The organism is Proteiniclasticum ruminis DSM 24773, from assembly GCF_000701905.1.
GTDB classification, from domain to species: Bacteria; Bacillota; Clostridia; order Clostridiales; family Clostridiaceae; genus Proteiniclasticum; species Proteiniclasticum ruminis.
The window spans coordinates 346,029-461,371 of sequence record NZ_JNKC01000001.1 but is presented as its reverse complement, the minus strand read 5'-3'; the positions used below and the strand labels follow the sequence as shown (position 1 = coordinate 461,371).

The following is a 115,343-nucleotide window of genomic DNA, read 5'->3' as shown; positions in this document are numbered from 1 at the left end:
ACGGCGCTCAATGCTAAAGAGGCCAGAATCGGAGAAGAAAGTGACTGCATCCGATGTGCGGAATGTATTCATGTCTGCCCAGTGAACCTTCAGCCTGTACTCATCAGTGAAGCATATAGACGAGGAGACTTGGAAAAGGCAAGGGCCTTAGGAGCCATGGACTGTATAGAATGTGGCAACTGCTCTTATATCTGTCCATCCAAAATTCCGCTGCTGCAGAATATCAGAGATGCAAAGACTGCCATCAGAACAATGGATGAGAAGAAAAAGGAGGGGGCTTAAGATGGAACTTCTGAGTAAACTGAAAAATGGAGCTTCACCTCACATCAGAACGCCTAGAACTACAGCTCAGATTATGACAGAGGTCCTCATCGCCTTGATTTTTCCTGCAGCTGGGGCCGTATATTTTTTCGGACCTGAAGTGATCCTGATGATTGCCTTGGGGATGGGTACTTCAGTGCTCAGTGAATATCTATATCAGAAATGGACCTACAAGAAAATCACGATTCAAGACAGAAGTGCACTTGTGACAGGTGCTCTACTTGGTCTAAGCCTTCCGGTCAGTGCTCCATGGTGGAGTGTTGTTGTCGGATCTGTCTTTGCTATAGTTGTGGTGAAGCAGCTTGGTGGAGGGATTGGAAGAAATGTGTTTAATCCGGCCGTCGCAGCAAGAGTGATGCTGAAAGCATTCTTCTCCCCATGGATTACCAATTGGGTCCTTCCCGGGCCCGATGCTGTTTCCTCTGCTACTCCCCTGGAGTACATCGGTGGGGGTGTAACCTCCGTTCCTGAAATGGTTCCAGGTCTCAGAGATCTGTTTTTTGGATTTAATCTTGGAGGAAATGTGGGCGAAACCAGTAAAGCATTGATTCTCTTAGGGATGCTTTATCTGATTTTCAGAAGAATCATCAATCCGAAAATACCCGTGCTCTACATTCTAACCACAACACTCCTCATGGGGATTTTTTCTTACTTTGATTTTGAGTTTATGATGACTCATGCTCTTTCAGGTACTTTGTTCTTCGGCGCTACCTTTATGGCGACGGACTATAGCTCAGGGGCTCTGACTCCGGAAGGGAAGACAGTATTTGCCATAGGAGCTGGGGTGCTGACAGCACTTTTCAGATTCTTTTTCAACTATCCGGGAGGTGTTGGATTTGCCATTCTCCTCATGAATGGCCTTGCACCGTACATTGATCAAAAATTTATGCCTAGAATATATGGTCATAAGGAAAGACCAAAAGTGAAATGGAATAGATCATAAGAACAGAAGTCCATGGAGTCCCAGTAAATGAGATTCCATGGACTTTATAATTTACAGAAATAATCTTTAATTTTACCACTATGAGTTTATAAAATAAAGCATCAATTTAAAGCTTTACATGGATTTAACATTGTGCTATTATGAATTAACAATGAACAGGAAATCGTTATCAGTACTGAGGTACTTATTACTTCAGTGCTTTTATATGGTTTCAAACAAATATTAGGGGGTACTATATGAAGAAAATTGCAACACTCATTGCAACCGTTCTGATGGCTACAACAATTGTTGCTTGTGGCGCAAAGAATGAGGGTGAATCAGGCACAGGAACTGAAGCACCAAAGAAAAAAGAAATCACCGTCAGCACGAAGTTTGTAGACGATGAGCAGACCGCCATCTCTCTGAAAAAAGTAGTAGAGGCAGTAAATGAGAGAAGCAACGGTTCTCTTGAACTGAAGCTTTTCACCGGTGGAATTCTTCCAATCGGTAAAGATGGTATGGAGCAGGTTGTTTCCGGTGCAGACTGGATCCTGGTGGATGGTGTAAACTTCCTTGGGGACTATGTGCCAGACTACAATGCTGTGACAGGACCATTCCTGTACACAACATTTGATGAGTATTTTGCTATGACAAAAACACCACTGGTTCAGGATCTGAACAAGAAACTGGAAGAAGAGCACGGCACAAAGGTGCTTTCACTGGATTGGGTATTTGGTTTCAGAAGCATGATGACCAAGAAACCAATCAAGAGCCCAGAAGACATGAAAGGTCTTAACATCCGCGTTCCCACAAGCCAGCTGTATACATACACCATCGAAGCTATGGGAGGAAACCCTGTTTCCATGCCATATCCAGATACCTATGCTGCAATTCAGCAGGGTGTTATCGACGGTGTTGAAGGATCCATCATGACTTACTATGGAACCCAGCAGTATGAAAATGTGAAAGAATACTCTCTGACCAACCACCTTCTTGGTGTTTCTGCAGTGGTTCTTTCTACAAAGCTTTGGGATGAACTGACCGAAGAACAGAGAACTATTATTTCTGAAGAGTTTGAAAAGGGCATGCAGGACAACCTGGATGAGACAATCAAGGCAGAATCCGAGTTTGCAGAACTTCTGAAAGCTGAAGGCGTTAACTTCCACGAAGTGGATGCTGCAGCATTCCTGAAGGCTGCAGAGCCAGTATACACAAAGTTCCCACAGTGGACTCCTGGCATCTATGAAAGAATCATAGAGGAACTGGACAAGATTAAAGCTGGACAGTAATAGCTGAATAGTAGTTTTCATAGCATTCCTCTGTGACCAGGGGAATGCTATTGAAAATTTCAGGTGTGTAAATTTAAATTTAATAGGAGGACACGATGAAAGGACATTTTCGTAATTTTTTTGTTCATTTTGAACTGATTATTGGTTCAGTTTTCTTAAGCATCACTTCGGTTCTTGTACTTATTAATGTTTTTACTCGATATTTTTTAAGATTTACCTTCAACTGGACGGAAGAAGTAGCGGTTGGAGCATTTGTCTGGGTTATTTTTCTTGGGCTTGCGTCTGCATATAAGACCAAAGGTCTTATTGGAATTGAAGTTCTGACAAATCTGGTTCCTGACAAATATCAGCCTATTGTTCTGATGATCACTTCAAGTGTAGTGACAGTATTATCAGGAACTATGTTTTACCTCAGTTTCCTGTATTTTATGAATTCTACAAAGATTACTGCAGCGTTGGAGTTATCTTACAAATTCATATATATAGCGATTGTGATTTCATTCGGATTAATCACCATCTACTCGATTTACTTCCTGGTACAGAGTATCAGAAAAGTATTCCTGAAGAGGGATGTGAAGCTGGAAATTGGTGATCCAGAAGATCAGGGGGTAGAAGAATAGTGGAAGCGTTATTACCGGTTATAGTTCTCTTTGTATTGTTTTTCTTGAATGTTCCTGTTGCATTTTCTCTGATAGGATCTTCACTTTTTTATTTTGTTTTCATTAATAACTCCATGCCAACAGAAATGGTGATTCAGCAGTATGTAACTGCAGTTGAATCCTTCCCATATCTGGCAGTGCCTTTCTTTGTCATGATGGGTTCTGTCATGAACTATTCAGGAATATCTGGGGCGATGATGGATTTCGCCAATGTTCTTGTAGGTCATACAAAAGGTGGGCTTGCTCAAGTAAATGTTCTGCTTAGTGCATTCATGGGTGGAATCTCAGGTTCTGCCAATGCAGATGCGGCAATGCAGTCGAAAATCCTTGTTCCTGAAATGGTAAAGAAAGGTTTTTCTCTTCCATTCTCAGGAGCGATTACCGCTGCATCATCAGCCATCAGCCCAGTTATTCCACCTGGAACCAATCTGATTCTGTATGCGCTGATTGCGAATGTTACCGTAGGAGATATGTTCCTTGCAGCGTACATGCCAGGAATTCTTATGACTCTTGCGCTGATGTTTACAGTTCATATCATCGCAGCAAAGCGTAATTATACGCCTCAAAGACAAAAAATGGCTAGTATTGGAGAAATACTCAGACAGTTCATCAAATCGATTTGGGCTCTTATCATTCCATTCGTCATCATCATGGGAATGAGAATGGGTATGTTCACACCTACTGAGGCAGGAGCCGTTGCTGTATTCTTCTCTGTCATCGTTGGGTTCTTTGTGTACAAAGAACTTAAGCTGGAACATATTCCTGTTATTCTTATGGATACAGTAAAGGGTACCGGCGGTGTAATGGCAATAATCGCAAGTGCTAAAGTATTTGGATATTATCTGACATTAGAAAGAATCCCTCAGATGATTACAGAGTTCCTCATGAATATGACGGACAGCCCAATTATACTTCTACTGGTTATTAATGCACTTCTTCTGTTTATCGGAATGTTCCTGGAAGGTGGAGCTGCACTTGTAATACTTGCACCACTTCTAGTGCCAGCGGTTGTATCCTTTGGTATTGATCCAATTCATTTTGGTATGATTTTTATTGTTAATATCATGATTGGAGGTTTGACGCCGCCTTTTGGTTCCATGATGTTTACGGTATGTACCATTGTAGGGCTTAAGCTGGAAGACTTCCTAAAAGAAGTATGGCCATTTATTATTGCACTTATTGCGGTACTGCTCCTTATTACTTACTCTGAAGGAGTTGCACTGTTCACCTATAACCTATTCAATTAAAGGAGAAATGTTTTGCATAGATTAAAAGATAAAGAGACTTTTCTTCTTGACATGGACGGTACGATTTTCCTGGGAAATGAACTGATAGACGGTGCTCTGGATTTTCTAAAGACCATCAAGGAGAAAGGAAAGAGGTATATTTTCCTCACGAACAACTCATCGAAGAATAAGCTTTCTTATGTGGAAAAATTAGGTAAGCTGGGGATTCATGCAGACAAAGAAGATATCTTCACATCAGGTGAAGCCACCACAAGATACCTCAAGAGAAAGAAAGAAGGTGCCAGAATCTATTTGCTGGGAACACCTGCTCTGGAAGAGGAATTTGAGATGGAAGGCTTTCAGCTGGTGAAAGAAAGACATCAGGAAGTGGATTACGTAGTTCTTGGATTCGATACAACCCTAACCTATGAAAAGCTTTGGGGAGCTTGTGAGTATATTGCAGCAGGAGTGGAGTATATCGCCACTCACCCTGACTTTAACTGTCCTTTGCCAAACGATGCTTTTATGCCAGATGCAGGAGCCATGGCAGCTCTTATTGAAGCATCCACAGGAAAGAAGCCGAAGGTCATCGGAAAGCCGAATAAAGAGGTAGTGGAAAGCATTGCAGATAAATATGGTCTTGATAAATCTGGAATGGTTATGGTGGGAGACCGCCTCTATACAGATGTGCAGACCGGAATCAATGCAGGCATTACGGCTGTGGTTGTGTTCTCTGGAGAGACCAAAAACGAAGACTATGAAGCCAGTCCAATCCGAGCTGATTTTTCTTTCCCATCAGTGAAACATATGATACAAGATCTTTAATACACTGAGGAGGTCTCCTTATGAAGATAAGGAGACCTTCTATATAAAAAAGAATGTAAAGGTTTAGATGATGCTGAACCTGAGATAAAAGAGTAGTAGGAGATGATTGAGATAGATTATAGAGAAGTGCTTATCAGGCTTGGTATTGCAGTTTTCGCGGGTGGTCTCATCGGATATGAGAGAGAGTATAAAAATCGCCCAGCAGGCTTCAGAACCCATATACTGGTGTGTATCGGTGCCTGCGTCATTGCGCTGATTCAGGTCACCATGAATGAGGAAATCATTCAGCGTGTTTTAAGTGACAGCAGACTCAAGGACATCCTTAGAGCGGATTATGGAAGACTGTCTGCTCAGGTGATCAGCGGAATCGGTTTTCTTGGAGCCGGGACAATCATTCATACCAAAGGATCCATTAAAGGGCTGACTACAGCAGCAACACTCTGGCTGGTGGCTTGTCTGGGTCTAGCCATCGGGTACGGATATTACATCATCAGCATGGCAGCCCTTGTAATTTGTGTGATTGTTCTGATCTCCCTGAAGAAAATTCAGGACAAGCTGTTTCATAGCGGTAAAAACATCAAGCTTGAAGTGGAGTTCACCAAAAAATCAAAGACCATTGAGTTTATTGATACCTATTTCGATACGAAGAACATACATGTCATCGATATGGATTTTATTCGTGGCTCAGGAGAAGGAGTGAAAGGGTGCATTTACACACTGAATTTACCAAAGTCTCTTGATATACTTAAAGTAATGCGTGATTTGTCCTATAATGACAGTATATTGGAAATACGGAAAATCACGGAAGACTAGTCTCTCTGGTGTATAAATGGTAATCAAAGAGTCCGGTCAGTGCTGAAAAAAGTGATAGAACAAAAACCAGTTTCAAAGAAGCAGCTTTAAAACTGGTTTTTGTTTTGTGATTAAAAAGTGTGAAGTTCATGAAGATAATCTGATTTAAAAGTGAAAATAACCTGGAAGTCATAGATTTTCCTCTAGAGTTACGATAGAATAGAACAGAAATCAGATACCATTTGATTGCACGGTGCCATGTGGATTTATGGCCTGAAGACAGGATAGGAGAGGTAATGAATGGAACAAGCAAGCAAGAATATTAAAGAAGCAGAAGTCGCTTTAGAAGAAAATAATATTTCAAAAGCAAGAGATATATTGGAAAGCAGACTATCGGTAAATCCAGAAGATACTGAAATAATGAACCTTCTGGGATATTGTGAGTATCTCTTCTGCAACTTTGACAAAGCAAAGTACTATTGGAATAAAAGTATTTCTGTGAAAGCCAGAGACAACAAGGCTGTGGAATATTTACTGAAATATAAAGCGGAAACTGCCCAGGATTTTCAGAAGTTATATAAAGAAGCCATCCGAGCAGAAGATCAGGGAGATTATACAAGGGCCATCAACGTATTCAAAGATCTTTTCGAACGGGAACCTGAAATGGTTGGACTTCTTCTTCATATAGGGCATTGTCATTTTCTGAACGGAAGTCTGGATGATGCTAGAGAATATATGAATAAAGCATTACTGCTTGACAGCAGCAATGAGAAGGCATTGAGATATCTGGATGAGCTGTCGGTGTTATCTGTGAAAAAAAGAAAGAAACCAGGGAAATCCCTTGCTTCCTTTCTAGTTCTTCTGTTATTTCTTGGTGCAGCGGGATATGGTCTATCCAGAGTGCTGGATTTCAGTGCACCCAAAGAGTCTGGCGAAGAGGTGGCAAAAGAGGAAGAGCCTTCTGTAGAACAGCCTGAGGAAAATCCAGAGCCTGAAGCACCTGTGGAAACCCCTGTAGAGACACCGGTAGAGACTCCAGTGGAACCACCTGTGGTTGAAGAGCCAGAGGAGGAAGAACCACCTGTCACCGAAGAACCTGGTCCAGTAACACCAGGCAGAGTGTTCTCAGACGATGAGATTGCCGTTCACGATGAAGCACTTTCTGATTTTAGAGCAGGCAATTATGCTCGAGCAGCGGAAGCTTTCTATCATATTCTGAACAATGGAGAAATCCCTGAATATAAGTCCGAAGCTGTGTTTTATCTCGCCAATGCGTATCAGAGACAGGAGAAGGCAGCGGATGCTAAGAAGTGGTTCGAAGAGTATCTGACAAGATTCCCGGATGGTGTGTATTATGAAGAAGTACTCTACACTTATGGACTGTATCTGTATGATCTAGGAGAACTGGAGAATGCGAAGAAAGTTCTACAGCGGATTCCCAACGAACGCCCAAATAGTATGTACAATAATTCAAGAGTACGTGCAATACTCTCGGAGTCTTAAACCATAATAATATGAAGTCTTATAGAAAAGCTCCTGGTTTTAAACCCAGGAGCTTTTCTGTGTATATCTTCAGCTTGCCAGCTGCTCTGAAACAACTCTGTTTCTTCCCGCTGATTTTGCTTTGTAAAGCAGCTGGTCGGCAAGCTCCAGGGCTTCTTGTATATGAGTGGAAGCTTGAGGAGAAATATAAAGAGCACCAATGCTTAAGGTAACAGAGACAAAATGGCCCTGATAGCAGAACTGCATGTCACGGACTCTTTTACGGATGCTCTCCGCAAATAGTGCGGTCTCTTCTATGGAATCAGACTTTGAGACAATGACAAATTCCTCACCACCATACCTGGTGGCGCAGTCTTCTTTCCGGGTCTGTTCCTGCAGAATTATTCCAATCTGACGGAGCAGTTCATCTCCACAGAGATGTCCATAGGTATCATTGATCCTCTTGAAATGATCCAAATCCAGCAGCAAGATGGACATACCGTGGCCTTTCTTCACTCTGCCTTCACAAAGCTCCAGAAGAAAATGGTCGAAGGAGGTTCGGTTCATAAGACCCGTCAGATAATCTTTCATGGCCAGATCGGTGAGGGTCTGATGCGCCTTTTTAGTGATAGTGATGTAGTAATGAGCAGAATTTGCCACGCCTGACACATTCAGCAGGATATTCACAGTATGCAAAAAGAAAACCTAAAAGTAGCTCAACTCCACTGGAGGTGTTGCCTGATAGTTCAGTTGAAAGGAAAGAACAAAACTGGAAACAAGCAGCATCGTTCCAGCTGCTTTCTGCCAGGGTTTCCAGTTGGTGAACATCACGAGCCCAGAGAGATTTAGATAAAAATACTGAAATCCAGTACGAAGTCCGAATTCATGAATCTGAAGAAATGCAGTGAAAGCAACCGTAGTGATGAAAATGAGAGAACTCAGCGCGTATTGTTCTTTACGGTTGAGTCTGATCGAAATATAAGAAACCGCCAGGAGTACGATGTTTGCCACTGCAATACTATAGGTCTTAAGGATAAAGAAGTAGATAAACACCAGAATGGCACCAATAATGATTGTGTTCACATAAACTAAGTTTGCCTGGCTCTGATACTTCTGCTTTTCATAGGTTTCTTTCAATTTGGAGCTTTCCATGATCCACTTCCCACTTTAGATTTAAGAGGCTTATTTTTCATTTACGCTCTATTTTTATGCTACTCGTAATAGTTTGTCAACATAATTTTTGTTCTGATGCAAATTTTCTACTTAATTGTCCCAAATCATTGCTTTCTGTGAAATTGTGTTTTTTCTTTCATATTGGATTTAATTCAATTAATGGAGAGGTATGTATGTATCAGAGAAGTCGTTATGATAGATGAGAAGATCTTTCTATCTTGTGAGAAATGGTCTTTAATGCTTTCTTTATAAATCCAGTAAACTATACATAAAACAAAGAAGAATGGCGAAAAAATGCCTATGTCTATAAAACCTATGTAGTGTTAAACTAAAAGCATAGAAAACTGATAGAAAATAAGATTTTCCTTTGTATCGTCATAAGAATGGTGGAAAAAGAGAAATAATACGCAAAATACTCAGAATATTCAGCTTTGATTTAATGAGGTGCTGCATGGGAGATCTCATTCACAGACATTTTTAAGAGCTTTTAAAGAGGAGCTGAAGCAGACAAAAGAACCAACGAGAAAAAATCAGCCATTTTTGAGTTACAGATGGTTTTACAATGCTCATGCTGCTGAGAACATAGTTTCTACGAGAACTACAGAAATAGAAATTTGGGAAAAAGTTCTTTGCATCACCAAAAGAACACGAAGGAGAAAAAAGAATAGAAACCAGAAATAAACAAAATGTCGGACAAGTAAGACATTCAAGGAAATAGGAATGTCTGAAACAACAAAACTAAAATGAGAAAGGAGAAGCTACTAGACAGAATATCCATGAACAAGGAATCAAAGTACAGAAACTGCATCAGACAGATCGGGATGTAGAGGGCAGCATGTATCTATGAGATGCAGTAACTTACAAGTCAGGATACTCATGCTGCTGTAAGCATGTACCGAAGATTACTTGGAAAATTTACTCCCTTGGAGTGTTCCAGAAGATCAGTGTCGTACACTCTTTACATTCACGAAATCAGACCTGTGGAACAGGGGGGGAGATCTGAACATGGATAGGTTTGTTCCTATTTTGAGTAGCAGGAGTTGGAGTGTTAAAAAAAGTTTATCTGATTGCAATTGCACTCATCAGTATGGTTGTTGTATCACTTTTCTTCGCGCAGAATGGACGAGCGTCTGAAAAAATAACCCTGAGTGAAGAAGAAGAAACTTTTATTAATGAGCATCCTATCATTGAAATTGGTATAGATCCCAGGTTTGTTCCTTTCGAGTTTATTGATCGGGATGGCGAGTATAAGGGAATCACTGCAGATTATCTCGCTCTTGTGGAAGAGAGGACAGGGCTTCGGTTTAAAGCACAGAAGAATCTGACATGGCCAGAAGCCTATGACAAGGCATTGTCTCATGAGATACCTATGCTATCAGCCATATCCCGTACTGAGGATCGGGAGCAGTACTTCATTTTTTCCAAAGCCTATTACCATTTCAAACGGGTTATTGTGACAAGAACGGATGAAAAGGGCATAAAAGGAATAGAAGATCTTTCAGGAACCTTGGTAGCGGTTCAGAAAGGAAGTTCACATCACAGTTATCTGTTGGGATTTCCAGATATCAACCTGAGTCTTTATGGCACAGTGGAAGATGCGCTCACTGCGGTGGCGAACGGTACTGAAACCGCCTTTGTGGGGAATCTTGCAACCACCAATTATCTGATACAGAATTCAGCGCTGACCAATCTGAAGTTTACTGCTTTTGAAGCGGATAAAAGTCTGGCCATCCATTTTGCAGTCAGAAAAGACTGGCCAGTGCTCATTGACATATTGAATAAAGCACTGGATACCATTACGGACGAGGAGCGCATGGAGATCGCGTCAAGGTGGATTTCCGTCTCCAGTGAGCCGGACTTTGGTCCGTTCCTTCGAATCATAGCCCTCATTGGAGCAACAGCACTGATTATTCTTGGGGTATCCTTTTACTGGATCCTTAAGCTGAAAAGAGAAGTGAAGCACAGGGAAGAGATACAGCTTAAGCTTGAGGCAGCAAAGATGGAGGCAGAGGAGGCAAACGATTTCAAATCCAGCTTTCTTGCGCGGATGTCGCATGAAGTCCGAACTCCTCTGAATGCAATCGTCGGTATGTCCTATCTCCTGCGAAAGACCGAAATCACATTGACACAAAGAACCTATATTGATCGGATCACTCAGGCATCCAATAATATGCTCAGCATCATCAATGACATACTGGATTATGCCAAAATCGAAAAAGGAAAAGTTGAGCTGGAAATCACTTCCTTCAGCTTAGATCAGGTGATCCAGAATGTGATCAGTATCGTGTCTTATAAGATTGATGAACAAGGGATAGGACTCAGACTGATCAAAGATTCCAAGGTGCCCAACTGGTTTTTGGGAGATGGAAAAAGATTGGAGCAAATTCTCCTAAACCTAATGAACAACGCTTCAAAGTTCACTCAAAAAGGTGAAGTTCTTCTGGAAATAAGGCTTTTGGCAAGGGAGGGATCGAAGTACCATCTTTGTTTCACTGTCGAAGACACGGGGATTGGCATGAATGACACCCAGATCAGCAGGCTCTTTGTGCCTTTTACTCAGGCGGATTCCACCATAACCAGGAGGTTTGGCGGATCTGGATTAGGACTTTCCATTGTTAAACATCTGGTTGAACTGATGCATGGAACCATTGAAGTGTACAGTACAGAAAATGAAGGTTCAACATTTTCTGTGAAAATCACTTTACCTGTGGATGAAGAGCGTCAGGATCAGTATTTCAGGAGACTCTCTTCCAATCAGTTCAAAGACATCCGAACCTTGGTTCTTGAAAAAAATGGAGCAAGCATGAATCTCATCGAAAGCTACTTGAGATCATTCGGTATGCAGTGCGAACTGACAACCTCTGAAAAGAGTGCCCTGAGTATACTGGAAAACGCTGCAAAACCCTTTGCAGGGCAGATTCATTTGCTGATTCTGGATTATGATGCACCCAAAAACGGCGGGCTTCAGTTTGCGAAAGAAATCTATGAAAACTCGAGAATAACCGTAAAGCCTAAGATACTTCTACTTGTGCCCATGATGAGGGAAGAACTCTTTGATGAAGTGAAAAACTATCCAGTGCATCTTGCATTAGGAAAACCCATTATACCCTCTGTGCTTCTGGATGGTATCGTAGATCTTTTTGATGCGAAAGCCACCACAGGAATACATGAAGAGGTGCAGCTCTACCAGGGGAAAGAAGGGGTAAAAATACGAAAATCAGTGCTTCTCGTGGAAGACAACAAAACCAATCAGCTCATTGCAAAATCTCTTCTCTCAAGAATTGGAGTAGACACCATTGTGGCATCCGATGGTCTGCAAGGGGTCGATCTGTTCAAAGAGCATCAGAAGACCATTGGGCTGGTTCTCATGGATCTACACATGCCGGTAATGAACGGATTTGAATCTGCAGAAATCATCCGAGCTCTTGATAAGGAGGTGCCTATTGTTGCGATGACTGCTGATGTGGTTCTTGGTGTTAAAGAGAAATGCAAGGAACATGGGATGAATCATTTTATCAGCAAGCCTTTTGACCCGGATGACTTTATTCGTCAGGTAACGGTCTTTTTAGAAGAGAAAGAACGGTCTTCCCAACGGAGCATGCTTCTGGATGTGCCCTCTGGACTGAGAAATATGGGAGGGAACGAACTGCTTTACTTGGAAGTCCTCCGGGAGTACCAGAAGGAAAATCAGGAGTTTCTCTTTGAATTGAATAGATTGATAAAGAGCAGAGCGTATGAAGAAGTGGAGCATCTCATCCATAAACTGAAAAGCAGCTCAGGAAGTATTGGTGCAAAAGAAATATATGACTATTGTGTGAAATTTCAAAAAGTATTGCAAGATGGTAAAGATATAGATATTCTTATGTATAAGAGTGATTTTACAGATCTTTTTCAAAGACTTCTGGAAGAGATCCAATACTATGTTGAAAAATAGCGTGTCCAAAAGGAGATAAGAGAATGACAACAAGAATACTAGTGGTTGATGATTCGTCGGCAGACCGACTGATGATAAAGTCAATGCTCGGTCATTATACAGTTCAAACAGCTTCCAACGGACAGGAGGGTCTTGCTATTTTAGAGGCTGAAGGACCTTTCGATATGGTCATCCTGGACATCAATATGCCGGTGATGAATGGGTTCGAGTTTTTAGAAATCATAAAAGAGAAGGGGCTTCTAAGAAATCTAAGAGTCATGATTCTGACAAACTATGATGAGAACGATAATGAAATCAGAGGTCTTCAGATGGGGGCTGTGGACTATATCAGAAAACCCATCCAGTTGGAATCCCTGATTGCGAGAATCGAAATCCATACAGAACTGCTTCGGATGCAGAAATTACTGGAGGAAGAGTTCTCCAAGCAAACTCAGACCTATAATAAGATCTATCAGCAGGCACCCATAGGGATAGCAGTGTCTTTTAACAGGGAACCATGCACAGAAGATGAAAATCCCTATATTAACATCAATCCGATGTATCAGGAGATTACGGGGTATTCAAGTGACATGCTCCGGAGTTTGGGATGGGAGGCTTTAACGCATCCTGATGATATTTCTGAGAACCTTCGTTATTATGAGAGGATGGTTTCAGGAGAGATTGAAGGGTACACCATGGACAAGAGATTTCTGAGACCAGATGGCACTTATGTATGGGTGAACATGGTGGTTTCAAAGATTGATCTTCATGTAAACCATAAGTACAATCATGTTTCAATGATTCAAAATATCACATTACGGAAAGAAGCAGAGCAGAGGCTTATGGAGAGCGAACGCAGTAAATCTGTCCTGCTTTCCCATTTACCAGGACTTGCCTACCGGTGCAAATATGATGAGCACTGGACCATGGAGTTTGTCTCAGATGGTGCCAAAGAGCTCACAGGTTATGATTCAAAAGACCTTCTTTTTAATCAGGCCGTTACTTTTAATGAGATTATCGCAGAGGAATATCGGACCATGCTTCGAAAAGTATGGAGTGATCTTCTTCCGTTAAGGCAGACATTAAATGCTGAGTATGAACTTGTCAAAAAAGACGGAAGCAGAATATGGGTCCTTGAAAAAGGTCAAGGGATCTTTAATGAGGAAGGCGAACTGGAAGCGCTGGAAGGCATTATTCTGGATGTGACAGAGAAAAAGAGAATGGAGGAGAATCTGAAGTTTCAAATGGAGCATGACAGCTGGACTGGCATAAGGAACCAGTATTCACTGGACAAAGTTCTCACAGAAGATCTGAACCGCCATGATGGATCTTCTAAAGCACTTATGGCCGTGAATCTCAGCTATCTTCACGTTGTCACGCTGGTATATGGACATCATTATACGCAGGATCTGATCAAGAAGATTGCTGATACATTACTTCTTTACTGCAGCTCGGATAAGTCGCTGTATAAATTTCAGGATAACCAGTTTGTATTCTACTTTCATGAGGTTTCCTCTAGAGAGGATATTTTGAAGTTTGCGAAAGATCTCCATGAAAGTCTTGAAAATCTTCTTCTGCTTGAAAGAATCAATCTTGGATTTGGTGTAGTGGAGTTCAGAAGTGACCATAATACGGATGGTGACAGACTGATGAAGAGCATGCTCATTGCATCCGAAAAAGGACTGGAAAATCAGGAGCAGCTGCCCATCATTTTTTTTGACGAGGAAATGGAAGCGGGTCTCTTGCGAGAAGAAGAGATCAAGAAAGAACTGGTGCAGATCACTGATCATATCAATCCGGAAAGACTGAGTCTTCATTATCAGCCCATCCTGAACATCAAAGATCATACCATTGTTGGGTTTGAAGCGTTGGCCAGATTAGACAGTACATATTTAGGGAAGGTTTCACCAGTTGAGTTTATTGCAGTTGCAGAGAAATCTAAGCTTATCATTCCTATAGGTGAACGTATCATTGATATGGCGCTGAAATTTATAAAGAGACTTTATGAAAAAGGACTCAACAACTATTGGGTATCCATTAATATTTCTCCGATACAGCTGCTGAAGGAAGACTTCTGCGCTTATCTGTTCAATGCGATGGGCACGTATCAGATCCAACCTGAGTCTGTCCATATTGAAATTACGGAGACTGTTTTTTCGTCAAATTATGATGATATCAACAAGACCCTGGGGGTTTTGAAAGCTCACGGAATTCATATATCCATTGATGATTTTGGTACAGGATACTCCTCTCTTTCAAGAGAAAGGGAACTTAATATCAACTGTTTGAAGATTGACAAGTCCTTCATTGACAAACTCACGGAAAATGAGGAGAACTCTGCCATTACTGGGGATATTATCGTGATGGCCCATAGGTTAGGGCACACAGTCATAGCGGAAGGCGTAGAGAATGAAAAACAGCTGAGCTATTTAAAATCTCATCAATGCGATCTGGTACAAGGATACTATTTCTATAAGCCGATACAAGTAAATGAGATATTTGATGTGCTTCTCTAGAAAGCAACATGTCAATTAGACGAAAAGGCGAAATTGAAAGAACACGCTCTTTCAATTCATGGCACCGAGTCACAGTAAAAAAGATGAAGGAGACGGTTTGAATCCAACAGATGGGACCTGAGCATCAGGAGAGAGCAAGAAAAAAGGTACACCGGAATAGGAGCATGAAACCTAAAATCACATAAGAAGCTCTGTACTTGTTGTTCTACTCTATTTATTTATTATGAATGCTTGATTTTAATGAATTCATAGGAAATTTGGTTTAGACTTCAAGTAAGGAGGGGAGTTTCATGCGAGATTTAAATACAGTTGAGATGAGAATAGTAGACCGTACTTTGTACCTGATAGGTCAAAAGGGAACCGTCGATGTACCCGTCCGGACGATTGTCAAAGAAGCAAAGGTAAATCTTGGTGCAATCAATTATTACTTTGAGACAAAAGAACAGCTTCTTTCTCTGGTTCGTGAGTTCTATACGGACAATATGCTGAAAACAGTAGAGTTTTTGGAGAATCAAACCCTTGATTTGGAAGAAAGACTGATATATTATGCCAATGAGACCATGAAGTATGCGTTATTGTATCCAAACAGTGTGGTATTAGTAAAGGATGCTTATAGAAGTAAAGTGAAAAGTTCAGCATCTGAGGAGCTGATCCGAACGCTGAACCATATGTTTTCATTATTAGATGCTGCGCTGAAAGAATATCTGGGAGAGCATGAGCTGAAAATCAAGAAGATGATTTTTATGGCTGCCATGATCCACCCGACAGAAGATAATGCCAACTATGGCTTATACATCAGCAATATTGATACTTCAGAGAAAAGAATCTATTACATTCAGTGTTTATTGAAGATGCTCAAAAACAGCACTTGCTGACAGAGGATCCTAAGAATAAAGGGAAAAGGTGACTATTTGTGCAAACGAACTATAATGCAATTGTGGAAGCGTACTTGCCACAGACGAGTGAAGATAAAGCAATCAGAGACTCCATGCTGAAGTATATACAGAGAAATAGAGAAGCAGTGCTTACGAGAGAAGATCCAATGGCCCATATGACGGCTTCCACTGTCATATTGAATGAAAGTGGAACGAAGATGCTCATGATTCACCATAGAATATATGATGCTTGGACATGGCAAGGTGGACATGCTGACGGAGATGATGATTTACTTCGTGTGGCATTCAAAGAAGCAAAAGAGGAGACGGGACTGAGTCATTTCAGACCTGTAATGAGCAGAAATGGCACTCTTCTTTACCGGCTGGATATTCTGCCTGTAAAGGGACATGTGAAGAATGGATCTTATGTTTCACCTCATTTGCATCTCAATGCTGCCTTTGTGCTGATTGCTAAGGAAGAAGAAGAGTGCAGCCTGAACGAAGCTGAGACCAAAGGTATTGAATGGGTGCTGTTGGAAGATATTGATATGAAGGCAAATGAACCGGATATTACGCCGATTTATCATAAACTGATTTTAGAAGCAAAAATGGGGCAGGTGTAGAAACATAAGATTTCTACACCTGTTTTTCCATCGTGGTAAATGGTGTTTGCGGAGGATCCATGAGCCATCTTTTTCTGAAAAGAAGCGCTCGGACAATCTCATCCAGTCCCAAGGCGATCCAGATGCCTGGAAGTCCGAAAGATAAAGAGACGGTGAAAATGTAGGAGAAGAAGACACCAATCCCCCACATAGAGAAGAGTGAAACTCTGAACGGATAATTAACATCTCCAACTGCGCGAAGAGCATTCACATAAATAAGATTCTGACTTCTGCCAGCTTCCACGATGAAGTTAAAGAGCAGAACGTGTCCTGCAAGGGTTAGGATTTCTGGATTGTCTGTGAGAATGCGCAAAAAGGGAACGCGGAAAACAACAAGAAGTGTACAGAGAATCATACTGATCGAGAAAGACAGTTTTGCGGAATGAGTTCCGAGGATTTTTGCTTTTTCTTTGTGTCCCGATCCCGTATACCATCCGATCATTATGGCAGTCCCTTGTCCTAAGGACACAGAGAATATGTAGACAAAACCTGCAAGGGTATTACTGTAGGAGTAGGCTGTGATGGCCACATCTCCAAGTCTGGTTATAAAAATCATCATCACAAATTTTGCGAGATTATATGAGATCTGTTCGCCTGCAGCAGGAGCTCCAAGTTTTAGGATGCGCGGTAGAACATTCATCATAGAAGCTGGTGTGAATCGGATGGTCTTCTGATAGAACCCCATTCGGTATACAATGGATCCTAGTACGACAAATCCCACAAGTCTTGATATCACGGTAGCGTAGGCAGCCCCTTGAACACCTAACGCATCGAATCCGGCATGACCATAGATGAGGATGTAGTTGAGCACCACATTCACAATATTCATGAGAACTGATACCTTGAGCGTCGTCTTTGTCTCACCATGGGATCTGAGATAGACGGAAAATGTCATGGTCATCAGGTGAAGGAACAGATATCTTGATATGATGATGAAGTATTCTGATGAGAATCTCAGCATCTCACCGTTGAGATCCATAATGCTTAATAGTTCAGGGGAGAACAGGACGAGCAAGGCGCTGAAGAAGAGTCCCAGAACTGTGTTCACAATGAGCGCTGTGATTGTCAGAGTCTCAAGATCTTCAGATTTCCGCTTGGCCCCTACATATTGTGTCATGAGAATGCCAGCCCCTTGAGCAATGACATTTCCTGCGATAAGCACCAGAAAGAGAATCTGATTTGCAACACCTACGGCCCCTACAGCAGTGTCACTGTAATTAGAAAGCATCAGTGTGTCTACACTCCCGATGACTGTAAATAGAAGGCTTTCAAAAAATAGAGGGAAGGAGAGCTTCAGCAGTTTCATTTGTTCATTCATATAATCATCCTCGTTTGATAAACTTTTTCTCATATCATAGTATATAATCTAATTAACAGAAAAACTTGTAGGAATGTGATGAAAAATGATACAAAAGAATCCTAATATTGGACTGCATCAATATGAGAAAAAGAGACACGGCGCAGATCAGCTCCCATTTGCAGTTTACCGCTCAAAAATACCCCAAGGGTTCACCTATTATCCTATGCACTGGCATGAGGAGATGGAGATTCTATATGTAGAAGAAGGGATGCTGACTCTGATGGTGAATGGACAGAAATATACAGCAGAAGCTGGGAAGTTTTATGTGGTTTCTCCGGGTATGATTCATGCCATGGAAGAAATTCCTGGAGAGCATGCTGTTTATTATAACGTGCTCTTTCATTTGAACTTTTTGATGTCTAAAGAAGATGAGGATCATCTCAATGAATCTCTCTTGCACCCTCTTCTTTTTGGAACAAAGCATTTTCAGGTGGAGTCTTTTATGAGTAAGGAAGAGAAGAAAGAAGTGCTTCACACCATTAAAAGTCTCATCTCTTATCGGGAACAGCAGGAGGAGGAGGGAATTGGTTTTCTTGTGAAAAGTGATCTCTTCCGGCTTCTGCACGGTCTAAGACATACGCTGCTGACTTCCCGGGATCCAATGATTGCCGCAGGTCAGATGGAACGGATGAAAAAGGTGACCAACTGGCTACTGGAAAACCTGACAGAGGAGATCACACTGGCTTCTGCAGCAAAGTTTGCTGGGTATAGCACTTCTTATTTCTCCAAGTTTTTTAGGAATTATACTGGAACCAGTTATCTTCACTACTTTACAATGCTGAAGCTGGAAAAATCAAGAAAGCTTCTGGAAGCGACGGATCTTTCCGCCATGGAAATTGGAGCGCTCTGTGGATTTCAGAATTATTCCTATTTTATCAGAACGTTCAAGAAGCACTATGAAACCACACCGAAGCAGTACCAGATGAGATCCAGAGAAAAGAAAAGAGTGTAACCTGAATTAGCGAGAATTCCCCCATGCTTTTTAGGTGGGGGAGTTCTCGCTTTTTACATAAAGTTCAATGAGCGTTTCTTTCAATCTGTACTTTCTTAAGTAAGGTTTCTTCAAGACTCTGTACGGTATCTTCACTGGAAGCCAAAGCATAAAGAATGAGGTTCAGATCCTCGTCTGGATAATAATGCTGGAGGAGGACACCATACATGGGCTGAACTGGATAGAATTCGAAGCTTTTTGGAGGAATACCATAAAGAAGATAGGAAAGCTGACAGTTTCTCGGATGAAGTGGTGTTGACATGATATATGAACCGGTATATTTCATGAAGACATCGGATCGGATCATCACAGGGGAACCGGATTTCACCACATGTATCTTTTCAAACACCGCCTCACTTGAGGATAGTCCAAAGGATGGCAGCATGAGTTTTTTCACATCGAACACCACAAGAAGAGCAAGCTCCTCTAGGGCTAATGGATGACCAGTTCCTGAAACCCAGTAGGCGCCGGCAAAGGAGCTGTAGAGAGACTCATCAGGGTCCATGACATGGCTTCTGCCTAGAAAAAAGGAAGGTCTGCTGAAGGTATAATCCACCGTGAAAGAAACAGGCATGTGAAGAGCCTTCGAAGCTCGCTCGGAGTCGTTATATGTGAGCAGCACTGGCAACATGGAAGAGCTCTGAAGAGGCATCGTCAGTTCAAATCCAAGTTCCCTCGCAACACTATTTTTATCAAAGTGCAGATCAAAAAAAGGGAATAAAAAAATCATCCGAAGTCCTGGAACAGCTAGGAGGGAAAGCAGAACTGCCAATAAAACGGCAATGGTTTTTATGAGGTGTTTTTTCATGACAGCAACACTCCTTCCGATCTCTTTCAATTTGAACGTATCACAAAGAAATGGAAAATGTGCCTAATATCAATGAATAATATGCAAAAAACCTTTTCATGACGGCATCCGATGCCTTTGTCGGAAAATAAGAACCTTAACATTTTTTCCTTGACATGTTATAGTTTACTTTGAGAAAGATGATACAAAGAGAAGACGAATAAATAGCTGGAGGATGGCATGAGAAAACAGGGTTTTGATCCACAAAAATATATTGAGGAACAGTCCAAATATATCTTGGAGCGTGTGAATGACTACGACAAACTGTATCTGGAGTTTGGGGGAAAACTTATTGGAGATAAGCATGCCAAAAGAGTGCTTCCTGGATTTGATGAAGATGCCAAAATCAAACTTCTTCAGAAACTGAAAGATTCGGCAGAGATCATCATAACCGTCTATGCGGGAGACATTGAACGGAATAAGATTCGTGGTGATTATGGTATCACCTATGATATGGATGTGTTCAGACAGATTGATGAGCTCCGAGGATATGGGCTTACAGTAAACAGCGTGGTCATTACAAGGTATAATGATCAGCCTTCTACGAAGGTCTTCATCTCGAAACTGGAAAGAAGAAACATCAAAGTCTACACCCATCGTGCCATTCCAGGATACCCTTCTGATGTGGATATGATCGTCAGTGAGCAAGGTTATGGTAAGAACCCATACATTCCTACCACCAAGCCAATTGTTGTGGTTACAGCACCTGGCCCTAACAGCGGTAAGCTTGCCACATGCCTGAACCAGCTGTACCATGAGTATAAGCTTGGCAACCATGCGGGATACTCGAAGTTCGAGACTTTTCCGGTTTGGAACATACCCCTGAAGCATCCTCTGAACATTGCCTATGAAGCCGCTACAGTGGACCTGAAAGATGTCAATATGATGGATTACTTCCACTTTGAAAGATACCATCAGGTGGCTGTGAATTACAACCGTGATCTGGAAATGTTCCCGGTGGTGAAAAGAAGCATCGAAAAAATCACGGGAAAAGAATCTGTTTACCAGAGCCCTACGGACATGGGGGTGAACCGGGTCGGGTTTGGCATCATTGATGATGAAGTGATAAAAGAAGCTTCTAGGCAAGAAATCATCCGAAGGAACTTCACCACTGAATGTGACTATAAGAAAGGCCTTGTGGATGAGGAGATCTTAAACCGCATGAAACTGATCATGGAGGAGCTCGCGTTAAAGAAAGAGGACCGGGTACCAGTAAGACCAGCCAGAGAGTATGCGGAGAGACTCAAAATTAGATGTGAGAATAAGGAAGTGCCTGCTGTGATGGCTTTTGAACTTCATGACGGCACAGTGATAACCGGAAGAAGCTCAAATCTTATGGATTCCTGCTCAGCAGCGATTCTGAATGCAATCAAGTATCTGGGACATATTGGGGATGAGATCTATCTACTGTCTCCAGTCATCATAGAAACCATAAGAACCCTTAAAAAGGATAAGCTTCACAGTAAAATCACCACACTGAATGCGAACGAAGTGCTCATTGCCCTGACCATCGGGGCGGTTACCAATCCCACTGCTCAGCTGGCTGTAGAGAAGCTTGGAGAGCTGGAAGGGATCCAGGCCCATTCCACGGTGATGCTCAATAAGGATGATGAGCAGATCCTTAAAAAACTGGGCATTGATGTGACCTGTGAACCTGTTTACCCCTCTGAAAACTTATATTATGTATAGACTGTTCTGGAGTCCTTTTAAGGACTCTTTTTTTATATCATCAGAATCTGGGGCAGCTTCAATAAAAAATCAGAAGCGGTATTTAGATTTTTTTCCTGAAGAAAAGTATTTGTCACTTCTTGAGACATTTCTGCCTATAGGATTGTATTAGAAGTGAAAGGAGGGGGAGAGATTGCTACAGACTATGCTTCGAAGCAGAGAAAATTTTGAGGAAATCTATGATACCTATGTGAATATGGTGTATCGTATCTGTTTCACCTATCTGAAAAATACCGCGGATACTGAAGATATGGTGCAAAATACATTCATAAAACTCTTGGAACAATCGGACTCCTTTCAGTCTAAAGATCATGTGAAAGCATGGCTTATTGTTACTGCTGGAAATCTATGCAAAAATCATCTGAAACACTGGTGGTCTAAAAGAGCACCAGTGGAAAACTGGAACTTGCCTGTATTCATGGAAGATAGAGAGACAAAGGAAGTTATGGATGCTTTATGGCAGATTCCGGAGAAGTACAGAATTGTTTTGTACTTGTTCTATTTTGAAGGATATAAAAGCAAAGAGATTTCAGAAATGCTGGGAAAATCCCATTCAACAGTTCGAACACATCTTGAGCGTGGCAGAGAATCTCTTAAGATCATACTAGGAGGTGACTTTATTGATGGGGAATAGGTTAAAAAAAGCTCTGATAAACGTGAAACCTACGGAGCTTGATAAAAATAGGATGTATCAGAATATTTTACATCAGGAGAGACTGATTCATCAGAAAGAGGGAGGAGTAAAAATGATAAACAGAAGATCCATGTGGATGACAGGTGCAGTGGCTGCGCTTCTTATGCTGGTTTTCAGTGCCAGTTATTTCATGGGAAACGGCAAAGAGGACGTACTGTACTCCAGTAACGGAGTAGAAGTGAAGGAAGTTACAGAGGTGAAGCTAGAGAATACTGGTGCAGGAGCCATAACGATGCTTTTCACAGAGAAGGATGTGTTTACTCTATTTGATACGGATGCTTTTTTAGGAACCGTGGTGGATGTTCATAATATCAGTATGGATTTTGATGGCATGGTGCATTACCGGGCCATGGCCATACTGAAAGTGGAAAAGGTCTACGATGGTGAACTGACTCCAGGAGAAACCATCCGCGTAATGCTGCCGGGTCCAGTGGATACAGGACAGGTGATAGGGGCTGATTTCAATATCACCAGAGCGATGAAACCAGGAGAAAGAGGGATCTTTATGCCTCTGAAATACAAGAATGAGGATGTGTGGGAAGAAAATGGGAAAGTGCTGAAAATGAATGATGTAGCAGAGTATGCCATTCTTGATACCCAGCGGTTCGCATTTATGGAAACTGCAGAAGGACTGCTGTTTGCAAGAGATACTTTCCCAAATATAAAAAATGCCACATCATTAGAAGAAGTAGAGACCTACATTCAGGAGAAAATCAGTCAGTAGGTTCATAAAACCCAACGAAGAAGGGACAGAATGCGTATGCTGCATTCTGTCCCTTCTGTAGTATATTATGATGGCTGTTGAGGTTCCCTGTCCCCTATGAAGGTAAGACCGATCATACCAGGTCCGGTATGGCTTCCGATGATAGGCCCAATCTGTGTCATAATGACCTCTTTCACATGAAGTTCATTTTTCAGTTTCGATGAAAGGAATTCTGCGTCTTTTAATGAATCACCGTGTCCGATGATGACCACCTGGTTTTCGGGAGTTTCAATGGAGGTTTTCATTTTTATGATCAGTTCAGATAGAGATTTCTTTCTGCCCATGACCTTTCCGAGATTCACAAGCTTTCCTTCCATGTTCACGCTAAGGATGGGTTTTATGTTCAGTGCTGTACCGATATTTGCGGAGAGTGCGCTGATTCGGCCGCCTCTTTTCAAATGCATCAGATCCTCCACTGTAAACCAATGACAGATCTGCTTCTTATTCTCCTCTAGCCACACATAAAGCTCCTCATGAGTCAAACCTTGCCGTTTTTTCAGTACCGCGTGGTAGACAAGGAGTCCCTGTCCGATAGAAGCAGCGATAGAATCCAAAACCAGAATTTTACGTTCAGGATAGAGTTCTTTCAGTTCTTCGGCTGCCATTCTGCTGGCATTATAACTGCCGCTGAGTGCTGAAGAAAAAGATATATGAAGTATATCTTGGCCTGCCTTCAGATAGGGTTCAAAAACACCCATGAACCTTGCAGTGTTGATCATGGAAGTGCTGGATACTTTTCCTTCTCGTAAACTCCCATAAAAAGATGCTGTTTTTTCGCCTTCATCCTCAATATCCTGATGATGACTGACGCCATCCAGAATATATTCCATTGGGATAACATGAACGTCAAGTTCCCGTATGACAGTGGATGGAAGATCACAAGTAGAATCGGTTATGATTTTATAATTGCGCATAAATACTCCTTTTATGAAATAATAAGGATTCTTCCTCTAAAAGATAATAATACCATTGAATTATAGAGAATATACCCCAAAATTAGCTTAAAATTTCCTGAACAGTAGCAGTATGGGCAACAAAGATAGGCAAGTAAATGGAACCTGTGATAAAATAGGGGTTGAATACGAGGTGACGATGGCATGGATAAAAAAGAACGAAAAAACAGGACCCTTGCTGAGAACAGAAAAGCCAGACATGATTTTTTTATTGAAGAAGTCTATGAAGCTGGTATTGAGCTCATTGGTACAGAAGTGAAATCCATCAGAATGGGCAAAGTAAATCTGAAAGAGAGCTATGCTGAAATAAAAAATGGAGAGATGTTTATTGTAGGAATGCATATTTCGCCTTATGAAATGGGCAATATCTTCAATGGGGATCCTCTTAGAGACCGAAAACTTCTTCTGCACAAAGAAGAGATTCTGAAGCTTCAGCAGTTAAGTCAAAGGGATGGATATACACTGATTCCCTTGTCCCTTTATCTCAAGAATGGCCGTGTGAAGCTCTCTGTTGCTGTGGCAAAAGGAAAGAAGAACTACGATAAGCGTGATGCGCTTCTTGAGAAGGCACACAAACGAGATGTGGACCGTGAAGTGAAAGAACGAAACAGAATGTGATTTTCAAAGTTCAGGAGGCAATATATATGGAGAAAACCATAGGATTTATCGGTTGTGGAAATATGGGGAAAGCCATGGTAAGAGGATTCATAGAAAGTGAGTTCGCTTTGCCCCAAGGAATCATTGTGTCCACACAAAGGGAAACGACCAGAGAAAACATCAAAGAAACCTTTGGGGTGCGGGTCACAGAGAAAAATGAGGAAGTAGCAAAGGCGTCGGATATTCTTTTCTTCGCAGTGAAACCATATGCATATGAAACTGTGATGAAAGAATCAAGAAGCGCTCTAAAGGATGATGCGCTGATCATTGGCTTGGCTGCAGGTATCACCATCGACAAAATGAAAGAGTATCTGGGGCAGGATCGGAAGATTGTAAAGATTATGCCCAATACACCAGTTGCGGTATCTGAAGGGGTCATAGCAGTCAGTTTTTCAGACAGCTTGACCGCTGAAGAAAAGAGTCAAGTAACAGAGCTTTTGTCCGTGATGGGGAAGGTGTCTGTCATTGAAGAAAAACATATGGACGTCATCACTGGCATTGCAGGTTCTTCTCCTGCGTATGTATACATGTTTATTGAAGCCATGGCAGATGCGGCGGTGAAAAACGGGCTGCCTCGAAAAGAAGCTTATGACATTTCTGCTCAGGCGGTACTTGGTGCTGCGAAAATGGTGCTGGAGACAGGGATCCATCCCGGGATCCTCAAGGATATGGTCACATCACCTGGTGGTACGACCATTGAGGCGGTTACAGTTCTGGAAGAAAAAGGACTACGGCATGCAGTAATTTCGGCGGTGGATGCCTGTGTGGATAAATCAAGAAAAATGAGCAAATAAAGAGTTGAAGAGTTTCCTTGGAAGCTCTTTTTTTATTGGAATAGAAATAAAAAAGAAGAGATGAATGATCCATCCATCTCTTCTAAGAATTATCTTTTCATTATTTTCCTTCTGAGGCAGCTGTAGCACCAGCGATACGTCCAAAGGTATGAACATCAGCCAGGGCATTTCCACCTAAACGGTTGGCGCCATGGATTCCACCTGTGACTTCACCAGCTGCAAAAAGCCCCTTGATGATTTCACCATTCTGGTCCACCACTCTGGTTTCAGGAGTGATCTTAATACCACCCATGGTGTGATGTACAGTAGGAACACGCTTACCGGCATAGAATGGAGCGGTATCGAGTTTATCCATGAACAGTGTTCTTCCGAATGCATCTTTTGCACCATCAACAGATGCATTGAAAGCTTCTACGGCTTTCACAAGATTCTCAGGTTCAACACCGATCTGTTTTGCAAGATCTTCCAACGTATCCGCTTTATATGCTCTTCCTTCTTTTACAAGGGAATCTATGGTTTCATTGAAGTTGTTTACAGTATCGCCAGTGGGATAAGAATGCTGATCGACGATGACCCACATCATGGAGTCGCTCTGTTCCATCAGTGCCTTGGTCATTACATCTCTTCTAGCACCTTCATCGACAAAACGGTTTCCTTCCGCATTGACGAAAATTCTGTTTTCCACACCTTGCTCGATATTTCCAGAAAGGCTTCCTGTGACAGGATCTCCCATGGGAAGCAGCTGGATGTTTTCCATCTGAACAATGGATGCGTTGACTTTCTCCGCCATGATGATTCCATCACCAGTGGCACCTCTGTGGTTGGTGGTCTTGATGTTGGTAAGCTTTGGCCAGATGGTGTTATACTGGTCTCTCATTTCAACGTTTGCACCAAATCCGCCTGTGGCGACAATGACTCCATTCTTCGCATTTACAGTGATCTTTCCGTTCTTTCCTTCAGCGAGGAAGCCAGTAACAGCACCGTCAGCATTTACAAGAAGCTCTTTTGCCTCCACTTCAGTCAGAACTGTAATGTCATCTTTATGTTCATTGATATAGTTCATGAATGTGTTGACATAACCAGTACCCAGTGGTTCCACAGGCTTGTGTGAACGGGGCCATAGTGCTCCAAGCACAGTGAATACTTTGTCTGTAAACTTCATGCCAAGTGACTCCAGCCATTCTATTGTTGGATAAGCATTTTCGACCAGAACTCGAACCAGTTCTGGATCGCCCTGTTTGTCTCCGCCTTCATAGGTCTGCTGGAAGTGCTTTTCCACAGAATCCTCAATGCCTTGTTCAGACTGTCTTTTTGGGTCGACAGCGTTAAAAGCTGAACCTGAGATGATGGTATTACCGCCAACGTTTGGCATTTTTTCTACAAGCAGCACCTTCGCGCCATTCTGATGTGCCGAAACCGCAGCGGCTAAACCAGCACCTCCACCACCAATGATTGCTACTTCTGTGTCAAACTCCTGGTCTTTTTTCTCTACTTCTACAGTCTCTTTGATTTTTAATTTTTCAACATCTGCACCAGCCTTCACAAGGGCAGCCTCAAGTGCAGCCAAAAATCCTTGAGAAGAATAGGTTGCTCCGCTGACCAGGTCCATGGACAAGGAAGCTTTTTCAAGAGCGGCTTCCGTGAGTGTTGCCACAGCCTTATCTCCTAGCCCCTCAGTTTCTGTGTGTTCTGATTTGATTTCAAGAATGTTGTTCTCATCGACGGTTACTGTTAGGGTAATATCCCCATGATACCCTTTAGCAGTTCCTTCATAGGTTCCAGGTGTAAACAGGCCCTCCCCGATGGTTGAAGGTGTTTCTGGTGTTTCTGGAGCAGCAGGTTCTTTTGTGCCACAAGCTGCAAATGATATCGAGAGCAGCAGCAGTAAAGCGGCAGTGACTTTTTTACCAAGCTTTTTCATAATTTTCCCCTTCCTATTATGATAATATTTGAACGAACACATTCGGTGAATAAGTTCATTTAAACCATATCACAAGGTTAAAATATTATCAATAATTGACAAAAGATAATAATTTCTTGGAGTAGTCTGAAAGTTTGGGGTATAATGTTTTCAGATATGGAGGGGATATTGTGAAAGAAACCAGAGGAACCACAAGACAGGAAAAAGCATTGGAGACAAAAGATAAAATCTATGAAGTAGCCATGAAAAAATTCATCACAAAAGGGCTTGAACATACTTCCATTTCCGAGATCTGCAAAGAGGCGGGGGTTTCCATAGGTTCTTTCTATACCCATTTTGAGAATAAGGAAGGGGTCATTTATGAAACATTCCGACGGGCGGATCTGAATTTTGAGCATTTTCTTCATGAGGACAGAAACAGCCAGAATCTTTACGAGCTGCTCCTGGAATACATGGAGTATTATGTCAATTTTGTTTTGACCCATGATTTTGAGTTCATCAAACGATTCTACAATACAGGAAATCATTACTTCGTAAAAGGAAAACGTCCCATGCAGGATGTCCTGAAAACCATACTGGTGAACCGTCAGCCTAAACTTAATGAGTACTATGTGAAAAACACCGATGATGTGGTAGACATGCTCTTTATGACCTCACGAGGGATTATTTTTCATTGGTGTCTGAAAGAGCAAAGTTTTGATCTTCAGGAAGTGTCCAGAAAGCAGATGGAGATGGTTCTAAAGAGTGTTCTTCTGGAAGTGGAATAAGTATAAAGAACATAAAAAACATAAAAAAGAAGCTCTTTCCGTGGATATGGAAAGAGCTTCTTTTTAGTCTGCCATGTTCAGTCCCTCAAAAAAGTCTGTGGAGAATCCGCTCTCCTCCTGGTCAAGGATCATACCGAAGTCTTTGATACGGAACCATGATATTTCTCCGTCCTCATTTCGGATTGATACCCAGGTTCGGTTGTCTGTTTCCAGTAAAACAGCTTTCTCACCAGGCTGAAACTCATAAGCTTCTGTGAAATCAGACCTGCTGACCATGGTTTTCAGCTTTTTCAGAAGAGTGACTTTAGTTTCCATAGGATAGAGATCTTTTTCCACATGTTTCAGATCTGTAGGAGAAACAAGAAGATACTCATCCTCATAGAAGAATGTCTGCATCACCTGACCCCGGGAGAGGGTAGAGACTCTACCGTCTCCATGAACAATGAGCTTTCCGCTCATATCTGAATTTGGGATTTCCCCAAGAAATCCTTCCAGTTTTGATAGCACTGTGAGCTTTCCATTCATGTATCGGTAGAACACTGTGGCGTAATCACTGCTGGGCCCTTCCTCACTGACTGCAATCTCCAGAAGATTGTCTGTGGCGAGAAGATCTGTCACATGAAAAAAAGGACTGATCATTTCGCCTTCGTAGGACAGTGCTTCTTCGTTGACATAGAGCTCATAGGAGATCACTTCGTCATAATAGGGGTTGATGGCGGTTCTTAAAGAAATTGTATCTTTGATGCCGTCTCCGTTCAAATCTGCTTCAGTGTAATACTCCTTGTCAAACCCGTCCATCTGAAGATCGCGGCTTTCTACAACGATCTCCTCTAAAATCCCACCTTTTCCGCCGTTGTCAGTCTCTACTGGAGTTTGGGGGGGTTCTTCTACTTCATCAGGCGATTCCAGATTGGCACAACCGAAAAAACACATCAGAAACAGAGTCATGAGAAAAGGTGTAAACAGGGAGCGTTTCATGGGGGTTCACTCCATTCGTATTTGATAGGTTCATCATACTCTTTTCGTTTGGAAGTCGGGTGACAAAATGATGAAAGTGAAGAGGGTCTTATTTCATGTTCAGCTTCTGTTCTGAAAGATAGGCTTTCATATGGGGGCGTAAGGGTTTTGAGAACATTCGGGCCAACTGCTGCGTATAATTATCGGACCGGTTCAGGCTGCTTCTCTTGCTGTAGTACTCGGAAATGGTCTGATCATACTTTTCCAACAGCTGAACTTCACCACCATTCTGATAAGTATCTGTTTTCAGAACCAGCTTGACTGGGAGCCTGGGTTTCTTTTCGTTTACGGATGCGGGATATCCTAGGCACATGCCAAAAAGAGGATAGGTGTGTTCAGGAAGTTCTAGTAATTCAGAGACGATGCGGGGATTGTTCCGAAGTGCGCCGATGTATACACCTCCAAGACCCATGGACTCTGCAGCGATCATCAGGTTCTGTGCCATGAGCGCTGTATCCACGGTGGCAATGATAAATGCTTCTGTCTGGCCTTCCTCCATTTTCTCCCCATGGAGCGTGGAGCACAGACGGGCACGTTCCAGATCTGCCACAAACACAAGGAAAACTGGTGATGTTTCCACATGATTCTGATTACCGGCAATCTCAGCCATGATTCTACGTTTTTCAGGATCTTTCACCTGAATCACAGTATAGGCTTGCACAAAGTTTGAAGAAGCTGCGCTTTGACCAGCTTCTATGAGTTCAGTCACAGTATCATCACTTACAGGATACTCCTTGAAGTTTCTAATGCTTGTGTGGCTTTTCAGAAGTTCAATGACATGATTCATAAACATACCTCCAGGTTTTTCTTCTATTGTATCATAGTATAGGCTATTTTGAGTTTGGGTGTATAATAGAGATATATGACGGTTTAGAGTGAACACCAGAAAATGCAGGAGGTGGATTGTTTGGAAAAATTAAGGTATGGGATAATGGGCACGGGTAGAATTGTGGATCGTTTTGTTTCAGCTGTGCGGACATCTTCAGAAGGGGAGATTTATGCCATCTGTTCCCGGACAGAGGAAAGTGCAAGAAGGAAAGCTTCTGAGCTTCATATCACTACATGGTATGGGTCTTATGAGGAGCTGGTGGAAGATCCGGAGGTGGATGTGGTGTATGTGCCGACCATCAATTTCATGCATAGAGAACATGCGCTTCTCGCCCTTAGACATGGAAAACATGTGGTGGTGGAAAAGCCCATGACTCTTTCCCGGAAGGATACGGAAGAGCTGTTTGAGGAGGCAGAGAAAAGAGGAAGGTTTATCATGGAGGCGCAGAAATCATTGTTTCTCCCTGTAACCCAAAAAGTCAAAGAGTGGCTGGAAGACGGAAAAATCGGTAAGCTGAATCTTATGGAATACGATATTTTTGTTCCGGATGTTTCTTTTCAATGGTTTTACCATCGGGACAAGGGGGGAGGCGCTCTCTTAGGCAGCGGAAACTATATCTTTTCCCATGCCATGTATCTGGAGAAAAGTGACCTGGTGGAGCTGAAAGGTCAGGCGGTCCTTGGGGATGAAGTGGATCTTCAGTGTACCTTTCTGATGAAATTCGACGATGAGGTGCTGGCTTCCTGTAAGATTTCCACCATGGCCAAGGGAGAAAGCCGATGCGTTCTTTATGGTGCTGAGGGAAAAATCTTTATTAAAGATTTCTGGAAGGCCAGGGAAGCATTGCTTATATACAGGAGTGGAGAGGTAGAGAAAATTGAGTTTCCAGAACCTTTTGAGATGGTCTATGAAGTAGATCACATCAATGCTTGTATAAGACAGGGACTTCTCCAGAGTCCGGTGATGAATAAAGAGATGTCTATGTGCTGTGCCCATTATACAGATCTCTTGTATGAGGATTATTACAGATAAGGTGCTGGGTTTCTTTGAGGTGATTGGAGGGGACGGAAATGGTTCATGTCAGGAAGATACAAACAAGAAGAGAGATTCGTGATTTTGTGATGCTGCCTTTTCAGCTTTATAAAGAAGATTCTTCATGGGTACCACCGTTGATTCATGAGATGAAGAACCTTCTACGAGGAAAGAACAACAGCCTTTTTAAAGCAGGTCCCCACGAGGCTGTCGTGGCCTATAAAGATGGAGCACCTCTAGGGAGGCTGCTTGTGGGCATCAACGAAGAGCTGAACCAGTATAAAGGAATCAAAGAAGGATATATCGCGCTTTATGAATGTATGGAGGATGAGGAAGTCTCATCCGCACTGCTCCAGTTTGCAGAAGAATATCTGAAAAGCCATGGAATTGAAAAGGTGAAAGGCCCCTTGTCTGTACCTGGAGGGGATGATTACAGAGGGTTTATCATAGATAATTTCAAAGATCCCACCTATGTGATGAATACCTACAACAAGAAGTACTACAATGACCAGTTTCTGAAGGCTGGGTTCATCAAGTACTTTGATTGTTATGCTTATGAGGGGAAGTTTACCATGGAGGATAAGGAGAGGCTGGAAAAACTGGTGCCTTACGCCATGAAGCGGTATGGATACACGGTGGAGCCATTGAATCTCAATGATGTGGAGAATGAAATGAAAGATATCAAGAAAATCATTGAAGAAGCCATGCCTAAGGACTGGGACGATTTCATGCCTCCGACAGAAGAAGAGATCCGGATGATTAAAAAGCAGCTGGTACCATTTGCAGATCCCGATTTTATATACATCGCCAGAGACAAGGAGAGGAATCCCATTGGATTTGATATCGCTTTGCCCGATTACAATCAGGTGCTGGCCAGGATGAAAGGAAGATATTTACCTTTAGGGTTTCTGAAGTTCCTTTATTTCAGGAAAAAGATTGATGCACTCAGGATATTTGTGCTTTTTGTGACGCCTGAGTACCGGAAAAAAGGGGTTACCGCGGCTATTTATTATGAAGGACTGAAAAAAGGCATTGCAAGAGGTTTCCGTAAAGTGGAAGGAAGTACGGTGTGGGAATATAATAGGCCTATGCAGAATGATGCCTTCGGATTCACGGGGGATCCTTATAAAACCTATCGTATTTATCAGAAAGAGATTTAGTGGAGTAGTGCAGCTGACCTTTTTGGTTTTCTATATCATGTGAGAAACTAGCTTGTTTTTTTTATATTCTGTATTCCTCTTGTAAGAATATAAGAGTATTTCAGGTATACTGATAAAAAACAAACTCAGGAGGATTGTATGGATAAAAAAGTGATTTTACGAAGTGAAGCAGATGCGTCTAAAACATGGGATTTAAGAGGCATATATGAAAATGAAGACCGTGTTAAAGAAGCGGAAAAGGCTCTTTATGAGAAATCCATGGAGCTGGAGAAAGATTTTAGGGGGAAGCTTACATCTACTCCATCCATCAACCTGTGTCTTGATGGATATCGGGAAGTGGTGGAACTTGCTGGTTTGATTTCAAGCTTCCGCTTTCTGGCAGTTAGTGTAGATATGACTGATCATGAGAATCAGGGAAAGAGCGTGGAGGCAGCGAATCTAATTTCCGATGTGATGGCGAGGCTGTCCTTCATTCAAGGGGAGATTCTCATGAATGAGGAGTCCGTGCTGATGGATGCAGCGAAGACAAGCAGGGAGAATCAGCATTTTCTGGAGGATCTTCTTCGGGAGAAACCTCATGCTCTCTCCATAGAACTGGAAAGAGCTCTTGCAGTACTTTCTCCGGTGATGAACTCACCCATGAGCATTTACAATAAAGCCAAGCTGCAGGATATGGATTTTGGCAGCTTTGACGTAGAGGGGAAGAGCCATCCATTGAGTTTTGTGCTTTATGAAAACCATTATGATTATGACAATGACAAGAAGATCAGAAGAGCCGCATTTTCTGCATTCACCAAGAAGCTGAAGGAGTATGAGAATACAGTTGCGGGTGTCTACCAGACCCAGGTACAGAAAGAAAAAGCGCTGTCAAAACTGAAGGGATTTGAATCAGTGATTGATTACCTTCTTTTTGATCAGAAGGTTACCCGGGAAATGTATGATAGACAGATTGATGTGATCTATAAAGAACTTGCTCCTCATATGAGAAAATATGCAAAACTTTTGAAGAGAATTCATCGCTTGGAGGAGATGACCTTTAATGATCTCAAGCTTTCTGTGGATCCAACCTTCGAACCGCCAATCACAGTGGAGGAGTCCAAAAAGTATGTGATGGAAGGGTTGAAAATTCTTGGAGAGGACTATCTGGAGATGATCGAAAGAGCTTTTGGAGAAAGATGGATCGATTTTGTTCAGAACAAGGGAAAATCCACGGGCGCATTCTGTTCCAGCCCCTATGGCAGGCACCCATATATACTCATTAGCTGGACAGAAAGAATGCGGGAAGTTTTTGTTTTGGCGCATGAACTTGGCCATGCAGGACATTTTTACCTGTCACAGAGCCATCAGAATATTTTTGATGCGCGGCCTTCTCTCTATTTCATCGAAGCACCATCCACCATGAATGAAATGATCATGGCAAATCATCTGCTGACAACCAGCCAGGACAAGCGGTTCAGAAGATGGGTCCTGTCCTCAATGATATCCAGAACCTATTATCATAATTTTGTCACACATATGCTGGAAGCGCATTATCAAAGGGAAGTGTATAAAATCATTGATGCAGGTGGAAGCCTCAGTGCAAAAAAACTCAATGAACTGAAGAAAGCCACACTGGAGGGATTCTGGGGAGAAGACGTTAAAATCCTGGAAGGTGCTGAGAATACCTGGATGAGACAGCAGCATTATTATAAGGGGCTTTATCCTTATACGTACAGTGCAGGTCTCACCATAGCCACTGAGGTATCTGGCAGAATTCTAAAAGAGGGGGCTTCCGCGGTGGAGGACTGGAAAAAAGTGCTTCGTGCTGGTGGAACCAAAGATCCTGTGGAACTTTCAAAGATGGCAGGAGTGGACATCACAACAGAGCAACCCTTAAAGAATACCATTGCTTATATTGGCAGCATCATTGATGAGATTGAAGAGATCACCAATGAGCTTGAACATGAACTTGAAGAATGATACGGAGGAATGACGATTGTTTGAGAAAATGGAAGAACTGCTTATAGAGTATGGCTTAAAGCTATTGGTCTTTCTTGTCGTGCTTTTTGCTGGATGGAATTTAGCGAAGTATTCTGTACGTCTGCTGGAAAAGAATCTGAAAAAAAGTAAAATCGATGTCTCTATCCATGGATTTCTGTTAACCATGGCAAGTTTTCTTCTGAAATTTGTGGTGCTGATTACCAGTGCGAGGATTCTTGGCGTGCCCATAACCACATTCATCGCCATGCTTTCCGCAGCGGGGCTCGCTGTAGGACTTGCGTTAAAGGACAGTCTCTCAAATTTTGCGGCAGGAATTCTGCTTCTTGCGACCAGGCCCTTCAGCGTGGGAGATTTTATTGAGTCGTCTAGTGTTTCGGGAACGGTACTTTCCATTCAGATTTTATATACTGCTCTGAATACTGCAGACAATAAAAGAGTGATGGTGCCTAACAACCATCTGGCTACCTCGCACATCATCAACTACAGTATAGAACCTTACAGACGGGTGGATAAAATCTATTCTGTGGCCTATGGCACAGATGTGAAGAAGGTAAAGGAAATTCTCATGAACATTGCCATCGCCAATGAAAAGATACTGGAAGACCGTGGAGTGATGCTTGGGGTATGTAAGCATAATGAGTATTCTGTGGACTTTGATCTTAAAGTCTGGGTCAAAAGAGAAGATTATTTTGAAGTTTCCTACGGGCTGAATGAGACTGTGATTCAGGTGTTTGAAGAACAGAGCATCAAGATTCCCTACCCTCTTCGTGAAATCAGGATGCAATCTGAAGAAAAGAAGTAAGAGAATAAATGAAAAAAAGAGGAGCGGACGCTCCTCTTTTCATGTAATGATCAGAATCAACAAGCATGTGCGGTGCTAATTAATAATGAATCTAATATAATAATAGTTTTTAGATAATGGTTTGTCAAGAGATTTCAACCCAGATAAAGTTGTTAAAAAATTAACCAAATGCTATAATTTGAGTTATGGATGACGAAACCTGGTGCTGAGAGGTGAGGAAGGATGAAGATTGAGATATGTGTGGGCAGTTCCTGTCATGTCCGTGGTTCTTATGAAGTGGTTAAAAATGTAGAAGCTTTTGTGAAAGATCAGGAGTTAGACCATGAGATTGAACTGAAAGGATGCTTCTGTATGGGACACTGTACAGAGGGTGTCAGTGTAAAAATTGACGGTGGAGTTCTTCAAGTTTCAGAGGAGAATGTAGTTGAACTTTTGGAAGAAAAACTTCGGGAGAGAAAAAATGCAGCTGATTAATTTTACAGAAGCCAATTGCAAAAACTGTTATAAGTGTGTTCGGGCCTGTCCTGTGAAAGCCATTAAGTTTCAGGATCACCAGGCCATCATTGATGAGGAGAGATGTATTGCTTGCGGGCAATGTTTTCTTGCGTGTCCTCAAAATGCCAGAGATATTCAAAGTGATTTGGATGTGGTGATGAATGCACGCAAAGCAGGGAAAAGAATGGTGGCACTCATTGCCCCATCCTTTACCGGATTCTTTGAAAATCCAGGCGGTTTTGTGGAGGGCTTGAGAAGATTTGGATTTCAGCAAGTTGCTGAAGTATCTCTAGGAGCACAGCAGGTCACAGAAAAATATAGAGAATTTATTTCAGAGATGGAACCGAAGTATGCCATTTCCAGCTGCTGCCCAACGGTGAATCTTCTCATAAGACGATATTACAAAGGGGTTGCCAAGTATCTCCTGCCGTCGGTTTCGCCGATGATGGCTACCGCAAAAGCACTGAAAAACAAGGAGCCTGATTCATTTACTGTGTTTATCAGCCCTTGTCTCAGCAAGAAATGTGAACCATTCATGTTCGGGCAGGAGGGATATGTGGATGCGGTTCTGACTATGGACGAGATGGTGTCGCTGTTTCATAAGGATCAGCTGCAAGTGGAAAATCTTCCTTACTCCGCTCCAGATTATTTTGGTTCAACAAATGCGAGAAGCTATCCTGTGAAGGGAGCCATAGGAGAAGGCTTTCATGAAACCCTGATACAACATGGATACGATATTCTGCATGTGGAAGGGATTCTACAGGTGAGAGAGGTGCTTGATGAGATCGAAAAAGGTGCTCTTGACCCGTCCTTTCTTGAACTCAATGCCTGTCATGAATCCTGCATTTCAGGTCCATGCGTACCAAAGAAAACATGGAGTACATATAAGAGAAAACAGCTTGTAAAAAAACACGCAAAGGAAGGCTGGGAAAAGGAAACAGAGGTTTTAACGTTTGAGGGATGTGATCTTCACTACTCCTATAAGGAGAATCTGTTCCAGAAAAAAAGTTTTACGGAAGAGGAGATCATCAGAACTTTAGCCAGGATGGGAAAGACAAAGAAAAAAGACGAGCTGGACTGCAGTGCCTGCGGATATGACAGCTGCAGAGAGAAAGCTGCAGCGGTTCTTGAAGGTATGTCTGATGTGGAAATGTGTATGCCATTCATGCGTACAAGAGCAGAGCACATGAATGATATCATATTTTACAACTCACCCAATATCATTTTTATTCTGGATGAGGATTTATGCATCTGTCAGATGAATCCGTCCGCAGAAAAGACATTCGAGGAAAAATCAGAGCATTTACGTTATATGCCTATTTCTGTACTTCTTCCGGATGAAGGAATCCGAAAAGTTATGGATACCGGAAAGCATGCTCTAAATAAACGAATCAGTTATCGGGAGCATAATCTTGTGGTGATGCAAAGTGTGATTCATCTTCCGAAAGACAATCAGCTGCTCATCATTATGTCAGATATTACAGAGGAAGAGAGACGTAGAAAAGAGCTGAATCTTATGAAAGAGCAGACTGTGGAGATTACAGGAAAAGTGATTGAGAAACAGATGAGAGTAGCTCATGAGATTGCCAGCCTTCTGGGGGAAACCACGGCAGAGACGAAAATCGCTCTCAACCGTCTCAAAGAACTTGTGATGGAGGACAGGTGAGATGGAGTATTTTATTGATACAGTTGCATTATCAGTGAATAAAGATGGAGAAGAGTTATGTGGCGACCAGATTGAAATCGCTGATACAAAGGATGGGAGAATCCTTGTGCTTTCTGATGGTCTTGGAAGCGGTGTGAAAGCCAATATTCTTGCAACACTCACCTCAAAGATCGCCGTAACGATGCTGAAGGAAAAGGCTACCTTGGAGGATACCATTGAAACCATCATGAAGACATTGCCCGTATGCTCTGTACGTAAACTCTCCTATTCAACTTTCACCATTGTGAAAGCGGCAAAGGACGGTACAGTGAACATTTTTGAGTTTGACAACCCGTCCTATTTTTACTTGGATAAGGGCGTACTGTGTGAAGTGCCAAAGAACAGAAGAGAGATACATGGTAAAATTGTATATGAATCCACTTTGAAGATGAAGATCGGAGATCAGCTGATTCTGGTATCCGATGGCGTCATACATGCCGGGGTTGGAAAACTTTTGAATTTTGGCTGGCAATGGAAAGACGTGTCTGCCTTTGCAGAAGATACCATACGGAACTCGGGCACTACCTCCCTTTGTCATGAGATCATGAGCTACACCAATATATTGTATGACCGGATGCCAGGAGATGATGCCAGCGTAGTAGAGCTTTCTTACAAAGAAAAGAAGACGCTTCATCTTTTTACAGGCCCGCCTAAGAATCCCAATGACGATAAGTTTCTTGCGGAGGCTTTTGTGGAAGCGAGAGGAATCAAAGTTATTTCAGGTGGCACAACGGCGAAAATCATTGCGGATAAAACAGGGAATGAACTTAAAGTAAAACTCGACCACTTAAGGAAGGATCTTCCGCCCACTGCAGTGATGAAAGGAGCGGATCTCATAACTGAAGGGATTCTGACCATGAGCAGAGTGGTTGATTTACTGAAAGGGTATAGAGATGGGGAAAAAAGCACAGAAATCTTGCAAGAGCTTTTTGAAGAGCATGGAGCATCCGAACTCTCCAAGCTGATTCTCAATGAAGCCAGCGAAGTGGTGATTTGGTTGGGAACGGCCGTGAATCCGGCGCATCAGTCAGAAGGCTTTGTGTTCAACTATCAGAAGAAAGTTGAGATTGTCCATGAACTAAAAAAGGTTCTGCTGGAGATGGGAAAAGAAGTGCTTCTGTATACCATATGAAATAAATCATTGGCGTTTACGGGTGAATTTTATCTTCTTTCATGAACTCCAATAGGCTTTTCTAGTGACTTTGATGAGAAACCAAGAAAATTTTAACATTGCATTGGTTTACAAGTGAAATAGAATATGTATAATGAAATGTGACCATAAAAAAGGAGGTAGGGTATGAAAGAAGAATTTTATACCGCCTTGGAAGATTTCCCTGTGGTTACCGCTGTGAAGGATTATAACGGTTTGGAAATGGCTTTAGAGACAGAGAATAAAGTAGTCTTTGTGCTCTTTGGAAATATTACAGATATTTCCATGATTGTAAAGAAAATCAAAGCGAAGAACAAAATCGCCATTGTACATGTTGACCTCATCGAGGGGCTTGGCAGCAAAGAAATTGCAGCAAAGTTTATCAAGTACAATACTTTGGCAGATGGAATCATCAGCACCAAGGCCAACATCATCAGTGCGGCAAAAGATCTGGGTCTAATTACAGTCCAGAGATTCTTCCTCATCGATTCCCTTTCATTGAAGAATGTCATTAAGTACATTGAAGCAGGACATGCGGATACTTATGAAGTTCTTCCTGGTGGGATGTACAAAATTATCACCATGCTTTCCAACATTTCCAGCGTTCCTCTCATTGCAGGGGGACTTATCTCCGACAAGGAAGATGTGATCTCAGCGCTTTCTGCGGGAGCCACTGCCATATCTTCCACAGACACGACGATCTGGACATTGTAAATGTCAAGGTTTACAACGTTTAGGTAACGTGTTAAAATTAACTTAAGTTCATATTGTGCTAAGAGTGTAAGAGTAAGCAAAAGGTGCCTGTTTTGACAGGCTCTGTTGTGTTGCTCTTTTTTGTGTTAGGAGGGAAAAATATGTTTGATGTAGCAATTATTGGTGCGGGTATTGTTGGCGCATCTGTTGCGAGAGAGTTATCCAGGTATAACCTCAATGTGTGTTTGATTGAAAAAGAAAATGATGTTTCTGAAGGGGCTACCAAAGCGAACAGTGCGATTGTGCATGCCGGTTATGATCCTGAGAATGGAACAGCCATGGCGAGACTGAATGTGCGTGGATGTCATCTCACTGAAGTTTATGCAAAGGAACTGGATGTTCCATACAAGAAGATTGGATCATTGGTGGTGGCTTTCTCACCGGAAGAGATGGAGACCATCGAAGAGCTATTTGAGAGAGGAAACAAGAATGGTGTTCCTGATCAAAGAATCATTCACCGGGAAGAACTCCTGAAGATGGAGCCAAACATTGGAGATGAAGCGGTAGGGGCTCTGCATTCTCCTAGTGCAGGTATCGTAGGACCATGGGAATTCTGTATCGCACTGACAGAAAATGCGGTAGTTAATGGTGTAAAGCTTTATCTCAATACTGAAGTTGTGGATATCAAGAAAGAAGATGGAATGTTCACGATTTTCACAGGGAATCCAGAACTGGAACCAATCAAGACCAAGTATATCGTCAATGCAGCTGGTATCTACAGCGACGTTATTCTGGGTATGGTTGGTGAAAGAGAATTTAAGATCAAGCCACGTAAGGGGCAGTATTTTGTTCTGGACAAGAGCCAGGGTCCTCTTGCCAACCATGTTATTTTCCAGTGTCCATCAGCACTTGGAAAAGGTGTTCTAGTGACCCCTTCTGTTCATGGCAACCTGATTGTCGGACCAGATGCTGAAGACAACGTGGAAAGAGATGATACAACCACTACCAAGGAAAGAATGGAATTTATCAGAGATGCTGCTGCAAAATCGATCAAGGGAATCAATTATAGGGAAAGTATTCGAAACTTTGCAGGCTTAAGAGCACAATCTGACCGTTCTGACTTTATCATTGAAGAGTCCAAGTCTGTGAAAGGTCTCATCAATCTTGCGGGTATCAAATCTCCAGGGCTTACTTCTGCTCCAGCCATTGCAGAAGATGCAAGAGATCTGCTTGAAAAAGCTGGACTGACTTTAACGAAAAATGAGAACTTTAATCCAACAAGAAGACAGACCCATTTCATGAGCCTTTCTCCTGAAGAAAAATCAGCAAAGATCAAAGAGGATCCAAGATTTGGAAGAATCATCTGCCGCTGTGAAAACATCACTGAAGGAGAAATTGTGGAAGCCATCAAGAGACCTGTGGGAGCACTTTCCCTGGATGGTGTGAAGAGAAGAGTCCGACCTGGTATGGGTAGATGCCAAGGTGGATTCTGCGGACCAAGAGTTCTTGAAATCATTGCCAGAGAGAAAAATGTTCCTCTGGAAGAAGTGATGCAGGATACAAATGGATCCTATATTCTGATCGGCGAAACAAAGAAGTAGGGGTGAATGAGATGATATATGATTTAATCGTAATTGGTGGAGGTCCTGCAGGACTTTCCGCTGCATATGAAGCGTACAACAATGGAATCGAAAATATTCTGATTCTGGAGAGAGACAAGGAACTCGGCGGTATTCTCAATCAGTGTATCCATAACGGGTTCGGTGTGCATTCTTTTAAAGAAGAGCTTACAGGACCAGAGTATGCACAAAGATACGTTGAAATGCTGCAGTCAACAAAAGTATCCACCAAATTGGACACCATGGTTCTGTCCATTGATAATGATGGAGACATCAAAAAAGTGGAAGCCATCAACATGGAAGAGGGATATCTCAGTCTGGAGACCAGAGCAATCATCCTTTCCATGGGCTGCCGTGAAAGAACAAGAGGTGCAATCCAGATACCAGGCGCTAGACCTTCCGGAGTCTTCACTGCGGGTACTGCACAGAGATATGTCAATATGGAAGGATACATGGTAGGAAAGAAAGTCGTGATCTTAGGATCTGGTGACATTGGTCTGATCATGGCAAGAAGAATGACTTTGGAAGGGGCTAAAGTAGAAGCATGTGTGGAACTTATGCCTTACTCCAACGGACTGAACAGAAACATAGTACAGTGTCTGGATGACTATAATATTCCACTGCTTCTTGCACATACCATTACTGATATAGTGGGCAAACACAGACTGGAAGCCGTTGTGATTCAGAAAGTGGATGAAAACAGAAATCCGATCCCTGGCACCGAGCAGACCATAGAATGTGATACACTTCTTCTGTCTGTTGGCCTGATTCCAGAAAATGAAATCACAAAGAATGCGGGTATCGCATTAGATCCTAGAACATCAGGACCTATTGTGAATGAAGCGATGGAAACCAACGTGAAGGGTATTTTTGCATGTGGTAATGTTGTTCACGTTCATGACCTGGTGGATTTTGTTAGTGAAGAAGGTAAAAAAGCTGGACTAAGTGCTTCAAGATTCATCAAGAATGAGCTTCTGGAAGGACAGGCAGTGACTGAAATCAAAAATGGCCAGAGAGTGAACTATACTGTTCCTCAGAAAATCAGACTGGAGAACATTCTGGATGGTCAGGAAATCATGTTCAGAGTATCCAATGTGTTCAAAAATGTGAACATCACAGTGCGCAATCAGGAAGGCGAGCTGATCAAAAAGCTGAGAAGACCTGTGGTTGCACCTGGAGAAATGGAAAAGATCAAGCTGAAGAGAGAAGAAATCGAAAAAGCAAATGGACTTCTTACCATAGCTTTGGAAGAGGTGATGTAAGATGAGAGAAATGATTTGTATTGTATGTCCTAAAGGATGCAGACTGAGTGTGGACCAGAAACCAGATGGTGAAATCATCGTCATGGGAAATGGTTGCAACCGCGGGATTCCATATGCTCAGAAAGAGCTGACAAATCCCACAAGAGTAATCACATCTACAGTAAAAATTAACGGTGGAATTCACAAAAGACTTCCAGTCAAAACTTCAATGGATATACCAAAGGGATTGAATTTCGAAGTCATGAAAGCATTAGCTACAATTGAAGTGACTTCTCCAATCAAAGTAGGCACAGTAATCATCGAGAATATTCTTGGTACTGGTGCTAATATTGTTGCGACAAGAGATATGTAAGGAAATGTGGGCTTAGGCCCACATTTTTTGTACAAAAAATATCAGATTGCTGATATTTTTGTTATAATCAATATAATAAGTAAATGTTTACATGTTATGTGAGAAGGAAGGTAGGGATGAGTCATGTATGACGTGATTATTATTGGTGCTGGTATCGTAGGTACCACAATCGCACGAGAACTGTCGAAATCGAATGCTAAGGTTCTGATTCTTGAAAAAGGTATCGATGTGTCCATGGGTGCAACAAAGGCAAACAGTGCCATCGTTCATGGAGGCTTTGCAGAAAAGCATGAAGCATTGAAAGGCAGATTATGCTATAAAGGGAGAGTCCAGTTTAAAAAACTCGATGAAGAACTGAACTTTGGCTTTAGAGAAACAGGATCTCTCGTTATTTCCATGGAAGATGATAAAGAGCCACTGGAGAAACTCATGGCAAATGGCATCAAAAACGGGCTGGACGATCTGGAAATCATTGGACCGGATCGGATCAGAGAACTGGAACCAGAACTGACCCATGATGTGAAATGGGCGCTTTACTGTAAAGGTGCAGGAATCTGCTCCCCTTATGAAATGGCCATCTCCATGGCTGAGAATGCCATAAGAAATGGAGTAACGCTTAAACTTGAGCATCAAGTGACGGGTATTGAAAAAGACGGAGACGTGTTCAGAGTTTCCACAGATAAAGAAGAGTTCCAAGGCAAATTTGTGGTAAACGCAGCAGGTGTATATGCGGATGAAATCTCTAAAATGGTTGGTGTGAACAATTTCGAGATTTTGCCAAGATCTGGAGAGTATATTCTGTTCACCAGAGGGACAGGAGATCCTATCAACACAGTGATATTCCAGCTCCCCACAAAGTATGGAAAAGGTGTTCTAGTAGCATCAACCTATTACGGAAACCTGCTCATTGGTCCTGATGCATCGGATGAAGGTGGAAAAGATGATACATCAACTCATATTGAAAGGGTGGCTAAAATCTACCAGCAGACTAAAGCGCTGTATGGCAAGATCAACTCCAAGCAGTTCATCAGAAGCTTCACTGGAATCCGTGCAAGAAGCTCAACGGATGATTTCATCATTGAAGAAACTGAGGTGAAGGGGTTCATCAATGTGGCTGGTATTCAGTCTCCAGGGCTGACCTCATCACCAGCCATTGCAGAAATGGTTATAGGAATTCTTAAGGATGCAGGATTAGAATGGGAAGACAATAATGAATTTGACCCTTATAGAAAACCCATTGTGACCAAAAAACCTCTGCAGCCTTTAAAGGATATTAAACAGTTCATTGAACTTCCATTGGGATCAAAGGACCGGATTGTCTGCAGATGTGAACAGGTGAGAGAAGATGAGATTGTGGATGCGCTCCATCGTGGAATCCGAATCAAAACAGTAGATGGAGTAAAAAGAAGAACTAGAGCTGGCATGGGTTGGTGCCAAGGGGAGTTCTGTAAACCAAGGGTCATTGAGATTATGGAACGAGAGTATGGCGAGAAGATAGATCCAGGTTTTGACATTGAGCACAGTGGTGTGAACCGGGTGCAGAAATCCGATCTTCTGGATTATCTCAAGAGCCTCGAGGAGGAATAGATTTGAGCGATGTCATTGATTTCAATGAACTGAAGAACAAAGTGCGGGATAAGGATATCGATGATTTTGAAAACTACATTTTTACGCTTTACAGCAAGATGGGGCAGGGAACAGAGAATATTGCTTCCATTAATCGAGCTGTGATGGAATACATGCAGAAGAACAACATCTCCATGGAGAAATTTATGGAGATTCAGAATAAGCTCATGGAGCGTTATGGTGTATCCATGGCAGATGTGGAGAGCCAGTATAATCTTACGAACAACCCGGAATATGAAAAATATCGAAAACAGCTGGGGTTCATGGAAAAATACAAAGGAAAAGTACGGGATTTCAAAGGGTTTTCCTATGAGATCAGAAATGACAGGAACCAGGTGTCTATTTATCTTGACGGGACAACAGTGATCTTAGCTTCTGCTGTAAGGGTAGATCTTTCAGACAATGAGCTCAATGAGTTTCTGGTTTCTTACAAGAAACTATTGGAAGACCAGAAGCTTAAGATCAAAATCAGTGAACAATATACAGAATACGATTATTAAAAGATTCCTTAAGCCAGAAGATGATCTTCTGGCTTTTTACTTTGGAATCTGTTGTACATCCTCTTTGTTTTGTATTGTTGCAATCAGAGTTTTCTGAATGCCTGTGCTATAATGGTTGATGTGTTCACCATAATACGAGATGAAATTAGAGGATTTATAGATGAATGATGAGAAACAGATGAATAATGAGAAACATATGAATGATAAGAAGCAGATGAATGATGAGAAACAGAGTGAAACTATCGACGTGAGTGACAATTGGAAACCAGACAAAAGGGAAAAAAAGAGTTGGGACCAGAGAATCAAAAATCCGATTCGACGAGATGTGCTGAAACTGGCATGGCCGATTCTGATTGAACTTCTTTTAGGCTCACTCTTTGGCATGATTGATATGATGATGCTTGGATGGATTGCGGACAAAGCCTTGTCTGCAGCATCTGTAGCAGCAGTTGGAATTACAAATCAGCCTATGTTTATCGGTCTTTCTTTGGCCCAGGCACTGAATGTCGGGGGTACGGCGATGATTGCAAGATATATGGGAGCGAAGCAGCCTCATAAAGTGGATTCCGTTATGAAGCATGTAATACTTCTGAATATCTTTGTGCTGGCAATTCCCCTTGCGACATTTGGTCTTGTTTTTACAGATGAGATCATGAGGTTCATGGGGGCTGAAGCGGACACCATATCCGCAGGAAGCAGCTATTTCAGAATTATCATGGTTGGATACCTTTTCCAGAGCTTTAACATGTCCATTACTGCTGCGCTTCGTGGCATTGGAGAAACTAAAGCACCTATGAGAATTAACCTTAAAGTCAACTTTCTTAATGTCATAGGTAATGCAGTACTCATCTATGGACTTCTTTACTTCCCTGCATTAGGAGTCACAGGAGCTGGAATCTCCACAGCATTTTCTCATGTGGTAGCCAGTGTGCTGATGGTTCGGTTTGTCACGAGAAAAGACAGCCCACTGAAGCTTGATCTGAAGAAAAAATTCAAATACAACAAAGTTGTGATTCAGAATCTGATCAGAGTTGGAGTGCCTGCTTCGTTGGAGTCTCTGGCTTTAAGAATCGGAGTTATGATGTTTGTGAGAATCGTTGCAAGTTTAGGAACCGTAGTATATGCATCGCATCAGATTGCATTGAGTATTCTCGGACTTTCTTTTCAGCCAGGTCAGGCTTTCGGGATAGCCGCTTCTTCCATGGTTGGAAGATCGCTAGGAGCGCAGAATCTTAAAAAAGCAGAGTTATATGCGAAAGAGACAAGAAAGATCGGTTCCATCATTTCAACGGGAATGGCACTGCTGTTCTTCTTTTTCGGACCTCAGATCGTCAGTTTATATACAACGGATCCAATCATTATTGATAATGCATCTATGGCATTGAAAATTATAGCAGTTGTACAGCCATTCCAGTCTTCACAGCTGATTTTAGCCGGTGCGCTAAGAGGTGCTGGCGATACATTCTGGCCACTGGTAGCAACTTTTATTGGTGTATTCGGATTCCGCGTGCTCGTTGCATACCTTCTTGTCAAGGTTTTGGGCATGGGACTGATGGGGGCTTGGATTGCTGTGCTGATTGACCAGCTGATCAGGTGGGTTTTTGTCTATGGAAGATTCCGAACAAATAAATGGAAGTACATTAGAATTCGATAATTAGGTATGAATAAAAGCCATCTGCAGCAGCAGATGGCTTTTAATGTGGTTGGTATAATTATTCTACGGTTACAGATTTTGCCAGATTTCTTGGTTTATCCACGTCCAACCCCTTATATAAAGCAACATAATAGGCTAAAAGCTGAAGTGGGACTACAGCAAGAATTGGAGCAATGAGGTCCATGGTGTTTGGGATAATAATCACTTCATCTGAGAAGTGCTCTACATCGTGATTGTCTTCGAAGGTAATGGCCATAACTTTAGCTCCACGGGAAACGACTTCTTTTATATTGCTTTGCATTTTTTCAAGAAGATCTCTTTGTGTAAGACTGGCAATAACAGTTATGTCATCTTCGATGAGGGCAATAGAGCCATGCTTCAGTTCACCACCTGGATATGCTTCAGAATGGATGTATGAAAGCTCTTTTAATTTCAGAGATGCTTCTACAGCAATCTGGTAATCAAGACCTCTGCCTAAGAAGAATACATCCTTTTCGGTGTGGATCTTATCAGCAAAGTGTTCGATTTTCTTTGTGTCTGCTATGATAGAAGCCACTTTTTCTGGTAAGGTCAACAGCTCTTTCTTCAGATCTTCCAGATAAGTCTCTTTCTGTGTTCCCAGAAGTTCAGCAAAGTATATTCCGATGCTGTAAATCGCTACAAGCATTGTAAGATAAGCTTTGGTGGAGGCAACACCGATTTCGGGACCAGCCCAGGTATAGAACACATCATCTGCCTCACGGGCAATAGAGCTTCCGACTACATTCGTAATGGCAATTACTCTTGCACCGAATTTTTGTGCTTCTCTGGATACAGCTAAAGTATCGGCAGTTTCACCGGATTGGCTGATGACGATCACAAGAGTTTTTGCATCTATGATTGGATTTCTGTATCTGAACTCTGAAGCCACATCTACTTCAACTGGGATTCTTGCAAGATTTTCAATGGCTACTTTACCAATAAGTCCTGCATTATAAGCGGTTCCACAAGCAATGATATAGATTCTGGAATAGTCTTCCAGCATTTCCTTGGTGATATGGATATCATCTAGCTTAACCTTCTTGCCTGGAACGATTCTTCCGGTCATGGTATCTTTTAGAGCCTTTGGCTGCTCGTAGATCTCCTTGATGGTAAAATGAGCATAACCGCCTTTTTCTGCGGATTCTGCACTCCAAGTAATTTCCGTAACTTCTCTTTCGATTTGCTCTCCATTCTGATTAAAGAACTGCAAGCTGTCTTTGCACAGCTCTGCATACTCTCCATCATTCAGATACACAAAGGATTTTGTATAGTTCAGCACTGCAGGCACATCAGAAGCGATAAAACATTCTTTTTCACCAACACCCACAACAAGGGGAGAATCTTTTCTGGTTGCAACAATTTTATCGGGCTCATTGAGCGCCATGACGCCAAGAGCGTAGCTTCCTTTAAGATCTGCAGCAGCTTTTTTCAACGCTTCCAGCAGATTTCCGCTGTAGTAGTAATCTACCAGATTCGGAATCACCTCTGTATCTGTGTCGGAGTAGAAGACGTAGCCCAGTCCCTGGAGCTTTTCTTTGATTTCCATATAGTTTTCAATAATACCGTTATGCACAACAGAAATCTTCCCATTGTTGCTGTTGTGAGGATGGGAGTTCTTGTCCAAAGGAGCACCGTGGGTAGCCCATCTTGTATGTCCGATACCCATGTGACCATGAACTTTTTCTTGCTTGAGCTTTTCCTCTAGATTTTTCAGTCTTCCAGCCGCTTTTTTTACTGTAAGCTCTCCTTCGTGGAGTACTGAAATTCCTGCGGAGTCATATCCTCTATACTCCAGTCTTGAAAGTCCGCTGATGAGAACCTCCGATGCATCCTTGTTTCCTACATAACCGACAATTCCACACATAAAAAAACACCTCTCTAAATATTTTTAGACAGGCTTAATACACCCTGACAGCCTTGTCCCAAAAATCACTTTTTGGATTTCTCTGTCAGATATCGGTAGTGTCTACCGCGAAGCATCCGCCGAAAATTCGATAACTTCGTCCTCGTCAACCTATATCGCTATAGGTTCTGGCGCTATTTCATAGATATGAAATTTCAATATTCATTAAGCCTTCCTTAGGTATTATATCTTAAATTTAACAATTTTACCACATGTAATTTTCATATTTTTATAGATGAGATGTGAAAATTATCATGAATTAATTGTGATTTTTCGAAACATGAGTTTCCTGGGTGATATTTTCAGTTCTTTTTACGATTTTAGTAAAGACATAAAAAACAGGTTGCCTTCGCAACCTGTTTTTTATCCCTGATACTGTTTTAAGATTTCTTCAGCAGTCGGAGCATCTATGTATAAACTATCAGCAAGACCACCTTTCAATGCAGCAATAATAACCTCTGTTTTTTCCTTGCCTACAGCAATGAGCATCTTATTGGGGATCTTTTTAATGACAGATAGAGGAGTGGCAATAACTCGGCTGTCCAGTTTTTCGTCCAGTACATTCCCTGATTTGTCGATGAAGTGTGAACAGCAGTCACCAATGCCGCCCATTTCGCGGATTTCACGGTAGATATCCTCGTTGATAACGCCCATCTCATAGAGTACAGAAGGTCTTTCTAAGTTTCCAACAGAAAAAATCGCAGTGTGGCAGCGATCGGCCATATCAAGAATCTCTTTGATTTGACCATCCTGCTTGATGGCATCAGCGATGAAACTCTGATCGACCATGGCGGGCGCAGGAATCTGATAGCCTGTGCCATTGACACAGTCCACGAAATTCTTCAGAATATCAAGGGCACCAGACTCGTAAACAGCCCTCGAAAAACCTCCGCTGAGCTGGATGACAGAAACTCCTTTCAGCCGAAGCGACGGGAGCTGCTTTGCAAGAACCGCAAGAGTGTGGCCCCAGTGGACACCTAAAATAGAGTCGCTTTTCAGAAAGCGGGGAAGATCTTCAGCAAGAGCACCACATACATCCTGAAGAAGAACCTGTCTGTTGCCTACCAGATCGGGAACAATGACAGCGCGTCTTAGCGGGAATTTCTCTGTCAGTTCTTTCTCAAGCTCGCTGTAAGACAATACAGATTCTTTCACACGGACTTCTATCAGTCCAATGTCCATCGCATTTTTAAGGAGTCTGCTGACTGAAGATTTGCTGATACCTTCTTTTTCAGCGATTTCCACCTGCCCCATGTTCAGTTCATAGTACATTTTTGAGATGCGCAATATTTGGCTGATTTTCGTTGTATCCATACTTCCTCCGATTAATGACTGATAATTTCAAAATATAGATAATTCTTGTTTCTGTCAAGGTTTTCAGCGTTATAATCAGCTCATGGGAATAATTTCAGTGCTATTGGGTGAAATTTCGCAATTGCAGTGGGTAGAATTTCATGATTTGGGAAAATTCCCAGATGACTATTGATTTTTCCCATAACGAGGATTATGATGAGAGAAATGAAAGAAGTAAACGTTTTTGGAGGTAGAAAATGAGTGTTGTAACTTTAATTGGGTCTGGACAGATGGCTTCAGCTCTTACTTTTCCATTAATAGAAAATGGACACGAAGTTCGGTTGGTGGGTAGTCCCCTAGATGGAGACATCATAGATCGCTTAAGACGGGACAGATATCACGTGAATCTGAAAAGAACTCTACATGATGGGATCAGATACTATAAGATAGAGGACCTGGCTGAATCTTTACAAGATACAGATTTGGTTGTATGTGGTGTTTCAAGTTTTGGTGTAGACTGGTTTGCAGAAGAAATCCTTCCCATACTGGATGAAAAGATTCCAGTGTTATCCGTGACCAAAGGGATGCTCAATGAAGCTGATGGTAGCCTTGTCACTTATCCAGAGTATTGGGAAGGAAAACTTCAGCCAGGTAGTAAGTTGGGGATTTACGCCATTGGGGGTCCATGTACAGCCAGAGACTTATCAGACCATGATCAGTCTTTTGTGGGATTCTGCGGAAGAAACCTGGAAAAGCTGAAATGGATCAGGTCCTTGTTTGAGACGGATTATTATGTAATCAGCCTGACGGATGATGTGGTTGGTCTTGAATCTGCAGTAGCTTTGAAAAATGGATATGCCTTGGGCACTGCCTTGGCTATCGGAATGGCTGAAAAACTTGGAGATGATGGTGTAGACCATAATAATTCTGAAGCAGCTCTTTTTCAGCAGAGTGTCAAGGAGATGATGGATCTGCTGAAGATTGTGGGAGGAAGACCCGAAAATATTATGTTCGCTGCAGGAGATCTCAATGTTACAGTAGCTGCGGGTAGAAGCAGAACTGTGGGACTTCTTCTTGGGAAAGGATATACCATTGAAGCTGTCATGGAAGAGCTGAAAGGGCAGACGCTGGAGGCTGTTGTTATTGCAACAAGAACTGCGGAAGCGGTAAAAGCGCTGGCTGAGAGAGGGATTGTGAGTTTGGAGGATTATCCGCTTTTAATGCATGTGGACGGCCTTCTCAATCACGGGGAAAAGCTGAACATCCCATGGAAGAAATTCCAGAAAATCATGTAATCATAAATATCAAATAAATAAAAAGGGGTAAAAACATGAGTTATTTTTTAGGATTGGACTTGGGGACTGGAAGCCTGAAAACTGTACTTTTTGATTTAAATGGAAAAGAGGTTGCTGTATCCGAAATGGAGTATCCATTGTATCAACCACATAATGGATGGTCCGAACAGGAACCTGAAGATTGGTACCAGGCATCAATCATGACGATAAGAAAGGTTATGGAGAAGAGCGGTGTACCGGCAGAATCTGTAAAAGGTTTGGGAATATCGGGGCAGATGATGGGCGCTGTTATGATGGATCAGGAAGGAAAAGTGCTGAGAAGAGCCATTTTGTGGAATGATGGAAGAACTTCTGAAGCTTGTGAGCATGTGAGGGAGATTGTTGGGGATGAACTGTTCATGAAATATTCTCTGACACCTGCAAGACCAGGGCTTACAGCAGCAAAGATTCAGTGGGTGAAAGATAATGAGCCGGAGCTCTATAAAGAAGTTGCGCACATCCATCTTCCTAAAGACTATTTGCGGTACCGTCTGACAGGAGAATATGCAACGGAGGTATCTGATGCTTCAGCAATGCAGCTTCTGGATATTCCAAACAGAAAATGGGCAACAGAAATTCTGAAGAAAATGGACCTTACTGAGGAGATGCTGGGAAAAGTATACGAGTCTCATGAAATTACAGGATACGTCCTTCCTGAGGTTGCAGAAGCTTCAGGTCTCACCACAGGCTGTGCCGTTGTTGGTGGTGCCAGTGATAATGCAGCTGCAGGTGTTGGAACAGGAATTGTCTCTCCAGGACGAGCGATGACGACAATTGGGACATCAGGAACAGTGTTTGCTTATTCAGAAAAACCGCTACTGGATCCTCATAAATCTGTGTATACATTCTGTATGCCGATTCCAGGTGCATGGCATTATATGGGCAGTGTGAATTCTGCAGGAGGCTCATTGAAATGGTGGAGAAATAACTTCTATCCAGAAGACCTGGAGTATGAAGCCATCAATAAGGATGCCGTTTCTTCGGCCATTGGTGCCAACAGGCTGGTCTATCTGCCATATCTGAACGGTGAGCAGTCTCCGCATTTCAATCTGACCTGTAGAGGTTCCTTCGTCGGACTCGCGGCGATTCATACAAAAGCGGACATGACCCGTGCGGTGATGGAAGGGGTTACCTATGCGCTGAAGGATATCATGTCTGGTATCAGAAATACCGGAGTTGAAGTGGATCATGTGCACATGTGCGGCGGAGGATCAAAGAGTGATTTCTGGAGACAGCTTTTGGCAGATGTCTATGATCTCCCTGTTTCACTTCCAGCTATGAAGTCTGAAAACAGTGCTGCCCTTGGGGTAGCGATACTGGCTATGGTAGGATGTGGAGCTTATGACAGTGTAGTAGATGCCTGCGATAAAATCATCAAAATGCGTGATGAGGTCTATGCGCCGGTTCAAGAGAATGTTGCAGCATATGACAATGTATATCGCGAGTTTGATGCACTGTATCCAAAACTGAAAGATAATTTTAAATCCATACTATCATTATAAGATCAGAGAAAGGAACGAAAGAAGAATGAGAATAGCAATCGGTTGCGATGAAGCAGCATATGATCTGAAGCATATTTTAATAAAGCATTTAGAAACAAAAGGTATTGAGGTGAAGGATTTTGGATCACTTAAAGATGAATCCGTACTTTATCCGGATGTCGCTTATACCGTGGCCAGTGAAGTTGCCGATGGAGGATACGAAAGAGGTGTTCTCCTTTGTGGGACAGGAATAGGTATGGCCATCACAGCCAATAAAGTGCCAGGGATACGTGCAGCTGTATGTCATGACCCCTATTCTACTGAAAGGTCTAGAAAAAGCAATAATTGCCAGATAATGACCATGGGTGCCAGAGTAGTTGCTCCCGAACTGGCCACATACCTTTTGGATATATGGCTGGAATCTGATTTTTCAGGTGGAGGATCCCAAGCAAAAGTGGATCGGATTACTGAGCTCGAAAATTTGAAAATCTAATAAAATAATCATTGAAACGAAAAAGAAACTCTTCCGCTTGGGAGAGTTTCTTTTTCGTTTTCTCTTATGTTATGACTTAGTCCGCAGTAAGATGTGAGCCATCACAGTAGGGAGGAGTTTTTGTCTGCTTGCAGTTGCAGAGTGCCTTGGTACCGCTTTCCTCTACAGTGAACAAGACAGGTATAATATCTGTTGTGCCTTTGTGGCTGCCATCACAGAAAGGCTGTGAAGCGCTTTTTCCGCAAGCACACCAATAGCGAGTTTCTCTTGCGTTCATTTCTACAAGAATCGGACTGTTTCCGGCTTTTCGTGGTTGATCCATAATACACCTCTTTTTCTAATTATTCTGATAGTAGTATATCAAAGAAATGACCATATAAAAAGAAGTATTCACAATTGCGAATACTTCTTGTAGAAAGCTTGTAGAAATCAGCCAACAATTTTAAAGGACTGCTCTTCGGGAATCACGGGCAACTCTTTCAGTGTGTAATCCTCAATCTTGAGGAAACCGTTCCCCTTCATAAGGAGTGCGAAGAAACGCTGAAAAGCCTCAGAATCTCCTTGGACTTCACATTCTACATGGCCGTTTGTCATATTCCGCACTTTTCCAGTCATCTTGAGACGAGTTGCAGTTTCATACGTAAAGAATCGGAACCCGACACCTTGAACACGGCCTTGAAATATGATGAGATATCGCTTCATACAATCACCTGCTATGTATTTGATGGTTTCTTGACGGTCTCTTCCTTTAAGTTGGAACTGGTGTGTTCATGCGAAGGCTTTGGGCTGATTTTTGGCTGTGGAGCATTCACTTCAGATTTTTCGGGAACAGGATTTGTGGTGCTTTTTATTTTCTGAGTTAAACTTGTAAGTGGCTTCAATCCAGACTTTTTTTCGGATTTTGCGCGGTGTTTTGATACCGTGTAAATATAGTCGAGATAAATTGCACCTACTACTTTCGCGTCCTTGACGAGATCTCCGCCCAGATTGTAAAACCCAAGATACTTCTGAAGATGTGAGATGGGTTTGTTTGTGATGCCGTAGAGATCTTTACTCATCTTCATTGCATCGATAAAAGAAATATGAACTTCTTTATCCAGTTTGATGTTCAGATAAGTATGGGTGAAGGGCTGGTTGTAGATGATTATAGGTAAACTGTCTGCATATCTTAGAAATCTGCCGATGGCTTCGTTTAATGGGATGACATATTTATTCAATAAAGGGTCTTCGGGTTTCAGTGGAATATAAAGAGAGTCTATCATCTTACTCTTTTTATAACGCACTGCCTGAAGGGAAGTGACGGTATCGTTATAGGGGTCCTCATCTTTTCGGGAAAGGTGAAAAGCGATGAATTCATCATAAAGTGGGTATGCTTCGAAATCTTCTATAATTTCACCTTTATGATTAAAAAGTGCATCTTCCATGATCACCTGTTTATACTGAAGTCTGTCAGGCGTGTAAATAAAATCTTTCAGTACGTAGAACAGTGAAATCATAAAACCGACCAGAATGTAGATCATTCCGTAAAAGATTTCGTCCTTCTGATATTTGTTGTTGAAGTACAAAAATACAAGGAGTAACAATAGAAAAATATAAGCATAGATGAATTTTCTATTGAAGACCTTTTTGAGTATATCCATATAGTTCCTCCGTTAGACATTGAATTAGCTTTTTTTATATTATAGTATGAAATCCGAGAAATATATAGTAGGCAGCTTCTATCAGCTGGTTTGGATGACAGGCAGCTGCACAATGATGCTGATCCTCTGATCTGTCAGCTTCTTTGCATAGATTCTGCCTTGATGAAGATGCACAATACTCTCTGAGATGGCAAGGCCTAAACCGCTTCCTCCAGTTTCACTGGATCTGCTTTTTTCAAGTCTATAAAAACGCTCAAACATTTTTTCGATTTCCTCATCAGTGATATGATCAATGGTATTCTCAAACGTCAGGGTGGAAAAACCGTTGGCGTCAGCGCCATCTACCGTAATCAGAATGGGATCGTTTGTGTAAGCGTACTTGATTGCATTGGAAATGAGGTTTTCAAAGAGCCTGACGAGCTGAGGGACATCAGCTTGCAGCACAACATCTTTGGATTTTGCGTTTTTTTGAATCTGGATTCCCCGTTCTTCTGCAATTGGAATCATTTCTTCAATGAGCTGATCCAGAAGATCCACCACGTTCACCGGTGAAAAGACAGATTTGTTGTCAGGGCTTTGAAGCTTCGTATACTCAAAAAGCTCACTGATCAGTTCTTTCAGGCGTTCCGATTTGGAATAGGCGATATCGATATACTCATTTTTCTGTTCTGGGCTTATTTTTTCTGATTTTGCGAGTCCAAGATATCCGATTATCGAAGTGAGCGGCGTACGCAAATCATGGGAGACATTTGTGATCAGCTCCTGCTTGGTTTTTTCGAGGTTTCTTTCTTCTTCAATACGCTCGTCTATATCCTGAGCCATGAGATTGATGCTCTTCGCCAGATGAGTAAGTTCGTCGTTTCCTTTTACTGGAGCTTTATGTTTCAAGTTCCCAGTGGAGATGACTCTTACTGTGTTAGACAGTTCCTGAATATAGTCCATTTTATTTTTTGTAAGGATCAGAAATCCCGAGATAAAGAAAAAGAAACCTACAAAGATGGATAGGGAAGTGTTGTAGGTATAGTAGGGAGTTGTCTGAATATCAGCGATGGGTGTATCTTTGATGATCAGATAGATATCGCGCTTCAAGAAGTTCATCGGATACACAAAAATCAGTTCACCAGCGCTGTCTTCGTCAATTTGGCCATCTTTATAAAAATCAATGTCGTAGGCTGATTTTATAACGGAAAAAATATCCACTCGAGCTTCTGTGACGTTATCGGTTTTAAACAGAATTTCTCCTTGTAAATCTGTAACCATAAGCTTCAAGGTGTTTGTCCTTGCGAAATCCATAATAAGGTTTTGCATGGCCTGCTCCAGATTGAACTGCTTGGCATCCGGATTGTTTTCAGAAGGATATCGGGCATTGTCGCGCATTTCCTGGGTGATTTCATCCTCTTCTTTATAGCGGAGATCGTTCAGCATGCGCTCCGCGATGTCATTGGCAGAAGCGGAGATGTCATGCATTCCCTGTTCATAGGAGATGAACTGGTTTAACGTTACTTTTCTTGTCATATTAAAAGTGATGTTGTACGCAAGAAAAGCCAGAACCAAACAGAATGCCACTGCAAAAATCAGTTCAAGCTGGATGTTGCTGCTGATTTTAGCGCGTATGAAATTATCCATTCTCAAAAAGAAACGGTCAATCCTGCTTTCCTTTTGGATGGGTTTCTTATTTCGTGACTTCATGAACTTATTTTTCAACTTTGTATCCTACTCCCCAAACGGTTTTGATATATCTTGGGTTTCTAGGGTCATCTTCGATTTTTTCGCGAAGTTTTCTGATATGAACCATCACTGTATTTTCGGACTCAAGAAACTCTTCTTTCCATACATTTTCGTATATTTTTTCAACAGAAAGCACAATGCCAGTATTTCTTGTCATATACTCCAGCATATCGAACTCTGTTTTGGTAAGCTTAATGGAATCATTTCCCTTTTTGACTTCTCTGGTATTGATGTTGATGGTAATATCATCCAAAGTCAGTACACTGTCATTTCTAGGTCTATCCGCATTCAATGTATAATATCTTCTCAGCTGTGACTTTACGCGTGCGATGAGCTCCAGCGGATTGAATGGTTTGGTGAGATAGTCATCCGCACCTGAAGTGAGCCCAAGAATCTTATCCATATCCTGACTTTTTGCAGAAAGCATGATCACTGGCATGTTTTTGGTCTTGCGAAGCTCCATACATGCTTGAATACCATCTTTCTTAGGCATCATGATATCAAGAATAATAAGATCCACATGATGTTTTTCGACGGTTTCCAATGCTTCTGCTCCATTGCTCGCTTTGATTGTTTCATATCCTTCATTGCTCAGATAAATTTCAATGAGATCTCTGATTTCCTTTTCGTCATCTACAATTAGTATTGTCTGTTTTTCCATTGGTACCTCCATTGGCTGACCGGTTCAGTCACCGGAATTTTAGCTATTAGTTCTATTTTATGTTCAACACCTTAAATTGAAGAAGGATAAACCTTAAAACTTGGTGAAGGTGTAGATTATAAAGAATACTATCAAAAATATTATACTATAAAATCAATACAGCAAATAGAAATCATCCTTTGTTTTTCACAAGGGATTAATGTCTTCTTAAGAACTTTCAGGTATACTGTTTTGAGTGATTTATTCTAAGATGGAAGACGAGAAATATATTGAGATCCTAGCGGAATCTTTCAAATAAAACTAAGGTGAGTATATGAATAATAAGAAGAAAAAGAAATTCAACAGATATACAGGACTTTTGATCATTATGATTATGATATTCTCTTTGCTGATTAATGAGATGGTGACTCTTCAGATGATTCATGGAGAAGAATATTCTGCCAGAGCCAATGTGGAGTTTATCAAAAACATCGATTATTCAGCTCCAAGAGGGGAAATTTTGGATGCGGATGGTAGAGTTCTTGCGACGTCTCTGAAAAGTTATAATCTGATTTATGTGGATACCACGGAGTCTAGAAAAGTTCTGTATCAGACCATTGATGAGGTGCGTGCACTTTTGAAGAACAGTGGAGAAGATATCAATGACAAGTTCAGTCTGAAGACAGATCCTTTCCGATTTGAATTTGGATCTGAGGACCCTGATTTCATTAATAAATCTGAATTGAGATGGAAGAAGGATCGTGGTATCAATGACTATCTTTTCAATACTGTATTGCGTGAAGAGACGGGTAAAAGCAAAATATCTGAGCTGAATGAAAAAGAAACGGATAGGCTGGATGAACTGATACTAGAATTTTCTCCAGAAGAAACCTACTTCTATCTCATTGAATTTTATAAGCTTTACGATGCACTTTCTCCATCTGCTGAAGAAAAAAAGCTCTATGATAAGATGTCCGGACGTGAAATACATGAAGAGCTCCTGAAAAAGTTCGACTGGCAAACCATCAGGGCTTATCTGGTTATTAGAGACAGCATTAGAATGGAAAGTTATCAAGGCTCTAAAGCAGTGACGCTTATGAGCAACATGAAAGAAGAGACAGCCTTCACCTTCCTTCAACAGTTAAGTAAGCTTCCTGGTATTGATGTGGAGACAAATCCAATCAGACTGTATCCTTATCAGGCTACGGCTGCTCATGTCATCGGCTACCTCAATCCTATTCCAGCGGGTTCTCAGAACTCCTATATGGAAAAAGGATATGATATTTCCAAAGATTACATTGGTGTTTCAGGCATTGAATCCGCCTATGAGGATTGGCTTCGTGGCAGCAAGGGTGTAAAAACCGTTGAAGTGGATAAAAACGGAAGAACCATCAGTGAACTGTTTGAACTCGGGACTTATCCTGGAAATAATGTTCAGCTCACCTTGGATGCAAATCTTCAGTATACGGCGGAAAGGGTTTTGAGTGACCTGATTTACGAGTACTCACAAGTGAATACGGTGCACAGAGTTGTTGGATATACACAGAATTCCACCAATGCCACAAGAGGTGCTATTGTTGTGATGGAGGCAGATACTGGAAATATACTGGCGATGGCAAGCAATCCAAGTTATGATCCCAATCTTTTTGCTGTTCCCGGAAGACTTACGAGTGAAATGTACAAGGAATTCTTCACCCCGGATTATAAAGCTTATGCAGAAGAGCTGATCCGTAAAATGAATCTAAGAACTACTGTGAATGCAAAAACCGGCGAAACAAGGCCGGCGGTGCCGGAAGATCTCTTTCGGTTCAATGCGGATGGCACTGTGTCGGATTTCAATGACATCTATGCAAAACCATTATTTAATTACGCCACTCAGGGTCTTATACCCTCAGCGTCCACGTTTAAGGTCATAACAGGCCTTGCTGCCCTTGAAGAAGGAGTTCTGACACCAAATACACTCATTCGCGACGACGGAGCTTATACCAATGATCAGGTCGGGAATCCCATCACCAATGATGGTGGAGGAGCTTATGGAAATATCAATATGGCAAAAGCTCTGGCCAAATCCTCCAACGTCTTCTTTGCTGATGTAGGATATAGACTCTACAAAGCAAAAGGACTCAATGCTATAGCTGAATGGGCATGGAAACTTGGCATGGGATACAATCCAGAAGAGAAGCCCCATAGTACGACCGGTTTAGAAATCAATGAGAATATATCAGGAAATGTATACAATCATTATTCTAAAGTGGAGATTACGAAGAGGCTCTTTATGTTTGATGTTGTGGCTTTCTTGAATGCGGGAAAAGCAAGGAACACCGGCCGCAGTTTTGCACCGATTGATATCGGTGTAAACCGTGCGGATGAGGAAAAGAAAGCGCTCGGGAAAGAAAAGATCAAAGAAGCGGTCAGAAATGCCTTTGATATTTCTATTGACGATGCGAACAACTATGTCAGACAGGACTATGCCGAGGTGGTGCAGAGTCTTCGAAAAGCCTTTGAAGAATATATTGCAATACTGCCGGAAGAAGAAGCGAATGGGCTGGAATCTTCTAAATTTTACGCAGAGCAGATTGCAGCTAAGATCGTATATGATCAGACCACAGAGATCATAAGCCCCAGAAATGTCTTAAACTCTTCCATTGGACAGGGTGATAACCAGACGTCACTTCTTCAGATTGCCAATGCTCTTGCCACTATAGTCAATGGCGGAACACGGTATAAGACAAATCTGGTTCAGAGAATAACAGATACCGAGGGGAATGTCATTCAGGAAAATGAACCTGTAGTGCTGGAAGAAACGGGAATCAAAGAGTCTTCAGTGAATGCACTGCTTAATGGACTCCGAGCTTCAACACTGCCGGGTGGTGGTAGTTACGCTACACTTAAAGATTTTCCGATTGCAACTGGCGGAAAAACAGGTACAGGTACATTTAAGGAGAATCAGCAAGAGCTAGGGCGTGATGCCTTTGGTTTGTATACGGCTGTGGCACCTATCGATGATCCTGAAATCGTCGTGGCAGTTGTGATATATGACGTAACAAGAGGTGCATTTGTTGTACCTGCAGCGTTGGCTGTTTTTGAAGAGTATTTTGAGGAGAAACTGAAAACAGAGTATCCTGATTACGTACGTCAGTATGAGTATGAACTGCCGGAACCCATCTCATCTTATGAGGATAAAGTAGAAGGGGACGACACTGAAGCAGATACAGCAGCAGATGAGGAAAATGAAACCCAACCATAAAAAAAGTAAGCACATTTTTGTGCTTACTTTACTCATTTTGAGAGACTATAATGGGTGATGTATCCCCTTTTTTTGCTGCTTCAATAGCGAACTCTGCGAATCTCTTGAAGTCTTTGGTGGAAGTGGTGGCGCCGGATACGGTTTCTATCTTGTCCGGATCCTGATGAGTTAAAAGGCTCTCCACCAACTGACGGATATAGAGTTCCGGTTTGGTTCCTGCAACAGAGAACATTGCTTCTGCGTAGGAGGAGTCTTCGGATTTCAGTATACCTCCGTTTGCGGAGGAACCTATGTAATCATACTCCACATTCTCGATTTTCTGGTCTTTCACGTACAGTACGAGATATGCTTTCCATCCAGTGGAGTCAAAATCATCAAAAGTGACAGAGTAAGAACCGTTCTGCAATGGAGAAGCGGGTTCTACAGCGCAAGCGGACAAGAATAGTGTTAGAAGGGCCAGCAGGGTGATAGAGAATATTATTTTTTTCAAATAGATCCCTCCATAAATTGGATTCTTTTATTATCATAACTGAATTTTAAATTTTATGCAATTTGTTTTATGATTTTGTGTTCAGTTTCACTGAATGTGACTTTTTTATCAAAGTTAACCTGATTTCATTCACAGGAGAACTGATATCTGATATAATATATTTTTGGGATACAGTGCAAGGGGGGCGTTACGATGAAAGTGAAAAAATGGGATGTGATTATCATTGGAATATTTGTACTTGCTTCATTTATTCCGGCATTGATATTCACTCTAAATACAAGATCGGCTACAGATGGGTATTATGTGGAAATTAAAGTTCAGGGAGAATTCTATGAAAGAGTTCAGTTGACAGGACATACTGGTAGAGATGAAGTTCGTATTGAAACAGATTTAGGTGTCACCTAGATTCTACGTCAGTACTTCAAAAAGCATAATCAAAGCCTTGATAAATATGCGTTCCTTCGAAATTCAGCTTTCACCCATTGGGTGAAAGAAAAGTGCTCAAAAATATGTTAAATTATCAGCTTTTATGACTCGATATATGGTAAAATAATAGTAAGAAAAGTAGTAAAAAGGGGTTCTAATTATGATTAATAAAATTGATTTCAAAGCTAAGAATCTAACATCAAATGCAGGTCTTTTTCTGCTCCTTGAGAATGCAAAAAGCAATGGGATTTTTGATTTTATTGAAAATGACCTCGTATTTGATAATGACTCAACAAATAAAATCAAGATGAATCATATAAAGACCATGCTCTGCGGTCACTTCATTGGCATTGATAAGTTAGAACGTCTAAAGCTACTTCAAAATGATCCCCTCGTCAACGAGTTTGATATTTCCGTAAAAGAACCTGAAACAGTGTCACGGTTTCTAGGAAACTTCAACTTCAAGACAACCCAAATGTTTAGAGACATTAATTTTAAAGTCTTTAAAAAACTGCTCACTAAAAGTAAATTGACATCCATTACGATTGATATTGATAGTAGTGTAATTAACGTAGAAGGTCATCAAGAAGGTGCGTCAAAAGGATATAATCCTAAGAAACTGGGAAACCGATGCTACAATATCCAATTTGCATTTTGCGACGAATTAAAAGCATATGTTACCGGATTTGTAAGAAGTGGCAATACTTACACTGCAAACGGTGCTGCGGAAATGATCAAAGAAATTGTTGCTAACATCAAATCAGACGATTTAGAAATTTTATTTCGAATGGATAGTGGCTACTTTGATGAAAAAATTATCGAAACGATAGAATCTCTTGGATGCAAATATTTAATTAAAGCCAAAAGTTATTCTACACTCACCTCACAAGCAACGAATTCATCAATTGTATTCGTTAAAGGAGAAGAAGGTAGAGAAACTACAGAACTGTATAGAAAATTAGTTAAATGGGAAAAAGACAGAAGATTTGTCGTATCTCGCGTACTGAAACCAGAAAAAGAAAGAGCACAATTATCACTTTTAGAAGGTTCCGAATACGACTACTTTTTCTTTGTAACAAATACTACCTTGCTTTCTGAAAAAGTAGTTATATACTATGAAAAGCGTGGTAATGCTGAAAACTATATCAAAGAAGCCAAATACGACATGGCGGTGGGTCATCTCTTGCTAAAGTCATTTTGGGCGAATGAAGCCGTGTTTCAAATGATGATGCTTTCATATAACCTATTTTTGTTGTTCAAGTTTGATTCCTTGGACTCTTCAGAATACAGACAGCAAATAAAGACCTTTCGTTTGAAGTATGTATTTCTTGCAGCAAAAATAATCAAAACCGCAAGATATGTAATCATGAAGTTGTCGGAAAACTATCCGTACAAGGGAGTGTATGAAAAATGTCTGGTATAATAAGAATATCATCAATAAAATTGAGTGTTGCTCTGTGGATAACTTGCAGAGTTTATTAAGTATCATTGCAGCAAAGATGAAATCAATGATTTATCAAAAATGATTGAAAGGTGGTTGTAAATAATATTACAATGTGTGAGAAGCAGTCTAAATTCTTCGTGAAATAGTGATTTTTGAAGCTAATAAAAAACACACGTGGAATTTAGGTGTCAATATTGTGGAGATTGTTGATGAAAAAGTAGGAATGTATGAAGCGGACTGTCCTGACAAAGTGTGCTATTCTCCAGAATATATTTCCAGACCTGGTGAGACTATTGTTTGCCTGCCTAATCGAATTGTAATTGAAGTAAAGGGAGAAGAACCTCAAGAGGATGACGAAGACATCATCACAGGGTTTAAAAGTGACAACCATGACTAAGACAACGAAAATGATTTTTATTTCACTCATTGTTGCGCAAGCGCTGGTGCTCCATGTGATAGAAGGGATGATTCCTCTACCCATAGGCATCCCTGGGGCGAAGCTTGGCCTGGCAAATATTTTTACAATTATCTCGCTCTATATTTTAGGGTTTAAATCCACTGTTCTTGTGGTGGGGTTGAGGGTTGTTCTCGCGACTATGTTTGGGGGCACGCTTTCCTCATTTTTATATAGTATCAGTGGAGGTTTTTTAAGCCTTCTGGCCATGGCTGCAGTGAAGAATTTATTCAAGAAGAAGGTAACAATCATCGGTGTCAGCGGTGCTGGAGCAGTAAGCCATAATATAGGGCAGCTTGTTGTAGCTTCGATGATCGTGAATAATTGGTCTGTGATGATGTATCTCCCTGTTCTGACGTTCATTGGTATCGGGACTGGAATCTTTATCGGTATCGCAGCGAATTTTATCATTTATCATATGTCCAAAATTACTGCAGTGAAGAAAATCAGTCAGTTGAAAGACTGGGAAATCTTCACGAAAGAGTCATAGAAAAGAGGGTCGATTGTGCGTAAAGTGCAATCGACTTTTTCGTTTCCTGGTTCTATATGTAAAGATAGTATGAATCAAAAGGAAACTTTACATGAACTATTGACAATGGATATTTCTGGTGCTAATATAAAAAGTTATGGATTTGACATTTGAATAAATTTTCTGTATAATCATATATGGAAGTAGGTGTTTATATGGAATATTTAAAGAATATTACCGACATTCGAAAAGAAATCGAGAAGAATGTAGGACGCGATGTGAAGCTGAAAGCCAATGTGGGGAGACGTAAAATGTATGAGAGTACGGGGACCATTGAGCAGGTTTACCCTAGTATTTTCGTAGTCCGGTTAGACAATGAGTCTAAGGGGTGCGTTTCATTCAGTTATTCTGATGTGCTCACAAAAACTGTGACTCTGTCATACAAGAATTAGTATGTAAAGGTGCTGGCGGATGCTGGCGCTTCTTTTTTTTGCATATTTTCGAAGAATTTGCCATAATAGAGTCTATATTGGGAAAAGTAGGTGTAATAGTTGATTTTAAAAGCATATGCGAAAATTAATCTGTCTCTGGACATTGTGGGTAAAAGAGAGGATGGATATCATCTTCTGGAGATGATCATGCAAACTGTGGATCTTCATGATGAAGTGATTCTTACAGAAAAGAAGTCTGGGATTACTCTTTCCTGTGATAAGTCTTATGTGCCTGTAGATGAGAGAAATATTGCATACAAAGCTGCAAAACTCATCATGGAAGAAACTGGGCTTCAGTCAGGAATTCATATTCATATCAACAAGAACATTCCTGTGGCAGCTGGGCTGGCGGGTGGAAGCACCGACGCTGCAGCTGTGCTTAAGGGGATGAATGCGATGTTTGCTTTAGGGTTCTCCCATGAAGAGCTCATGGCTTTAGGATTGAAATTGGGCGCGGATGTGCCGTACTGCATTGAGGGAGGGACTGCTTTATGTGAAGGGGTGGGAGAACGAATCACAAAACTTAAGTCCTTTGGTGGTCATGTGGTTGTTTTGGTGAAACCTCCCTTCGGAGTATCAACAAAAGATGCTTATGGTGCCTTTAACCTGGAAAAGATCAAAAGACATGTGGAAACAAAGAAGCTGATAGATTCTCTTGCTAAAGGTGATTTGAATGGGGTGCACTATTACTCCAGAAATCTCCTGGAGAATGTTGTGATACAGTCTTACCCTGTGATCAAGAGCATCAAGCAGAGAGTTGTGAAGACGGGAGCGAAAGTCACTTTAATGAGTGGCAGTGGGCCTACGGTTTATGGGATCTATGAGGATAGAGAGACGGCTGTTCGTGCTATGGATGAGTTGAAAAAGAATGGAAATGAAGTGATTCTGACAGAGACTATTTGAGTGTTCAGCACATGAAGCAAAATGAAAGAGTAGGAAAGCAACTTGCTTCCTACTCTTTCATCTTGAAGCTATAAATCAATCCGTTTTGTATCCATGAGCAAAGACTTCTCTTCAATAAGCTCTTTGCATAATTCAAAGATGTGTTGGGCTGCTAAGGGTTTTGCGTTGGTTTTAGATTTCTCTTTCATCGATTGCAGAAAAGAGCCGTCTTCAAGCAAGTTCTCGATCAGAGGACCGCAGTGCTCACCTGTGCCAAGATCCACTGCTAAACCATGTCTAATCAGGTAATCGGCATTCTGTACTTCGTGGCCTGGTATTGCAGAATAGATGGCCAGCGGTGTTCCTGTGATAAAACTTTCTGTAAGGGTCAGACCACCTGGTTTGGTGATGAGTAGATCTGTGATGCTGAGGATATCATTCATCTCTTCGCAGTATTCAAGAGGGGTGAGGCAGTGGTCGCATCGGGTCTGGAGTTCGGACATCTTCTCATAGAGCTTCTCATTTTTTCCTGTCAGAACAATAATCTGATATGGTTTCTTAATTTTTAGGATTTCATTCAGTATTTCCTCGATGTTGCCGATGCCTAAACTTCCGCCCATGATTGTGATAATCTTCTTGTCCTGACTTAGGTTGTATTTTGAAAGAATACTCTCTCTGTCACTGATATTCAAGAATTTTTCGGAGATGGGGATTCCGTAGGGATATATCTGATTTTTATCCCGTCCACGCAATGCAAGCTCTTCGATCATATCCTCATTGGAAACAATATAAGCATCCACATTTCTGTGAACCCAGAAAGCGTGAGAAGCGTAATCTGTCATCACAACAAGGGATGGTTTATGCCATTGAAACTTCTTCCTCAATATTGATAGAATCTGGGCTGTGAATGCGTGGGTTGCTATCAGGATATCTGGTTCAAAATCAACAATGGTAGGGTAGAGTTTATTTGTGAGATAATCATTCCCGATGGTAGATGATTTTGTGAATCGGCCCTCTTCATCTGAATGCTTATATAAGAACTTGAAAAAAGAGGGATAGTACCGAATGCTCTTCAGGTAAGTTCCCACAACAATTTTATCAAGAAACGGGCTGATGTATTTTATTGTATCAATGATTTGAACCTCTGATTGGGGTTCGTTTTTCATAATGGATTCTTTGATTGCTTCTGCGGCTTTGGCATGGCCTCCGCCGGTGGAAACAGAAAGAATTAAAGCTCTCATGGTACACCTCATCCAGTTGTATCTGATCTTCAGGGTAGTTATTTGACTTGGATAGTTTATTTTACCACATCCACATAGATTTTGAATATTGAAGACTTTTTGTGGTAACAATTCTATTTTAGTTTATAATATAAATATTAATGTCATGTTAAAAACAGGGTGTTGATTCTTAAAAAAACCTTATACTGAAGAAATGACTTGAGGTGAAATCGTGAAGAGAGTGAAGATTGAAGTGAAGAACAGCAGGGCGAATGAAGAACCGATAGAGGTGGTCTATTGGGGATACCATGAAAAGGCTGGGGGAGTAGATAGGTTATCCTACGATGAAAGTGCACTCACGGGGATGGAAGGAGTCCATACTCAGATTGAAGTGGGGGATAAAGAGATCACGCTGGTGCGATCTGGAAATATTCAGGCGACCATGGTTTTCAGGGAAAACCATCGAGACAGATTTGTGTATAAAATGGAAGTTGGCTCCATGTCCATGGTTTTGGAGACGGAAGAAGTGAGTATATCGAAAGAAGGAAGGCGAATGCTTATTTATATACGGTATAAGCTGGAGATTGCCGGGGATCCTTTTGAACAGAATGAAATGATAATCCATGTGATTGAGAAAATCGGTCAGGAACATCCGAGTCTGTCATGATATGACGTATATTTGGAAAAGGGTATGTTTGTAAAATAAAAAAATAAATACAAAAATAATGGTAGCATGGGAACAAAAACTATGCTATCATTATTTTTATATTTATTGTACAAAAAGACACAAAAAGCCTATGTTATCAATAAGGGGTAATTCTTATTATACCAAAGGTGGATTTGTTGTCAACATCTTTGGAGGTATTTTTATGAAAAAGAGCAAATTTATTTTTGTCACTGGTGGTGTGGTTTCATCTCTGGGCAAAGGGATCACTGCTGCGTCATTGGGGCGTCTTCTGAAAAACAGAGGTTTGAAAGTAACCCTTCAGAAGTTTGATCCATATCTTAATGTGGATCCTGGCACCATGAGTCCTTATCAGCATGGTGAAGTGTTTGTGACAGAGGATGGTGCTGAGACTGACTTAGATTTGGGACATTATGAAAGATTTATTGATGAGAGTCTTTCGCTAAACAGTAATGTCACCACGGGGCGGATCTATCACAGTGTTATTTCTAAAGAGCGTCGCGGCGACTATCTGGGGGGAACTGTTCAAGTGATTCCTCATATCACATCAGAAATCAAAGAGAAAATAAAAGATGCTGCACGGGACGATGTGGATATAGTCATCACCGAGATAGGGGGGACGGTGGGAGATATAGAGTCTCTTCCGTTTCTGGAGGCCATCAGACAGATGAAATATGATGCAGGTGCAAATAATGTGCTCTTCATTCATGTAACACTGGTTCCGTTTTTAGGAAAAGCTGGAGAACTGAAGACGAAACCAACACAGCACAGTGTGAAAGAGCTTCGAAGCATCGGTATTCAGCCTGATCTTATTGTGTGCCGATCAGAGAAGAAGATACCATCTGAACTCAAAAGAAAGATTGGTCTCTTCTGCAATGTGGAAGAAGAAGCGGTCATTGAAAACCTGGATGCGGATACATTATATGAGGTTCCACTTCTGCTTTACAAAGAAGGATTGGATGCCATTGTTTGTAAAAAACTGAACCTTTCCTGTGATGAACCAAATAATACAGAATGGGAAAACATGGTGGAAAAAATCAAGAAGCCTAAAAAGTATGTAACCATTGGATTAGTAGGCAAATATGTGGAACTGCATGATGCCTATCTTTCTGTAGTGGAAGCTCTGTCCCATGGAGGACTTGTTCATGACGCGGAGGTTCGTATCAAATGGATCAGCGCCATGGAAGTCAGAAGAGACCGGGTGCAGGAGATCTTTGATGATGTGGATGGAATACTCGTCCCGGGTGGATTTGGGGAAAGGGGTGTCGAAGGGAAAATCGAGGCCATTACTTATGCAAGAGAAAACAACATACCTTTCTTGGGGATATGTCTTGGCATGCAAGCTGCTGTGATAGAGTTTGCGAGAAATGTCCTTGGTTATGAGGGAGCACACAGCACTGAGTTTGTTCCTGATGGCAAATACCCTGTGATAGATCTCATGGAGGAACAGAAGGATATTCAAGGGTTGGGCGGAACCATGAGGCTTGGAAAGTATGAAGCGAAGGTTGAGAAGTCTTCTAAGGCTTATGAAGCATATGGAGAGGAGTTCATTTCAGAACGGCACAGGCATCGGTTTGAGTTCAATAATTATTTCGTGGAAGAGTTTGAAAAAGCAGGAATGAAATTCAGTGGTAAAAATCCACAGAAGAATTTAGTGGAGATTGTTGAGATTCCTCAACTTGACTGGTTTGTGGCAGTTCAATACCATCCTGAACTGAAGAGCAGACCCAATCGTCCCCATCCACTATTTGCATCATTCGTCGAACATTCTTTGAAACATGATAGTATAAATCGAAGATAGATGAATGGAAACAGCATTCCAGCAGGAGTGCTGTTTTTTCATTGGCAAACATCTGTTATAATGAGATGTATCATGACATGCGCCCATCGCTCAATAAATGGAGAAGGGATCGACGATGTCAGTTCAGTATCTACATGAATGATCTTACAAGTTCTGTGCTTATTCTAGTAAGTTTCCTGATATTATATTTGGACAGATAAAACAGTTAATATAAATGATACATCTTCATCTTCGCATAGATTTCAAAACAATTTGCACAATCATAGAAATAGAATAATAAAAGGAGGGCATGCCGATGACTGTTACTGAAACAGACAGGTTCCATGAGCTGAAGCTGACTGAGCTTCGTGAGCTTGCTAAAGATGCTCAAATAAAGAGTTATCAGAAGTACAGAAAAAATGAGCTGATCGCTTTATTGGAAGAGTATTATGGACAAAACAACGAGAAGAACCAAGAGGAAGCTCTGGAAGAGACAAAGAAAGAGCAGCCTATGCAAACTTCAGAAAACACAGAGGATCTTTCTGAGGATGAAAAAGGTCAAGAAACGCATTTTAATAAAAGTGCAAGCACAAGGGAAATACACCGGTCAGAGAGTGGACGAAGAGTCAAATACAGCAATGAGTATGATATTCGTGGCGTCATCGAAATACTGGAAACAAATAATTTTGGTTTTTTAAGAGGAACAAATTATCTTTCAAGCACCGATGATGTCTATGTGTCTCCTCCACAAATCAGGAGATTTGATTTAAGAACAGGTGATGAGGTCAAAGGGTATGCCAGGTATGCAAGAGAAGGTGAAAAATTTGCAGGACTCACATTTATTGAGAAGATCAATGGAGAAAATCCTGAAAAATCTATAGGAAGACCTTATTTTGAAAAACTGACCCCCATATATCCCGAGGAGCGGATTCACTTGGAAGCACCCGGTGAGAATGACATTTCCATGAGAATCATAGATCTGATGGCACCCATGGGCAAGGGTCAGCGAGGGCTCATAGTAGCTCCGCCAAAAGCAGGTAAAACAACGATTCTTAAGAAGATTGCTCAAAACGTTGCGAAAAACCATCCGTCCATTAAAATCATCGTTCTTCTTATTGATGAGCGCCCGGAAGAAGTGACGGACATGCAAAGAAGCATCGATGGTGAAGTAATTTACTCCACTTTTGACGAAGAACCGGAGCATCATACAAAAGTCGCCAGAATGGTTCTGGAGCGTGCGAAGAGAATGGTCGAACAGAAACAGGATGTGGTGATTCTTATGGATTCCATCACAAGGCTTGCCAGAGCATACAATCTGACAGTCACTCCATCAGGAAGAACCTTATCCGGGGGATTGGATCCTGCATCTCTGATTATGCCGAAGAAGTTTTTTGGGGCAGCTCGAAACATGGAGGAAGGCGGAAGTCTTACGATTCTTGCTACTGCATTGGTGGAAACTGGATCCAGGATGGATGATATGATTTTTGAAGAATTCAAGGGTACCGGAAATATGGAAGTTCATCTGGATAGGAGACTCCAGGAAAGAAGAGTCTTCCCAGCCATTGATATCTATAAATCTGGAACGAGAAAAGAGAAGGCGCTTCTGTCACAGGATGAATACGAAATGTCTATGAATATCAGAAGACAGATGAACTCAATTTCAGCACAGGATAGAGTCACTGAAGACTTGATCAGAATGATGAGTCAGTCTGTAACAAACGAAGAGTTTATTGAGGCGCTTAAAATCAGTCAGGTTTTCAACAAATAAAAAACAGCATCCTTTACACGCATTGGTGTATCGGGTGCTATTTTACTTATCAGCGGAATACAAGCTTAGAAAACTACAGCAGAAACTCATCCTCTGCAAGTATGGTCACTTGGGTGCCTTCAATTTTAATAAGTCCGTCTTTTTCCATGTTGGATAATTCTCTGGACACAGAAGGTCGGGCAACTTTTATAATCTCACTGATTTCCGTCTTTTTGTGCCTCATTTTGTAATGGGTGCTTCCAGCATGTTCCATTTCTTTAGCAAGATAGATCATCAATCTGGAACGGACATCGTTGTGAGCTAGTATTTTAATTTTATTCTTTAAAACAAAAATATGCGTAGAGAGGAACGTAAGGTAATTGAAGTTGAATGTTTTGCTTGATTCAAGCATATGTCTCATCTCTTCAAAAGGAATAAAAAGGACCTTGCTCTTTGTAGTGGTGAGCAAAGTAAAGGGATATTTTGCCTGTTTGGTGAATAGAAGTGGTGCACCAAAACATTCTCCGTGACGGAAGATGTTGATGGTAAGGGCATCACCGCTTCGTCCGTATTGCTGAATGGTGAGTGTTCCTTCCAGGACGAAACCTATGGTGTCGCAGTATTCCCCTTCTTGAACAACCAGACTGTCCTTCTCATAGACTTCTACCCTGCAGCGGGCAAAGCTTAGAATTCTATGTAGTTCTTTCTCATCTATATCGTTAAAAAGTGCATTTTTCAGCAGACTTTTTATGGATTCTTTCATTTCGATACCTCTTTTCAATCTTCTGCACTCTAATAGTATAGCTTGAAATCTTTAGAAAGGGAACAATTCAGAGTGAAACACTCGGATGGGGTTTCAAGAAACACTGTTCATGTTATCATGCACTAATTTTTAGTTTTTTATCTAAATGTGTAACAGGTGTTACAGTTTTTATTCAGCTGTTCTATTATAATCGATGACGTAGAGATAAGAAATCCGTACTCATCCCCAATAGACAGTTTAAATAGGAGTGTATGGACTTAAATATAACGTGCGAAAGCCAGGAGGAACTTAATATGTCAAATATGTTCTGTTATCAGTGTCAGGAAGCCTCTCGCGGTACAGGCTGCGAAATCATCGGTGTTTGTGGAAAAAGCCCTGAAGTGGCAAATCTTCAAGATCTTCTGATCTATACACTAAAAGGAGTTTCACAGGCTGTTGTCTTAAGTGGTGTGGAAGCTTCAATGCTGACAAAAGTCAATCACGAAGTCATCAATTCACTTTTTATGACCATCACCAATGCGAACTTTGATGAGGATGCCATTGAAGCGCAGATTAGAAAGATGATTTCCCATCGGGAAGAACTGAAATCATCTTTAAAACTGGAAGTGAAATCCGATGCGATAAATTTTGAGGTGACTGATCGTGCTTCCATGCTGAAAAAAGCAGCTTTAGTTGGTGTTCTTTCCACAAAAGATGAAGATGTCAGATCTCTTAGAGAGCTGATTATATATGGATTAAAAGGTATGGCGGCGTATGCCCATCATGCGCTGAATATTGGGAAAGAGAATCATGAAATTTATGGATTTGTCTATGAGGCTTTGGCAGCAACTCTGGACAACAGTCTAGGGGTAGATGACCTGGTTGCACTGACTTTAAAAACTGGTGAACTGGGTGTTCAGGCCATGGCTCTGCTTGATAATGCGAATACCTCTATGTTTGGGAATCCAGAAGTTACAGAGGTGAATATCGGTGTCCGCAACAGGCCTGCAATTCTGATTTCAGGACATGATCTTACAGATCTGAAGCAGCTCCTGGAGCAGACAAGAGGAACTGGTGTAGATGTATACACACATAGTGAAATGCTTCCCGCCCACTACTATCCTGAGTTCAAAAAGTATGACAACTTTGTAGGGAATTATGGTAATGCATGGTGGAAACAGGTCGAGGAGTTCGAGTCCTTCAACGGACCTATTCTCTTCACGACCAACTGTATTGTACCTCCAAGAAATGAGAAGCTTAGAAACCGTATCTTTACAACTGGTGCATCAGGATACCCAGGCTGTGGGCATATCGAAGCAGATGCAGAGGGTGTCAAAGATTTCTCTGAGATTATAGAGCTTGCTAAAACATTAGAAGCACCAACAGAAATTGAAACAGGTAAGATTGTTGGTGGATTTGCTCATGCTCAAGTAGTAGCACTGGCAGACAAAGTCGTGGATGCAGTGAAGAGTGGAGCCATCCGTAAATTTGTTGTCATGGCAGGCTGCGACGGCAGAATGAATCAGAGAAACTACTATACTGAATTTGCGGAAAAGCTGCCACAGGATGCTGTGATTCTAACTGCTGGCTGCGCAAAATACAGATACAACAAACTTCCTTTAGGAGATATCGGAGGTATTCCTAGAGTGCTTGATGCTGGACAATGTAATGACTCTTACTCCCTGGTTGTCATTGCAATGAAGCTCAAGGAAATCTTTGGACTTGACAGTCTTAATGATCTTCCCATCGCATACAATATCGCCTGGTACGAGCAGAAAGCGGTCATTGTTCTGCTTGCCCTCTTACATCTCGGCGTCAAGAACATTCACCTTGGACCAACACTGCCAGCATTCCTTTCGCCAAACGTTGCTCACGTCCTGGTTGAGAAATTCGGCATTGCACCCATCGGAGAAGTGGATGAAGACATTGAGCTCTTCATGGCAAACTAATTTAGTGGTATAATAAAACACCTGAAGATTCTTTTTATGAATCCTTCAGGTGTTTTCTAGTTGATGGATTATGCAGGCTAGCGATAGTTTGTTCACTAAGGAGAAATTATTTTGAATATCATTACTGCTGAAAATATATCAAAAAATTATGGGATGAAAAAGCTGTTTGATTCTGTCACGCTGACACTGACAGATACAGATAAGATTGGAATCATCGGAGTCAACGGGACTGGAAAATCGACTCTTCTGAAAGTACTGGCAGGGCTGATTTCACCAGATACCGGATTGGTGCAGAAGATATCCGGCGCTACAGTTTCCTTTCTTTCACAGGAACCTGACATTATAGAAGAATATACTGTGCTTCAGCAGGTGTTTCATGGGGAAGCGCCAGTTTTGAAGATTCTTAAAGCCTATGAGGAAGGAATGTTTTCTTTAGAGCAAGAGCCACAAAATGAAGCCCTTCAGAAGAAGATGCTGAAGCTCTCCAATGATATGGAGACCTCAAATGCGTGGTCCCTTGAAGCAGAAGCAAAAATGATTCTGACAAAGCTTGGTATAACAGATTTTCATAAAAAAATGAAAGAACTTTCAGGCGGACAGAAGAAACGAGTAGCCATGGCCACTGCGCTCATCACGCCCTCTGATATGCTGATCCTGGATGAGCCAACGAATCATATTGACAACGCATCTGTTGCTTGGCTTGAAGAGTATCTTAAAAATCGAAGGGGAGCACTGCTCATGGTGACCCATGACCGTTATTTTTTGGAACGTGTGGCAAACAGGATTCTGGAAATTGATCGGGGCATGGTTTTCAGTTATCCTGTCAATTACTCTAAATATCTGGAAATGAAATCTGAACGGGAGGATATTTTAGAAGCTTCAGAAAGGAAAAGGCAAAAGCTTTTAGTGAAGGAACTGGCATGGATCAGGCGCGGTGCCAAAGCGCGTACCACAAAGCAGAAAGCCCGGATTGACCGGTTTGAAGAGCTGTCCTCCAAGGAGGTCCTGCTGGAAGAGGATGCGCTTGAAATCAAAGCTGTATCATCAAGGCTCGGAAAGAAAATCATCAGTATTGAAGCAGTTTCAATGGCTTACGAGGATAAAGTGCTTCTGAAAGACTTTTCCTATATGGTGGCAAGAGATGACAGAGTCGGGATTGTGGGAGAGAACGGCATCGGCAAGTCCACATTTCTTAAAATCCTTGCGGGGAAGATCACACCTGATGCAGGAATGGTGGATGTAGGAGATACGGTAAAGATTGCCTATCTCTCACAGGAGTACACCATACCAGATGAGAAGATGAGGGCCATCGAATATATTAGGGAAGCTGCTGAAGTTATTGAAACAACGGAAGGTGCAGTGAGTGCCAGTGAGATGATGGAGACCTTTCTTTTTACTGGGGAAGAACAATGGACACCAATCACCCTCCTTTCAGGGGGTGAAAAGAGAAGACTGATGCTTCTTCGGATGCTCATGGAAAAACCCAATGTGATCCTTCTGGATGAACCGACCAATGATCTGGATATCAAAACTCTGAGTGTGCTGGAAGATTATCTGGAGACTTTTCCTGGTGCAGTCATTACGGTATCCCATGACCGTTACTTCCTGGATCGGGTGGCAGAGAAAATCTTTTCCTTTGACGGGGAAGGGGAAATCTCGGTCTACTTTGGGAATTACACGGAATTTGAAGAGAAAAGAAAGAGTGAAGCAGAGCTCCTGCCTGTTGAGGAGAAAAGTCCTCAGGAAGTTCTGAAGGAAAAACCAAAAGAGAAGCTTAAAACAAAGTTCAGTTATAAAGAGCAGAAAGAGTTTGATGAGATTGATGGGAAAATTGAATTTCTCGAAAAAGAGCTTGTCAATGTGGAGGAGCTTATGAGCCGTCATGCAGCTGATTTTGAAAAACTTTCTCCTTTGCTTGAAGAGAAAGCAAAGATAGAGAATGCTCTTGAAGAGGCGATGGAAAGGTGGACGTATCTGAACGAGCTGGCAGAAGAACTTGGTTTGCTCTAATATAGCAGAAAAAACAGGAAATCAGCAGTTCTGACTTCCTGTTTTTCTTTAAAATAAAAAAGGCCGATAAAATCGGGCCTTTCATAAATGAAGATTCTATTCTTCTGTGGATGTGATGTTGAACTTCTTCTTGAAACGATCTACTCTTCCGCCAACATCTACAATCTTCTGCTTACCTGTGAAGAATGGATGGCACTGAGAACATATTTCAACCTTAAGCTCATCCTTTACTGAACCAGTAACGAATGTGTTTCCACATGCACACTTAACAACAGCTTCATTGTTGTACTTTGGATGTATGCCTTCTTTCATTTATTTCACCTCAATTTCATTGTTTTTTAACTATTCAATTCTAACACTTAGAATTCTCTGAGTCAACAATATTATGGATAATGGATACCTAAAATGTTATAATAGATTGGGTATGAAGGAGTACAGGGGGAAGATGAATGAGTAAATTATATTTTCGTTACGGTGCAATGAATTCGGGGAAATCCACGAATCTCATGCAGGTGGCATATAATTATGAAGAACGAGGCATGAAGGTTAAGATATTCAAACCTCAAGTGGATACAAAAGGTGGAAACAGGCTTGTTTCCAGATTAGGTGTTGTAAGAGAGGCTGATTTCAGTGTGAGAACCCATGATGATCTTTATGAGGTTACAGAAAAATGGATTCAGAATGAAGGGAAAATCCACTGTGTTCTTGTGGATGAGGTGCAGTTTCTAAAAGCAGAACAGATCGACCAGCTCCTGAAGGTGGCGATTGTGCTTAAAGTTCCAGTTATCTGCTATGGTCTGAGAACCGATTTTCTCATGAATGGATTTGAAGGCAGTGCAAGGCTCCTTCTATTGGCGCACAGCATCGAAGAACTTAAAACCATTTGTACGTGTGGAAAGAAAGCACTGCTCAATGGCAGAAAACTCAATGGAGAGTTCATCTTCGAGGGGGCTCAAGTAGCCATAGATCTGGAAGGTGATGTGGAGTATCAGTCTCTCTGCGCAGACTGTTACTTTAAGTACCGAAAAAAAGCAGAGGAAAAGAAGAAGAATTTATAGAAAGATAAGGTGAAGGAATGAGAAATACAACAGTAGGCGGCCAGGCGGTGATTGAGGGTGTCATGATGCGCGGGCTAAAAGGAATAGCCACCGCAGTAAGAAATCCTGAAGGGGAGATCGTGGTACACCAAGATGACACGAAGCCACTGTCCCAAAAGCACGCTTTTTTCAAATGGCCCCTTGTTCGAGGTGCCGTGGCTCTGGTAGACTCCATGAGAATCGGGATCAAGAGCCTGAACTGGTCTGCGTCAGTTTTTGGGCAGGAAGAGGAACCTACAAAATTCGAGGTTTTTCTGAAAGACAAGTTCGGTGAAAAAGGAGAAAAGATCATAGAGACACTGACGCTCATTTTCAGCTTAGGGCTCAGTATTCTGCTTTTCTTTGTGCTGCCGACATTGATTACGGGTCTTCTCAGAAGGTACGACCTTCCCACAGTGGCGCTGAATATCACAGAAGCGGTGCTTCGGCTCAGCATCTTCATTGGATATCTTTATGGCATCAGCAAGCTCAAAGATATCTACCGGGTGTTCCAGTATCATGGCGCAGAGCATAAAGCCATCATCTGTTATGAAAATGAAATGGACCTGACTGTTGAGAATGTCAGAAGCTGTACAAGATATCATGAACGTTGCGGCACCAACTTTATGTTCCTTGTAATGGCAGTGAGTATTGTTGTGTTCAGTTTTACTGGATGGACACACCCAGTGGTAAGAGTTGTCACGAGAATCCTGCTGTTGCCGCTCATATCTGGTATTACTTATGAGATTCTGAGATGGCTTGGCAAAACCAAAGGTCCACTACAAACCGTTATTGCATTTCCAGGGATGATGCTGCAAAGGCTTACGACAAAAGAACCTCTTGATGAAATGCTTGAGGTTTCCATAAGAGCGCTGAAAGAAGCGGAAGGGCTGATGGAAATTGAACAGCATTCGTGAAGCGTTGAGAGAAGGCACGGCCAGAATCAGTAAAGCATCCTGCACACCCGTCTTAGATGCGCGTGTGCTTCTAAAATATGTTCTCAAGAAAGAGGATACTTATCTTTTCGTTCATGGGGATGAAAAGATTTCAAAAGAAGAACAGGATCTTTATGAGCTCTTTTTGCAAAAACGGGAACAGGGGATGCCAGTAGCCTATATCATAGGCAGCAAGGAATTTATGGGGCTGGAGTTCAAGGTGAATGAGCACACTCTTATTCCAAGGCCGGACACAGAGATTGCTGTGATGGAAGCTTTGGAGGCAATCAGAAGCCATGGATACAAGAAAGTTTTAGATCTTTGCTGTGGTTCAGGAGCCATTGGTCTTTCCATTGCTGCTTCTTTTGAATTTACAAATGTAACGCTTTCTGATATAAATAAAGAGGCCTTGGATGTGGCAAATGAGAATGCAGTCCGTTTAGGGCTTAAGCAGAGAGTCCAGTTTGTGCTTTCTGACTTGTTCTCCAACATAGAAGATCCGTTCGATCTCATTGTCAGCAACCCTCCCTATATCAGCGGTGAGGATATGGAAAAGCTGGATAAGACCGTTCGTGAGTACGAGCCTCATTTAGCTCTTTATGGTGGGGATTCGGGTCTTGATTTTTATAGAGCAATCACGAGACAGGCCAAAAAATATCTTCGAGAAAACGGGATGCTGATTTTTGAAATCGGTTATGATCAGAGCAGTGAGGTGGAGAAGATGATGAAAGAATATGGATTCAAAAATATTCATACAATAAAAGACTTTTCCGGACTTTCCAGAGTGGTATCTGGCCTGCTGATTCCGGAGACTTAGCTTTCCTGATGTTATTTTTAGGAGAAGTGTAAAAGAAAAGGAGTAAAAATAATGTTAGACAGATTAAGTTTTGTAGAAGGTAAATATGAAGAGCTGACCATGAGAATCAGTGATCCCAGTGTGATCGCCGATCACGAAAGATGGCAGAAGCTGGTAAAAGAGCATTCTGATCTTGAGAGCATCGTTATGAAGTACCGTGAATTCAAGGGGCTTCAGGAAGAATTGGATGCCAATATGGAGATGCTTCAGGTAGAAGACGATCAGGACATGCGTGAAATGATCAATGAAGATGTGAGAAATATCAAAGTGAAATTGGAAGAGATTGAATCTGAGCTTCAGATTATGCTGCTGCCAAAGGATCCCAATGACGACAAAAACGTTTTTGTTGAAATCAGAGGTGGTGCTGGTGGTGATGAGGCGGCACTGTTTGCCTATAATCTTTTCAGAATGTACTCCAGATATGCAGAAGGCAGAAGATGGAAAGTAGAGATCATGAGTCTCAATGAAACGGATATCGGCGGCTTCAAGGAAGTTGTGTTCATGGTGAAGGGGCATGGTGTTTATTCACTGATGAAGTACGAGTCTGGGGTTCATAGAGTGCAGAGAGTACCTGATACAGAAAGTTCAGGAAGAATACACACATCCACAGCAACGGTAGCAGTGCTTCCAGAAGTGGATGAAGTTGATGTGGAGATCAATATGAATGATATCCGTGTGGATGTGTACCGATCCTCAGGTAATGGTGGACAGTCAGTAAATACTACAGACTCTGCTGTCAGAATCACACACATGCCTTCTGGGCTTGTGGTGGCTGTTCAGGACGAAAAATCTCAGCTGAAGAATAAAGAAAAGGCTCTCAAGATACTCCGTTCCAGATTGTATGAAATTGCGGAGCAGGAGAGAAGCAAAGGAATTGCAGACGAAAGAAAGTCTCAGGTAGGTACAGGAGACCGTTCTGAAAGAATCAGGACCTACAATTACCCACAGGGCAGAGTAACAGATCATAGAATCAATCTGACGCTCTATAAGCTGGATGCTTTCCTGGATGGGGATTTGGATGAAATGCTGGATTCCCTGATTCGGTTTGACCAGGCTGAAAAACTCAAAGCCATGGGGAATAGAAATAGCTAATGAGGGGGGGACAGTATTACTGTCCCCATTTTTAGGAGTAAAAATGGATACGAAGAAGGTAAATTTAAGAAAAGGATTGGAAGAAGATGTGTTTTTGTCTGCAGGTGAAGTTCTTCGGAGTGGGGGCACTGTGGCATTTCCGACAGAAACAGTCTATGGTCTTGGGGCTGATGCATTGAATCCTTCCGCCGTGAAAAAAATCTTTGAAGCAAAGGGAAGACCTCAGGACAACCCGCTTATTATTCATGTGGCAGATTGGGACCTTTCTCCATATGCTAAGGAAATCCCTGAAAAAGCGCGAGAGATGATGAATGAGTTCTGGCCAGGTCCATTAACCATCATTCTCAAAAAAACGGAGGTTGTTCCTCTGGAGACCAGTGCAGGACTTGACAGTGTCGGCATCAGGATGCCTTCCAATGAGGTTGCCAGAGCGCTTATAAGAGCTCTGGGGCATCCTATAGCAGCTCCTTCTGCTAATATTTCAGGCCGTCCTAGCCCCACTAATTTCGAAAGATGTGTGGAAGATTTGGATGGTAAAGTTGACATGATCATAGGAGATGGGAGTTCTATTGTTGGACTTGAGTCCACCATCGTAGATTACAGTGTAACTCCACCAAGGCTTCTAAGACCAGGATACATCACGTACGAGGATCTGCTGCGAGTTGATGAAGAAGTAGTGTATGAAGAGGCGAAAACCAAAGTCGAAGAAGAGGAGGTGCCAAAGGCACCAGGCATGAAATACAGGCATTATGCCCCCAAAGCGCCGATGACAATTTTTCGGGGTGAAAAACAAAAGGTGGAGAATGAAATTCTAAGGCAAATCGAAGAAATGATTAAATTTGGGAAAACTGTAGGAGTTTTTGCTCCGATAGAGAGAAAGTCAGTGTATAATGGAAAAAACATCATTTTTGTCTCTATGGGTACCCAAAAAGATCTGGATGAAGTGGCGAGGAATCTTTTTGAAGGACTTCGGAGGTTCGACGATGCGCAGGTGGATGTGATATTATCAGAAGGGTTTCAGGAGACAGGTGTGTCCAGGGCCATCATGAACCGGCTGAAGAAGGCTGCATCATTCCATATAATTGAGGTGTAAGAAATGAATGTACTGTTTGTCTGTACAGGAAATACGTGCAGAAGTCCCATGGCAGAAGTCATCTTTAATGAAACTTATAAAAAAGCGAAGGCTGTATCCCGAGGGCTTTTCGTTCATCGGGGCAGTACGCTGTCTCCTGAGGCGAAGAATGTTCTTGCTAGAGAATATGGCGTGATTATTGAACGCGATGCGGAAGAACTGAGAGAGTTCGATATCTCTGAAGCGGATTATATCATCACAATGACAGATGCTCAGAGGAGAGAAATCAAACGGCGTTATGGCGGGGATAGGGTCTTTACACTGAAAGAGCTCGCAGGCGAATCTGGTGATGTGATTGATCCTTACGGGATGAGTGAGCAGCATTATGTGGAAACATTCAGCGAAATTCGAAGACTGATACAAAATATACCGGATTTTGAAAAATACAGGAGGTAAGATGATGAAAATTGCATTAGGATCAGACCATGGTGGATTAAATCTGAAGAATCTGATCAAAGAACACTTGGAAGGTAAAGGAATTGAGGTGACTGATTTTGGGACTTATACAAGGGAATCTTGTGATTACCCTGATATTTCTCAGAAAGTAGGACACGCTGTAGTGGACAAAAGTCATGAGTATGGTATTCTTATTTGTGGTACTGGTATTGGAATCGGTATTGCAGCGAATAAAATCAAGGGTGTCCGCGCTGCGCTGGTACATGATACATTCAGTGCTCATGCAACAAGAGAACACAATAATGCAAATATCCTGACCATGGGAGAACGTGTTATTGGACCAGGCCTTGCACTGGATATTGTTGATATCTTCCTGGGAACTGAGTTTGAAGGGGGAAGACATCAGCAGAGAATCGATAAAATTTCTAGGCTTGAAGAACAATACACCATATCTGAGGAGGAAAACATTTAATGAGCAAAGTAACAGAAATCAACCATCCTTTAATCCTGCACAAACTGGCAATCATCCGTGATAAGAATACTGGGTCTAAAGAGTTCCGTGAAGTTGTGGAAGAAATTTCAACTCTCATGGCTTATGAGGTAACGAGAGACTTGCCGATGGAAGATGTGGATATTGAAACACCAGTGGCCATCGCCCACTGCAAAACCATCACTGGCAAGAAGCTTGCCATTGTCCCAATTTTAAGAGCTGGTATCGGTATGGTGGACGGTATGCTGAAACTTGTACCTGCAGCAAAGGTGGGACATATTGGCCTGTACCGTGATGAAAGCACCCTTCAGCCTGTAGAATACTTCTGCAAACTGCCTAAGGACATTGAAGAGCGTGATGTGATTGTTGTGGATCCAATGCTGGCAACAGGGGGATCTGCAGTGGATGCAATCCATATGCTGAAGAAACGTGGAGCCAAGAGCATCAAGTTTGTAGGTCTTGTGGCTGCACCAGAAGGAATTAAAGTTCTTTCAGAAATCCATCCTGATGTGGATATCTTTGTGGCTTCCATTGATGAGAAGCTTAATGAGAACGGGTACATTGTTCCAGGTCTGGGTGACGCTGGAGACAGACTGTTCGGCACAAAATAATTCAAATACTCTCTGAGGTTTCAGAGAGTATTTTTTTTCTTGAAACCACTTGGGCAACATAGGGTATGGTGCTTAAAAACCTTGGAAATGGCTCTGGAGAAGAAAATTTTTGATTTTATTTTTCAAAAAACCCTTGAAATATAGTCCTCCAGGCTATATACTAATCTTTGTCAGTTCAGTTACTGGCATCTGAAAAGAATAGGTTAGGGAGGAGTACCCAAGTGGCCAAAGGGGGCAGACTGTAAATCTGTTGCAAGTTGCTTCAGTGGTTCGAATCCACTCTCCTCCACCATTATTCTTTCGAAGCTATAATTTTATTGACAAAACCTTATGACTGTTGTAGTATAAAAAGGCAGTTGTACACAATAGGGAGGAGTACCCAAGTGGCCAAAGGGGGCAGACTGTAAATCTGTTGCAAGTTGCTTCAGTGGTTCGAATCCACTCTCCTCCACCACAAAAGACACAATTGTTATGATTGCTGTCTTTTTTTATGAAAAAAATTGAATACTCTTATCAAGAGAGGTGGAGGGAAAGGGCCCTGTGAAACCCGGCAACCTGCAGTGAAATGCGTGGTGCCAATTCCTGCAACATATGGTTGCAAGATAAGAGAGTTGTAGATAAAGGACACCTCTTCTTATTGTGAAGAGGTTTTTATTTTGCACCAAAAACAAGGAGGATACTATGAAAAGATTATTTACATCTGAATCCGTTACTGAAGGGCATCCTGATAAAATCTGCGATCAGATCTCTGATGCTATTTTAGATAGTATACTGGAGCAGGATCCAGATGCAAGAGTTGCGTGTGAAACAGCGGTGACTACCGGGATGGTCATGGTTATGGGAGAAATCACTACAAAATGTTATGTGGACATTCCGAAAATCGTACGAAAAACTGTTACTGAGATTGGATACGTGAGAGCAAAATATGGTTTTGATGCGGAGACTTGCTCCGTTCTTACATCTATAGATGAACAGTCTCCTGACATCGCTCAGGGGGTGAACTCCTCCCTTGAAACAAGAGAAGGGCAGGAAGATGCACTGCTTCAAACAGGTGCTGGAGACCAGGGTATGATGTTTGGATTTGCGACCAACGAGACAGAGGACTTTATGCCTATGCCGATCAATCTTGCCCAGAAGCTTGCCAGACGCCTTGCAGAGGTTCGAAAGAATGGAACACTTACGTATCTCCGTCCCGATGGAAAGACTCAGGTAACGGTAGAATATGATGAGAATGACCAACCAGTCCGAGTGGACACAGTTGTAGTTTCCACACAGCATGGAGCTGATGTTACACAGGAAGAAATTCGAAGAGATCTGATAGAGCAGGTGATTAACGCCGTAATTCCAGAAAGCCTCATGGATGAAGAAACGAAGATATTCATCAATCCTACCGGAAAGTTCATCGTGGGAGGTCCCCAGGGAGATTCTGGTTTAACTGGAAGAAAGATCATTGTAGATACTTATGGTGGGTACGGACGTCATGGTGGTGGAGCATTTTCAGGGAAGGATCCAACAAAGGTAGACAGATCTGCTGCCTATGCTGCAAGATGGGTTGCTAAAAATCTTGTTGCCGCAGGCGTTGCGGATAAACTTGAAATTCAGCTCAGTTATGCCATCGGTGTAGCCAAACCAATATCAATTGAAGTATTTACTTTTGGCACAGAAAAAGTATCTCATGAAGTAATTATTGAGGTTGTAAAGAGAGTATTTGATTTACGACCAGGCGCTATCATCAGAGACTTGGATTTGCGTAAGCCGATATATAGACAAATTGCCGCTTATGGACATTTCGGAAGAGATGATCTGGATCTCACTTGGGAAAAGCTGAATAAAGTTGAGGACATCAAAGCTGCGCTGAAAGAGATCAGCGAATAATTTAAAAAAAGACTCATATTCTGAGTCTTTTTTTCATGATTTTTTCTAGTCTTTAGTGTAAGGTGAAGATGAGGTGATATCCATGTTGAAATCAACAAATGAATTGGTTGTGGTCGTTGATATGTTGAATGGATTTGCTGAAGAAGGAGCTCTTGCATCGGATCACGTTAAAAATATCATTGAACCGATCAGAACTTATCTTGGGAATTATTCTGGAGATATTGTATTTGTTTCAGATGCTCATGATGAGGATTCTTCAGAGTTTTGTGATTTTCCCGTCCATTGCATTAGGGGGACAAGGGAGGCGGAGGTAGTGGAAAGACTCCAGCCTTTCGCCCATACCTCTTTTCAGAAGAACTCTATAAATGCCTTTCAAGCTGAATCTTTCAGGGTTTACCTGGTGGACAAACTCTCTCAATACAAAAAGGTTTCAGTCATAGGATGCTGTACTGATATTTGTGTGCTGAACTTAGCCCTAGCACTGAAGTCCTATATATCAGAGAAGAATCTTGTTATAGAGGTTTCAGTGATGAAAGATCTTGTCGCAACTTTTGATGGACCTGGGCATAATCGTGTTGAAGCTTCAGAGAGTGCGTTTCACATTCTAAGGACCAATGGTATATGCATTGAATAAAAAAAGCCTCATCTTCCGGTGAAGATGAGGCTTTTCGAATCTATTTGAGGTTCACAAGCAGAACCAGACTGAGCTGTTCAAAAATGTAAGTATCATCTGCTTCCTTTCTGCCTGACATTTCACGGAGTGTTACTTTAACTTCAACTTGATCGTTCTCGAGAATAAATGAAATCTCCTCTTTACTGATGGTTTTTCCGTTATTTGCCATATTATGCTCTTCAGCAATGGCTGCCAACCGCTCACTTAGATTCTCTTCGAGAAGCGTGGTCCCGTTCTCATCAAGAACTACCGTGGTCATGTCTTTCAACCTTGCTGTGAGCTGATCAATTGATTTTGGTTGCGTATAGTTATTCACAAAGATGAGATAATCATATCCTCCGACGGTAAATCCTGAAGATTCGACCTCTGTATTCACATAGAAATAACTAGAATCCGGGGTGTAGTAGTCATAGGTTTTCTCAAAACCGAAAACAGTCTTGAAATCATTATAGGTATAGGATTCTGGGATATATTTCAGTTTGTCCAGATTTCTGTTTTCAAAATACTGAACGATACTGGATATGTTTTCCTGATCGCTTTTTGATAGGTTCGAACCAGGGGTTATTTCCCCGGAAACCAGCATATTATTTTTTTCAAGAAGTGCTGTAAACCTCTGATTCTGGCTGAAAGCAGACACGTTGAAAGCCGATAGAGGACCGAATACAGAGATGATTGCAATGATGGACAGAGTCACAGGAATGATGATGTTATTTCCGTTCTTGATCAGAATGAAATAGACCATGATTCCAAGAACCCACAATCCCAGCAGTACAACAAAGTATCTGTTTTCAGTAACGCCATACTGGTGAATTCTTTTCCCGATGGAGACAAACATCATTGCAAGAATGGGCAGAATAATTCTTGGAAACCATGTCCTGAAAATTTTAGCCAGCTTGTTTTCCTTTAAAATTGGTGTAATAAAGAAGATTACAGCTGCTGCAACTACGGAATACCATAGAACTAGATTTGAAACAAGTCCTCTTGGCCATTCAGCTGTCATAAGGATTTTAGCAAAATACACATACAATATTACTGTATAAATTGTGATAAGTGGGATGACGATATACAGGAGCAGTACCTTTAACCCTTTGGAATATGGAGCATCATCAAAGGGTTCATTTCTTTCAGGAAGTTTTGAGAGAAACATGAGTGCTCCAAAAATGAAGGTATCCATCAGGAAGAAATAGAAGAACCATTTCCCGTCAATTTCTGCATCGAAAAGTGAATTGATGGTGAAAATGATGGCCGATATTCCGAAGAAAAGTACGGCTGCGTATAAAATTGTGAGGAAAAGTCCGCTGAATATACGAATTACATAGGCTTCATAGGCTTGTTTCGGATGAAGCACTTTTAAGCTGTAAAAAATACCGATAATGAGTGCTACGATTGCGCCGGCAAATTGGATACCCCGAATGATATCCATATCTTTCGTGAAGAATAAATAGTATAAAAACGTAATTGCAGCTGTAGGTACTGAAACCATGAGAAGACTGTTATGCTTATCCAATTTGGCTTCATAAATATGTTTCATGGAGATGCTGAACAGCATACCGATGGCTGTGGCCATAGCAAGCCTTTCAATGAGCTCCCGATCTCCGGAACCGTCAATATTCATTTCATTCAATGTGATCAATAGAGACATGAGTGTGAAGGATAGAAGTGCTGTAACAGGAAAGCGGATAACACTGCTTCCTAGACCGGCAATTTGCTTCTTGATTGTCTCTGTCCATTTCATAGTGAGGAGAACATCCATCAAAGAATGTTCCCATTCACCTCCTTTACATATTTTGATGTTCTAAATAAAGTATACATCGTATTGATTTCATTGTAGTATCAAAAGGATTTCAATCATATTTTTTTGCCGATAATTCAGAATTGTTTAAGTTCTATATTTTCTCTTTTCAATAGAATTCTGAGAGTGCACTTAGGGCTGAGGCGTGATACATAAAATGGAAGAAGGAAATCAATTCAATGCATATTACTGAATTATAACATATTTTTATCGTTATACAATAAAAATTTAGAGATTATTGATCTTCCGCCTAAATTACAATTTGAGAGGCTATTTAAAAGCCAAGAAGACGACGCTTCAAACCTGACTGGAGATTTTGTCTCCGAACTTCTTTCTGTACTGAGTAATGGGGCGGATACGGAACTGTAATTGGACCATTGGGGCTCTTAAAAAAAACATCCGCAGGTTACAATGAAATGTTGTTCCTACGGATGTTTCTGTGGCTAGTATTGTTTTTTACTTCATCTTAAAGGAATTTTCGTCCTTCAATAAATACATGCTGAACTTCGAGGTCTTCTGAGAGTATCAGAAGGTCTGCATCATAGTTCAATGCAATTTTTCCTTTTACGTTATCGATTCCTGAAAATTTAGCACCATTATACGAAGCCATTTTAATTACTTCATAAAGAGGAAGAGCTGTATTCTTATATACATTCTGCACAGCTTTATCCATGGTCAGAATGGAACCGGCGAGCGCCCCTGATTCAAGTCGTGCTGCACCTTCTTTGGAGATAACCTTCTGGCCGCCTAAAGAATATGTGCCATCAGGCATGCCGCATGCCATCATGGCATCCGTAATAAGCAGGGTCTTGTCAGAACCCTTCACTTTGTACGCGGTTCTCAGTGAGGGATAACTCACATGAATACCATCAGAAATAGTTTCTGTGGTAACATCCGTATCAAATATTGCACCAACAACCCCAGGAGTTCGATGTGTGAAAGGACTCATGGCATTGAACAGGTGTGTAGAGTGATTAAACCCATGGTGGATTCCGTCCATCGCTTGCTCATAACTTGCTACAGTATGTCCCATGGAAACATTCACACCATGTTGCCTCAAATAAGGAGCCAGTGTAAGAGCTCCTTCTACCTCTGGAGCCATGGTGATGTTTTTAATCAGATCAATGTGTTCTCCTACCATATCAAGGAAGGATTCTTTGGTGGGACGAATTACATAATTGGGATTCTGTGCTCCAATTGCATGTTCACTGATAAAAGGGCCTTCCAGATGGATTCCTGCAATGGTTGCACCAGTGACTTTTCCTTTTGCCTCTTTAATTGCTTCTACTGCTTTACGGATTTCTTCTACAGAAACGGTCATTGTAGTGGGGAGGAAACTTGTGGTCCCATGTTTTGCAATGGTATTTGAAATGGTTTCCAATGCTTCAAATGTGCCTTCCATTGTATCGTGGTTTCCGGCTCCGTGAATATGGATATCCACATACCCAGGAGAAAGGTATCTGTCATTACCTTCGATGATTTCCTCATCATTGCTGAAATCAGGGTTCATCGAGACAATTTTTCCATCGATGACCTGAATGGACATTTTTTCGATTCGATCTGTAAATATGACGTTAAATTCTTTAAATATCATGTGTACACCTCTTAACTTCTCTCTAAAACCATTCTTTGGTTTACTTTTATTATACATCAGGATTTTCCAAATTAAACTTTATTCATGTGAATAACTTTATTGTTTTATTCCATAATAGGGATGTCTGCAAAAAGTGGAAACTGGCGCTCATATCGATTATGATAAAGCTATGAATGATTTGAAAGGAACTTGTGAATCTTTATGGAGCGTTTAGAAGGAGTAGTCCGGGACATAGTATTTCAGAATGAGGAGAGTGCATTTTGTATCATCAAGATTGAGGATGACCAAGATGTGCATACAGCGTTGGGAACATTTCCCTATATATCCGTAGGACAAACTTTGGTTCTGTATGGTGAATCTGTTGTCCATGCAACCTTTGGGAAACAGTTCAAATGTGAGTCCTATGAGGAAATTGTCCCCAGCACCATGGCGGGCATCGAAAAGTATTTGTCTTCAGGGGCTGTTGCAGGGATTGGACCTATTACCGCAAAAAAACTAGTGGAAAAGTTTGGTGCAGAGATTTTCAGTATTATTGAAAATGAGCCGGAGAAGCTGAAAGAGCTGGATGGCATCGGGGATAAGAAAGTCAGGCTGATTTATGAATCGTATATCAAAGGGCGTGAAGTTAAGAACATTATGGTATTTCTCCAAAGTTACGGAGTTACACCAAAACAAGCGCTTAAGATCTATCGGGTATTTGGAAATGAGTCCGTGGCAAAGGTCAAAGAGAATCCGTATATACTTTCGGAGGAGGTGCCAAGCATCGGCTTCAAGACAGCGGATAAGATTGCCAGAAATCTGGGAATTACGTTGGATTCGCCTTTTCGGATCCAAAGCGGAATCAAATATATCATCAATGAGTACTGTGCTCAAGGCAGCACCTTCATTCCAAAGGAAATGCTTCTTGAAAAAGGACAAAGCATTCTTGAAGTCAGAAGGGAGGAGCTGGAAGAGAATATTCTGCATGAAGTTATGAAATCAAAGCTGATGCTGGAAAAAATAGACGATGTGGAAGGTGTTTTTACCATGCCGTATCTGTATGCTGAAGTATCTGTGACGAAACATATGCTCGAACTTCTGCTGGAAGGTGTGGATGCGCTTGATATTCCTGTGAAAGACTATATTCATGATTTTGAGAAAGATAATGGCATCTCCTTTCATGACAAGCAGATTGAAGCGATCACAGGTGCTGCAGAAAATGGTATTGAAATCATCACCGGTGGCCCTGGTACAGGGAAAACCACAATCATCAAATGCATTCTGAATATTTTTGAGCGTGCAGGCAAAAAAGTGCTCATGGGTGCACCGACAGGCAGAGCGGCCAAAAGAATGTCTGAAGCCACCGGACGTGAATCGAAAACCATTCACCGGCTCATAGATCTAAGTGTTTCTACTGAAGAGGATGAGGTGCTTTTCGACGAAGATGAGACATTGAATTGTGATGTGGTCATTATTGACGAAGCATCTATGATTGATGTGATGCTCATGAACAATCTGCTGAAAGCCATTAAGCCTAAAACGAGGCTGATTCTTGTTGGGGATGTGGATCAGCTCCCTTCTGTGGGAGCGGGTAAGGTTTTGGAGGATATTATTGACAGTGGGGCTTTTCCTGTAGTAAAGCTTCAGTTCATCTACAGACAGGGGAAAGAGTCCTTCATTACAACAAATGCCCATAGGATCAATACGGGCGTAATGCCTGTCCTCAATGCGAAAGAAAGTGATTTTTTCTTTATACAAGGAAATGATTCTGAAGATTCACTGCAGAAAGTGATTGAGCTTGTGACTACAAGGCTTCCGAAGTTTAATGAAAAGTGGGACCGTGTGAAGGACTTTCAGATACTCACTCCCATGAGAAAAGGGGAGCTTGGTGTATATAATCTCAACCTGGTGCTCCAAAAGGCTCTGAATCCAAGAAGGAAAAAACATAGTTTCACTGATTTGCAGATTGGTGATAAAGTTATGCAGACCAAAAACAACTATATGATAAAGTGGAAGAAAGTAAAAAGGACTTTTGGTGAACCACCTGAAGGACAAGGGATTTTTAATGGAGATATCGGTTATGTTACGGATATCAACGATGAAGACAATACCGTATCGGTGCTTTTTGATGAGGATAAAATTGTTGAATTCGAGTCTCAGGATTTAGATGAGCTGGAGCTTGCATATGCAGTGACCATTCATAAGAGTCAGGGGAGTGAGTTCAAAGTAGTTCTTGTTCCATTATTTATGGGGCCTCCGCTGCTCATGAGCAGAAATCTGATCTATACTGCGGTGACGAGGGCTAGAGAACTTATTGTACTGGTGGGATCTCAGAAAGCATTGGCTTATATGATTAAAAATACAAAAACTTACGATAGGCATACTTCCCTTCGGTATAGAATCACGAGTGTCATGGATAATGTAGGGGAATAGAAGAAAGTGGAGGGTTTTTATGAAAGTTGACAAGAAGAGACAGCTCTTTCATTGGTATATGGAAGGTGAGCAAAAAGCCATAAATATTAAAACGGTTCCCTATATGGGGATTGAACCATTGAAAGAGCTGGTGAACAAAGTTCTTTATGATGGAGGACGGGTTCTTTATATTACTGGAGAAATGAAAGAAAATGTGCTTATTTCCCAATATATGAGAAATCTGGGATTTTCTTCTATTTCACTGCACCAGGATCTTGAAATCAATGAGAAAGAATCGCTGGTTATCTGTGACTATTTCCAGGCATTACGTATCCGCGAACAGTATGACCTTGTGGTTTATGACGATGTCAATTCATTTCCAATTCATAAGAAACCTGAAATGCAGCATCTGATTGGGTTTATCTTTCCAAGATGCAGGAAAGTGATTGCATATTCCTTTGAAACTATTTTTATGGGGATGGATGTTCTGGAAGTACCAATGGCCGGACGAAGCGGATTTGTTTCTGAACCAAGAGTGATTGAGACACGACTGAACCTTGATGAGTTTGTACCTACTTCGGTATATGAGTACCTTCTCTGGTTTGTATATGAAAAGAAGAAGGTTCTGCTTCTTACTGCAGATAAAAAAGTCAAAAGAAAAGTGGCAAGATTTCTTTCGAAGGTTGATGAATCACTGGAAAGCTGCATTTTTGATGTGGATGAGATTGGTACGAAGACGATGAAGGAACTGGTCAAGGATGTTGAAAAACCCTATATTTTCATTACAGATGATCTTGATGATTATTTGGATGTGGAGACCAATTTCGAAATCATCATTCATGGTTCAGATTCAACCAGATACAGTTATCGAGAACTGCTCTTTTTCTGTTTGAGAACTGGATTCTATGATGAAATGAACGGAGAAGTAATCATGTTGTGTCAACATACTACTAGAGATATGGAGAGGACAAAGGAACTGACAAGACATTTCAATAAAATACTTTGGGAAGAAGGATTTGAATAGGATAGGTCAGTTTTTTCGGAATCTCGTGTTTCCCTATGACAAGTGTCCTATTTGCGATGAGTTCACAGATGGTCTTTGTACTTCCTGTAAGAAAAAGCTGATATTTCTGCAGGAGGAAAGTTTGCTTAAAAAGCAGAAGGGGATGTCCATCTTTGCATATAATGAGGAAGGAAAAGCGCTGCTGATGGCATATAAGAAACGTGGATCCTTTTATGCTGGAAATGACATGGCGAATCTTATGCTCTCCGATCAAAGAGTCTTCATCAAGTCATTTCATCTCATAACATTTGCGCCAAGCTCCTTCAAATCTGTACAAAATCTGGGGTTTGATCATGGAGAGTATATGGCGGAGAGAATATCGAAGGAAACTGGAATTCCATTGAGAGCTCTTTTTAAGCCTTCTAAAATGGAACAGAAAAAGTTGGATATGGAGAGCCGGAAAGAAAACGCGGAGCAAATTATGCTTCGTCATTATTCCGCGGAGCGGTTGAAGGGGAAGAGGGTGCTTGTTATTGATGATGTCTTTACTACGGGAAGCACCGTGGGGAGATGTGTGAAGCTTTTGGAGAATCAAGGGGTGCATTCCTATTATATGACTGTTTTCAAACTGGTATGAGAAGTTCCTTTTGATACAGCTCTTGAATATCTTCCTTCAGATTGATATAATGTGAAATTGAAAGTTATGTTTGTAGTTGCTCGGGGAAGCCCCTGATAGTCCAAGCCAGTCGCAGGCAAAAGGATCCACGTAAGTCAGTCAAAGTACTGACAATCATGGTGCGGCTTAGAAGTAAGTCCTGCCAGCAATGAGAGGGTAAGTAGTGAGAGGTTAAGTCCGGGTAGCAAAAGCTCCAGCAGGCGAGTGTGGGGTCAAAGACTAGGTCAAATAACTTTCGAGCACGATTGTGCAGTTAAGCAGCCATTGGCTGCTTAATTTTTTGCGAATAACTCTATGTGGTATTTACTGTAAATAAGGCTATAATTATAGTGGTAGCCACATAAAAGTGTGGAGAAGGATAGGTGATGAAAGTGGATACTGTTTTGTTCTATTTATTTGTGATTTATTCAATTATCCCCAATATCTACTTCCGGTATTTTTCGAAACGTGTTCTGAAAAAGATTCCTGTGAACGGAAAGAGGATAGCGGTGACTTTTGATGATGGGCCAGATCCGAGATATACACCCCAATTGCTGGACCTGCTGAAGAAGTATAGAATAAGAGCCACTTTTTTTGTTCTAGGCGAAAAAGTGAAGGCGAATCCAGATATTATCGAAAGAATTGTTAGAGAAGGGCATGTGATCGGACTTCATGCAAATAAGCATATTGGGGCTCCAATCCGTTCCTATAAAGCAATGAAAAAGGATTTTCATGATTCAATTGAAGTGTTGCGAGGTATGGGGGTAAAAGTGAATCTGTACAGACCTCCCTGGGGGCTTGTCAATGTTGTCTCCTCAAAGTTTATACATGAGTATGATTTCAGGCCTGTCTTGTGGTCACTTCATGCATCTGACTGGAGCAAGTATGTGGATGAGGAGTATATTGAGAAGACCTTACTGAAAAAAGTGAGACCTGGAGATATCGTACTTCTTCACGATGGTAGAGGGGCGAAGGATGCACCGCAGAGAACGATCAATGCATTGGAGATTGCTTTGCCTGAATTACAGAAAATGGGGTATGAGTTTGTTGTTCCTGAACATGATGTGACTGTAAAAGTGTAGGTGAAAGAATGGATGTATTAAAGAAAGTGATTGGATTTTATGATGCAAGTCTTGTGAGGATGCTGGGGTGGCAGCGAGTTCCAGGAAGCAGTATAGGGTTTTTGTATATGGTTCCAAAAGTGCACAAAGGGAAGAATGTGCTGATTGAGGATGGCACGGTAATTCAGCGTGGTGATTGTTATTATGAAATTCACATGGTGAACACGAATTTGAAGAACCTAGATACAAGTTATGGGAATCTTTTCACCATGCTTGCTGAAGAGCTGAAGTTGATCGGGATACATATGGAGAAACCAGAAAACAGAAAATATAAAGCTGTATTAGGAATCACCCTTCTTCATAGGTTGGCACGGCGTGCTGGCTTTACAATCATTGAGATTGAATCTCCAGTTAGACGGAAGTTGGTGAGTCTTGGTGAGAATATTCTAAGGAGCACTTTAAGAAAAGAAAAAGCAAAAAAAGATGGTAAGAAAAGAGTTGCGAAAGAATGCTGGATATCCCAATCGCAATTGTTTGAGATGATAAGAGATTAACTGAAGAAAAAGGAGAGATCGATGAGTAAGATCTCTCCTTTTTTTAATACAATTGCACAACACAATCCATTAACTGTACTATAAATTGAACGATATTTTATAACAGTAAAAATTTAGGGTGTTGTAGAAACAGATCCAGATTTAGAGGAGATAAATGTTATAAAAGATGTACGCTGATATTTTGTTGTGAGACTAAAGAGAAAATGTTGTAATAAAATAATAATTATTTTCTGTCAAGCTGTAATGGATTATGACACAAAATAACAATAATAATGGTGGATTATGGAATTCTGTACTGTTTTTGTATCAATATACTGGGGTTTTGTATCAATAATCATAAAACAGGCTGTTTGTCAATATAATTTTCATTTAAAGCAGGATTATCGAGAAAAAAACTTATTGACTAGGTATTAACAAAAAGACAAACCTATTGTATAATACATTTGTAAGAGAAAACAGATTAAGAGAATTAGTCGAATGTGTTATAAAAATGGGAGGATACAAGATGATAAATCAATGGAATGGATTTAATGAAGGTAACTGGACAAATGAAATAGATGTTAGAGACTTTATTCAGAAGAACTTCACCTTATATGAAGGAGACGCATCTTTTCTAGCAGGCCCTACAGAAAATACAAAGAAAGTATGGGAAAAAGCTGGGCAGCTGATCGTTGAAGAAATTAAGCAAGGTGTTCTCGGTGTAGACGAAGAAAACATTGCTGGGATCAATAACTTCAAACCAGGATATATTGTCAAAGAAGCAGAGACAATCGTAGGTCTTCAGACAGATGCGCCATTAAAGAGAATCATCAATCCTTATGGTGGATTCAGAATGGTGGAACAGTCTCTGGAAGCGTATAATTTCACCGCATCGGACTCCATACTAAAAGAGTTTCCTAAATATAGAAAGACTCATAATGAAGGTGTGTTCCATGCATACAATAAGGAAATGAGAGCTGCCAGAAGCACTGGGCTTATTACAGGGCTTCCAGATGCATATGGAAGAGGAAGAATCATTGGTGATTACAGAAGAGTTGCTCTTTATGGAATCGATCGTCTGATTCTTGAAAAGAAGAAGGATCTTGAAAATCTCAAAGGACCAATGCTGGATGCACTAATCCGACAGAGAGAAGAAGTCAATGAACAGATTAGAGCGTTGAATGAAATGAAAGAAATGGCAGCTTCTTACGGATTTGATATTTCACAGCCAGCGAAGGATGCGAAGGAAGCAGTTCAGTTTGTATACTTTGGCTATCTTGCGGCTGTAAAAGAGAACAATGGAGCGGCTATGTCTCTTGGAAGAACCAGTACTTTCCTGGACTGCTATATCGAAAGGGATTTACGTAATGGCACCATTGATGAAGCGGTAGCTCAGGAGATCATCGATCAGTTTGTGATTAAGCTGAGAATGGTCAGACATCTGAGAACACCAGAATATGATGATCTGTTTGCAGGAGATCCAACATGGGTAACTGAAGCAATAGGTGGAGTAGGTCTTGATGGCCGACCACTAGTGACCAAGTCATCGTTCAGATTCTTGCATACACTGATCAATCTTGGAACAGCACCAGAACCTAACATGACAGTCCTATGGGCTCAGACTCTTCCAGAGAATTTCAAGAAATTCTGTGCGGATATGTCCATCCAGACAGACTCTATTCAGTATGAGAATGACGATATCATGAGACCTCTCTATGGCGATGACTATGCGATTGCATGCTGTGTGTCTGCTATGTCCATCGGGAAGCAAATGCAGTTCTTTGGAGCAAGATGCAATCTTGCGAAATCACTGCTCTATGCTTTAAATGGTGGTGTTGATGAGAAATCAGGAAAGAAAGTCATCGAAGGACTCACACCTATTACAGATGCGGTGCTTGAGTATGACACAGTGCTTGAAAACTACAATAAAGTTCTTGAATATGTAGCTGAACTTTATGTCAATACCATGAATATAATTCATTATATGCATGATAAGTATGCGTATGAGGCTGGACAGATGGCACTTCATGACACAGAAGTGGGCAGACTTATGGCGTTTGGTGTAGCTGGACTTTCAGTAGCCGCTGATTCACTTGCGGCGATCAAATATGCAAAAGTAATGCCAAAGCGTAATGAGAATGGAATTACAGTAGATTTTGAAATCGAAGGGGACTTCCCTAAATACGGGAATGATGATGACCGTGTGGATGACATTGCTGTAAGCCTGGTGGAGAAGTTCTCCAGTGAACTGAAGAGACATCAGACCTATCGAGATGCAAAACACACATTATCCGTTCTGACCATCACATCCAATGTGGTGTATGGTAAGAAAACTGGTGCAACACCTGACGGAAGAAAAGCGGGAGAGCCATTTGCACCAGGAGCAAATCCAATGCACGGAAGAGATCTGGAAGGTGCTCTAGCATCACTGAACAGTGTAGCGAAGATTCCATACTGCAGCACTTGTGAAGATGGAGTGTCCAATACCTTCTCGATTGTTCCAGATGCTCTTGGAAAATCTGGAGAAGAAAGAATCAACAATCTGGCGTCTGTGCTGGATGGCTACTTCTCACAGGATGCCCATCACCTGAACGTCAATGTCTTCAACAGAGAGAAGCTTGAGGATGCCATGGCGCACCCAGAAAAGTATCCAACACTGACCATTAGAGTTTCAGGATATGCAGTTAATTTCAACAGATTATCTAAAGAGCAGCAGATGGAAGTCATCTCAAGAACTTTCCACGAAGCAATGTAATTTCAGACAAAAAGATAGATGAGGAGTGAGGACTTTGAAAGGCAGAATCCATTCAATAGAAAGCATGGGTCTTGTAGACGGACCAGGAATCAGAACTGTGGTGTTTCTTCAGGGATGTAAACTCAGATGCCTCTATTGCCATAATCCAGATACCTGGACTATGGGGGGAGGAACCCAAGTAGAAGCCTCCGACCTTATAAAAAAAATCAAAAGATACCGTCCATACTTTGAAAAATCTGGTGGTGGAGTTACCTTTTCTGGTGGAGAGCCTCTTCTTCAGCCTGAGTTTCTTTTAGAATCTCTAAAAGCATGCAGAGAGTTAGGCATTCACACAGCACTGGATACAGCGGGATATGGATTTGGAGAATATGAAGAAATCTTGAAGTACACGGATTTGGTTTTGTTTGATATCAAACATGAAGATCCAAAGCAGTATTTATTCATCGCAGGTCAGAAAGAAGATAAGTCTTTAAAGTTTTTGGAGGCCGTTCAAAACGCAGGAACCAAGATGTGGATCAGACATGTCGTAGTACCGGGTATTACGGACAGTGAAGAGCATATTGTTCAACTGGCGAAAAAAATCAAGACGCTTCAGAATGTGGAGAAGATTGAGCTTCTTCCCTATCATTCAATGGGTGAAAACAAATACGAAGTGATGAACATCAAATACAAGCTGGAAGGTGTCGAGCAGATGGACCGTAAAAGAACTTTGGAACTTACTGCACTACTGCATCGCGAACTTGGACAAGATTTCATTGAAAGAACAGATCATCGTACTGAAAGTACGACCTTACATAGAATAGGATAGTATAAAAGCAGGGAGACCGAATTGGCTTCCTGCTTTTTTGCCTTTTTTCAAATGTAAAGCGCCAGGCATAGGCCTGGCGCTTAAAGGGATTCTACTCTTCAACCTCGAACTGGTCTTTGCCAACTCCGCAAAGTGGACATACCCAATCTTCTGGTAGATCGTCGAAGCTTGTTCCTGGAGCGATTCCGTTGTCCTCGTCGCCTACTGCTGGATCATAAACATATCCGCAAACTATACAAACGTAACTCTTCATCATATTCCCTCCTAATTCAAATAAGTGTTATAGAATCATAACCTAATTTGATTATAGTGTAGAAACCATAAGCTTTCAATACATTTTCTTCGATTTGATGTTTCGTAATGCGGGTTAATCTAGTATACTAAACAAGCGTGAGGTGAAAACATATGTTGGAATTAGAAAAGAAAGACATAAACAATCAAAATCATTTTTATAAAATACTCCTGACCATTGCAATACCGATTATAGTGCAGAATTTCCTGTCCTCCTCCTTGAATATGGTGGATAATCTGATGATTGGTAATCTTGGAGAAGCGTCTATCGCTGCCGTTGGACAAGCGAACCAGCTTTTCTTTCTTTTTACGCTGATGTCATTTGGTCTTAATAGTGGTGGTGCAATCTTCTTCTCCCAGTTTCATGGGAGCGGTGATTATAAGAGTTTCAAGAAATATATGGGCATGACCATGGTTCTGGGAGGTTTGATAGCGGGTCTTTTTACAATCATTGCTGTAATCATTCCAGAAAGGGTTATGGGGCTCTACTCTGAAGATCCAGAAGTTCTCAAATCATCAGTGGAATATCTTAAGATTGTTGGATTCAGCTATATTCTTGGTAATCTTTCTGTGACGATGATTTTTGCCTTGAGATCCACAGGTCAAGCTTTTGTACCGATGCTTTCCAGTATCCTGGGATTAGGGACCAATACACTCCTCAACTATCTGCTGATTAATGGAACCTTCGGTTTCCCTCGAATGGAAGTTAGAGGAGCTGCCCTTGCTACATTAATAGCGAGAGTGATAGAGTTTTCTGTATTGTTCTATATTGTTTTTGTGAAGAACAATCTTTTGAATGCATCATTTAAGGAGCTCACATCGTTTAAGAAACCCAATATCTCGAGTTTCCTGAGAGTCGCTGCACCAGTTCTTCTGAATGAGACATTCTGGTCCCTTGGGATTGTAGTCTACAATTATTCCTATTCAAAACTGGGGGTATCATCATTTGCTGCAATTCAGATTCAGAATACGATAACCCAGCTCTTCTACGTGTTTTCCTTTGGTATATGCAATGCAGCCGCAATAATTACAGGAAATCTCATTGGGAAGGGCGATGTGGAGCGTTTAAAGGTGTATGCGAGTAAGATTATCAGACTCACATTCCTTATCGGTGTGATTACATCACTTCTATTAACGGTGTCAAAAAATCCAATACTATCGCTGTACCGCCTGGAAGAGGGTACAAGAGACACGACGTTCAAGTTGCTGACTTATATCTCTTTTATCGTACCTGTGAGATTCTTGAATGTTCTTTTTGTGGTGGGGCTCTTCCGCGGAGGGGGAGACACCAGATATTCTCTTTTTGCTGAAACAGCCAGTTTATGGCTTGTGGGGGTACCGCTGGTATCAGTGGCTGCTTTGGTTCTGAAACTTCCGGTGGAAAGAGTGTTTATTCTGAGCTTTTTTGAGGAAATGGTCAAACTTTCTATTTGCTTGCCGCGTTATAAAAGCAAGAAGTGGATTCATCGTGTTGTATAAAGTGTAAAATAAAAGCTCTTGGGCATTTAATTGTCCCAAGAGCTTTTATTTTATAAATCTCTTCTGCCAAGGGCTTCTGAGAAAGTTTCGAGCATGCTGAGTGAAGAATTCAATGTAAGATTGTTTCTGTCCGTGATTGGATTGAACTCCACAAAATCAATACTTCTAACAAGACCTGTATCAATGATGGCAGAAACCAGCTGTTTGCTCTCTTCGAATTCCAAACCGTCCTCTACAGGAGTTCCTGTTCCCGGTACATGTCGGGCATCCAGAGAATCTATATCGTAAGACAGATGGATGTGCTTGATGCCGCTCTCTGAAATTTTGCTTAGAAGTTCTTGGATTGCTTTTTCCATTCCTCTATCTCTGATATCTGTCATTCTCCAGGTGTGAATCCCATGTTCTTTTATGATGATCTCTTCGCCCTCATCTACACTTCTCAGGCCAAGGATATAAATGTTTTCGGGTTTTACCTTCTGGCCTTTTACATAGAGTTCTGTGAGAATCTCATCTCCAAGTCCAGCAGAAGCGCCTAAAGGCATCCCATGGATATTGCCTGAAGGGCTCGTCTCAGTGATATTGAGGTCAGCGTGAGCATCAATCCAAATTACTGCAAAATCGTCTTCTGTTGCAGATTTGACACCAGCCAGGGAACCGAGTCCCAAGGAGTGATCTCCGCCGACAACGAAGGGCAGATTGCCTTCTCGAATTGCATTTTGGACTGTCTCAGCCAGTCTTTTGTTTCCAGATACGACTTCATTCAGATACTTCATGGATGTATGTGAAGCATACTTCCTGGATGGATCCACTTGATCTACTTTGATATTTCCTCTGTCTATAACGTGCTCATTGTTCTTTTTAAAGAGGTCCACAAGGCCTTCTTCTCTTAATTTATCTGGCCCAAATTCTACGCCAGGTCGGTCACAACCATAAAACATTGGAAACCCAATGATTTCAATTTTCATATGAACACCTCCGTGTAATTACAATTCATTATATATCAGAAGTTTTTATATTACCATTAATTTGGCATAAAAATCTTTATGCAATTATGTGTATAAACGTTCATTTTAAAGGCTTTGAAAGGTGTTGATGCTAAGAGGCGAATTCTAGAAACGATTACATGACAACGATTTCCTTGAATGAAGATTTGTATAAAACATCGGTTGGGTTTATCATTATTCTATTGAAAGAAATGTATCTGATTACTGTAATATGATTAGGATACACGGTATAATAGAGTATAGATTTTGAGGAGGAATATAGTATGTTTATAAAGAGTGATCAGGTAAAGGAAGTAGTCTGTGGTGATGGGATCAGACGAAAGGTTCTGGCATACAATCCGGAGATGATGATGTGTGAAATCACCTTTTTGAAAGGTGCGGTAGGAGATGTGCACTCGCACCCTCACACGCAAACAACATACGTTTTGGATGGGGTTTTTGAATTCACCATTGGTGAGGAGAAAAGAGTCGTGTATAAAGGCGATAGTTTGCTTATGCCTGCAGATGTGCCCCACGGGACTGTGGCGCTGGAAGATGGTGTGCTGCTGGATATATTCAGCCCAATGAGAGCGGATTTCCTTTAAACCGCACTCTACTAGGAACCTCTGAAGCTTGAAGCCGCCGGGTATCGTTTTATGTTGATATCAGATTCGTTACATGCACTTTATACAAATCGATACGTCAAACAAAAAATAATTCATCTCCCCCCTATGCTTCGCATAGAGAAGGGAGATGAATTATTTACTGTTGATCAGGTATTTACGATAAAACTACTTTATGGATGATGGCGCCTTCTTCCAGTGCGTAGGTGTATGTGCCAAGGTCTAGCTCCTTCAGCAAACCATCTATAAAGCTTTTGCGCAGTTCATGGTATAGGACGGGAGAAATTCCGGCGTGTTCATAATAAGGAGCATGAAGATCCTTCAGGCTCGAAAAGACAAGATGATGCTCGCTGGCATCTACAAGCTTATTTACTTTGTCACAAGGCATTCCATCTAAAAGGACAGTCTGGAGCAGCTGATAAAGCTCCTCTCCGTTGCGAACAGAAACATTACGTTTTAAAGTGGTTCCCAGGTTATGTCCAAAATCGTTGTATGCATCATGCAATGCGGCTATTTCCGTATTCTTCATGATTTCAGCCAGCAGTCCACTGAGCCTTTTTTCATTGGCTATCAGATGACCCTCCAGCCAGCCGTGAATATTGTCATGATCAATCTGATCTGAGAGCATTGCATCGGTTGAGGGAGTGCCATGTTGATTTTCCAAATCATTCAGTTTATTTTCCATTCCGAATCTTACTGAAAGGTAAGATTCCAGCTGTTCTTGCAGGTGAATCCTCTGATGCTGAATAAAATGAATGGGAGCGAGCTTTTCTTTCATTTTAACCTCCTGAAATGTTGTTCTGCTTTCAGTATATCGATAAAAGTGTTATGGAAAAATGATGGATATCAAATTTCGGGAATTTTGCATGAGAAGATAGAAATGGATGCGAACAAAATAATGAAATTAAATGGAAAGTAGGGTATACTTCACTAAGGAATAAAATTAGATAGGTGATGAAATGAGATTAAGAAAAAAATGGTGGGCCAGACCAGAAATGGCAGAAGATGAGAAGTCCATTCTCAATCCCTTTGACCAGAAGGGGAAATGGAAGGAAATATTTGGCAATGATCATCCGATTCACGTGGAGCTTGGCTGTGGAAAAGGACAGTTCATCAGTACACTAGCCAATGAAAATCCTGATATCAACTATATTGCCATTGATTTAAAGGATGAAGTGCTGGTATTCGTGTTGCGGAAAATCAATGAACTTGGATTGACCAATGTAAGAATCATTCCCATGTTTATTGAACGGATAGATGAAATTTTCAGTGAAAATGAAGTTTCCAAAATCTATATCAATTTCTGTAATCCATGGCCTAAAGCCAGCCATAATAAAAGAAGACTGACACATCCAAGATTTCTTAAAAAGTACAAGGGCTTTATCAGACCTGGTACAGAAGTTTGGTTTAAAACCGATGATGATGATCTGTTTGCTGCTTCTTTGGATTACTTTAGGGAAGAGGGCTTTCGTGAGATGTACCGGACCTTTGATTTGGAAGAGTCTGGATTCAGTGAGAATATCAAAACGGAGTATGAAGAAAAGTTCAGTTCCTTTGGTGTAAAAATCAAGTTTGGGATTTTCAAGTTTCAGGAGGAGAAGGGACATGATGAGTGTTGAAGAAATAAAAGAAGACTTGGATAATTTTCTTAAGGGATATTATAAGAACACATTCATCGAATATCTTGATGTAGCTGCGAAGGTGCTGGAGCTTCGTCTGGTTCTGGGGGAAACAGAAAGGAAATATGTTCAGCGGTTTTATGAAGACAATAAGCAGATGTTTACAGAAGCAACCTCTGAGACGGAGAAAGATCTGGAGCGCATTGATGCTGTGTATTTGCGCATCGATAATGATGGAGTATTTTTCGGGAAATCCTCTTTCGATCTTACCGCATCGAATTCAGCTGTATATTATCTACTCAGCAGATATTTGGAGGAAATGGTAGAGATACTTCCTGACAAAATGAAAGAATATGAAGCAAGAATGCTTCTACAATAGAAACACCCTGGTGTGATGTGCACACCAGGGTGTTTCTGTTATTTTTCAAATACTTTTTTCGCTTCTTCGAGAATCTTTGAGTAGTTCGGTTCATGGCCAATTTCCTGAAGATACTCAGCATAGACCACACGGTTATCTTCATCCAGAACAAATGCCGCTCTAGCAAGGATGCCCAGCTCTTCCACATAAGTTCCCGTGACTTCGCCAAAGACTCTGAATTTATGGTCCGAAAGCATTGTAATATAATCGCCTGCATTCTCTTTGACCCATCTTTTCAGAGCAAAGGGCAGATCCATTGATACACCGAACACTTTGTAAGAAGGCAGATTCTCCAACTGATCATTGAATGTTAATAGTTCCAAAGAACAGACTGAAGTATCCACAGAAGGAAAAGTAAGAATTATTTTTGGACTGCTCAGGTCTCTGGAGTCTACATCCTTCAGTGATAAATCTGTCAGCATGAATTCAGGCAATAAATCACCTTCTTGCAGCTGTGTGCCATAAAGATGGACTTCGTTTCCACCAAATGTTACTTTCATGAACATCACTCCTCGTATAAATTATGTGAAACGCACTATGTATTTTTCCTCCAAGAATAGAGGCATATAGGATTCTTTGGATTTTCTTAGTCCAGGAATACCTAAATCCTGTTCTCGGTTGGTATAGAGGATTCCATCTCCGAACTCTTCCAGAGCAGTTTTTACAAGAAATGCATAAAGACCATTGAAAGTTTTCTGTGCTTTTTCAATATGGTTCAGTATCACCTCGTCCTGTATCACTTCAAGGATTGTGAACCCTTGGCATACACCATCAATAAATACGGATATTCCTTTCAGATTGAAAGAAGTCCTGTTCCCTAATAAATCACGGATGCCAAGGAGTTCGTGATACAGTTGTGGAGAATACTCACTTTCTTCAAACCACTTTTCCGCAAGTTCGATGCATTCTTTAACTGAATCTTCTATATATTTAATAGTGTAATCGTGATTTCTTATAAATTGGTTAAAGTGATTTTTCTTTTTATGAAGCGCCTTTCCTTGATAAGTTCTCAGCTGGTCTACGCTGTATATATATTCTTGCTGATCTCTGTGAAGTTCATAGGTGAAGGTAAAGGGCATCTTTTTGAGATCCTCCAGCTGAGATTTCTCCACATCTCTAATTACCTTCTCATGCCCACACTGTTCCATATGAGCCAAGAGCATCTCGTATGCTTCTTTTGCGTGGAGAGTATTTTTATACACCGGAGCCATGAAATAAGGATCTTCGATGCCTTTTTTGATGAAAAGATGGTTCGCTGTAGCGAAATACATTGTATTATTGAATTTACGCCAAAGATAAAGGTTCGTGAACTGATAACTTGAGTTTTTGTAAGGGAACGGGTTTAAAAACTTGTCCCAAATATTCTTTGTCTCTATTGTCAGTGGTATAAAATCCATGAAATACTCCTTATAAGGCTTGATTAATGTTGCATTTTTTCGTATGACAAGATCAGATTTTTTCTATAAAGCTCATGAAATACTGGACTGAGCTTTGAGGCGTCATGGAGCTCGAAGTGAATATCATCTGAGGCCAATAGCTTTAATTCAATGGTATCCTCTGTAACAGAACATTTACTAAGATGCAGCTCTTTATGGTCGGACTGCAGTAATCTCTCAGCTAGGCTTAAACAGATGCCGATATCATACACCATCTCCAAATCCATTCTGTTGATGATCTGTCCGTATTGAAGAAGAGGTGCTTCTTTATGAATGCCGTTGGTAAAGGTGGCAGCAAGTCCACAAAGAATGATCTGGCGATGATCCAGTCCTCTTAGCTCTGAGTTTACAATGATATAGAAGTTGTGCTTATCATGATTGTAGTATCTTACGGAAAGACCAACATCTCGCAGTCTCGAACTTACGAACAGTATGTCTTGCGCATCTTTCCAGTCCTTGTGCACGCCATTTAGAGACTGATAAAGTTCTGATGTGAGGGTAAACAGGTTTTTAGACTTTGTTTTATTAACAGAGTGTCGGCTGAGTATATTGGAGATGGACTGTTCCAACATAGGAGACAGTATGCCGAATTTCTTGTGAATATGTTCCAGAAGGAATCCTTCCCGGATGCCCGATCCGCTGACGCGGATTTTTTCAATGCCGGTTTCTTGAAGAAGTAAATCTACAATGGCTAAAGCCGATGGCAGTATATCTGCACGATCTTTATCCAGACCAGGCACTTGAATTCTTTGATTGAGGTTTTTTGTCATGAGAGATTTATAATGCCAATGGATGTCCTGATTTTCCATGGTGTATTCGTGAATGATATCCAGCGGATATCTGCGCTTTTTACGGTCAATCTTAGAGATTGCTCTGGCAGAACCGCCCACAATAACCATATCATTGTAAGTATAAGATTTGAGCCAAGGTATTTTTCGGATCTCTTCAATCAGATGCTTCTCTAAGTCGATATGGTTTTCTTTTTGGATCAGGTTCTCCAGATTGAATTTTTCTGTCAACGAAACAGGTCCAACCGGAATATGGTACCGATCCTTCAGAATACCGTTATCTACATAGCCGATTTGAGTGGATACTCCGCTGATATCGACAATGAGAGATTTGGAGAGATTCATGGAATGGGATAGTGCGAGATAATCATAATGGAGTTCCTCTTCGCAGGTAAGGCTGATGATTTCATCTCCAATCTCCTCCAGGATCCTCTTTTCGATACCGGCTGTATTTTCAATTCTCTGGAAAAACTCTGATAATACAATCAGGGTTTTATTTGTCGACACAGAATTTGAGAATTCTTTGAAGTGCTTCAGGATGGTAAGCAGGTGCTCGATTTTTTCTTGTTTTATGATATTCTCTACATGGGTATTTTGTCCAAGTTTCAGATCTTCTCTATAGGATTCCAGGAGAATGTAGCTCTGGTCCGCTTGAATCTGCCAGAGAGCATAACGAATTGTGTTTCCACCTATATAAATCAATGCGAATTTTTCCATTTCAATTCCCTCGCTTTTTAATATTGTATTCATTATACTACAATAGATTTTACAAGAAGCAGTTCAGGATAAATTTTACAAGCAGTGTAGGGGCAGAACTTGATCATTGGGACTTCTTTTGGAACTGCAGTACCCAGAGTATGGACGAATGAGGCGCACTGTAGTAAAATGGATAAGATATAGATTGATATAGAAGTCAGAGCGCCCCAGAGGGGACAAACAAGGAGGAAGAACGATGGATTACAAAGCAGTCATAGCAAATAAGATCAGCAGTGTGCTGAATATCGGTCAGGAAGATGTCATGAGACTTTTGGAGATTCCACCGAGACCAGAGATGGGGGACTATGCTTTTCCGTGCTTCTCCCTGGCAAAGACTTTAAGAAAAGCACCCAATGCCATTGCCGGCGAACTGAAGGAACAGCTTGATATTAAAGAAGTGGAACGTATTGAGGTTTTAGGTCCTTATCTGAATTTTTTCTTGGATAAGACGGAGTTCTTGTCAGGAGCTGTAAGCGAGATTCTTGAAAAAGGCGAGGCCTATGGACGAACAGAAACAGGGGAAGGAAAGACTGTCATTGTGGAATACTCCTCTCCCAATATTGCGAAGCCATTTCATGTAGGACATCTTTTCACAACGGTAATCGGAAATTCTCTTTCAAGAATTTTTGAATCCCAAGGATATAAGACCGAAAGAATCAACCATCTGGGAGATTGGGGCACACAGTTTGGAAAACTGATCTCAGGGTACGAACGATGGGTGGATCTTGAAAAACTGAAAGAAGCTCCGATTGAAGAACTGAACAGAATCTATGTGAAGTTTCATGAAGAAGCGGAGAAAGAGCCCAGTTTGAACGATGAAGCCAGAGCGCATTTCAAGAATCTGGAAGATGGCAAAGAGTATGAGGTGAAACTCTGGAAGGAGTTCAGAGAACTTTCTCTCATGGTTTTTGAAAGAGTCTATAAAGAGCTTGGGGTAGAGTTCGATTCTTATGCCGGTGAGAGTTTTTATGGGGATAAGATGGACGAAGTTGTGGATATTCTGGAAGATAAGGGTATTCTTACAGAAAGCAATGGAGCTCAGGTTGTTATGCTGGATGAGTATAATATGCCGCCTACCATCATTAAAAAAGCAGATGGAGCTACCATTTACGCCACAAGAGATCTTGCAGCGGCTATCTACAGAAAAAGAACGTATGATTTCTTTAAAAACATTTATGTTGTTGGCACACCACAGTCTCTTCATTTCAGACAGGTTTTCAAAACCCTCGAACTTGCTGGGTTTGAATGGGCAAAGGATTGTGTGCATGTAGGATTTGGGCTTGTTAAATTTCCAGGTAAAATGATGTCCTCCCGAAAGGGTGATGTGGTTCTACTGGATGATCTGCTGAAAGAAGCAGTAGTAACAGCTGAAAAAATCATTCATGACAAGAATCCGAATCTGAAGGATAAGGAAGATGTAGCGCATAAGGTCGGTATCGGAGCTGTCATCTTCACCTACCTGAAAAACGGCAGGGAGAAGGATATCATCTTTGATTGGGATGAAATACTGTCCTTTGATGGGGAAACCGGGCCATATGTCCAGTATACCTACGCCAGGGCAAAGAGTATTCTAAGGAAAAACGATACGTATAATGATGCTGATTTATCAGTGCTTACCGGTACAGAGGAGTTTGAACTCTCCAAGACTCTTGCATCTTTTGCAAGTGCAGTAAACCAGGCTATGGAAAAATATGAGCCTTCAGTCATCACCAGATATGTGCTTCAAGTGGCCAAGGATTTCAATAAATTCTACAACAATTGTCCGATAAATTCGGCAGAGACCAGCGTTAAAAAAGCAAGACTCCAACTGGTGGATGCCACTACGGTTGTCATCAAGAATGCTCTGGCGCTTCTTGGTATTGAAACAGTAGAAGAGATGTAATAATTCATAAGATAGACACAGCTTTTTAAAGCTGTGTCTTCTTTGACGGTTGATTCAGAGAGAGCTGTTTAAGATCGCTCTTATTTTTATCTAGTGAACCAAAGATTATTAAATACTATAAGTTCAGTTCCTGACATTTGAGAAAGGGGTGATAGATATGATCACTGTAGAAAATTTGACAAAAGAGTTTAAAATCAATAAAAAGTATCCTGGGTTCAAAGGCGCCATAAAATCCTTTTTTTCCAGAGAATATACCGTAACAAAAGCTGTAGATGATATCAGTTTTACAATAAACAAAGGGGAGATCGTTGGATACATTGGTGCGAATGGTGCAGGAAAATCAACAACGATCAAGATGATGACAGGAATTCTCACACCTACAGCAGGTACTGTGACTGTCAATGGCAGAGTGCCTTATGAAAACAGACAGGTCAACGCAAGAGACATTGGGGTGGTTTTTGGGCAGAAGACTCAGCTTTGGTGGGATCTGCCTCTATCGGAGACTTTTACTCTGTTAAAAGATATTTATGAAGTGCCGGATGATCTCTATCAGAAGCAGATGGCGTTTCTGAGTGAAGTGCTTGAACTGAAAGACTTTATGCTCCAGCCTGTGAGAACTCTTTCGTTGGGGCAGCGAATGAGAGGAGATTTAGCTGCAGCACTGATCCATAATCCCAAGGTCATCTATTTGGACGAACCCACCATCGGTCTTGATGTGGTGGTGAAGGAAAATGTGAGAAAAGCCATCAAAAAGATCAATGAGGTATACGGTACAACCATCATACTTACAACCCATGATCTTATGGACATCGAAGAGCTCTCCAGCCGAATCATCATCATTGACCGTGGCAGGATGCTCTATGACGGAAATCTTGAGCATATTAAGGAAACATATGGCTCTCAAGCTGAAATAGAGCTGATTACAAAAGAGCTCATCCTGCTGGAGAAACTGCCCATTGCTTCGCGGCTTGAAAGCAGAGGCTGTACTGTGACATCAGAAGATAACCGGTTATGGATCAAATACAACAAAAATCTATTATCCAGCACTGAGATACTGAAAGATCTGATGGGTACACTGGATGTGACAGACTTTAAAATTAAAGAAGTATCCATTGAGGATATCGTGAAGAGAATATACAGGAATGAGGTGTAGAGGTGAAAAAGCTCAAGATGTATCTTCCATTTACATTCAATACATTCCAGATGATTCTCAGCTATAAAGCCAATGTGATCATCTTCATGATGGGGGAGTGGCTGATGCTGTTGGTGAGTTTCTTTCTTTGGAAAGCAATCTTTTCCAGCTCACCGGATCAGATTCTCAATGGTTTTACACTGGAGGAAATGTATGCCTATATTATGTTTTCGTTTTTAACTGGACTGATGACATCTGTAGATATTTCTTTTGACATCTCCAGAGAAGTGAAAGACGGCACCATTGCCATCAATCTCATCAGACCCATCAGTTATGAAATGAGGATGCTTTTTCAGGTGCTGGGAGGAGTGCTGTACAATTTCATCGTGATATTTATCGCAGCTTTTCTGGTGGTCAATGTTCTGCTTTATCAGGCGACAGGCACACTCTACATACAACAGCTGCCACTTTTTGCACTCAGTCTGAGCATTGGACTGTTGATTAATTTTTATTTCAGCTATACCTTTGGCCTTCTTTCATTCAAACTGACCAATATGTGGGGAGTCAGCCAGATTATGGGTGCTTTGTCACAGCTTCTTTCTGGTGCGCTGATCCCTCTGGTGTTTTTTCCTGATCTGGTTCAAAAAATTATCCAGGTTCTTCCTTTCAGCTCCATCATCTACACACCTGTGATGATCTATCTGGGAAAGCTCTCTGGAATGGATGTGGCATACTTCATTCTCCTGCAGCTGTTCTGGCTGTTGGTTATGGTGATGTTGTCCAGAACTGTCTGGAAAGCGGTGGTAAAGTCATTAACCATACTAGGAGGCTAAAATGAGAAGATATAGTAAGCTTTATCTGCAGTTTCTGAAGCAGTACATCAAGATACTGATCGAATATCGTGCAGACTTTATTTTTGGCCTTGTTGGCTTTATTCTGGTCCAATTTTCAGGTGTGGTCTTTATTCAGCTGATTTTCAGAAGTATACCTGCTTTATCTGGGTGGACTTTCCACGAAGTTCTGTTCATCTATGGATTTGCACAGATTCCCAGGGGGATCGATCATGTTTTCACTGATAATCTATGGTTGTTAAGTGGGCGGATTCTTCTGGAAGGTGGGTTTGACAAGTATCTTCTAAGACCTATCAATCCTTTGTTTCACTTATTGTCTGAACGCTTTCAGCCAGATGGATTTGGTGAAATTATCATAGGAAGCATCCTGGTTGGATACAGTGGTGTGCACCTGGGCATGGAGGTCACACTGGGGAAAGGGATGCTCTTTCTGACTGCGGTGTTCTTTGCCACCATCATTTATACGGCCATCAAACTTGCCGTATCGAGCATTTCCTTCTGGATCAAGTTTGCCCAGTCCTATCTCTATATGACATATCAGATGAGCACATTTACAAAATATCCCATGACCATTTATCCCAATGCGATTCGGGGACTTTTGACTTTTGTGATCCCCTTTGCCTTTACAGGATACTATCCAGGAGCCTATTTCTTAGGGAAAGTTACGTTTATTCAAGGAATAGGTATGACAATCCTTGTGAGCATTTTCAGTATACTGGTTGCGTATCATGTCTGGCTGAAAGGCCTTACCAAATACGAAAGTTCAGGATCCTGAGAAAAAGCAATATAAGAATGGACATATTGGACTAAATCTGTGAGAAGCGACAGATAATGAGCGCTTCTCACTTTTTTTTGTAATGCTGAAATCGTTCTATTCTGACGAATATAAAGTCAAAAGCACTATTATTCTTTCGTTCTTCGCAATTTTTCTCAGATGATTTACCTTACTGGTTTTACTGTGATAAGATAACCACGTTGTTAAATTTTTGTTAGGAGAGTGAATTATGAGAAAAGACCTGCTGTATACACTAAAACCTCATGAACTGACCAAGGAACATCTGACAAGAGCCCTCAACAGTCATCCAGAGGTGCAGTTTGTTTCCTTGGCGGCCGTTGATTTGATCGGACACGAAACAGATACCAAAATACCGGTGCGTTTATTCCTGGAGGATCTGGACACCTATCTCTACGGCTTTGCAGCTCAGACAGACGGGTCCTCTGTATTTCTCCCGAAGATTGCCACACTCAATAATGCAAAAGTTGATATGAAAGCGGATCCCACGGTCAATTGGTTCGTTGAGTATAATGAAACTCTGATGGATCTTGAAACAGGAAAACCTGTGGGCACCCTGAAAATTCCATGTTTTCTCTACCATGATGGAGTTGCAGTTGACTCGAGACATATACTGCAGGAAGCTGAAACTGTCATGAAGAAGGATATCCTGGAAGCATTTCAATCGCCCTCACTCCAGAAAGAGTTTGGGTTCACCGCCGAGGATATCGACGAAGTCTGCCTCACCACGGCTACAGAACTGGAGTTTTGGGTGAAGTCACCCAACACTTCTGGAGATATTGAGGCCCTTAGTACTTCTCAGGAACTGAAGGAGCAGTACTGGAGCAAGACAAGAGGTGCAGTGAGGAGCGCTCTTGAAGAAACATTGATTCTCATGGACAGATATGGGATTGAACCCGAAATGGGACATAAGGAAGTGGGAGGAGTAAGAGCGAAGCTGAATGATCATGGACGGTTTGAAGGGGTTTTAGAGCAGCTTGAAATTGACTGGAAGTTCTCTTCACCAAAACAGACAGCGGATTATGAGCTCTTTGTCAAGAATCTGGTGCGGGAAGTTTTCATCAGATACGGACTGGAAGTCACCTTTCTGGCCAAACCGCTTGATAAAATTGCGGGCAGTGGAGAACACACCCACTTCAGCGCTGCGGTAAAGCTGAAAGATGGAAAACGGATAAATCTTTTCCACAGCACACGAGAAGATTTTCTAAGTTCCATTGGCTATGGAGCCATCATGGGCGTACTGAAAAATTATGAGGTCATCAATCCCTTTGTGACTTCATCCAATGAAGCCTTCAAAAGACTGAAAAAAGGGTATGAAGCGCCCATCAGTATTGTTTGCTCATTGGGCTATGAACCTGCAGTGCCTTCAAGGAACAGAACAATTCTGATTGGTCTCATCCGAGATGAGAAAAATCCGCTTGCCACAAGATTTGAACTAAGGGCGCCAAACCCACATACCAACACCTATCTTTGTATGGCTTCTATGTTTATGGCTATGAAAGATGGAATCAGCTATGCTGTTCTGAAAGAACCGGAAGAACTGCTGAAAGAGCTTTCTAAAACACCGGAAGAGTCCTTTGACTATCTGGGCAAAGGAAGAGCCTACCGAACGGAAAAAGATGTGTTTGATGATTTCAGTGATGAGGAAAGAGAGCGATATTTTGGCGTTGCTCCTGAAACGGTTTATGAAAATATCAAGGGATTCTTCCAGTATCCAGAAAAAACACAAATCTTAAAAGCGGAGAATGTGTTCAGTGAAAAAATCATAGACAGTTACATTGATGGTTTGTTATATAAATGGTACACAGAGATTGATCATAGGATCATTCCAACATTTATTCAGGAAATCCGAAGCTTCAGGAAGTTCCATAAAGATGGCGTTTTCCTCGATGATCGGGCCAACTGGGATAAGGTGGAAAGATTGAAGATTTCCCTGATGAAAAATACAGACAAAGGAAAAGGCGTATTCAATTATATGCGACAGGCTGTGGAACAGAAAGAGTGGGATACACTCTCAGAAACGCAAAAGCTGATGTATGACAAGATGGATGAATTGAGGCTTGCCTACAAAGAATACAAAGAAAATCTGCTCGACCTTCAATAGGAAAACAGCCTCCTTTCATCAGGGGGCTGTTTTTTTGTGCAGTTCTGGTTGTTAAAAAAATCCCAGGACAGGATTCGGTGAAATCTTGCATGAGAGCTAGATTACTCAATATGAATTTCTCTCATAGGCTTTGTTAAGTTTTGACAGTGTCTGTTATGGACTGTATAATAAAAGTTGAGAAAATAGATTGTATACAATCAAATAACATAAAAGGAAGAGCAGAATGATAAAGTATAGACTTAAAATTACCGATATCCTGGAAGAGTCAGAAGATACATGGACATTTCTCTTGGAAATGCCGGAGGATTTTAACTGGGAGGAAGGTTCCCATGCGCACATTGGTATTGAGGGGTATGATTTTAATGCTCCCAAAGGTACGTTTGTCAGGCATATGTCCATCATGACGTTGCCCGAAGAAGGGAAGATTGGGTTCACCACTCGAAAACGTGGAGACCTATCTGTGTTTAAAGAGACACTTTTCAATATGAAGGTAGGACAGGAACTCCTTGTGTTTAAACCCGGGTCTAGAATGGCACTGAGACGTGAAAACCGTCCTCTGGTTCTTCTTTCCATGGGGGTAGGCATTGCAACCATGAGGCCGCTGATTCTGCAGCACCATAACAATCCAATGGGAATCAAAGACGTGTACCAGATTAATGTGGATGCTGGTGGAAGCTTTCTTTATCAGAAGGAATTTGAATCCATGGCAGGTGACAGCGTCAAGCATGCGTGGCTGAAAGGAAGAAGCGGGCTGGATGAGGTTCTTGAAAATGTGCTTTCAGATGAATCCCCCATTTTTTATCTTGTGGGCAGTGATGCTTTTGTGATTCAGCGCACCCATTGGCTCATGGAACATGGCGTGGAATTTAAAGATATTGTTGTGGATAAAAAAGAGCAGTTCATCAGCAGAATGCTTATGATGAGCCCAAAAGATTTTCAGATGATATTATAGCAGAATGAATCTATATGAATCTATTCTGATGAATTGTCCAAAAGAAGAGAGGAACGGTGTTCCTTTCTTCTTTTGTTGTTTTCAAAAGCTCTGATATAATAATTCTAGTTACAGATTGAAAATAACCCATTTGCAGGAGGCGTTTTGTGAATTATTTTTATGGAAAAAGTCAGTTTAATAGTCTAAGAAGGGCTCAGGAAAGATATTATCTTTTGACAAACCAAAGAGGCGGGTATTCCTCTTTGTCAATTTCTGGTTCAGCATCAAGGAATGAGCAGGTGCTTCTCATGGCCGCGGTGAAAGCTCCTAATCATTGGGTGCAGTTCATCTCCAATATGGAAGAAATCATAACAGTTCAAGAGAAAGAGTGCAGTCTTCTTTCCCAGGAGTTTGTTGGTTACACGAAAAATGCGGAAGGGTTCAGACATCAGGACAGTTTCGAGATGGCTGATTTTCCGACCTATAGGTATCGGGTTTTTGGTGTGGAGCTTGAGAAGAGAATTGTCATGAAACATGAAGAAAATCTGCTGCTGCTTTCCTACAATATTGTGAATCGGAGTGAGAATCCTGTCAGGATCCGACTGAAACCATGGCTCAGGTTCACCAAAAAAGGAGATATGCCTTTGCAAGGGCAGACTTTCGAGTTGAGAAGAGATTGTATGTCAAGCAATGGCTACACGTTGCAGTATAAAACAGATGGCCGGATACAGGTGGATGAAGCTTCCTGGCAAAAAGATCTGTATTTTGAAGATGATGCTAAAGATGAACGGGATTCTGTGGGCAGTGCATTTTCCATGCACTCCTATGTCTATGACCTCATGCCTGGAGAGGTTCGGGATGCTTATGTCATGTACGGGCTGAAAGATATCAATGAGTCACCTTCGGAAATCATGGAAAATGAGACAGCACGAAAAAAAGAGCTTCTGAAAAGAGCAGATGTGAATTCAGGTTTGGCAAAGAAACTTGTTCTTGCAGCAGATGCTTTTGTCGTGGATCGGGATTCTACAGGAGGGAAAACCATTCTAGCAGGGTATCCATTCTTTGGAGACTGGGGCAGAGATACAATGATTGCAGTGATGGGATGCTGCATCGCCACAGGAAGGAAAGAGGATACAGAAAATATATTCCGTTCTTTCATGAAATACATGAGAAAAGGAATCATGCCCAATATGTTCCCAGAAGGGGATGCAGCGCCTATGTATAATACAGCAGATGCCTCCCTCCTCTTTATTTATGCTGTTCAAATGTACTTTGATCAGTTTGGGGATCTGGACTTTGTGCGGGAAGCATACCCTGAAATGAAGGAGATCGTTGAATGGTATAAGAAGGGAACCGATTTTCACATCAGAATGGAGGACGACGGACTGATTTCTGCGGGGAAAGATCTGGAGCAGGTGACCTGGATGGATATAAGAATCCAAGATGTGCTGCCAACACCAAGACACGGGAAACCTGTGGAGATTAATGCCTACTGGTATAATGCGCTGAAGATCCTGGCTTCTTTCTCCAGAATGCTGCATTTGGATGAGGATGCTGCCTATGAGGAGCTTTCCGAAAAAGTGAAAGAATCCTTTTTGAATCAGTTCTGGAATGAGAAAGAGCAGTGCCTAAAAGATGTTATATCCGGCACTTCTGCGGATGATCAGGTCAGACTGAATCAGATTTGGGCTGTTTCTTTACCATACAGCATTCTACCCATAGAGAAAGAAAAGCTTGTAGTAGAAAAAGTGTATGCAGAATTATTTACACCCTATGGACTTCGGTCCCTTTCACCAAAGGATCCTGAGTTCAAATCATCTTACGGCGGGTCCTTATGGAACAGAGATATGGCATATCATCAAGGAACTGTCTGGGCATTTCCGCTGGGGGCATATTATCTCTCCTATCTGAAGGTGCATGCATACAGTGAAGAATCAAAAATAAAAGTCAGACGGGATCTGGAACTTCTGGAGGGGACGCTTCAAGAAGGTTGTTTAGGCCAGATTGCAGAAATATTTGATGGTTTGGAACCTGATGTGTCCAAAGGCTGTTTTGCTCAGGCTTGGAGTGTGGGTGAGCTGCTGCGAGCGGTAAAAGCAGCAGAGTGATGTATAATAATTCATAAAAACAATTAAGAATGCGTAAATAGAGGTGCGATTAAGATAGAAAGAGCTTGAGCAAGAACAAAGGACCTCTTTGATGATGGTGGCATTTTATTTATTCAGTAAATTCTGTTAATATAAAGATGAGCTCCAAGGAATACCTAAAACAGACATCCAATGGAACCCATCTTTAGAAACAGAATAAAAGAATCCGCTTAATCACCGTAGATTGTTAATCTGCTATACCTGAAAAGAGAAAGAGACCATAGACTTACCATTAGTCCAATACATTGAAGCCAAATACACATAGAACCAAAAAATCTAAGTGAATTGCATGCAGAGATGAAAAAGACCATTTGTAGATTTAAGTAACAAGTACCTTAGCAGATGAAGTCATTAAGCAGGAACCACTTTTAGGAAACAAAGAAAATGGTGGAAAGAAAGATGAACGTTGAGAAAGGTTCGTTGGAGCTTTTCCATTGCAATAAAAAGAGAACTCCTTTCAACTGGGAGTTCTCTTTTTATTTTGTCATACCCCATGTCAAAATAAAGCACTATGAAGAATCAGGTCAAAGGCTTAAAATACGCCCGCTCGATACAAGAAAGAGCATGAGTTTCTCAGAGAAATTGATAGACGAAAACTAAAGTCATCCATATTGAAACCTTGAGAGGTGAAAACATGCTGAAGAACCATAAACTGTCAAAAGCCATCTCCGACGCATCCTGGTCCACTTTCGTGAGCATGCTTTGCTATTAGGCAGCATGGTACGGAAGAACGACCATAAGGCAGACGGTTTCTTTGCATTGATCCAGCTTTGTCATGTTTGTGGATATAAAAACAGCGAGGTGAAA

103 protein-coding genes, 2 tRNA genes and 1 riboswitch (1 of these 106 only partly in view) are annotated in these 115,343 nt (G+C 41.5%); of the genes, 78 read left to right on the top strand and 27 right to left on the bottom strand.

Going from position 1 to position 115,343, the window contains the following annotated elements; genetic code table 11:
• The 8 genes from rsxC to T487_RS15700 form a co-directional block, all read left to right on the top strand.
• On the top strand, window positions 1-282 hold the final stretch of the coding sequence (gene rsxC, locus T487_RS0102225; RefSeq protein ID WP_036909037.1) for an electron transport complex subunit RsxC. 1,056 nt of this gene lie to the left of the window's left edge; the window shows 282 of its 1,338 coding nt (coding positions 1,057-1,338); the start codon falls outside the window, past its left edge; it ends in the stop codon at window positions 280-282.
• 1 nt (window position 283) lies between these two features.
• On the top strand, window positions 284-1,264 hold the full coding sequence (locus T487_RS0102220) for an RnfABCDGE type electron transport complex subunit D (protein WP_031573490.1): 981 nt from the start codon (window positions 284-286) through the stop codon (window positions 1,262-1,264).
• A 236-nt stretch (window positions 1,265-1,500) separates the two neighbouring features.
• Window positions 1,501-2,532, top strand: a complete 1,032-nt coding sequence (locus T487_RS0102215; protein ID WP_031573488.1) for a C4-dicarboxylate TRAP transporter substrate-binding protein — start codon at window positions 1,501-1,503, stop codon at window positions 2,530-2,532.
• A gap of 95 nt (window positions 2,533-2,627) precedes the next feature.
• Window positions 2,628-3,152 carry a TRAP transporter small permease gene (locus T487_RS0102210; RefSeq protein ID WP_031573485.1) on the top strand — a complete coding sequence of 175 codons (525 nt, stop codon included), beginning with the start codon at window positions 2,628-2,630 and terminating at the stop codon, window positions 3,150-3,152.
• Window positions 3,152-4,438, top strand: coding sequence for a TRAP transporter large permease (locus T487_RS0102205; protein ID WP_031573482.1), 1,287 nt, complete (start codon window positions 3,152-3,154; stop codon window positions 4,436-4,438). The genes T487_RS0102210 and T487_RS0102205 overlap by 1 nt, the downstream gene beginning before the upstream one ends.
• Window positions 4,439-4,450: 12 nt before the next feature.
• Window positions 4,451-5,242: an HAD-IIA family hydrolase gene (locus T487_RS0102200; RefSeq protein ID WP_031573479.1), complete on the top strand. Its 792-nt coding sequence runs from the start codon at window positions 4,451-4,453 to the stop codon at window positions 5,240-5,242.
• Between the two features lie 102 nt (window positions 5,243-5,344).
• Window positions 5,345-6,055, top strand: coding sequence for an MgtC/SapB family protein (locus T487_RS0102195; protein WP_031573477.1), 711 nt, complete (start codon window positions 5,345-5,347; stop codon window positions 6,053-6,055).
• 279 nt (window positions 6,056-6,334) lie between these two features.
• A complete protein-coding gene (locus T487_RS15700) occupies window positions 6,335-7,537 on the top strand; it encodes a tetratricopeptide repeat protein (RefSeq protein WP_031573471.1) in 1,203 nt (400 codons plus the stop codon).
• Between the two features lie 69 nt (window positions 7,538-7,606).
• On the opposite strand, the gene T487_RS0102180 is transcribed toward T487_RS15700, so the two are convergent.
• Together T487_RS0102180 and T487_RS0102175 are read right to left on the bottom strand one after the other, a co-directional pair.
• Window positions 7,607-8,203, bottom strand: a complete 597-nt coding sequence (locus T487_RS0102180) for a GGDEF domain-containing protein (protein ID WP_155953235.1) — start codon at window positions 8,201-8,203, stop codon at window positions 7,607-7,609.
• Between the two features lie 18 nt (window positions 8,204-8,221).
• On the bottom strand, window positions 8,222-8,668 hold the full coding sequence (locus T487_RS0102175) for a hypothetical protein (protein ID WP_031573466.1): 447 nt from the start codon (window positions 8,666-8,668) through the stop codon (window positions 8,222-8,224).
• A 1,066-nt stretch (window positions 8,669-9,734) separates the two neighbouring features.
• Between T487_RS0102175 and T487_RS0102170 the strand changes: the two genes are divergently transcribed.
• The 4 genes from T487_RS0102170 to T487_RS0102155 all read left to right on the top strand — a co-directional run bounded on the left by T487_RS0102170 (window position 9,735) and on the right by T487_RS0102155 (window position 16,616).
• Complete coding sequence (locus tag T487_RS0102170; RefSeq protein WP_031573464.1) at window positions 9,735-12,623, top strand: response regulator; 2,889 nt, start codon at window positions 9,735-9,737, stop codon at window positions 12,621-12,623.
• Between the two features lie 23 nt (window positions 12,624-12,646).
• Window positions 12,647-15,118: an EAL domain-containing protein gene (locus tag T487_RS0102165; protein WP_031573461.1), complete on the top strand. Its 2,472-nt coding sequence runs from the start codon at window positions 12,647-12,649 to the stop codon at window positions 15,116-15,118.
• 290 nt (window positions 15,119-15,408) lie between these two features.
• Window positions 15,409-15,993 carry a TetR/AcrR family transcriptional regulator gene (locus T487_RS0102160; RefSeq protein ID WP_031573458.1) on the top strand — a complete coding sequence of 195 codons (585 nt, stop codon included), beginning with the start codon at window positions 15,409-15,411 and terminating at the stop codon, window positions 15,991-15,993.
• Window positions 15,994-16,031: 38 nt separating this feature from the next.
• Window positions 16,032-16,616: an NUDIX hydrolase gene (locus T487_RS0102155; RefSeq protein WP_031573455.1), complete on the top strand. Its 585-nt coding sequence runs from the start codon at window positions 16,032-16,034 to the stop codon at window positions 16,614-16,616.
• A gap of 13 nt (window positions 16,617-16,629) precedes the next feature.
• Here T487_RS0102155 and T487_RS0102150 read toward each other — a convergent pair whose 3' ends face one another.
• On the bottom strand, window positions 16,630-17,973 hold the full coding sequence (locus T487_RS0102150; protein ID WP_051651436.1) for an MATE family efflux transporter: 1,344 nt from the start codon (window positions 17,971-17,973) through the stop codon (window positions 16,630-16,632).
• An 85-nt stretch (window positions 17,974-18,058) separates the two neighbouring features.
• Between T487_RS0102150 and T487_RS0102145 the strand changes: the two genes are divergently transcribed.
• Window positions 18,059-18,967, top strand: a complete 909-nt coding sequence (locus tag T487_RS0102145) for an AraC family transcriptional regulator (RefSeq protein ID WP_031573449.1) — start codon at window positions 18,059-18,061, stop codon at window positions 18,965-18,967.
• A 64-nt stretch (window positions 18,968-19,031) separates the two neighbouring features.
• Here the strand turns inward: T487_RS0102145 and T487_RS0102140 are convergent, their stop codons facing one another.
• Window positions 19,032-19,814: a hypothetical protein gene (locus tag T487_RS0102140; protein WP_031573446.1), complete on the bottom strand. Its 783-nt coding sequence runs from the start codon at window positions 19,812-19,814 to the stop codon at window positions 19,032-19,034.
• A gap of 219 nt (window positions 19,815-20,033) precedes the next feature.
• On the opposite strand from T487_RS0102140, the gene T487_RS0102135 reads away from it, so the two are divergent.
• The 3 genes from T487_RS0102135 to T487_RS0102125 all read left to right on the top strand — a co-directional run bounded on the left by T487_RS0102135 (window position 20,034) and on the right by T487_RS0102125 (window position 22,999).
• A complete protein-coding gene (locus tag T487_RS0102135) occupies window positions 20,034-21,542 on the top strand; it encodes a DUF1846 domain-containing protein (protein WP_031573443.1) in 1,509 nt (502 codons plus the stop codon).
• 172 nt (window positions 21,543-21,714) lie between these two features.
• Entirely contained in the window at window positions 21,715-22,215 is a 501-nt protein-coding gene (locus tag T487_RS0102130; protein WP_143004571.1) for an RNA polymerase sigma factor, read from the top strand.
• 112 nt (window positions 22,216-22,327) lie between these two features.
• On the top strand, window positions 22,328-22,999 hold the full coding sequence (locus T487_RS0102125; RefSeq protein WP_143004570.1) for a hypothetical protein: 672 nt from the start codon (window positions 22,328-22,330) through the stop codon (window positions 22,997-22,999).
• Window positions 23,000-23,064: 65 nt separating this feature from the next.
• Here the strand turns inward: T487_RS0102125 and T487_RS0102120 are convergent, their stop codons facing one another.
• Complete coding sequence (locus tag T487_RS0102120; protein WP_031573436.1) at window positions 23,065-23,952, bottom strand: DegV family protein; 888 nt, start codon at window positions 23,950-23,952, stop codon at window positions 23,065-23,067.
• Window positions 23,953-24,135: 183 nt separating this feature from the next.
• On the opposite strand from T487_RS0102120, the gene smpB reads away from it, so the two are divergent.
• The gene (smpB, locus tag T487_RS0102115; protein ID WP_031573434.1) at window positions 24,136-24,609 is read left to right on the top strand and encodes an SsrA-binding protein SmpB; all 474 of its coding nucleotides are present in this window, start codon (window positions 24,136-24,138) and stop codon (window positions 24,607-24,609) included.
• A gap of 26 nt (window positions 24,610-24,635) precedes the next feature.
• A complete protein-coding gene (gene proC / locus T487_RS0102110; RefSeq protein WP_031573432.1) occupies window positions 24,636-25,442 on the top strand; it encodes a pyrroline-5-carboxylate reductase in 807 nt (268 codons plus the stop codon).
• A gap of 100 nt (window positions 25,443-25,542) precedes the next feature.
• On the opposite strand, the gene T487_RS0102105 is transcribed toward proC, so the two are convergent.
• Window positions 25,543-27,363, bottom strand: coding sequence for a flavocytochrome c (locus T487_RS0102105; protein ID WP_031573429.1), 1,821 nt, complete (start codon window positions 27,361-27,363; stop codon window positions 25,543-25,545).
• Window positions 27,364-27,533: 170 nt separating this feature from the next.
• Between T487_RS0102105 and T487_RS0102100 the strand changes: the two genes are divergently transcribed.
• On the top strand, window positions 27,534-28,130 hold the full coding sequence (locus T487_RS0102100; RefSeq protein WP_143004569.1) for a TetR/AcrR family transcriptional regulator: 597 nt from the start codon (window positions 27,534-27,536) through the stop codon (window positions 28,128-28,130).
• Between the two features lie 63 nt (window positions 28,131-28,193).
• Here the strand turns inward: T487_RS0102100 and T487_RS0102090 are convergent, their stop codons facing one another.
• Both T487_RS0102090 and nfsA read right to left on the bottom strand, forming a co-directional pair.
• Entirely contained in the window at window positions 28,194-29,108 is a 915-nt protein-coding gene (locus T487_RS0102090; protein WP_031573424.1) for a hypothetical protein, read from the bottom strand.
• 88 nt (window positions 29,109-29,196) lie between these two features.
• On the bottom strand, window positions 29,197-29,934 hold the full coding sequence (nfsA, locus tag T487_RS0102085; protein WP_031573422.1) for an oxygen-insensitive NADPH nitroreductase: 738 nt from the start codon (window positions 29,932-29,934) through the stop codon (window positions 29,197-29,199).
• 120 nt (window positions 29,935-30,054) lie between these two features.
• Between nfsA and T487_RS0102080 the strand changes: the two genes are divergently transcribed.
• The 14 genes from T487_RS0102080 (at window position 30,055) to T487_RS0102015 (ending at window position 46,006) form a co-directional block, all read left to right on the top strand.
• Window positions 30,055-31,008, top strand: a complete 954-nt coding sequence (locus T487_RS0102080; protein WP_162178209.1) for a Gfo/Idh/MocA family protein — start codon at window positions 30,055-30,057, stop codon at window positions 31,006-31,008.
• A 38-nt stretch (window positions 31,009-31,046) separates the two neighbouring features.
• Entirely contained in the window at window positions 31,047-32,168 is a 1,122-nt protein-coding gene (locus T487_RS0102075) for a GNAT family N-acetyltransferase (RefSeq protein ID WP_031573417.1), read from the top strand.
• A 138-nt stretch (window positions 32,169-32,306) separates the two neighbouring features.
• Window positions 32,307-34,127, top strand: coding sequence for an oligoendopeptidase F (gene pepF, locus T487_RS0102070; protein WP_031573415.1), 1,821 nt, complete (start codon window positions 32,307-32,309; stop codon window positions 34,125-34,127).
• A gap of 16 nt (window positions 34,128-34,143) precedes the next feature.
• Entirely contained in the window at window positions 34,144-34,950 is an 807-nt protein-coding gene (locus T487_RS0102065) for a mechanosensitive ion channel family protein (protein WP_051651434.1), read from the top strand.
• Between the two features lie 222 nt (window positions 34,951-35,172).
• Window positions 35,173-35,424 (top strand): (2Fe-2S) ferredoxin domain-containing protein, encoded by a 252-nt coding sequence (locus T487_RS0102060; protein ID WP_031573409.1) that lies wholly within the window; start codon window positions 35,173-35,175, stop codon window positions 35,422-35,424.
• Window positions 35,411-37,111: a [Fe-Fe] hydrogenase large subunit C-terminal domain-containing protein gene (locus tag T487_RS0102055; RefSeq protein WP_031573406.1), complete on the top strand. Its 1,701-nt coding sequence runs from the start codon at window positions 35,411-35,413 to the stop codon at window positions 37,109-37,111. Before T487_RS0102060 ends, T487_RS0102055 begins: the two co-directional genes overlap by 14 nt.
• Window position 37,112: 1 nt before the next feature.
• Window positions 37,113-38,282, top strand: coding sequence for a SpoIIE family protein phosphatase (locus T487_RS0102050; protein WP_031573403.1), 1,170 nt, complete (start codon window positions 37,113-37,115; stop codon window positions 38,280-38,282).
• Between the two features lie 165 nt (window positions 38,283-38,447).
• Complete coding sequence (locus tag T487_RS0102045; RefSeq protein WP_031573402.1) at window positions 38,448-39,014, top strand: glycerol-3-phosphate responsive antiterminator; 567 nt, start codon at window positions 38,448-38,450, stop codon at window positions 39,012-39,014.
• Between the two features lie 140 nt (window positions 39,015-39,154).
• Window positions 39,155-40,594: an NAD(P)/FAD-dependent oxidoreductase gene (locus T487_RS0102040; protein WP_031573399.1), complete on the top strand. Its 1,440-nt coding sequence runs from the start codon at window positions 39,155-39,157 to the stop codon at window positions 40,592-40,594.
• Window positions 40,595-40,605: 11 nt separating this feature from the next.
• On the top strand, window positions 40,606-41,874 hold the full coding sequence (locus T487_RS0102035) for an NAD(P)/FAD-dependent oxidoreductase (protein WP_031573396.1): 1,269 nt from the start codon (window positions 40,606-40,608) through the stop codon (window positions 41,872-41,874).
• Between the two features lies 1 nt (window position 41,875).
• Window positions 41,876-42,226 carry a DUF1667 domain-containing protein gene (locus T487_RS0102030; protein WP_031573394.1) on the top strand — a complete coding sequence of 117 codons (351 nt, stop codon included), beginning with the start codon at window positions 41,876-41,878 and terminating at the stop codon, window positions 42,224-42,226.
• Window positions 42,227-42,349: 123 nt separating this feature from the next.
• Window positions 42,350-43,813, top strand: a complete 1,464-nt coding sequence (locus tag T487_RS0102025) for an NAD(P)/FAD-dependent oxidoreductase (RefSeq protein WP_031573392.1) — start codon at window positions 42,350-42,352, stop codon at window positions 43,811-43,813.
• Window positions 43,814-43,815: 2 nt separating this feature from the next.
• Entirely contained in the window at window positions 43,816-44,352 is a 537-nt protein-coding gene (locus tag T487_RS0102020; RefSeq protein ID WP_031573389.1) for a DUF3867 family protein, read from the top strand.
• A 196-nt stretch (window positions 44,353-44,548) separates the two neighbouring features.
• Window positions 44,549-46,006, top strand: a complete 1,458-nt coding sequence (locus T487_RS0102015) for an MATE family efflux transporter (RefSeq protein ID WP_242847999.1) — start codon at window positions 44,549-44,551, stop codon at window positions 46,004-46,006.
• 58 nt (window positions 46,007-46,064) lie between these two features.
• Here the strand turns inward: T487_RS0102015 and glmS are convergent, their stop codons facing one another.
• Together glmS and T487_RS0102005 are read right to left on the bottom strand one after the other, a co-directional pair.
• Window positions 46,065-47,891 (bottom strand): glutamine--fructose-6-phosphate transaminase (isomerizing), encoded by a 1,827-nt coding sequence (gene glmS / locus T487_RS0102010; protein WP_031573384.1) that lies wholly within the window; start codon window positions 47,889-47,891, stop codon window positions 46,065-46,067.
• 402 nt (window positions 47,892-48,293) lie between these two features.
• Window positions 48,294-49,244, bottom strand: a complete 951-nt coding sequence (locus tag T487_RS0102005; protein WP_031573381.1) for a sugar-binding transcriptional regulator — start codon at window positions 49,242-49,244, stop codon at window positions 48,294-48,296.
• 236 nt (window positions 49,245-49,480) lie between these two features.
• Between T487_RS0102005 and T487_RS0102000 the strand changes: the two genes are divergently transcribed.
• From T487_RS0102000 to rpiB (T487_RS0101990), 3 genes are read left to right on the top strand one after another with little or no spacing between them, the layout of a single operon-like run.
• A complete protein-coding gene (locus tag T487_RS0102000) occupies window positions 49,481-50,518 on the top strand; it encodes a glycerol-3-phosphate dehydrogenase (protein ID WP_031573379.1) in 1,038 nt (345 codons plus the stop codon).
• 35 nt (window positions 50,519-50,553) lie between these two features.
• Complete coding sequence (xylB, locus tag T487_RS0101995; RefSeq protein ID WP_031573376.1) at window positions 50,554-52,059, top strand: xylulokinase; 1,506 nt, start codon at window positions 50,554-50,556, stop codon at window positions 52,057-52,059.
• A 25-nt stretch (window positions 52,060-52,084) separates the two neighbouring features.
• Window positions 52,085-52,531: a ribose 5-phosphate isomerase B gene (gene rpiB, locus T487_RS0101990; protein WP_031573373.1), complete on the top strand. Its 447-nt coding sequence runs from the start codon at window positions 52,085-52,087 to the stop codon at window positions 52,529-52,531.
• 76 nt (window positions 52,532-52,607) lie between these two features.
• Here the strand turns inward: rpiB (T487_RS0101990) and T487_RS0101985 are convergent, their stop codons facing one another.
• From T487_RS0101985 to T487_RS0101965, 5 genes are all read right to left on the bottom strand, one after another.
• Window positions 52,608-52,853 carry a CDGSH iron-sulfur domain-containing protein gene (locus T487_RS0101985; protein WP_031573370.1) on the bottom strand — a complete coding sequence of 82 codons (246 nt, stop codon included), beginning with the start codon at window positions 52,851-52,853 and terminating at the stop codon, window positions 52,608-52,610.
• A gap of 107 nt (window positions 52,854-52,960) precedes the next feature.
• Window positions 52,961-53,233, bottom strand: a complete 273-nt coding sequence (locus tag T487_RS0101980) for an acylphosphatase (RefSeq protein ID WP_031573367.1) — start codon at window positions 53,231-53,233, stop codon at window positions 52,961-52,963.
• Between the two features lie 11 nt (window positions 53,234-53,244).
• Window positions 53,245-54,171, bottom strand: a complete 927-nt coding sequence (locus T487_RS0101975; protein WP_031573365.1) for a hypothetical protein — start codon at window positions 54,169-54,171, stop codon at window positions 53,245-53,247.
• A gap of 81 nt (window positions 54,172-54,252) precedes the next feature.
• Window positions 54,253-55,860, bottom strand: coding sequence for a sensor histidine kinase (locus T487_RS0101970; RefSeq protein ID WP_155953234.1), 1,608 nt, complete (start codon window positions 55,858-55,860; stop codon window positions 54,253-54,255).
• Between the two features lie 4 nt (window positions 55,861-55,864).
• Complete coding sequence (locus T487_RS0101965) at window positions 55,865-56,560, bottom strand: response regulator transcription factor (RefSeq protein ID WP_031573357.1); 696 nt, start codon at window positions 56,558-56,560, stop codon at window positions 55,865-55,867.
• Window positions 56,561-56,873: 313 nt separating this feature from the next.
• Between T487_RS0101965 and T487_RS0101960 the strand changes: the two genes are divergently transcribed.
• Window positions 56,874-59,786, top strand: coding sequence for a penicillin-binding transpeptidase domain-containing protein (locus tag T487_RS0101960; RefSeq protein WP_031573354.1), 2,913 nt, complete (start codon window positions 56,874-56,876; stop codon window positions 59,784-59,786).
• A gap of 28 nt (window positions 59,787-59,814) precedes the next feature.
• Here the strand turns inward: T487_RS0101960 and T487_RS0101955 are convergent, their stop codons facing one another.
• Complete coding sequence (locus T487_RS0101955; RefSeq protein WP_051651432.1) at window positions 59,815-60,276, bottom strand: FMN-binding protein; 462 nt, start codon at window positions 60,274-60,276, stop codon at window positions 59,815-59,817.
• A 192-nt stretch (window positions 60,277-60,468) separates the two neighbouring features.
• Between T487_RS0101955 and T487_RS0101950 the strand changes: the two genes are divergently transcribed.
• From T487_RS0101950 to ispE, 6 genes are all read left to right on the top strand, one after another.
• On the top strand, window positions 60,469-60,681 hold the full coding sequence (locus T487_RS0101950) for a hypothetical protein (protein WP_051651431.1): 213 nt from the start codon (window positions 60,469-60,471) through the stop codon (window positions 60,679-60,681).
• A 181-nt stretch (window positions 60,682-60,862) separates the two neighbouring features.
• Window positions 60,863-62,125 carry an IS1380-like element ISEcp1 family transposase gene (locus T487_RS0101945; protein ID WP_031573349.1) on the top strand — a complete coding sequence of 421 codons (1,263 nt, stop codon included), beginning with the start codon at window positions 60,863-60,865 and terminating at the stop codon, window positions 62,123-62,125.
• A 166-nt stretch (window positions 62,126-62,291) separates the two neighbouring features.
• On the top strand, window positions 62,292-62,543 hold the full coding sequence (locus tag T487_RS0101940) for a NusG domain II-containing protein (RefSeq protein WP_074542578.1): 252 nt from the start codon (window positions 62,292-62,294) through the stop codon (window positions 62,541-62,543).
• Window positions 62,536-63,090 (top strand): Gx transporter family protein, encoded by a 555-nt coding sequence (locus tag T487_RS0101935; RefSeq protein ID WP_031573344.1) that lies wholly within the window; start codon window positions 62,536-62,538, stop codon window positions 63,088-63,090. Before T487_RS0101940 ends, T487_RS0101935 begins: the two co-directional genes overlap by 8 nt.
• Before the next feature lie 194 nt (window positions 63,091-63,284).
• Window positions 63,285-63,521: a Veg family protein gene (locus tag T487_RS0101930; RefSeq protein WP_031573341.1), complete on the top strand. Its 237-nt coding sequence runs from the start codon at window positions 63,285-63,287 to the stop codon at window positions 63,519-63,521.
• A gap of 99 nt (window positions 63,522-63,620) precedes the next feature.
• Complete coding sequence (gene ispE / locus T487_RS0101925; protein ID WP_031573339.1) at window positions 63,621-64,463, top strand: 4-(cytidine 5'-diphospho)-2-C-methyl-D-erythritol kinase; 843 nt, start codon at window positions 63,621-63,623, stop codon at window positions 64,461-64,463.
• A gap of 68 nt (window positions 64,464-64,531) precedes the next feature.
• On the opposite strand, the gene T487_RS0101920 is transcribed toward ispE, so the two are convergent.
• Window positions 64,532-65,683: an MGDG synthase family glycosyltransferase gene (locus tag T487_RS0101920; RefSeq protein ID WP_031573338.1), complete on the bottom strand. Its 1,152-nt coding sequence runs from the start codon at window positions 65,681-65,683 to the stop codon at window positions 64,532-64,534.
• A 211-nt stretch (window positions 65,684-65,894) separates the two neighbouring features.
• Between T487_RS0101920 and T487_RS15695 the strand changes: the two genes are divergently transcribed.
• The 3 genes from T487_RS15695 to rho all read left to right on the top strand — a co-directional run bounded on the left by T487_RS15695 (window position 65,895) and on the right by rho (window position 69,895).
• Window positions 65,895-66,329 (top strand): YwiB family protein, encoded by a 435-nt coding sequence (locus T487_RS15695; RefSeq protein WP_051651429.1) that lies wholly within the window; start codon window positions 65,895-65,897, stop codon window positions 66,327-66,329.
• Between the two features lie 202 nt (window positions 66,330-66,531).
• Window positions 66,532-68,148 (top strand): CTP synthase, encoded by a 1,617-nt coding sequence (locus tag T487_RS0101910; RefSeq protein WP_031573334.1) that lies wholly within the window; start codon window positions 66,532-66,534, stop codon window positions 68,146-68,148.
• Between the two features lie 295 nt (window positions 68,149-68,443).
• Window positions 68,444-69,895 carry a transcription termination factor Rho gene (gene rho / locus T487_RS0101905; RefSeq protein ID WP_031573332.1) on the top strand — a complete coding sequence of 484 codons (1,452 nt, stop codon included), beginning with the start codon at window positions 68,444-68,446 and terminating at the stop codon, window positions 69,893-69,895.
• 73 nt (window positions 69,896-69,968) lie between these two features.
• Here rho and T487_RS0101900 read toward each other — a convergent pair whose 3' ends face one another.
• The gene (locus T487_RS0101900) at window positions 69,969-70,637 is read right to left on the bottom strand and encodes a Crp/Fnr family transcriptional regulator (protein ID WP_031573330.1); all 669 of its coding nucleotides are present in this window, start codon (window positions 70,635-70,637) and stop codon (window positions 69,969-69,971) included.
• Window positions 70,638-70,930: 293 nt separating this feature from the next.
• On the opposite strand from T487_RS0101900, the gene hcp reads away from it, so the two are divergent.
• Both hcp and T487_RS0101890 read left to right on the top strand, forming a co-directional pair.
• A complete protein-coding gene (gene hcp, locus T487_RS0101895; protein ID WP_031573329.1) occupies window positions 70,931-72,565 on the top strand; it encodes a hydroxylamine reductase in 1,635 nt (544 codons plus the stop codon).
• A 111-nt stretch (window positions 72,566-72,676) separates the two neighbouring features.
• Window positions 72,677-74,575, top strand: coding sequence for an ABC-F family ATP-binding cassette domain-containing protein (locus T487_RS0101890; protein ID WP_031573328.1), 1,899 nt, complete (start codon window positions 72,677-72,679; stop codon window positions 74,573-74,575).
• A gap of 96 nt (window positions 74,576-74,671) precedes the next feature.
• Here T487_RS0101890 and rpmE read toward each other — a convergent pair whose 3' ends face one another.
• On the bottom strand, window positions 74,672-74,887 hold the full coding sequence (rpmE, locus tag T487_RS0101885) for a 50S ribosomal protein L31 (protein WP_031573325.1): 216 nt from the start codon (window positions 74,885-74,887) through the stop codon (window positions 74,672-74,674).
• 137 nt (window positions 74,888-75,024) lie between these two features.
• Here rpmE and T487_RS0101880 point away from each other — a divergent pair, with 137 nt between their 5' ends.
• From T487_RS0101880 to T487_RS0101825, 12 genes are all read left to right on the top strand, one after another.
• The gene (locus tag T487_RS0101880) at window positions 75,025-75,633 is read left to right on the top strand and encodes a thymidine kinase (RefSeq protein ID WP_031573324.1); all 609 of its coding nucleotides are present in this window, start codon (window positions 75,025-75,027) and stop codon (window positions 75,631-75,633) included.
• 17 nt (window positions 75,634-75,650) lie between these two features.
• Window positions 75,651-76,568, top strand: a complete 918-nt coding sequence (locus T487_RS0101875; protein ID WP_031573321.1) for a DUF1385 domain-containing protein — start codon at window positions 75,651-75,653, stop codon at window positions 76,566-76,568.
• Between the two features lie 4 nt (window positions 76,569-76,572).
• Window positions 76,573-77,403 carry a peptide chain release factor N(5)-glutamine methyltransferase gene (gene prmC, locus T487_RS0101870; RefSeq protein WP_162178208.1) on the top strand — a complete coding sequence of 277 codons (831 nt, stop codon included), beginning with the start codon at window positions 76,573-76,575 and terminating at the stop codon, window positions 77,401-77,403.
• Between the two features lie 48 nt (window positions 77,404-77,451).
• A complete protein-coding gene (prfA, locus tag T487_RS0101865; RefSeq protein WP_031573317.1) occupies window positions 77,452-78,534 on the top strand; it encodes a peptide chain release factor 1 in 1,083 nt (360 codons plus the stop codon).
• Between the two features lie 43 nt (window positions 78,535-78,577).
• On the top strand, window positions 78,578-79,627 hold the full coding sequence (locus tag T487_RS0101860; RefSeq protein WP_031573315.1) for an L-threonylcarbamoyladenylate synthase: 1,050 nt from the start codon (window positions 78,578-78,580) through the stop codon (window positions 79,625-79,627).
• Between the two features lie 3 nt (window positions 79,628-79,630).
• The gene (locus T487_RS0101855) at window positions 79,631-80,062 is read left to right on the top strand and encodes an arsenate reductase/protein-tyrosine-phosphatase family protein (RefSeq protein ID WP_031573313.1); all 432 of its coding nucleotides are present in this window, start codon (window positions 79,631-79,633) and stop codon (window positions 80,060-80,062) included.
• A 4-nt stretch (window positions 80,063-80,066) separates the two neighbouring features.
• On the top strand, window positions 80,067-80,534 hold the full coding sequence (gene rpiB, locus T487_RS0101850) for a ribose 5-phosphate isomerase B (RefSeq protein ID WP_031573311.1): 468 nt from the start codon (window positions 80,067-80,069) through the stop codon (window positions 80,532-80,534).
• Entirely contained in the window at window positions 80,534-81,163 is a 630-nt protein-coding gene (gene upp, locus T487_RS0101845) for a uracil phosphoribosyltransferase (protein WP_031573310.1), read from the top strand. The genes rpiB (T487_RS0101850) and upp overlap by 1 nt, the downstream gene beginning before the upstream one ends.
• 207 nt (window positions 81,164-81,370) lie before the next feature.
• Window positions 81,371-81,455, top strand: a tRNA-Tyr gene (locus T487_RS0101840).
• Window positions 81,456-81,532: 77 nt separating this feature from the next.
• Window positions 81,533-81,617, top strand: a tRNA-Tyr gene (locus tag T487_RS0101835).
• A 53-nt stretch (window positions 81,618-81,670) separates the two neighbouring features.
• Window positions 81,671-81,772, top strand: a riboswitch (SAM riboswitch).
• 72 nt (window positions 81,773-81,844) lie between these two features.
• The gene (gene metK / locus T487_RS0101830) at window positions 81,845-83,038 is read left to right on the top strand and encodes a methionine adenosyltransferase (RefSeq protein ID WP_031573309.1); all 1,194 of its coding nucleotides are present in this window, start codon (window positions 81,845-81,847) and stop codon (window positions 83,036-83,038) included.
• A gap of 82 nt (window positions 83,039-83,120) precedes the next feature.
• Complete coding sequence (locus T487_RS0101825) at window positions 83,121-83,672, top strand: cysteine hydrolase family protein (RefSeq protein WP_031573308.1); 552 nt, start codon at window positions 83,121-83,123, stop codon at window positions 83,670-83,672.
• A 40-nt stretch (window positions 83,673-83,712) separates the two neighbouring features.
• On the opposite strand, the gene T487_RS0101820 is transcribed toward T487_RS0101825, so the two are convergent.
• Both T487_RS0101820 and nagA read right to left on the bottom strand, forming a co-directional pair.
• Window positions 83,713-85,446, bottom strand: a complete 1,734-nt coding sequence (locus T487_RS0101820; RefSeq protein ID WP_162178207.1) for a DUF4153 domain-containing protein — start codon at window positions 85,444-85,446, stop codon at window positions 83,713-83,715.
• A 523-nt stretch (window positions 85,447-85,969) separates the two neighbouring features.
• Complete coding sequence (nagA, locus tag T487_RS0101815) at window positions 85,970-87,097, bottom strand: N-acetylglucosamine-6-phosphate deacetylase (RefSeq protein ID WP_031573306.1); 1,128 nt, start codon at window positions 87,095-87,097, stop codon at window positions 85,970-85,972.
• A 201-nt stretch (window positions 87,098-87,298) separates the two neighbouring features.
• On the opposite strand from nagA, the gene recD2 reads away from it, so the two are divergent.
• The 7 genes from recD2 to pflA all read left to right on the top strand — a co-directional run bounded on the left by recD2 (window position 87,299) and on the right by pflA (window position 96,303).
• Entirely contained in the window at window positions 87,299-89,509 is a 2,211-nt protein-coding gene (gene recD2 / locus T487_RS0101810) for an SF1B family DNA helicase RecD2 (RefSeq protein ID WP_031573304.1), read from the top strand.
• 19 nt (window positions 89,510-89,528) lie between these two features.
• Window positions 89,529-90,512, top strand: coding sequence for a DEAD/DEAH box helicase family protein (locus tag T487_RS0101805; RefSeq protein ID WP_031573301.1), 984 nt, complete (start codon window positions 89,529-89,531; stop codon window positions 90,510-90,512).
• Window positions 90,513-90,633: 121 nt separating this feature from the next.
• The gene (locus tag T487_RS0101800) at window positions 90,634-91,128 is read left to right on the top strand and encodes a ComF family protein (protein WP_031573300.1); all 495 of its coding nucleotides are present in this window, start codon (window positions 90,634-90,636) and stop codon (window positions 91,126-91,128) included.
• A 404-nt stretch (window positions 91,129-91,532) separates the two neighbouring features.
• The gene (locus tag T487_RS0101795) at window positions 91,533-92,228 is read left to right on the top strand and encodes a polysaccharide deacetylase family protein (RefSeq protein ID WP_031573298.1); all 696 of its coding nucleotides are present in this window, start codon (window positions 91,533-91,535) and stop codon (window positions 92,226-92,228) included.
• 8 nt (window positions 92,229-92,236) lie between these two features.
• Window positions 92,237-92,761, top strand: coding sequence for a YkoP family protein (locus T487_RS0101790; RefSeq protein WP_031573296.1), 525 nt, complete (start codon window positions 92,237-92,239; stop codon window positions 92,759-92,761).
• Between the two features lie 505 nt (window positions 92,762-93,266).
• On the top strand, window positions 93,267-95,495 hold the full coding sequence (pflB, locus tag T487_RS0101785; protein WP_031573294.1) for a formate C-acetyltransferase: 2,229 nt from the start codon (window positions 93,267-93,269) through the stop codon (window positions 95,493-95,495).
• 34 nt (window positions 95,496-95,529) lie between these two features.
• Window positions 95,530-96,303: a pyruvate formate-lyase-activating protein gene (gene pflA, locus T487_RS0101780; RefSeq protein ID WP_074542577.1), complete on the top strand. Its 774-nt coding sequence runs from the start codon at window positions 95,530-95,532 to the stop codon at window positions 96,301-96,303.
• 91 nt (window positions 96,304-96,394) lie between these two features.
• On the opposite strand, the gene rd is transcribed toward pflA, so the two are convergent.
• Entirely contained in the window at window positions 96,395-96,556 is a 162-nt protein-coding gene (rd, locus tag T487_RS16145; protein WP_074542576.1) for a rubredoxin, read from the bottom strand.
• 152 nt (window positions 96,557-96,708) lie between these two features.
• Between rd and T487_RS0101770 the strand changes: the two genes are divergently transcribed.
• The gene (locus T487_RS0101770; RefSeq protein WP_051651427.1) at window positions 96,709-98,073 is read left to right on the top strand and encodes an MATE family efflux transporter; all 1,365 of its coding nucleotides are present in this window, start codon (window positions 96,709-96,711) and stop codon (window positions 98,071-98,073) included.
• Between the two features lie 50 nt (window positions 98,074-98,123).
• On the opposite strand, the gene rocF is transcribed toward T487_RS0101770, so the two are convergent.
• Window positions 98,124-99,038, bottom strand: a complete 915-nt coding sequence (gene rocF, locus T487_RS0101765; RefSeq protein WP_031573289.1) for an arginase — start codon at window positions 99,036-99,038, stop codon at window positions 98,124-98,126.
• A 302-nt stretch (window positions 99,039-99,340) separates the two neighbouring features.
• On the opposite strand from rocF, the gene T487_RS0101760 reads away from it, so the two are divergent.
• Window positions 99,341-99,661 (top strand): cupin domain-containing protein, encoded by a 321-nt coding sequence (locus T487_RS0101760; RefSeq protein WP_031573286.1) that lies wholly within the window; start codon window positions 99,341-99,343, stop codon window positions 99,659-99,661.
• A gap of 175 nt (window positions 99,662-99,836) precedes the next feature.
• Here the strand turns inward: T487_RS0101760 and T487_RS0101755 are convergent, their stop codons facing one another.
• The gene (locus tag T487_RS0101755; RefSeq protein WP_031573283.1) at window positions 99,837-100,457 is read right to left on the bottom strand and encodes a hypothetical protein; all 621 of its coding nucleotides are present in this window, start codon (window positions 100,455-100,457) and stop codon (window positions 99,837-99,839) included.
• 181 nt (window positions 100,458-100,638) lie between these two features.
• On the opposite strand from T487_RS0101755, the gene trmB reads away from it, so the two are divergent.
• The gene (gene trmB, locus T487_RS0101750) at window positions 100,639-101,298 is read left to right on the top strand and encodes a tRNA (guanosine(46)-N7)-methyltransferase TrmB (protein WP_031573281.1); all 660 of its coding nucleotides are present in this window, start codon (window positions 100,639-100,641) and stop codon (window positions 101,296-101,298) included.
• Window positions 101,285-101,677 carry a hypothetical protein gene (locus T487_RS0101745; protein ID WP_031573278.1) on the top strand — a complete coding sequence of 131 codons (393 nt, stop codon included), beginning with the start codon at window positions 101,285-101,287 and terminating at the stop codon, window positions 101,675-101,677. The genes trmB and T487_RS0101745 overlap by 14 nt, the downstream gene beginning before the upstream one ends.
• 38 nt (window positions 101,678-101,715) lie before the next feature.
• On the opposite strand, the gene tpx is transcribed toward T487_RS0101745, so the two are convergent.
• From tpx to T487_RS0101730, 3 genes are read right to left on the bottom strand one after another with little or no spacing between them, the layout of a single operon-like run.
• Window positions 101,716-102,216: a thiol peroxidase gene (tpx, locus tag T487_RS0101740; RefSeq protein WP_031573275.1), complete on the bottom strand. Its 501-nt coding sequence runs from the start codon at window positions 102,214-102,216 to the stop codon at window positions 101,716-101,718.
• Between the two features lie 21 nt (window positions 102,217-102,237).
• On the bottom strand, window positions 102,238-103,113 hold the full coding sequence (locus tag T487_RS0101735) for a DUF2156 domain-containing protein (RefSeq protein ID WP_031573273.1): 876 nt from the start codon (window positions 103,111-103,113) through the stop codon (window positions 102,238-102,240).
• Between the two features lie 23 nt (window positions 103,114-103,136).
• Window positions 103,137-104,657 carry a Ppx/GppA phosphatase family protein gene (locus T487_RS0101730; RefSeq protein ID WP_031573270.1) on the bottom strand — a complete coding sequence of 507 codons (1,521 nt, stop codon included), beginning with the start codon at window positions 104,655-104,657 and terminating at the stop codon, window positions 103,137-103,139.
• Between the two features lie 235 nt (window positions 104,658-104,892).
• Here T487_RS0101730 and argS point away from each other — a divergent pair, with 235 nt between their 5' ends.
• The 7 genes from argS (at window position 104,893) to T487_RS0101695 (ending at window position 114,497) form a co-directional block, all read left to right on the top strand.
• Complete coding sequence (argS, locus tag T487_RS0101725) at window positions 104,893-106,578, top strand: arginine--tRNA ligase (protein ID WP_031573267.1); 1,686 nt, start codon at window positions 104,893-104,895, stop codon at window positions 106,576-106,578.
• Window positions 106,579-106,735: 157 nt separating this feature from the next.
• Complete coding sequence (locus tag T487_RS0101720) at window positions 106,736-107,731, top strand: ABC transporter ATP-binding protein (protein WP_031573265.1); 996 nt, start codon at window positions 106,736-106,738, stop codon at window positions 107,729-107,731.
• Window positions 107,732-107,733: 2 nt separating this feature from the next.
• Window positions 107,734-108,543: an ABC transporter permease gene (locus T487_RS0101715; protein WP_242847998.1), complete on the top strand. Its 810-nt coding sequence runs from the start codon at window positions 107,734-107,736 to the stop codon at window positions 108,541-108,543.
• A gap of 1 nt (window position 108,544) precedes the next feature.
• Window positions 108,545-109,336 carry an ABC transporter permease gene (locus tag T487_RS0101710; protein WP_031573259.1) on the top strand — a complete coding sequence of 264 codons (792 nt, stop codon included), beginning with the start codon at window positions 108,545-108,547 and terminating at the stop codon, window positions 109,334-109,336.
• Between the two features lie 229 nt (window positions 109,337-109,565).
• The gene (locus tag T487_RS0101705) at window positions 109,566-111,458 is read left to right on the top strand and encodes a type I glutamate--ammonia ligase (RefSeq protein WP_031573255.1); all 1,893 of its coding nucleotides are present in this window, start codon (window positions 109,566-109,568) and stop codon (window positions 111,456-111,458) included.
• Between the two features lie 223 nt (window positions 111,459-111,681).
• Window positions 111,682-112,410, top strand: a complete 729-nt coding sequence (locus T487_RS0101700) for a ferredoxin reductase domain-containing protein (protein ID WP_031573251.1) — start codon at window positions 111,682-111,684, stop codon at window positions 112,408-112,410.
• A gap of 146 nt (window positions 112,411-112,556) precedes the next feature.
• Window positions 112,557-114,497 (top strand): amylo-alpha-1,6-glucosidase, encoded by a 1,941-nt coding sequence (locus T487_RS0101695; RefSeq protein ID WP_031573249.1) that lies wholly within the window; start codon window positions 112,557-112,559, stop codon window positions 114,495-114,497.
• Window positions 114,498-115,343 lie beyond the last annotated feature (846 nt).

Excerpts from the sequence above, each read along its gene's own strand:
- T487_RS0102220 (WP_031573490.1), top strand. The coding sequence starts at position 284 with ATGGAACTTCTGAGTAAACTGAAAAATGGAGCTTCACCTCACATCAGA.
- T487_RS0102215 (WP_031573488.1), top strand. The coding sequence starts at position 1,501 with ATGAAGAAAATTGCAACACTCATTGCAACCGTTCTGATGGCTACAACA.
- T487_RS0102210 (WP_031573485.1), top strand. The coding sequence starts at position 2,628 with ATGAAAGGACATTTTCGTAATTTTTTTGTTCATTTTGAACTGATTATT.
- T487_RS0102195 (WP_031573477.1), top strand. The coding sequence starts at position 5,345 with ATGATTGAGATAGATTATAGAGAAGTGCTTATCAGGCTTGGTATTGCA.
- T487_RS15700 (WP_031573471.1), top strand. The coding sequence starts at position 6,335 with ATGGAACAAGCAAGCAAGAATATTAAAGAAGCAGAAGTCGCTTTAGAA.
- T487_RS0102175 (WP_031573466.1), bottom strand. The coding sequence starts at position 8,668 with ATGGAAAGCTCCAAATTGAAAGAAACCTATGAAAAGCAGAAGTATCAG.
- T487_RS0102165 (WP_031573461.1), top strand. The coding sequence starts at position 12,647 with ATGACAACAAGAATACTAGTGGTTGATGATTCGTCGGCAGACCGACTG.
- T487_RS0102160 (WP_031573458.1), top strand. The coding sequence starts at position 15,409 with ATGCGAGATTTAAATACAGTTGAGATGAGAATAGTAGACCGTACTTTG.
- T487_RS0102150 (WP_051651436.1), bottom strand. The coding sequence starts at position 17,973 with ATGAATGAACAAATGAAACTGCTGAAGCTCTCCTTCCCTCTATTTTTT.
- T487_RS0102145 (WP_031573449.1), top strand. The coding sequence starts at position 18,059 with ATGATACAAAAGAATCCTAATATTGGACTGCATCAATATGAGAAAAAG.
- T487_RS0102140 (WP_031573446.1), bottom strand. The coding sequence starts at position 19,814 with ATGAAAAAACACCTCATAAAAACCATTGCCGTTTTATTGGCAGTTCTG.
- T487_RS0102135 (WP_031573443.1), top strand. The coding sequence starts at position 20,034 with ATGAGAAAACAGGGTTTTGATCCACAAAAATATATTGAGGAACAGTCC.
- T487_RS0102125 (WP_143004570.1), top strand. The coding sequence starts at position 22,328 with ATGATAAACAGAAGATCCATGTGGATGACAGGTGCAGTGGCTGCGCTT.
- T487_RS0102120 (WP_031573436.1), bottom strand. The coding sequence starts at position 23,952 with ATGCGCAATTATAAAATCATAACCGATTCTACTTGTGATCTTCCATCC.
- smpB (WP_031573434.1), top strand. The coding sequence starts at position 24,136 with ATGGATAAAAAAGAACGAAAAAACAGGACCCTTGCTGAGAACAGAAAA.
- proC (WP_031573432.1), top strand. The coding sequence starts at position 24,636 with ATGGAGAAAACCATAGGATTTATCGGTTGTGGAAATATGGGGAAAGCC.
- T487_RS0102105 (WP_031573429.1), bottom strand. The coding sequence starts at position 27,363 with ATGAAAAAGCTTGGTAAAAAAGTCACTGCCGCTTTACTGCTGCTGCTC.
- T487_RS0102090 (WP_031573424.1), bottom strand. The coding sequence starts at position 29,108 with ATGAAACGCTCCCTGTTTACACCTTTTCTCATGACTCTGTTTCTGATG.
- nfsA (WP_031573422.1), bottom strand. The coding sequence starts at position 29,934 with ATGAATCATGTCATTGAACTTCTGAAAAGCCACACAAGCATTAGAAAC.
- T487_RS0102075 (WP_031573417.1), top strand. The coding sequence starts at position 31,047 with ATGGTTCATGTCAGGAAGATACAAACAAGAAGAGAGATTCGTGATTTT.
- pepF (WP_031573415.1), top strand. The coding sequence starts at position 32,307 with ATGGATAAAAAAGTGATTTTACGAAGTGAAGCAGATGCGTCTAAAACA.
- T487_RS0102060 (WP_031573409.1), top strand. The coding sequence starts at position 35,173 with ATGAAGATTGAGATATGTGTGGGCAGTTCCTGTCATGTCCGTGGTTCT.
- T487_RS0102055 (WP_031573406.1), top strand. The coding sequence starts at position 35,411 with ATGCAGCTGATTAATTTTACAGAAGCCAATTGCAAAAACTGTTATAAG.
- T487_RS0102050 (WP_031573403.1), top strand. The coding sequence starts at position 37,113 with ATGGAGTATTTTATTGATACAGTTGCATTATCAGTGAATAAAGATGGA.
- T487_RS0102045 (WP_031573402.1), top strand. The coding sequence starts at position 38,448 with ATGAAAGAAGAATTTTATACCGCCTTGGAAGATTTCCCTGTGGTTACC.
- T487_RS0102040 (WP_031573399.1), top strand. The coding sequence starts at position 39,155 with ATGTTTGATGTAGCAATTATTGGTGCGGGTATTGTTGGCGCATCTGTT.
- T487_RS0102035 (WP_031573396.1), top strand. The coding sequence starts at position 40,606 with ATGATATATGATTTAATCGTAATTGGTGGAGGTCCTGCAGGACTTTCC.
- T487_RS0102030 (WP_031573394.1), top strand. The coding sequence starts at position 41,876 with ATGAGAGAAATGATTTGTATTGTATGTCCTAAAGGATGCAGACTGAGT.
- T487_RS0102025 (WP_031573392.1), top strand. The coding sequence starts at position 42,350 with ATGTATGACGTGATTATTATTGGTGCTGGTATCGTAGGTACCACAATC.
- T487_RS0102015 (WP_242847999.1), top strand. The coding sequence starts at position 44,549 with ATGAATGATAAGAAGCAGATGAATGATGAGAAACAGAGTGAAACTATC.
- glmS (WP_031573384.1), bottom strand. The coding sequence starts at position 47,891 with ATGTGTGGAATTGTCGGTTATGTAGGAAACAAGGATGCATCGGAGGTT.
- T487_RS0102005 (WP_031573381.1), bottom strand. The coding sequence starts at position 49,244 with ATGGATACAACGAAAATCAGCCAAATATTGCGCATCTCAAAAATGTAC.
- T487_RS0102000 (WP_031573379.1), top strand. The coding sequence starts at position 49,481 with ATGAGTGTTGTAACTTTAATTGGGTCTGGACAGATGGCTTCAGCTCTT.
- xylB (WP_031573376.1), top strand. The coding sequence starts at position 50,554 with ATGAGTTATTTTTTAGGATTGGACTTGGGGACTGGAAGCCTGAAAACT.
- rpiB (WP_031573373.1), top strand. The coding sequence starts at position 52,085 with ATGAGAATAGCAATCGGTTGCGATGAAGCAGCATATGATCTGAAGCAT.
- T487_RS0101985 (WP_031573370.1), bottom strand. The coding sequence starts at position 52,853 with ATGGATCAACCACGAAAAGCCGGAAACAGTCCGATTCTTGTAGAAATG.
- T487_RS0101980 (WP_031573367.1), bottom strand. The coding sequence starts at position 53,233 with ATGAAGCGATATCTCATCATATTTCAAGGCCGTGTTCAAGGTGTCGGG.
- T487_RS0101975 (WP_031573365.1), bottom strand. The coding sequence starts at position 54,171 with ATGGATATACTCAAAAAGGTCTTCAATAGAAAATTCATCTATGCTTAT.
- T487_RS0101970 (WP_155953234.1), bottom strand. The coding sequence starts at position 55,860 with ATGAAGTCACGAAATAAGAAACCCATCCAAAAGGAAAGCAGGATTGAC.
- T487_RS0101965 (WP_031573357.1), bottom strand. The coding sequence starts at position 56,560 with ATGGAAAAACAGACAATACTAATTGTAGATGACGAAAAGGAAATCAGA.
- T487_RS0101960 (WP_031573354.1), top strand. The coding sequence starts at position 56,874 with ATGAATAATAAGAAGAAAAAGAAATTCAACAGATATACAGGACTTTTG.
- T487_RS0101950 (WP_051651431.1), top strand. The coding sequence starts at position 60,469 with ATGAAAGTGAAAAAATGGGATGTGATTATCATTGGAATATTTGTACTT.
- T487_RS0101945 (WP_031573349.1), top strand. The coding sequence starts at position 60,863 with ATGATTAATAAAATTGATTTCAAAGCTAAGAATCTAACATCAAATGCA.
- T487_RS0101935 (WP_031573344.1), top strand. The coding sequence starts at position 62,536 with ATGACTAAGACAACGAAAATGATTTTTATTTCACTCATTGTTGCGCAA.
- T487_RS0101930 (WP_031573341.1), top strand. The coding sequence starts at position 63,285 with ATGGAATATTTAAAGAATATTACCGACATTCGAAAAGAAATCGAGAAG.
- T487_RS0101920 (WP_031573338.1), bottom strand. The coding sequence starts at position 65,683 with ATGAGAGCTTTAATTCTTTCTGTTTCCACCGGCGGAGGCCATGCCAAA.
- T487_RS0101910 (WP_031573334.1), top strand. The coding sequence starts at position 66,532 with ATGAAAAAGAGCAAATTTATTTTTGTCACTGGTGGTGTGGTTTCATCT.
- rho (WP_031573332.1), top strand. The coding sequence starts at position 68,444 with ATGACTGTTACTGAAACAGACAGGTTCCATGAGCTGAAGCTGACTGAG.
- T487_RS0101900 (WP_031573330.1), bottom strand. The coding sequence starts at position 70,637 with ATGAAAGAATCCATAAAAAGTCTGCTGAAAAATGCACTTTTTAACGAT.
- hcp (WP_031573329.1), top strand. The coding sequence starts at position 70,931 with ATGTCAAATATGTTCTGTTATCAGTGTCAGGAAGCCTCTCGCGGTACA.
- rpmE (WP_031573325.1), bottom strand. The coding sequence starts at position 74,887 with ATGAAAGAAGGCATACATCCAAAGTACAACAATGAAGCTGTTGTTAAG.
- T487_RS0101880 (WP_031573324.1), top strand. The coding sequence starts at position 75,025 with ATGAGTAAATTATATTTTCGTTACGGTGCAATGAATTCGGGGAAATCC.
- T487_RS0101875 (WP_031573321.1), top strand. The coding sequence starts at position 75,651 with ATGAGAAATACAACAGTAGGCGGCCAGGCGGTGATTGAGGGTGTCATG.
- T487_RS0101860 (WP_031573315.1), top strand. The coding sequence starts at position 78,578 with ATGGATACGAAGAAGGTAAATTTAAGAAAAGGATTGGAAGAAGATGTG.
- T487_RS0101855 (WP_031573313.1), top strand. The coding sequence starts at position 79,631 with ATGAATGTACTGTTTGTCTGTACAGGAAATACGTGCAGAAGTCCCATG.
- rpiB (WP_031573311.1), top strand. The coding sequence starts at position 80,067 with ATGAAAATTGCATTAGGATCAGACCATGGTGGATTAAATCTGAAGAAT.
- upp (WP_031573310.1), top strand. The coding sequence starts at position 80,534 with ATGAGCAAAGTAACAGAAATCAACCATCCTTTAATCCTGCACAAACTG.
- metK (WP_031573309.1), top strand. The coding sequence starts at position 81,845 with ATGAAAAGATTATTTACATCTGAATCCGTTACTGAAGGGCATCCTGAT.
- T487_RS0101825 (WP_031573308.1), top strand. The coding sequence starts at position 83,121 with ATGTTGAAATCAACAAATGAATTGGTTGTGGTCGTTGATATGTTGAAT.
- T487_RS0101820 (WP_162178207.1), bottom strand. The coding sequence starts at position 85,446 with ATGAAATGGACAGAGACAATCAAGAAGCAAATTGCCGGTCTAGGAAGC.
- nagA (WP_031573306.1), bottom strand. The coding sequence starts at position 87,097 with ATGATATTTAAAGAATTTAACGTCATATTTACAGATCGAATCGAAAAA.
- recD2 (WP_031573304.1), top strand. The coding sequence starts at position 87,299 with ATGGAGCGTTTAGAAGGAGTAGTCCGGGACATAGTATTTCAGAATGAG.
- T487_RS0101805 (WP_031573301.1), top strand. The coding sequence starts at position 89,529 with ATGAAAGTTGACAAGAAGAGACAGCTCTTTCATTGGTATATGGAAGGT.
- T487_RS0101795 (WP_031573298.1), top strand. The coding sequence starts at position 91,533 with ATGAAAGTGGATACTGTTTTGTTCTATTTATTTGTGATTTATTCAATT.
- T487_RS0101790 (WP_031573296.1), top strand. The coding sequence starts at position 92,237 with ATGGATGTATTAAAGAAAGTGATTGGATTTTATGATGCAAGTCTTGTG.
- pflB (WP_031573294.1), top strand. The coding sequence starts at position 93,267 with ATGATAAATCAATGGAATGGATTTAATGAAGGTAACTGGACAAATGAA.
- rd (WP_074542576.1), bottom strand. The coding sequence starts at position 96,556 with ATGAAGAGTTACGTTTGTATAGTTTGCGGATATGTTTATGATCCAGCA.
- T487_RS0101770 (WP_051651427.1), top strand. The coding sequence starts at position 96,709 with ATGTTGGAATTAGAAAAGAAAGACATAAACAATCAAAATCATTTTTAT.
- rocF (WP_031573289.1), bottom strand. The coding sequence starts at position 99,038 with ATGAAAATTGAAATCATTGGGTTTCCAATGTTTTATGGTTGTGACCGA.
- T487_RS0101760 (WP_031573286.1), top strand. The coding sequence starts at position 99,341 with ATGTTTATAAAGAGTGATCAGGTAAAGGAAGTAGTCTGTGGTGATGGG.
- T487_RS0101755 (WP_031573283.1), bottom strand. The coding sequence starts at position 100,457 with ATGAAAGAAAAGCTCGCTCCCATTCATTTTATTCAGCATCAGAGGATT.
- trmB (WP_031573281.1), top strand. The coding sequence starts at position 100,639 with ATGAGATTAAGAAAAAAATGGTGGGCCAGACCAGAAATGGCAGAAGAT.
- T487_RS0101745 (WP_031573278.1), top strand. The coding sequence starts at position 101,285 with ATGATGAGTGTTGAAGAAATAAAAGAAGACTTGGATAATTTTCTTAAG.
- tpx (WP_031573275.1), bottom strand. The coding sequence starts at position 102,216 with ATGAAAGTAACATTTGGTGGAAACGAAGTCCATCTTTATGGCACACAG.
- T487_RS0101735 (WP_031573273.1), bottom strand. The coding sequence starts at position 103,113 with ATGGATTTTATACCACTGACAATAGAGACAAAGAATATTTGGGACAAG.
- T487_RS0101730 (WP_031573270.1), bottom strand. The coding sequence starts at position 104,657 with ATGGAAAAATTCGCATTGATTTATATAGGTGGAAACACAATTCGTTAT.
- argS (WP_031573267.1), top strand. The coding sequence starts at position 104,893 with ATGGATTACAAAGCAGTCATAGCAAATAAGATCAGCAGTGTGCTGAAT.
- T487_RS0101720 (WP_031573265.1), top strand. The coding sequence starts at position 106,736 with ATGATCACTGTAGAAAATTTGACAAAAGAGTTTAAAATCAATAAAAAG.
- T487_RS0101710 (WP_031573259.1), top strand. The coding sequence starts at position 108,545 with ATGAGAAGATATAGTAAGCTTTATCTGCAGTTTCTGAAGCAGTACATC.
- T487_RS0101705 (WP_031573255.1), top strand. The coding sequence starts at position 109,566 with ATGAGAAAAGACCTGCTGTATACACTAAAACCTCATGAACTGACCAAG.
- T487_RS0101700 (WP_031573251.1), top strand. The coding sequence starts at position 111,682 with ATGATAAAGTATAGACTTAAAATTACCGATATCCTGGAAGAGTCAGAA.